Source organism: Streptomyces sp. NPDC044921, from assembly GCF_056432865.1.
Map to the genome: position 1 here is coordinate 1 of NZ_JBWKIF010000006.1, position 112,565 is coordinate 112,565.

Consider the following 112,565-nt stretch of genomic DNA (forward strand, 5'->3'; position numbering starts at 1 on the left):
CCTCCGGGCGCTTCCCTTCGGTCTTGCGTTTCCGACTCTATCAGATCTTTTCTCGACCCGATTTCCTCGGTGCTTTCCAGGTTTCCGCTCTCGCGTTTCCCTTTCCGGCGGTTCCGACTCTATCAGATCCTTTCGGGCCTGATTCCCAGTCAGCGGGATTCGTCTTCGCGGCTGTTGGGCCGTTCCGACGAGTGAGACTTTAGCGGATTCCCCGGCTCCCGAGCCAATCGGGGGCCGCGTCCTTTCGAACGGGGATTCCTCATTCCGCGAATACGCATGCCAATGAAACGACGACAGGGCTACTGCGTCGAGTAGTGGTGAGTACCTGCGGATTGGCTGCCCGGGGACCGACCGGAGTCGGCGCTCACGTCGGACAACTCGGAGAACACTACGGTTCGGGCCCGGACGTGTCAACCGACGGGTGGGAGGCACTCCCGGGGCGTACCGTGGGGTGCATGACGACGCGTACGTGCAACCAGTTCTGGTGGGCCGCCTGACGGCGGCCGTCCTCACGTATGCACTCGACGGCCGCCGCTTCGGCGGCCGTTCGCGTTTCTCCCTCCTGGATCACCGAGGGGCGGCCGCCCGGGGCGGCGGTCACGACCAGGAGGTGGAGAGGGAATGACACGGGTCTTCAGCGGGGTCAAGCCGACCGGGCATCTGACGCTGGGGAACTACCTGGGGGCCGTCCGGCGGTGGGCCGAGGTGGACCAGTACGCGGCCGACGCCCTGTTCTGCGTCGTGGATCTGCACGCCCTGACCGTGGAGCACGATCCCGCGCGGGTGCGGCGGCTCAGCAGGCAGGCGGCGACGCTGTTGCTGGCGGCCGGGCTCGATCCGGAGCGATGCACCGTGTTCGTGCAGAGTCATGTGGACGAGCACGCGCGGTTGTCGTACGTGCTGGAGTGCGTGGCCACCGACGGTGAGATGCGGCGGATGATCCAGTACAAGGAGAAGGCCGCGCGGGAGCGGCGGCGGGGCGGGAGTGTGCGGCTGTCGCTGCTGACGTATCCCGTGCTGATGGCCGCGGACATCCTGGCCTACGGAGCCGGCGAGGTCCCGGTGGGGGACGATCAGCGGCAGCACGTGGAGCTCGCGCGGGATCTGGCCGTGCGGTTCAACCAGCGCTACGGGCACACGTTCGTGGTGCCGCGGGCCACGAACCCGGGGGTGGCCGCGCGCGTGATGAACTTGCAGGATCCGGCGTCCAAGATGGGCAAGAGCGACGATGCCGGGCCGGGGATCGTCTATCTGCTGGACGAGCCCGACGTGGTGCGGAAGAAGGTCGCGCGAGCGGTGACCGACAGCGGGCGGGAGGTCGTCTACGACCGGGAGGCCCGGCCGGGGATCGCCAACCTGCTGGACATTCTCGCGGCGTGCACCGGTGGGGAGCCCGAGTCGCTGAGTGGTGCGTACTCGTCCTACGGGGAGCTGAAGAGGGACACCGCCGAGGCGGTGCTCGAGGTGCTCCGGCCCTTGCGGGAGCGGCACAGGGAGCTGTGTGCCGACCCGGCGTACGTGGAGGGGGTGCTGCGGGACGGGGCGGAGCGGGCCCGGGGGATGGCCCGGCCGACGGTGGACGCCGCGTACCGGGCGATCGGGCTGCTGCCGCCGGTGGCCGAGGTACCCGGGGTCCGGGCCGGGGCCGTGTGAGGTGACCGCGGGCGGGGGCGGCCGTGCGGGCCGCCCCCTGCCGGTGGTCAGCTGTTGTTGCCGGAGGCCAGGGCGCGGCTGCGGTCGCGGGCGGCTTCGAGGGCGGCGATGAGGGCGGCCCGTACGCCGTGGTTCTCCAGCTCGCGGATGGCGTTGATCGTCGTGCCGGCCGGGGACGTGACGTTCTCGCGGAGCTTGACCGGGTGTTCGCCGCTGTCGCGGAGCATCGTCGCGGCGCCGATGGCGGACTGGACGATGAGGTCGTGGGCCTTGTCGCGGGGCAGGCCGAGGAGGATGCCGGCGTCGGTCATGGCCTCGACCAGGTAGAAGAAGTAGGCCGGGCCGGAGCCGGACAGGGCGGTGCAGGCGTCCTGCTGGGACTCGGGGACGCGGAGCGTCTTGCCGACGGCGCCGAAGATCTCCTCGGTGTGGGCGAGGTGGTCGGCGGTGGCGTGGGTGCCGGCGGAGATGACGGACATGGCCTCGTCGACGAGGGCGGGGGTGTTCGTCATGACGCGGACGACCGGGGTGCCGGGGGCCAGGCGTTCCTCGAAGTAGGCCGTGGGGATGCCGGCGGCGCCGCTGATGACCAGGCGGTCGGCGGGGACGTGGGGGGCGAGCTCGTCGAGGAGGGTGCCCATGTCCTGCGGCTTGACCGTGAGGATCAGGGTGTCGGCGGTCTTGGCGGCCTCGGCGTTGGTGACGGGGGTGACGCCGTAGCGGGTGCGGAGTTCTTCCGCCCGTTCCTGGCGGCGGGCGGTGACCAGGAGGTCGGCCGGGGTCCAGCCGGCGCGGATCACTCCGCTGAGCAGGGCTTCGCCGATCTTGCCGGTGCCGAGGACTGCGACTTTCTGGGTCATGGCTTTCGGTGCCCTCCGGGGGTTGCGCGTCGTCCGGGTTCATCCTCGCACCCGGGGGTGGTGGGGCGGGGTCGTGTCCGGTGGGCGGGATGCCGGCGGGCGGCCGCGCCGCTAGGCGGTCCGGCGCCTGAGAGTCGCCGCGCCGAGGGCCAGGACCAGCAGGGCGCAGCCCGCGACGATCAGGACGTCCCGGACGAAGGCGGCCGTCATGTCGGTGTGGCGGAGGACCTCGTTCATGCCGTCGACGGCGTAGGACATGGGGAGCACGCCGGAGAGGGTCTCCAGGGCCGGGTGCATCTCGTCGCGCGGGGTGAACAGGCCGCACAGGAGGAGCTGGGGGAAGATCACCGCCGGCATGAACTGGACCGCCTGGAACTCCGAGGCCGCGAAGGCCGAGACGAACAGGCCGAGGGCCGTGCCGAGGAGGGCGTCGAGCAGGGCCACCAGGAGCAGGAGCCAGGGACTGCCGGTGACGTCGAGGCCGAGGAGCCACAGTGCGAGGCCGGTGGCGAGGGCGGACTGGATGATCGCGAGGGTGCCGAAGGCGAGGGCGTATCCGGCGATGAGGTCGCCCTTGCCGAGGGGCATGGCGAGGAGGCGTTCGAGGGTGCCCGAGGTGCGTTCGCGCAGGGTGGCTATGGACGTCACCAGGAACATCGTGATCAGCGGGAAGATCCCGAGGAGGGACGCGCCGATGCTGTCGAAGGTGCGGGGGCTGCCGTCGAAGACGTAGCGCAGCAGGAGCAGCATCACGCACGGGACGAGGACGAGCAGCGCGATGGTGCGGGGGTCGTGGGTGAGCTGGCGCAGGACCCGGGCTGCGGTGGCGGTGGTGCGGGAGGCGCTGAGGGCCCGGGGCCGGGGGGTGGTCCGGGTGGAGGCGGTCGTGGTGGTCATCGGGTGGTCTCCTTCGCGCCTGCTGCCGCCCTGGCCTCGTCGACCAGGTGCAGGAAGGCCTCTTCGACCGTTTCGGCGCCGGTGCGGGTGCGCAGCGCCTCCGGGGTGTCTCCGCCGGCCTCCGGCCGGGAGGTTCCGCCGGCCAGGAGCTCGCCCTCGCGCATGAGGAGGAGGCGGTCGCAGCGCTCGGCCTCGTCCATGACGTGGGAGGAGACCAGGAGGGTCGCGCCGCGGCCGGCCGCGATGTCGTGGAAGAGGGCCCACAGGTCACGGCGCAGGACCGGGTCGAGGCCGACGGTCGGTTCGTCGAGGACCAGGAGTTCGGGGGTGCCGAGGAGGGCGACGGCCAGGGAGACGCGGCTGCGCTGGCCGCCGGAGAGGTTGCCGGCCAGGGCGTCGGCGTGGGTGGTGAGGTCGACGTCGGCGATGGCCCGGGTGACGTGCTCGTGGCGGCGGTCCGCGGCGGGGCGGCCGGGGTCGAGTATCGCGGCGAAGTAGTCGAGGTTCTGCCGGACGGTCAGGTCGTCGTAGACGGACGGGGCCTGGGTGACGTAGCCGATGCGGGTGCGCAGGGCGGGGTGCCCGGCGGGGTGGCCGAGGACGTCGAGGGTGCCGCTGACCTTCGCCTGCGTGCCGACGATCGCGCGCATGAGCGTGGACTTGCCGCAGCCGGAGGGGCCGAGGAGGCCGGTGATCCGTCCCCGCGGGACGGTGAAGGCGAGGTCGCGCAGGACGGTGCGGGGGCCTCGGGTGACGGTGAGGTGCTGCGCGCGGATCGCCGCCGGCTCACTGCCGGTGGCGGGGCGTGGTGGACCGGGAGCGTTATTCATCATGTGATGAATAATGCTCCGGACGAGAGGGTGCGTCAAGCGGCCGGTGACAGGTGGACGGCGTCCTGGCGAGCGGGAGGATCACTTCGGGGATCTCTTCCAGCTGGCCGTCCGGGAAGGCACGGAGCAGGTGCTCGCGTTCGGCGGGGGCGGGGTGGGCGGCAGCGGGGCGGGAGACCGCGCCGGCGCAGGGCACGAGGTGGACGACTGCACAGCCGGAGGGGGAGAGGTGGGCGGCTGTGCGGGCGGATGGAAGGGTGGGGACGGTTCGGTGAGAGGGCGCCGGGGGCGCGCGGCCGCCGCCGTGTCGTGTCCTGGCCCGTCGCGCGGTACCCCGCGGACTCACGGCCGTCAGGGCCGGCGCTTCTTCGACGGGTTGCCCGAGCGGCGGGTCGCGCGATTCTCGTACTGCCTGCGGGCCGACTCGTACTCGGCGCGGTGGAGTTTCTCGCCCGGGGCCTCGGTGAGGGAGCGGAAGAAGTAGGCGAGGAGGGAACCGACGAAGCCGATGGACAGGAGGCCGCGCAGGGAGGCCTGGCGGTCGGGGTCGGGGCGGCGCGTGAAGCCGTCCCAGGTGTGGCGGAAGGCCATCGCGCTGCAGACCGCGAACATGACGACCATCAGGAGTGAGACGAAGCCGCCGATCGCGGCGATCTGCAGGCCCTGGTAGGCGAGGCGGAGGACGACGCAGGCGGCGACGGCGCCGGCCAGGGAGCCGACGGCCACGGCGACGCGGCGGACGGCGTAACCGCTGTCGTGGTTCAGCCAGGTCGTGCCGAAGAACCGCAGGGGCTCGGGGCGGGGTCCCATCGCTCCGGCCGGGGAGCCCGCGGGGGCGGCACGGGTGCTGTCGTCTGCACTCACGGGTCGATTATGACCCGTGCCGTCCCGCGGGCTCCGGGCGGCTCAGCCGCAGCGCGGGGCGACGTAGCCGTCGCTGCCGGTGTTCACGTAGGCGTCCGAGACGTACTGACCGCTGCCGATGTTGTCCCAGATGTTCGTCGTGCCGTAGGTGCCGGTGATCGTCTGCCCGGGCGTCTGGCAGTAGATCGTCACCTGGGAGCCGACGGGCAGGTGGCGGACGATGCTGTACGAGGTGCTGGGCCCGCTGCGGACGGCGAGGCTGACGCCGGGTGCGACCGGGTAGGAGGGTGCGGCCTGCGCGGTGGCCGCGCCCACCATGAGCAGGGCTCCGGTGAGCCCGGCGAGCATGGCCGATCTGCGTTTCAGGGATGTCACGAGTCGTCCCGGTGGTAGTGGCGGGTCGGGTCAGGAGCAGCGCGGGCGGATGTAGCCGTCGCTGCCGGTGTTCACGTAGGCGTCCGAGACGTACTGGCCGTTGTCGATGTTGTCCCAGATGTTCGTCGTGCCGTACGGGCCCGTGACCGTGGTGCCGGGCGACTGGCAGTGGATCGCGACCTTGGCACCCTCGGGCAGGACGCGGACGACGGCGTAGTTGGTGCCCGGTCCGCTGCGGACGTTGAGACGGACGCCCGGCGCGACCGAGTAGTAGCGCAGAGCCGTGGTGACGGCTTCGGCCGTGACGGCCGCGGTCGTGACCGCTTCCGCCGTCCCGCCGGTGACCGTCTCTTCGGCACGGTCGACAGACATAAGAACCCTCCCCCGTTCGACCCCATGACTGCCATGGGGTCGCGTTGATTCCCCCGGATCACGCTCTGAAACACACGTGCGTGACGCGCACGCGGAGACTAGCAAGCCGCCTCTGTCCCGTACGAGTCATCGACTAGGCTCCGTGCGTCGCGCGCGGGGATGAAGAGCACGGGGGTGGTTCCATGGCGCCGCAGGGCAACGCCGGGGCGGGCGCGGAAGCGGAACTTCCCGAGTACGCCGGGCACTACCGGCTGGAGTCGACTCTGGGCTCCGGCGGCATGGGCGTGGTGCACCTCGCGCGGAGCACCTCGGGGATGAAGCTCGCGGTGAAGGTCGTGCACGCCGAGTTCGCCAGGGACCCGGAGTTCAGGGGGCGGTTCAGGCAGGAGGTGGCGGCCGCGCGGCAGGTCAGCGGTGCCTTCACCGCGTCCGTCGTCGATGCCGACTCGGAGGCCGAACGGCCGTGGATGGCCACCCTGTTCATTCCCGGGCCGACCTTGTCCGACCACGTGAAGCGGAACGGGGCGATGAGCACTGCCGAGTTGCGCCGCCTGATGGCCGGACTGGCCGAGGCGCTGCGCGACATCCACCGGGTCGGCGTGGTGCACCGGGATCTCAAGCCGAGCAACGTGCTCCTCGCCGAGGACGGGCCCAAGGTCATCGACTTCGGGATCTCCCGGCCGAAGGACAGCGAACTGCGCACCGAGACCGGGAAGTTGATCGGGACGCCGCCGTTCATGGCGCCGGAGCAGTTCCGGCGCCCCCGTGAGGTGGGGCCGGCCGCCGACGTCTTCGCGCTCGGGTCGGTGATGGTGCACGCGGCCACCGGGCGCGGGCCGTTCGACTCGGACAGCCCGTACGTCGTCGCCTACCAGGTCGTGCATGACGAGCCGGACCTGACCGGAGTGCCGGAGAGCCTCGCGCCCCTCGTGGAGCGGTGTCTGGCCAAGGAGCCCGAGGACCGGCCGACTCCGGACGAGTTGATGCGGGAGCTGCGGTCGGTGGCGGCCTCGTACGACACCCAGGCGTTCATACCGGCGCAGCGGACGGGGGACACGCCCGCGCCGGAGCCCGTCCCGGCTCCCGCACCGGATCCGGGGCCCCGGGGCACGGATCCGGGGCGGCGGTCCCGCAGGCGCCCGGGCCGGTGGCCGCTCGTCGGGACCGCGTTCCTCTGCCTGGCCGCGGCCGTCGCGCTGAGTTCGTTCTACGCGCGGGGAGGTGACGACCCGTCACCGGCGGGCGGTGGTGCGCCCCGCACCGCGGCGGCCGGGTTCGGCCCGTGGGAGACGGGGGCGCCGGAGGGGCGGGGTACGCCGCGGTGCTCGTACGGGGCGGGGGCGCTGGTCTGCGCGCGGACCGGCGGCGTCTTCGCGCTCGACCCGTCCGACGGACGTCGGCTGTGGCGGCACACCGGCGCCGCGGTGCTGGGCGGACGGCCCGTCGTCTCCGGTGGACTCGTGCAGCCCGAGCTGGAGCGGAGCACGCGCCTGGAGGCGTACGACCCCGGCTCGGGCAGGACGCGCTGGCGGCGGACGGTGCCGTCGTACAGCGGGCTGGCGCACGCGGGCGGCATGATCGTGCTCACGGGCGTCGACGGCACGGTCACCGGCGTGGACGGCGCCTCGGGACGGACCAGGTGGAGCCATCCGGTCCCGGGCCACCGGGCCGCGTACTTCACGTCGTTCGCGGGGGATCCGCTGGCCTATGGGACGAGCACGTCGGACGACGGGTCGAGCACCCGCGTCACCGCCATCGCCCCGGAGACCGGTGAGGTGCGCTGGGACGTACGGCTGGAGGGGTCGCTGCGGCCCGTCGGCACGGCCGGCGGATCGGTCTTTCTCGTTGCCGTCGACGCGGTCTACGGATCGGCGGAGGCCGTGGTGCGCTACACGCCGGACAGCGGAGCCGTCCGGCGGGTGGCGCTGCCCGTTCCGCTCGGCCAGCCCCAGGCCACGGTGCGCGGCGACCTCGTGTACCTCATGGGGGAAGGGGGGTCGCTGGCGGCCGTCGACATGAGCGAGCGGAGGCAGAAGTGGCGCCTGGAGACCGCGGTGACCCGGGGCTCCGCGCCGGTGGCCGACGGCCGGTACGTCTACTTCTCCGCCCCGGACGGCAGGCTGCTCGGCGTGGACGCGCGCGCGGGCCGGCTCCTGGGGCAGACATCCCCGCGGCTGGGCGGCGAGGCGGACCGGGTCGCCGCCGCGGTGCCCGCCCCCGTGCTCGCCCACTCCCGCCTGTACGCCACCGCGCCCGACGGCACCGTCTTCTCCGTCCCGGCGGGCGATCCCGCCGCCTGGTGACACGGACGAAGGGCCGCCCCCCGCAGGGAACGGCCCCTCACCTGGACCTGCCCGCCCGGATCAGCCCAGCTTCGACACGTCGCGCACGGCGCCCTTGTCCGCGCTGGTCGCCATCGCCGCGTAGGCGCGCAGGGCGGCGGAGACCTTGCGGTCGCGGTTCTTCGGGGCGTACCGGCCGTTCAGGGCCTGCTCGCGGCGGGCCAGCTCGGCGTCGTCGACCAGCAGGTCGATCGAGCGGCCCGGGATGTCGATGCGGATGCGGTCGCCGTCCTCGACCAGGGCGATGGTGCCCCCCGCGGCCGCCTCGGGCGAGGCGTGACCGATGGACAGGCCCGAGGTGCCGCCGGAGAAGCGGCCGTCGGTGACCAGCGCGCAGGACTTGCCCAGGCCGCGGCCCTTCAGGTACGAGGTCGGGTAGAGCATCTCCTGCATGCCGGGGCCGCCCTTGGGGCCCTCGTAGCGGATGACGACGACGTCGCCGTCCTTGACCTGCTGGGTGAGGATCTTCTGCACGGCCTCCTCCTGCGACTCGCAGACGACCGCCGGCCCCTCGAAGGTCCAGATGGACTCGTCGACGCCGGCCGTCTTCACGACGCAGCCGTCCACGGCCAGGTTGCCCTTGAGGACCGCCAGGCCGCCGTCCTTGGAGTAGGCGTGCTCGGCGGAGCGGATGCAGCCGCCCTCGGCGTCCTCGTCCAGCGCCTCCCAGCGCTCGGACTGGGAGAAGGCCTCGGCGGAGCGGACGCAGCCGGGGGCCGCGTGCCACAGCTCGACCGCCTCCGGGGACGGGGAGCCACCGCGCACGTCCCAGGTCTTCAGCCAGTCGGACAGGGACGGGCTGTGCACGGCGTGCACGTCCTCGTTGAGCAGGCCCGCGCGGTGCAGCTCGCCCAGCAGGGCCGGGATACCGCCCGCGCGGTGCACGTCCTCCATGTAGTACGTGCGGTCCTTGGCCACGTTCGGGGCGACCTTGGCCAGGCACGGCACCCGGCGGGAGACCTCGTCGATCTCCTCCAGGCCGAAGGGGACGCCCGCCTCCTGGGCGGCGGCCAGCAGGTGCAGGATCGTGTTGGTGGAGCCGCCCATGGCGATGTCGAGGGCCATGGCGTTCTGGAAGGCGGCGAAGGACGCCACGCTGCGCGGCAGGACCGACTCGTCGTCCTGCTCGTAGTAGCGGCGGGTGATGTCCATGACCGTCTTGGCCGCGTTCACGTACAGCTGCTTGCGGGCGGTGTGCGTGGCGAGGACCGACCCGTTGCCCGGCAGGGACAGGCCGATGGCCTCGGTCAGGCAGTTCATCGAGTTGGCGGTGAACATGCCGGAACAGGAGCCGCAGGTCGGGCAGGCGTTCTCCTCGATGCGGAGGATGTCCTCGTCCGAGATCTTGTCGTTCACGGCGTCGGAGATCGCGTCGACCAGGTCGAGCGTGCGGACCGTGCCGTCGACGAGCGTGGCCCGGCCGGACTCCATGGGCCCGCCGGAGACGAACACCGTGGGGATGTTCAGCCGCAGGGCCGCGTTGAGCATGCCCGGGGTGATCTTGTCGCAGTTGGAGATGCAGATCAGGGCGTCGGCGCAGTGGGCCTCGACCATGTACTCCACGCTGTCCGCGATCAGGTCGCGCGAGGGCAGGGAGTAGAGCATGCCGCCGTGGCCCATGGCGATGCCGTCGTCCACGGCGATGGTGTTGAACTCGCGCGGGATGCCGCCGGCCTCCCGGACGGCCTCGCTGACGATCCGTCCCACCGGGGCCAGGTGCGTGTGGCCGGGGACGAACTCCGTGAAGCTGTTGGCGACCGCGATGATCGGCTTGCGGCCGATGTCCGCACCCGGTACACCGGAGGCGCGCATCAGGGCGCGGGCGCCCGCCATGTTGCGGCCGTGGGTGACTGTGCGGGACCTCAGCTCGGGCATCGTCGCTCGCTCCTTCAGAGACTGCGTCAGAGGATTCGGAGATTTCTGACTGCTACCGAGCGTACGCCGCTCATCCAGTGGGCGGGACGGAGTGTCCGGAATGCGGGACGACCGTCTCGGCCGCGGACCGCTCAGGGCCTACGGATCGGTCAGGTGTCCCTGTACGACCGGGGCCAGCCGCTGGATGACCTGCTCCGGGTCCGCCGAGGCCAGCGGCTCGACCTTGATGACGTAGCGCAGGACCGCCGTGCCCACGAGCTGGGCGGCGGCCAGCTCGGCCCGCAGCTCCGCGTCGGGCAGCTCCAGCCGTACGGCGATGCGGCGCAGCACCTGGGTGGCGATGATCCGGCGGAAGACGGCGGCCGCGGTGTCGTTGGTGACCGCCGAGCGGACGATGGCGAGCAGGGGCGCGCGGGTCGCCGGGTTCTCCCAGACGCCGAAGAAGAAGCGGGCCAGCCGCTCCCCCACGCCGTCGAGCGGGCCCTCCTCGATGGCCCTGGGGGCCTGCAGGGCGGGTCCGAAGGACTGGGTGATCGCCGCTTCGAAGACCTGCTCCTTGGTGCCGAAGTAGTGGTGCACCAGGGCCGAGTCGACGCCGGCGGTCTTGGCGATGCCGCGCACGGACGTCTTCTCGTAGCCGCGCTCGGAGAACTCGTCGCGGGCGGCGGTGAGGATGCGGTCGCGGGTGCCGGCCGACTCCGTGCGCGGGGGGCGGCCGCGGCGGCGGGCGGCGGGGCCGGCCGGGCCGGTCATCGGCGTGGCACCTTCGCGGCCGAGGCCAGGTGGAGGCGGGTGAAGGCCAGGGCCTCGGCCAGGTCGGCCTCGCGCTCGGCGCTCGACATGGCACGGCGGGTGTTGACCTCGATGACGACGTGGCCGTCGAAGCCGGTCAGGGCGAGGCGCTCCAGCACCTCGGCGCAGGGCTGGGTGCCGCGGCCGGGCACCAGGTGCTCGTCCTTGGCGGAGCCGCGGCCGTCGGCGAGGTGGACGTGGCCCAGGCGGTCGCCCATGCGGTCGACCATGGCCAGCGCGTCGGAGCGGGCCGTCGCCGTGTGGCTGAGGTCGATCGTGAAGTGGCGGTAGTCGTCCTTGGTGACGTCCCAGTCGGGGGCGTAGGCGAGCATCTCGCGGTCGCGGTAGCGCCAGGGGTACATGTTCTCGACGGCGAACCGTACGTCCGTCTCGTTCGCCATGCGCCAGATCCCGGTGACGAAGTCCCGCGCGTACTGGCGCTGCCAGCGGAACGGGGGGTGGACGACGACCGTGCTCGCGTCGAGCTTCTCGGCCGCGGCGCGGGCCCGCTGGAGCTTGGTCCACGGGTCGGTGGACCACACGCGCTGCGTGATGAGCAGGCAGGGGGCGTGCACGGCCAGGATCGGGATGCGGTGGTAGTCGCTGAGTCTGCGCAGCGCCTCGATGTCCTGGCTGACCGGGTCGGTCCAGACCATGACCTCGACCCCGTCGTAGCCGAGGCGCGCGGCGATCTCGAAGGCCGTGGCCGTCGACTCCGGGTAGACCGAGGCCGTCGAGAGGGCGACCTTCGCGTCCGGGATCTTCACGGCTGGCTCTGCCATGCAGGACAGGTTACGGGGTGGGACGGGCAGCTCGTGGGGTGCCTATTCGCCGTTGTGGTGTTTGCCACGTGCCGGGCCCGTGCGGCCTGCTCCCCTCACGCGGACTCCATGTGATCGAGCCGGCGCAGGATCACGCCCTCCCGCAGCGCCCACGGGCAGATCTCCACCCGCTCCACGCCGAACAGGTCCATCGCCGCCTCGGCTACCAGGGCACCGGCCAGCAGCTGGCCCGCCCGGCCCTCCGAGACGCCGGGCAGCTCGGCCCGTTCCCGCGTGGTCATGCCGGACAGCTTCGGCACCCAGCTCTCCACGGACTCCCGCTTGAGCTCGCGCTGCACGTAGGGGCCCTCGGCGGAGCGGGCCGCGCCGGCCATGCGGGCCAGCTGTTTGAAGGTCTTGGACGTGGCGACGACGTGGTCGGGGGCGCCGAGGCGGCTGAACTCGCCGACCGTGCGGGCGATCTCGGTGCGGACGTGGCGGCGCAGGGCGCGGACGTCGTCCGGGGCGGGCGGGTCGCCGGGCAGCCAGCCGGCGGTGAGGCGCCCGGCGCCCAGGGGCAGGGAGGCGGCCGCGTCGGGCTCCTCGTCCATGCCGTAGGCGACCTCCAGGGAGCCGCCGCCGATGTCCAGGACCAGCAGCTTCCCGGCCGACCAGCCGTACCAGCGGCGGGCCGCGAGGAAGGTCAGGCGCGCCTCCTCCTCACCGGTGAGGACCTGGAGCTCGACGCCGGTCTCGGCGCGCACGCGCGCGAGGACCTGGTCGGCGTTGCGGGCCTCCCGGACGGCGGAGGTCGCGAACGGCAGCAGGTCTTCGACGCCCTTGTCCTCGGCGGCCTGAAGCGCGTCGTGGACGACCGCCACGAGCCGGTCGACGCCGGCGGGACCGATGGCGCCGTCGTCGTCGAGGAGCTGGGCGAGGCGCAGTTCCGCCTTGTGCGAGTGCGCGGGCAGCGGGCACGCGCCGGGGTGCGCGTCCACCACGAGCAGATGCACCGTGTTCGAACCCACGTCGAGGACACCGAGTCTCATGTACGGAACGCTACTGCCAGCGGGGCCGTACGCCGTCCTCGGTGCGGGGATGCGGCCCGTACCCTGGAGGCGTGCCAAAGACGAAAAAGGCCAAGCGCGACAAATCACCGGGCGTCGCGGTGTCCGACGAGCAGGGGCTCGACTTCGCCCGCGCGTGGGTGGAGTTTCCCGATCCGGCGGACGACGAGCAGGTGTTCCGCTGCGATCTGACATGGCTGACCTCTCGCTGGAACTGCATCTTCGGCAGCGGCTGCCAGGGCATCCAGGCCGGCCGCGCGGACGACGGGTGCTGCACGCTGGGTGCCCATTTCTCGGACGAGGACGACGAGAAGCGCGTCGCCGAGCACGTGGCCAGGCTCACGCCGGACATCTGGCAGCACCACGCCGAGGGCACGGCCAACGGCTGGGTCTCCGAGGACGAGGACGGCGACCGGCAGACCCGGCCCTTCCAGGGCTCGTGCATCTTCCAGAACCGGCCGGGCTTCCCGGGCGGCATGGGTTGCTCGCTGCACATCCTCGCCCTCAAGGAGGGCCGCGAGCCGCTGGAGACCAAGCCGGACGTGTGCTGGCAGCTGCCGGTGCGCCGGACGTACGAGTGGATCGACCGGCCCGACGACACGCGCGTGCTGCAGGTGTCGATCGGTGAGTACGACCGCCGCGGCTGGGGTCCGGGCGGGCACGACCTGCACTGGTGGTGCACCTCGGCGACCTCGGCGCACGGCGCGGGCGAGCCGGTCTACGTCTCCTACCGGCCCGAGCTGATCGAGCTGATGGGCAAGGCCGGCTACGACCGGCTGGTCGAGCTGTGCGAGGAGCGCCTGGCCTCGCAGCTGCCGCTCCTCGCGCCGCACCCCGCCGACCCGGCGGTCTGAGCGGCCGGACCCCAGGGGGTGTCCGCGACGTCGCGTCGTCCTCCCGGAGGGCGTGCGGGACGTCGCGGACACCCCCTACGACGTGGCCGGGCTCGGGTCGCCGCTGCCGGAGGGCGGTGGTTCCGAGCCGGTCGGGTCGGTGGGCTCCGGGTCCGTCGGCGTGGGCGTGGGGTCCGGGTCGGGCGACGGGGGCGGGGTGGTCGGTGTCGGGTCCGGGGCGGACGTCGTGGGCGCCGGGTCGGGCCGGGTCGTGGGCGGCTGGGCCGGGCTGCTGGGGCGGGGTCCGGGGCGGGAGGGGCCGGGCGCGCTGCCGTAGCCCTCGATGTGGACGACGGCTCCGACGGGGGCGACGGCCACCTGCGCGTGCCAGGGGCCGGCGGGCTCCCGCAGGTGGTCGACGTACACCTTGATCGTCAACGACTCGCCGGGGCCGAGCGTTCCCGAGGACTGGCTGAGGTAGAGCCAGTGGGCGCCGGTGGACGCGGACCAGCGGACCGGGGCCTCACCCGTGGCGGTGAGGGTGATGAGCGTGGTGTCGCCGCGGTTGTCCGCGGTGACCTCCAGGGTGGTCGCGCGGCCGGCGCCCGCCACGCCGATCACCTCGACGGAGACGTCGGCCTTGCCGTCCTTGCCGAACCGGGGGCCGGGGCGGGTGCCGGCGTTGCCGGTGTTCTCGTAGCCGCCGCCCGCCATCTCGCCGTCCAGGCCGAACGGGTCGTCCGCCTCGCGCGCGGAGGCGCTGCGGCCGTCCTCGCCCTCGCCGACCGGGGTGCCCCGGTAGGCGGCCCACAGGGCGAGCACGGGGGCGGCGACGACGGTGGCGACGACGGTCGTGGTCACGGCACGGGCGCGCAGCCGGTCCCGGCGCGCGGCGTGGTCCTTGGGGTCGATCGGGAAGCCGCGCCGGTCGAAGCGGGGCGCGGCGCCCCGCGCGCGCGGGTGGTGGGCCATGGCGACGTGCAGGGCAGCGCGGGGTGCCGGCAGGACGGGCAGTTCGGCGGGGGTGACGCTGGTGCCGGGCCAGCGGCCGGGGGCGGCGCGCTCGGCGGCCCGGCGGCAGCGCGGGCAGTCGTCGACGTGCCGGACGAGCTCGCGGCGCAGGGCCGTGCCGAGCACCAGCCGGTCGTCGCCGACGAGGTGCGCGACGCTCGGACACGCCCCGGTCTCGACGACGGCGAGGGCGGCGCGCGTGCGTTCCACCTCGCAGGCGGCGGAGGCCAGCAGGTCGCGGGCGGCCGCCACGTCCATGCCGAGCACGGCGGCGACCTCGTGGGTGGAGAGGTGGTGGCGCACGGCCAGTTCGAGCGCCTCGCGCTGCTCCGGCGTGGTGCCGGCGGCCTCCGGCCAGGCCAGCAGGGCCAGTTCGCGGCGGCGCTGCTCCTGGACCTCCTCGGACGGGCCCGGGGCGTCCTGCCGGTCGGCGCGCTGCCGGCCGGCGCGGCCCGCCGCGTGGCTGCTCTGACGTTTCTGCTTGGCCTCGGCCAGCTTGCGCAGGCACGCCCAGCGGGCCAGCGCGTAGAGCCAGGCCCTGCGGTCCGCGGGCGTGTCGGGGAGGTGCCGGCCGCGGCGTTCGGCGAGGGCGAGGGCGTCGCCCAGGGCGGCGGTCGCCGCTTCGTGGTCGCACAGCACGGACAGGCAGTAGGTGAACAGGCCGTCCAGGTACGGCTCATAGCGCGCGGGCGGCCGCTGCGCCAGCGTGCGCGCCGCCCCGCGGTCACGCGCTTCCCGGTGCGCCCGATGCGCGCCGGCCGTGCGGGTCGAGCGGGTCGAGATCTCCGGAGAACTGCTCATCATTCGGCGACCGTAGGCGGCCGGAGAGGGCGCCTTCCGACGGCTTGAGCACATTTAATCCGTACGGGTGAAACGATCCCTCAAACGAGTACACGAACCACCGGTTCCGGTCCTGGCGGGGGGTGGCGGACCCCTGGCGCGCGGACGGCCGCCGCCGGCCGGGGCCCGCGTTGTCAGTGGCGGCGGCTACGGTTCGGTCCATGGCTGCCCGTACGAAATCCACCAAGGACCGTCCGTCCTACCGCTGCACGGAGTGCGGCTGGCAGACGGCGAAGTGGCTCGGCCGCTGCCCCGAGTGCCAGGCCTGGGGGACGATCGAGGAGTACGGCACGCCCGCGGTCCGTACGACGACGCCCGGGCGGGTCACCACCTCCGCCGTGCCCATCGGCCAGGTGGACGGCCGCCAGGCCGCAGCCCGCACCACCGGGGTGCCGGAGCTGGACCGCGTACTCGGCGGCGGACTGGTGCCCGGCGCGGTGGTGCTGGTCGCGGGCGAGCCCGGCGTCGGCAAGTCGACGCTGCTGCTGGACGTGGCGGCCAAGTCGGCGAGCGACGAGCACCGCACGCTGTACGTGACGGGCGAGGAGTCGGCGAGCCAGGTCCGGCTGCGCGCCGACCGCATCGGCGCCATCGACGACCACCTGTACCTGGCGGCGGAGACCGATCTCGCGGCCGTCCTGGGCCACTTGGACGCGGTGAAGCCGTCGTTGCTGATCCTGGACTCGGTGCAGACGGTGGCCTCACCGGAGATCGACGGCGCGCCCGGCGGCATGGCCCAGGTGCGCGAGGTCGCCGGTGCCCTGATCCGGGCCTCGAAGGAGCGCGGCATGTCCACGCTCCTGGTGGGCCACGTCACGAAGGACGGCGCGATCGCGGGCCCGCGCCTGCTGGAGCACCTGGTGGACGTCGTCCTGCACTTCGAGGGCGACCGGCACGCCCGCCTGCGGCTCGTCCGCGGCGTCAAGAACCGCTACGGCACCACGGACGAGGTCGGCTGCTTCGAACTGCACGACGAGGGCATCACGGGCCTCGCGGACCCGAGCGGACTTTTCCTGACACGTCGGGCCGAACCGGTCCCCGGCACCTGCCTGACCGTCACCCTGGAGGGCCGCCGCCCCCTGGTCGCCGAGGTGCAGGCGCTCACGGTCGACTCCCAGATCCCCTCCCCGCGCCGCACCACCTCGGGCCTGGAGACCTCCCGCGTCTCGATGATGCTGGCGGTGCTGGAACAGCGGGGCCGGATCAGCGCCTTGGGCAAAAGGGACATCTACTCCGCGACGGTCGGCGGCGTGAAGCTCTCGGAGCCCGCCGCGGACCTGGCGGTGGCCCTCGCCCTGGCCAGCGCGGCGAGTGACACACCTCTCCCCAAGAACCTGGTCGCGATCGGCGAGGTGGGCCTCGCGGGCGAGGTGAGACGCGTCACGGGCGTGCAGCGCCGCCTGGCCGAAGCCCACCGTCTGGGCTTCACGCACGCCCTGGTACCGGGCGATCCGGGGAAGGTCCCGGCGGGCATGAAGGTCCTGGAGGTCGCGGACATAGGGGACGCCCTGCGGGTCCTCCCGCGCTCCCGTCGCAGAGAGGCCCCACGGGACGAGGAGGGTCGCCGGTAGACTTTGCCCTGGTCTCGCCCGTCCGTGCGAACCGAGCGCGCGACACGGGGGCGCCCAGAACCTGCGACCGGAGGAGTGCAGTGGCAGCCAACGACCGGGCATCAGCTCCCGGAAAGTCCGGCGGGAGTGCCGGTACCGATGGCCTGATGCGCGCCTCCCTGAGCGCCGTGGCACCCGGCACCGCCCTCCGCGACGGCCTGGAGCGCGTGCTCCGCGGCAATACCGGCGGTCTCATCGTGCTCGGCTCCGACAAGACGGTCGAGGCGCTGTGCAGCGGCGGTTTCGTGCTGGACGTCGAGTTCACCGCGACCCGTCTGCGCGAGCTGTGCAAGCTGGACGGCGGCATCGTGCTGTCCTCGGACCTGTCGAAGATCCTGCGCGCGGGCGTGCAGCTGGTCCCGGACCCGACGATCCCCACGGAGGAGACGGGCACCCGGCACCGCACCGCGGACCGCGTCAGCAAGCAGGTCGGCTTCCCGGTCGTCTCGGTCTCCCAGTCGATGCGCCTGATCGCCCTGTACGTCGACGGCCAGCGCCGCGTCCTGGAGGACTCGGCGGCGATCCTGTCCCGCGCCAACCAGGCCCTGGCGACCCTGGAGCGCTACAAGCTCCGCCTCGACGAGGTCGCGGGCACGCTGTCCGCGCTGGAGATCGAGGACCTGGTGACCGTCCGGGACGTCTCGGCGGTCGCCCAGCGCCTGGAGATGGTCCGCCGCATCGCCACGGAGATCGCCGAGTACGTGGTGGAGCTCGGCACGGACGGCCGACTGCTCGCCCTCCAGCTGGACGAGCTGATCGCGGGGGTCGAGCCCGAGCGCGAGCTGGTCGTGCGGGACTACGTCCCCGAGCCCACGGCCAAGCGGTCCCGCACGGTCGACGAGGCCCTCGCCGAGCTCGACGCCCTCAGCCACGCCGAGCTCCTCGAACTGCCCACGGTGGCCCGGGCACTGGGCTACACGGGCTCCCCCGAGACGCTGGACTCGGCGGTGTCCCCGCGCGGCTTCCGGCTCCTGGCCAAGGTGCCGCGCCTGCCGGGCGCGATCATCGACCGCCTGGTGGAGCACTTCGGCGGCCTGCAGAAGCTGCTCGCCGCGAGCGTGGACGACCTGCAGACGGTGGACGGCGTGGGCGAGGCCCGGGCGCGCAGCGTGCGCGAAGGGCTGTCGCGGCTGGCGGAGTCGTCGATCCTGGAGCGGTACGTCTAGCGCGCGGGGCGCGGCGGAGCGCGAACGAACCGAGGGCGGCACCCGGCGCGGGTACCGCCCTCAGCCGTTCGGCCCGCGGCTTCAGCCGGCGAGCGGGTCCAGCCGGCGAGCGGGTTCAGTCGGCCGACAGCACGAACGACGTCTGCACCTTCGCGAAGCCCGGAGCCTTGGCTTCCACCAGGTAGGTGCCGGCCTTGGCCGAACCCGCCGGGGGCGTGGCGCACTTGGGGGCGCTGGGCTTGCGGTCCCACTTGACCATGTAGGTGATGTCGCTGCCCGCCGGCACCCGGAACAGCTGGTGCGCGGCCGCCTTGGGGCAGTCCTCGGAGGACCAGTAGTCGTCGTCACCGCTCGCCGGGGTGACCGTGAACACCGCGCTCTTCGGCCCGAGGTCGATCTTGCAGTCGCTGCCGGAGACGTTCCGCGCGGTCAGCAGGAACGTGGGCGTCTTCTCGGGGTCGTAGGTGTTGTGCCGGCTGCGCAAACTGAACTTGACCACGCTCGGGGTGCAGTTGGGCAGGCTGGAACCGGCCGGCAGCGTGTCGCCCGCGCCGACGCCGCCCACCGTGCCGCCGCCTCCGGCACCTCCGGCACCGCCCGACCCGGCGGAGCCGCCGGAGCCCTCGGAGCCGCCACCCGAGCCGCCGCCCGCGCCGTCACCGGAACCGTCGCCCGAGCCGTCACCGGACCCGGACGACGAGCCGCCCGAGCCCTCGTCGCCCGACTCGTCGCGCCCACCGGGCGCTTGGCTGATGGCCGGGCCCGAACTCGACGGGCCGGGCGTGATCGTCGTGAGCGAGGGCGCGGGATTCTTGCCGTTGGCGCCGTTGTCGCCGTCCTTGCCGCCCCCGCCGCTGGTCACGATCCAGGTGATCAGCAACGCCAACAGGGCGACCACAGACACGAGTACGACCCTCCGACGCCAGTAGATGGAGGAGGGAAGCGGCCCGACCGGATTGCGCAGAGATCCCACGGCGCAAACCTTACGAGAGAACGGCGCGTTCGCTTGTCCCACCCGCCGCTCGGGGCACAACTTTTCCGGATCATCATCCCGGAGAAGCGCCGCCCCACCCCTGCCTTTCGACGAGTTCGGCATCCATGATCGCGGAGCGTGACGGTTCCACTCCGCCACCTACCGTCCGTGACCACGCCCCGCGCCGGCATCGCGCTCCATCCGGCATCACCGACTTGGCCGCGGCACCCCGCCGCCATCGCGGCCCTTGCGCCTCCGGCGGTGCTCAAGTCCGTTGCTGCGGCGGAGCGTTCGCGCCGCGGCGGTCGAGGGTGCGTCCGCGTTCCCACACACGGCGACGACCCCGGGCGGGTCGACGTCCTGCTGGGCGCGTGCCCCCTGACGCGGCTCAGCGGCGCGCCGCGCGGCTCGTCGGCCCCCACCGTGCGCTGGGTGCCGGGGCCGGGCCGCCCGCCGGTCGTGCCGGTCCACTTCGGGGACGGAACGCGGCGCCCTCCGTCACCGCCCGGACGCCCTTGGACCCGTACGTCCGTACGCACGCGACGAGTTCACGGGAATCACCACCGCACTTCAGCGGGAAACGTCCGGGACGACGTCCTTGGCGGACAGCCGCCCGGCCTCGAAGCAGGGCCCGAAGTGGCGTACACAGACCGTCAGTTCGCCGCTCGCCCGGCAGGAGCGGCGGTCGGTTCCGGCGGGCGGCACGGGTTCGTCGTCCTCGCGCGGGACGCCGACGACGCGGTGCCGCCGGTCCGTGGCGTCGGCGGCGGCCGGGCACGGCCCAGCAGCAGCGTGCCCGTCATCACGAACCACCCGGGGGCCGGGTCGGCCCCCGACGAGCACGGTGCGCGCGGTGCCGAGGCAGGCGAGCGCGGTGAGGCACAGCGCGGCAGGACGCGTCCGGGCGGCTCGGAAGCGGCCGGGAACGCGAAGGCGATGGGAGGGACGCGGCCCGCCGGCCCGGCTGCGACGGCCGGCTCCGCCACGCCCGCGGCCCGATGCCACAGCGGGCCGCGGCCCGTTCAACCCGAGCCGGTCCGCGGTCAGGGCGCGCAGGGCGGTAAGGGCGGGCAGGGCGAGGGCCGCCCGGAGCGGGGCGATCCGGCGCCAGACGACCGGACGCGGGCGTTCCATGCGGCCCGACGCCACGGGCGCCGGGCCGGGCCGCACTGCCGACGATCGCCGGGCACCGGCCGGTACCGGCCCCCTCCGGCGGTGGCGGTGTGCCCGCGACGGCGCCTGTGCGTGGCACCATCGGAAGGCCATGACTGCTCCCACGAAACCCGCGCACCCCGCCCCCACCGAGACCCCCACCGAGACCCCCGCCGCCCCTCCCTCCGCATCCCCCGGCCCGGACCTGCACTCCCCCGTCATCGACTGGTTCGACGAGAACGCCCGCGACCTGCCCTGGCGGCGCCCCGAGGGTGGGCCGTGGGGCGTGATGGTCAGTGAGTTCATGCTCCAGCAGACGCCGGTGAGCCGCGTCCTGCCCGTCTACGAGCAGTGGCTGGCCCGCTGGCCGCGCCCCGCCGACCTGGCCCGGGAGGCGCCCGGCGAGGCCGTGCGCGCCTGGGGCCGGCTCGGCTACCCGCGCCGCGCCCTGCGGCTGCACGGCGCCGCCGTCGCGATAACGGAACGGCACGGCGGCGACGTCCCGGCCGACCACGCCCAGCTGCTGGCGCTGCCCGGCATCGGCGAGTACACGGCCGCCGCCGTCGCCTCCTTCGCCTACGGCCAGCGGCACCCCGTGCTGGACACGAACGTGCGCCGGGTCCTCGCCCGCGCGGTCACCGGCGTGCGGTACCCGCCCAACGCCACCACCGCCGCCGAACGCAAGCTCGCCCGCGCGCTGCTGCCCGACGACGAGGCGACCGCCGCGCGCTGGGCCGCCGCCTCCATGGAACTCGGCGCGCTGGTGTGCACGGCGAAGAGCGAGTCGTGCCACCGCTGCCCGATCGCCGCGCAGTGCGCGTGGCGGCTGGCGGGCAAGCCGGAGCACGACGGCCCGCCGCGCCGAGGCCAGACGTACGCGGGCACCGACCGGCAGGTGCGCGGGCGGCTGCTCGCCGTGCTGCGGGACGCGCCCGGACCGGTGCCGCAGGCGGCCCTCGACCGGGTGTGGCACGAACCCGTGCAGCGCGCCCGCGCCCTGGACGGGCTCGTCGCCGACGGTCTCGTGGAGCCGATGGCGGGCGGGCTGTACCGGCTGCCGCTGACCTGACGCACAGGAACGTCACAGGGGCCGCCCTGCCGTCACCGCCCTCCCGAGGGGTGCAAATCACCCCATACTCTCCCCAACGGGCCCTCGGTTTTACCCCGTTCCGACATCCGTTACACAACCGACGGACAGCCGAGCGCTGGCCGCAGGCTGCTTCGGACAGCGCCGTGACAACGCCTCCGTACCTTCAGATGCGTTCCGGCAGACACGGGACGACTGAGGACCACAGGCAGTGCACGGGCGGCGGGGAGCCGGCCCGGAACGGGGAAACGGGAGGCGGTTCACCATGGCGCAGGGCGAGGTGCTCGAGTTCGAGGAGTACGTCCGCACCCGGCAGGACGCGTTGCTGCGCAGCGCCCGCCGCCTGGTCCCGGACCCCACGGACGCCCAGGACCTGTTGCAGACGGCGCTGGTGCGGACGTACGGCCGGTGGGACACCATCGAGGACAAGCGCCTGGCCGACGCCTACCTGCGCCGGGTGATGATCAACACGCGGACGGAGTGGTGGCGGGCCCGCAAGCTGGAGGAGGTGCCGACCGAGCAGCTCCCGGACGCCTCGGTCGACGACTCCACCGAGCAGCACGCGGACCGCGCCCTGCTGATGGACATATTGAAGGTGCTCGCCCCGAAGCAGCGCAGTGTCGTGGTGCTGCGACACTGGGAGCAGATGTCCACGGAGGAGACGGCCGCCGCCCTCGGCATGTCGGCCGGAACGGTCAAGAGCACGCTGCACCGGGCGCTCGCCCGGCTCCGCGAGGAGCTGGAGTCCCGCGATCTGGACGCACGCGCGCTGGAGCGTGAGGAGCGGGAGCGGTGCGCGGCCTGACCGGCGAGGGTTCCGCGGGGAACCGGGGCGGCTTCCAGGCGGTGATCACGGCACTGGCCGTGTTCGCCGCCCTCGCCCTTTTCGCGTCCTCGTGTGCCGCGGGCGGCACCGGCGCCCGGGACGAGGGTCCGGCACACGCCGACTCGGTGTCGGGTGCCGCGGCCGCCACCCCGACCGCGGCGCCGTCGAAGACCCCCGACACCGTGAACGCGGTCAGGCTCGTCAAGGACGACCCGAAGGTCGCGCCGGAGGTCAAGCGGGAGCTGAAGCCGTGCGTGGCCGACGAGTACCCCGTGGACGTGTCCTACGGGAATCTGACCGGCGGCTCGGCCGACGACGTCGTCGTCAATGTGCTGACCTGCGGTGACGCGGTGGGTATGGGCAGTTACGTGTATCGCGAGCAGGACGGCTCGTACCAGAATGTGTTCAAGGCCGAGGAACCGCCGGTCTACGCGGAGATCGACCGCGGCGACCTGGTGGTGACCAAGCAGGTGTACGAGAAGGGCGACCCGGTGTCGAGCCCCTCCGGGGAGAACGTGATCACGTACCGGTGGTCGTCCGGCCGGTTCGACGAGGAGTACCGCACGCACAACGACTACGGGAAGGTCGTCGGCGACACGGCCTCGCCGGTACCCGCGAGCTGACGCCGCCGCGGGGTCGCGTGAACCGTTCGGGCGCGTCGGACCGATCACCCGGTGAACGCGGCGCCCGCCCCGCGCGTCCCAGCGAAGAGAACGCACCCCACGGACCACTAAGGACAGAGAGCACCGGGATGGCAGACCAGACCCACGTCCTGTTCGTCGAGGACGACGACGTCATCCGCGAGGCCACGCAGCTCGCCCTGGAACGGGACGGCTTCGCGGTCACCGCCAGGCCCGACGGGCTGTCGGGCCTGGAGGCGTTCCGCGCGGACCGCCCCGACATCGCGCTGCTGGACGTGATGGTCCCCGGCCTCGACGGGGTCAGCCTGTGCCGCCGCATCCGGGACGAGTCGACCGTGCCGGTGATCATGCTGTCGGCCCGGGCGGACTCCATCGACGTGGTGCTGGGCCTGGAGGCGGGCGCCGACGACTACGTGACCAAACCGTTCGACGGTGCCGTGCTGGTGGCCCGGATCCGCGCCGTGCTGCGGCGTTTCGGGCACGCGGGCGGAGGCCGCGCCGAGGAGCGGGCCGCCCCGGCCGACGGCGGGGTGCTCACCTTCGGGGACCTGGAGGTCGACACCGAGGGCATGGAGGTCCGCCGGGCCGGGCAGGCGGTGGCGCTGACGCCGACCGAGATGCGGCTGCTGCTGGAGTTCTCCTCGGCGCCGGGCACGGTGCTCTCCCGGGACAAGCTGCTGGAGCGGGTGTGGGACTACGGCTGGGGCGGGGACACCCGGGTCGTCGACGTGCACGTGCAGCGGCTGCGGCAGAAGATCGGCCAGGACCGGATCGAGACGGTCCGGGGTTTCGGCTACAAGTTGAAGGCCTGAGCGGGGTATGAGGGGGCACTTCCGGCGCCTGGTCGCCACGGGTCTGGAGCGCGCGGGCATCCGCACGGGCCTGAGATGGAAGCTGAGCGCGGCCATCGCGCTGGTCGGTGCGCTGGTGGCGATCGCACTGAGCCTGGTCGTGCACAACGCCGCGCGGGTGTCGATGCTGGACAACGCGCGCGACCTCGCCGACGAGCGGATCAGGATCGCCCAGCGCAACTTCGAGCTGTCCGGGCGGATCAACTTCCCCAACACCAAGATCGACGACCCGGACCTGCCGGAGGAGCTGCGGGACCGGGTCGAGGCGGGCCAGCGGGCCACCTACGTGGCGGACCGGCCCGGCGGCGCACCCGACATATGGGCCGCGGTGCCGCTGAAGAACGGGCACGTGATGTCCCTGCACTCGGGCTTCACGGACCGCAGCTCGGACATCCTGAAGGACCTCGACCAGGCCCTGGTGATCGGCTCCATCGCGGTCGTCCTCGGGGGCAGCGCGCTGGGCGTGCTCATCGGCGGGCACCTCTCGCGGCGGCTGCGCAAGGCGGCCGTCGCGGCCAACCAGCTCGCGGGCGGCGAAACGGACGTGCGCGTGCGGGACGCCATGGGCGGCGTCGTCCGGGACGAGACGGACGACCTGGCGAGCGCGGTGGACGCCATGGCGGACGCCCTGCGGCAGCGCATCGAGGCCGAGCGGCGGGTCACCGCCGACATCGCGCACGAGCTGCGCACCCCGGTGACCGGGCTGCTGACCGCCGCCGAGCTGCTGCCGCCCGGCCGTCCGACCGAGCTGGTGCTGGACCGGGCCAAGGCCATGCGCACGCTCGTGGAGGACGTGCTGGAGGTGGCCCGGCTGGACGGCGCCTCGGAACGGGCGGAGCTGCAGGACATCATGCTGGGCGAGTTCGTCGCCCGGCGGGTGGCGGTCAAGGACCCGGACACCGAGGTGCGGATCGTGCACGAGTCGGAGGTCACCACCGACCCGCGGCGCCTGGAGCGCGTGCTGTTCAACCTGCTGGCCAACGCGGCCCGGCACGGCAAGCCCCCGGTCGAGGTCACCGTCGAGGGCCGGGTCATCCGGGTCCGCGACCACGGCCCGGGCTTCCCGGAGGACCTGCTCGCCGACGGGCCGAGCCGCTTCCGCACCGGCAGCAGGGACCGGGCCGGGCACGGCCACGGCCTCGGTCTGACCATCGCGGCCGGGCAGGCCCGGGTGCTGGGCGCGCGGCTGACCTTCCGCAACGTCCGCACCCCGGGCGCGCCGGAGGGCGTACCGGCCGAGGGCGCGGTGGCGGTGCTGTGGCTGCCGGAACACGCGCCGACGAACACGGGGAGCTACCCGATGCTGCCGGCCTCGTAGACCGCCGTGGTCAGCACGACCAGTCCTGGTCCATGTCGAGGCCGCCCTCGCGGGGCTGGGTGAAGGAGAACCAGTTGCCGGAGTCGTCGCGGAACAGCGCCTCCGTGCCGTACGGGCGCTCCTGCGGCTCCTGGAGGAACTCCACGCCCCGGTCCTTGAGCTTCTTGTAGTCGCCGTGGATGTCGTCGGTGGTGAGCACGCCGACGCCGAGCGCGCCCTTGGTCACCAGCTTGCGGAGCATCTCGGCGGACTCCGGGTCCATCGCGGGCCCGCCGGGCACCATCAGGGTGAGCTCGACGTCGGGCTGGTTCGGGGAGCCGACCGTGAGCCAGCGCATGCCGCCCTCGCCCATGGTCAGGTCCGTACGGACCTCCAGGCCCAGCTTCTCCGTGTAGAACTCCTTGGCCCGGTCCTGGTCGAGGACCCAGACGGTCGAGATGGCGAGACCCTTGATCATGGCGTGCTCCTGCTGCTTCGCGGCCGGTCGGTGCTTGCCCTGCCACCGTAGGCAGCGGGGGTGTCAGCGCGCTTCTCCGGAATTGCGCTCCTCGGTGGCGGCCGGGGCGGAGCGGAAGCCGCCGGCCCAGAGCATGGCGTAGCAGCCCGGTATCAGGGCGGCGCCCCGGCCCACGTGCCGGGACCGGTACTCGCTGGGCGTCATCCCCGTCCACGCCTTGAAGCGGGTCGAGAACGTGCCGACGCTGCTGAAGCCGACCAGGTGGCAGATCTCCGTCACCGACAGGTTCGCCGTGCGCAGCAGGTCCTCGGCCCGCTCTATCCGGCGGTGGGTGAGGTACTGGCCGGGGGTCTCGCCGTAGACCTCCTTGAAGGCGCGGATGAAGTGGTACCGCGAGTACCCGGCGTGCGCGGCGACGGCGTCCAGGTCCAGCCCGGGGTCGGCCCAGTCCCGGTCCATGGCGTCCTTGGCGAGCCGGACCTGCCGCGTCTTGTCCATGCGACCGATGGTGGCACGCGGGTCTGACATCGGGCCGGGTCCGTGAGCGCGGGGCCCGGACGCGGGCGCCGGGCACGGCGAGGCCCTCGGGGCCGGAACTCCCCGAGGGCGTGCGGGCGCCGCCGCGCCGGTCGGCGTGCGGCCGTCGCCCCGCCAGGGGGTCCTCGCCCGAAGCGGGAGCGACGTGGGGGCGGCGCCGGTCAGACGGCCTCGGCCACGGGCGTCCGGGGTGCCGGACCGTCGGCGCTGCCGTCCCGCGGTGCCTTCGGGCCCGCGCCCTTCAGCGGCACCTCCTTCACGAACACCGCGGCCACCAGGGCGAGGACCGCCACCGCGGCTCCCAGCAGGAACGCCGAGTGCGTGCCGGCGGCGACCGCGTGCTGGTAGGCCTCGCGGGCCGCCTCCGGCAGCCTGGCCAGGCTCGCCTGGTCGAGCTGGGCGGACCGCTCGGTCACCTGGGAGCCCAGCGCCCCGGCCCGCTCGGCCATGACGTCCTGGACGCGGTGGTTGAACAGCGCACCCATGATCGCGACGCCGAAGGAGGAGCCGAGGGTGCGGAAGAGGGTGGCGGACGAGGAGGCCACGCCCATGTCCTTCATCTCCACGCTGTTCTGCGCGACCAGCATGGTGATCTGCATCAGGCAGCCCATGCCGAGGCCGACCACGGCCATGAAGACGCCGGAGGTGAACCGCGAGGTGCCCGTGTCCATCGTGGACAGCAGGTACAGGCCGACGATCATCAGCACGCCGCCGAGCACCGGGAAGACCTTGTACCGGCCGGTGTTCGTGGTCACGCGCCCGGCGACCATCGACGTGACGAGCATCGCGCCGAGCATCGGCAGGAGCAGCAGCCCGGAGTTGGTCGCGGAGGCGCCCTGCACGGCCTGCTGGTAGAAGGGCAGGAACAGCGTGGCGCCGAACATCACGAAGCCCGTGATGAAGCCGATGAGCGACATCAGCGTGAAGTTCCGGCTGCGGAAGATGTGCAGGGGCAGGACCGGCTCGGCGGCCCGCGTCTGCCAGAACACGAACCCGACGAGCGAGGCGACGCCGATGCCGATCAGCTCCATGATCCGCGTCGAGGTCCAGGCGTACTCGGTGCCGCCCCAGGTGGTGACCAGCACGATCGCGGTGATGCCGACGGTCAGCAGCGCGGCGCCCAGGTAGTCGATCCGCGCCTGTGCCCGCTTCTTCGGCAGGTGCAGCACGGCGCTGACGGCGACCAGCGCGACCACGCCGAGCGGCAGGTTGATGTAGAACGCCCAGCGCCAGCCCCAGTTGTCGGTGATCGTGCCGCCGACCAGCGGGCCGCCGATCATCGCCAGCGCCATGACGCCGGCCATCATGCCCTGGTACTTGCCGCGCTCCCGGGGCGGGATCAGGTCGCCGATGATCGCCATGACGCCGACCATCAGACCACCGGCGCCGAGGCCCTGGATGGCGCGGAAGCCGATGAGCTGGCCCATGTCCTGGGCCATGCCGCTGAGCGCCGAGCCGATCAGGAAGATCACGATCGACGACAGGAACGTGCCCTTGCGGCCGTACAGGTCGCCGAGCTTGCCCCACAGCGGGGTGGAGGCGGCGGTGGCGAGCGTGTACGAGGTGACCACCCACGAGAGGTGTTCGAGCCCGCCCAGCTCACCGACGATCGTCGGCATCGCCGTACCGATGATCATGTTGTCGAGCATCGCGAGCATCATCGCGATCATCAGCGCGAGGAGGACGACCCGCACGCTCCTGGGCTGTTTCCCCCCGGCGTCGGCCGCCACCGCTCCGTCCGTCGTCTCCGCCATCGCTTCCCACTCCCCCAGCTACCGCTACTTACTTGCCGACCGGCTAGTGACTACACTCGGGAAGCTAGCCGCGGAACTAGCCGGGCGTCAAGTAAGTTTTATGGAAAGCGAGCGGCGTAGGAGGATGGGCGGCACCATGGACGGCACCAGGCAGCGGCGCCGCGGGGACACCCGCCGGCGCATCCAGGACGTGGCCCTCGAACTCTTCGCGGAGCAGGGCTACGAGAAGACGTCCCTGCGCGAGATCGCCGAGCGCCTGGACGTCACCAAGGCGGCGCTCTACTACCACTTCAAGACGAAGGAAGAGATCCTCGTCAGCATCTTCGAGGACCTCACGCAGCCGATCGAGGACCTGATCGACTGGGGCCGGCGGCAGCCGCACACCCTGGAGACCAAGCAGGAGATCATCCGCCGCTACGCCGACACGCTCGCGCAGGCGGCACCGCTGTTCCGCTTCATGCACGACAACCAGGCGTCGGTGCGGGACCTGCGGATCGGCGAGTCCGTCAAGGCGCGCGTCCACAGCCTGCGCGACATCATCGTCGACCCGGACGCGGACCTGGTCGACCAGGTCCGCTGCGCCAGCGCGATCTTCACGCTGCACGCCGGGATGTTCCTGCTCCAGGACGTGGGAGACGACCCCGAGGAACGGCACAAGGCCGTCCTCGAGGTCGCCACGGACCTGGTGGCCCAGGCCCACCGGGGACCCAGGGGCTCCTAGCGGACGCGGGTACGGGGCCGGATCAGACCTTCACGCCCTTGGCGCGCAGGAACTTCACCGGGTCGACCGCCGAGCCGTAGTTCGGGGTCGTGCGGATCTCGAAGTGCAGATGGGGACCGCTGGAGTTGCCGGTGTTGCCGGACCGGGCGATCTCCTGGCCGGTCTTGACGACCTGGCCGATGCGCACCTTGACCTTCGACAGGTGGGCGTACTGCGAGTAGGTGCCGTTGCCGTGCTTGATCACGACGGCGTTGCCGTACGCGGGACCGTCGCCGGCGCCGTTGGGACCGGCCTTGACCACGGTGCCGCCGTGGGCGGCCACGACCTGGGTGCCGCTCGGGACGGCGTAGTCCTGGCCGCTGTGGGTGGACTGCCACATGCCGCCGTTCTGGGCGAAGCTCGCGGAGAGCTTGTACTTCTTCACCGGGTCGACCCAGGACGGCTTGGCCTTCTTCGCGGCCGCCTTCTTCGCGGCGGCCTTCTTCTCGGCCGCCTTCTTCGCGGCGGCGGCCTGCTCGGCCTTCTCGGCCTTCTCGGCCTTGGCGGCCTTGGCCTGGGCGGCGGCCTGCGCCTGGACGGCACTGGCGGCGCCGGACGCGGCCGTGGTGTCGGCGGCGGACGCGACCCCGGCCCCCAGTGCGACCGAGACACCGAGGCCGGCGGCCAGCACGGTCGCACGGGTGCGGAGCTGGGACGTACGGGAGGGACGGGACGTGACGCGCTGGGACATCGAAACCTCGTGGGGAAGGGGACGGGGAAAACCACCCGGCGGGCAGTCGCTCGCCGAATGGCCATCCCTTGGTAACCCGAGGCCCGACAAACTCCCAAAAGCGTGATCTACGACCTAAGTTAGTAATTTAGTTCAGTGTTCTACGTCTCTTGACACAGTCCCTATTCGGGACGAAACGGGGCATGAGCCCGCACTTCCGCCCGTTCCCCCGGACGGACGCCCCTTTCCTCTCCGCCCTTTATCCACTATTCCAGCTAGTAACGGACAAATCGCCTGTGCGGCATGTCACCGGAGGCGCTCTTCGGCCATTCCGGAAATGTGGCGCACGCCTCTAGGCACCTACCGTCCGGTAACCCTACGGTTCCCCTCGCGCCACCCTCGCCCACGAACATGCACACGACATGTTGGCAGCGTCATTGACGTGAGAGGACCCCCACGACATGCAGATCCGAGGCCCCTGGCTGCGCCGCGCATCCGTCACCGCCGTCTCGGCGGCCGCCCTCGTGGCGATGGCCGCACCGGCCGACGCCGCGACCCCGACCCGCGCCTCCACGGCCGCCTCCACCGCCGCCACGGCCACCGCGGCGGCCGTCGACTACGCCACCTGGCAGAAGGACTGCCAGGCGGTGATGGACCAGGCGCTGCCCTACCTGAAGCAGCGGATCGCCGCCCCGAAGCCGGGCGAGAAGCAGGCCATCGTCCTCGACATCGACAACACCGCGCTGGAGACGGACTTCGGCTTCAGCTACCCGCAGCCGGCCAACAAGCCGGTCCTGGAGGCCGCCAGATACGCCCAGGAACGCGGCGTCGCCGTGTTCTTCGTGACGGCCCGCCCCGGGATCATCTACTCGTTCACCGAGTACAACCTGAAGCAGACCGGCTACCGGGTCTCCGGGCTCTACGTCCGCAACTTCATCGACCTCTTCAAGAACGTCGCCGACTACAAGACGGCCCAGCGCGTCGACATCGAGAAGAAGGGCTACACGATCATCGCGAACATCGGCAACAGCCCGACCGACCTCTCGGGCGGCCACGCCGAGCGGACCTTCAAGCTGCCGGACTACGACGGGCAGCTCTCGTAGGGCTCCGGGCACGCGAGAGGGGCCGGTGCCTTTCGGCACCGGCCCCTCTCGGTCGGTCGTGACGCTTACGCGTCCTTGCTCAGGTTCGGACCCGTGCCGCCCGCCGCCTGCTCGATCGGCGGGACGTCCGGCAGCGCCGACTTCTCCTCGCCGCGGAAGGTGAAGGTCTTGGCCTCGCCCTCGCCCTCGGTGTCCACGACCACGATGTGACCGGGGCGCAGCTCGCCGAAGAGGATCTTCTCCGACAGCGAGTCCTCGATCTCGCGCTGGATGGTGCGGCGCAGCGGACGCGCACCCAGCACGGGGTCGTAGCCCTTCTTGGACAGCAGCTCCTTGGCGGACTGGGAGAGCTCGATGCCCATGTCCCGGTCCTTGAGGCGCTCGTCCACCTTGCCGATCATCAGGTCGACGATCTGGAGGATGTCGTCCTGGCTGAGCTGCGGGAAGACGACCACGTCGTCGACGCGGTTGAGGAACTCGGGCCGGAAGTGCTGCTTGAGCTCGTCCTGGACCTTGTTCTTCATGCGCTCGTAGTTGGTCTTCGTGTCACCCGAGGCCGCGAAGCCCAGGTTGAAGCCCTTGGAGATGTCCCGGGTGCCGAGGTTGGTCGTCATGATGATGACCGTGTTCTTGAAGTCCACGACCCGGCCCTGGGAGTCGGTCAGGCGACCGTCCTCCAGGATCTGCAGCAGCGAGTTGAAGATGTCCGGGTGGGCCTTCTCGACCTCGTCGAAGAGGACCACCGAGAACGGCTTGCGCCGCACCTTCTCGGTCAGCTGGCCGCCCTCTTCGTAGCCCACGTAGCCGGGGGGCGAACCGAAGAGACGCGAGACCGTGTGCTTCTCGCTGAACTCCGACATGTCGAGGGAGATCAGCGCGTCCTCGTCGCCGAAGAGGAACTCGGCGAGTGCCTTGGACAGCTCGGTCTTACCGACACCGGACGGGCCGGCGAAGATGAACGAGCCACCGGGACGCTTGGGGTCCTTCAGACCGGCACGCGTACGGCGGATCGCCTTCGACAGCGCCTTGACGGCGTCGTTCTGGCCGATGACCCGCTTGTGGAGCTCCTCCTCCATGCGCAGCAGGCGCGAGGACTCCTCCTCGGTCAGCTTGAAGACCGGGATGCCGGTGGCGGTCGCGAGGACCTCGGCGATCAGCTCGCCGTCGACCTCGGCGACGACGTCCATGTCGCCGGCCTTCCACTCCTTCTCCCGCTTGGCCTTGGCGGCGAGGAGCTGCTTCTCCTTGTCGCGCAGGGAGGCGGCCTTCTCGAAGTCCTGCGAGTCGATCGCGGACTCCTTGTCCCGGCGGACACCGGCGATCTTCTCGTCGAACTCGCGCAGGTCCGGCGGCGCGGTCATCCGGCGGATGCGCATCCGGGAACCGGCCTCGTCGATCAGGTCGATCGCCTTGTCCGGCAGGAAGCGGTCCGAGATGTACCGGTCGGCCAGCGTGGCGGCCTGGACCAGCGCCTCGTCGGTGATGGAGACGCGGTGGTGCGCCTCGTAGCGGTCGCGCAGGCCCTTGAGGATCTCGATCGTGTGCGGCAGGGACGGCTCCGCGACCTGGATGGGCTGGAAGCGGCGCTCCAGGGCCGCGTCCTTCTCCAGGTGCTTGCGGTACTCGTCCAGCGTGGTCGCACCGATGGTCTGCAGCTCACCGCGGGCCAGCATCGGCTTCAGGATGGAGGCCGCGTCGATGGCGCCCTCGGCGGCACCCGCACCGACCAGCGTGTGCAGCTCGTCGATGAACAGGATGATGTCGCCGCGGGTGCGGATCTCCTTGAGCACCTTCTTCAGGCGCTCCTCGAAGTCACCGCGGTAGCGGGAGCCGGCGACCAGGGCGCCGAGGTCCAGGGTGTAGAGGTGCTTGTCCTTGAGGGTCTCGGGCACCTCGCCCTTGACGATGGCCTGGGCGAGGCCCTCGACGACGGCGGTCTTGCCGACGCCGGGCTCACCGATCAGCACCGGGTTGTTCTTCGTACGGCGGGACAGCACCTGCATGACCCGCTCGATCTCCTTCTCGCGCCCGATGACCGGGTCGAGCTTGGACTCACGAGCGGCCTGGGTGAGGTTCCGGCCGAACTGGTCGAGGACCAGGGACGTGGAGGGCGTGCCCTCGGCAGGACCGCCGGCGGTGGCGGTCTCCTTGCCCTGGTAACCGGAGAGCAGCTGGATGACCTGCTGCCGCACGCGGTTCAGATCTGCGCCCAGCTTGACCAGGACCTGGGCGGCGACGCCCTCGCCCTCGCGGATCAGGCCGAGCAGGATGTGCTCCGTGCCGATGTAGTTGTGGCCCAGCTGAAGGGCCTCGCGGAGCGACAGCTCCAGGACCTTCTTGGCACGGGGGGTGAAGGGGATGTGGCCGGACGGGGCCTGCTGGCCCTGGCCGATGATCTCCTCCACCTGCTGGCGGACCGCCTCGAGCGAAATCCCGAGGCTCTCAAGGGCCTTGGCGGCGACACCTTCACCCTCGTGGATCAGGCCCAGGAGGATGTGCTCGGTGCCGATGTAGTTGTGGTTGAGCATCCGGGCTTCTTCCTGAGCCAGGACGACAACCCGCCGCGCGCGGTCGGTGAACCTCTCGAACATCGTTAATCGCTCCTCAGAGCGGTCAGGCAGTGGGGGGAACTTCCCCTCTCTGTCCTTCCGCAGCTTAGTCCCGCAAGCGGGGACCGCTCATTCCAACTGCCGACACCGGACCGAGAACCAACACTGCCTCCTGACCCCGAACGCCGACATCTGCTCCAACCCGATGGTGCGAGACGATGTTCCCGCAGGCCAGGCAGATACCCCACTCGCCAGTACGCCCATGGCGAACGTGAGACGTCCTTTCCTGCGTGTCGCCCCCTCCCACTAGGCATGTCTTACCCGCGGGGACCGACAGTCCATGCCGAGCGCCCCCCTTCCCTCCGCTACGGGCGAACAACCTTGCGCCTCCCCACGCCCCCCGCACGCCCCCGTTTCGCCACGCTGAGCGCTCACATCAGCACACAAAGTGAACACAGCGTAACCCGCGTGCCCTCCCGGCGGTTGCACTTGGCATGGTCGGCACCCTCCCCTCCGTGACCGTCCGCACACCGGCTGCGGTCCCGCCGCCCCGCCGCCGCGGGGTACGGCGGTGGTACGAGGAGGACCTGGGCTGGCCGACGGCGCCGGGGGACCCGGTGCGGCTGGTCCTGGGGGTGCGCTTCGACGTCCTGGACGTTCCGGCGGAGGCGGCACCGGCCGCGCTGCGGCGTCTGGGGCCGCGCTCCCCGGTGGCCGTCCGGGGCGGGCGGGCACAGCTGCTGGTGGCCGCGGGCTGCGCGGAGGAGCTGCCGGGACTGCTGGAGTGGCTGGAGTGGGGAGGACTGCCGCTCGGGCTGCGGGCGCTCGGCTCGGGCGCCTTCCTGGAGGCGCCGTCGCCTCCGGAGCGGGGCGGGCCGCAGGAGGAGGAGTGGCTGCAGACGCTCCAGTCGCGTCAGTCGCTCCAGTCGCGTCAGTCGCTTGAGTCGTCTCCGTCGCCCGAGTCGCTTGAGTCGCCCCTGCCGCCCCAGCCGTTGGGGTCGTCCTTACCACCGGAGTCGTCCCTGCCGCTCCGGTCGCGCGAGGGAGGGTCGTCGTGGCGCGGGCCGGATGCGCGGTCGGCCGCCGGCGCCGGTGGCCCGTCACCCGCCGGTGCGGCCGTGCCGTCGCCGCGTGCGCCCGGCCCGGGTGCCGGCCGGCCGCTTCCCCGGGGCCGACTCGGTTCCCAGGGGGCCGCCGTGTGGCTGCGGCCCCCCGAGCCGGGGTGCGAGGTCGAGGCCTCGCTGCCGACGCTGTCGGCCTTGGGGGGCGGTAAAGACGCCCCCGATCTCGTGCGGCTGGTGGACACGGTGGCCGCGCAGTGCCACCGGGCCCGGCTGCGGCGCGCGGGCGCCCAGCCGCCGGCCTCGCGTACGCAGGGTCGGTAGTGCCGCTGTTCAGCCGTTGGCCTTCTCGTAAGCCTCGCGGATGGTCGCGGGAACGCGGCCGCGGTCGTTGACCTCGTAGCCGTTCTCCTTCGCCCAGGCGCGGATCGCCGCGGTGTCCTGGCTGCCGCTCGAAGCCGCGCGCGTCTTTCCGCGCCCGCTCGAAGCACGGCCTCCGGTACGACGGCCGCCCTTCACGTAAGGCTCGAGAAGGCCACGGAGCTTGTCCGCATTGGCGGTGGTGAGATCGATCTCGTACGTCTTGCCGTCCAGCGCGAACGTCACGGTCTCGTCCGCCTCGCCGCCGTCGAGGTCGTCGACAAGAAGGACCTGAACCTTCTGTGCCACCGGATTTCCTTTCATCGATATCTTCAGGGCCCGGGGATGTGCGGCGTCCGCCGTATCGCCGTCCCCTGTTATATGCAGTACTGCAGTACCTCGGAAAGCAAACCGCTTTTGCCGGAAAAACACAAACCCTCGGCAGAGACCCGCTGCCCCGCCTCCGTCCGGAAACGTGCGCGTTTCGGACATAGGGCACCGGGGCAGGGGGCGCGGCGCGGAATAGGGTTGCCGAACCGGCCGGGGCCAGTTGTGGCCGGGCTGTTGTCCGCCTCGGCGATCACAGATGCAGAAGCATCCGGCTGTTGCCCAAGGTGTTCGGTTTCACTCGTTCGAGACCGAGGAACTCCGCGACGCCCTCGTCATAGGAACGCAGCAGCTCCGCGTAGACATCCGTGTCGACCGGGGTCTCGCCGATCTCCACGAAGCCGTGCTTGGCGAAGAAGTCGACTTCGAAGGTCAGGCAGAAAACGCGGCGAACCCCGAGCCAGCGGGCGGTCTGCAGCAACTTCTCCAGCACCCGGTGCCCGACGCCCGCGCCCTTCAGGCCGGGCTTCACCGCGAGAGTGCGCACTTCCGCGAGGTCTTCCCACATCACGTGCAGGGCACCGCAGCCGACGACCTCGGCGTTGTCGTCGCGTTCCGCGACCCAGAACTCCTGGATGTCCTCGTAAAGCGTCACGGTCGCTTTGTCGAGGAGGATGCCGTCGCGGACGTAGGCGTCGAGGAGGCGACGCACGGCCGGGACATCGCTGGTGCGGGCCCGCCGGACGGTGATGGCATTCGCGGGGGCATCGGGGCTCTTCGCGGACATGAACGGACGCTATCGCCCGCCGGGCTCCTGAGCGGAGGCGGGGTTCTCCGGGGCCCCTTCCGGGGGGCCGGCCCGTTCCGGCTGTTCCGCCTGTTCCGTCCCGGGCGGGCGTTCCGGGGCTTCCGCGGATTCCGACGCTTCGGTCGGTTCTCGGGTTTCCGGGCCCTGGACGATGCGTACGGCATCGGTGAGAGCCTGACGCTGTTCCTCGCTCATCATGCCGAAGAAGGCGACGAGAGCGGCGGCGGGGTTGTCGCTCTGCGACCAGGCGTCGTTCATCAGGGCGGCGGCGTAGGCGGCGCGGGTGGAGACCGCCTCATATCGATAGGCGCGGCCTTCCGCCTCGCGGCGCACCCAGCCCTTCTGGTGGAGATTGTCCAAAACGGTCATCACCGTGGTGTAGGCGATGGACCGCTCCTTCTGAAGATCTTCCAGGACTTCTCGAACGGTCACGGGGCGGTTCCACTTCCAGACCCGCGACATGACCGCGTCTTCGAGTTCTCCCAATGGGCGAGGCACAGCTCAGAACAATAGTGGGAGATCTCGGTAATGGCGTGGCGGACGTGCGCTTCACCGGCGAACAGGAACAAAAAGGGCGTACGACTCGAATGGCGGGCGCCGTGCGGCAGGCCTCGCGGAGTCGTACGCCCGGGGCGGGGTGGGGTCAGGCCTCGGCCTTCGGGCCGGGCGCGGAGGGCCCGCGGGCGCCCTCCGCACGGGAGAGGGCGGCGTCGACGGCCGCGTCCTCCTTGGCCTTGTTGGCGCCGCCCTGTGTCCTCACGATCACCCGGATCACGCCGATGAAGAAGACGGCCATGACGACCGGGGGCAGGAGCGCGGAGACGTAGTCCATGGCTCCAGGGTAGCCACGTCAGCCCGCGGCGAGCTGCTGGGGGCTCGCCGGGGGTGGCGGGGCGGGCTTGCGGCGCGGGAAGACCTCGCCCGGGGTGGGGATGGGGCGGGAGGGCTTCGAACCGCCGCCCGGGGCGGGGGCCGGGTGCGGAGCCGGGGAGGGCTTGGGGGCGGGCTTCGGGGGTGACGGCTTGCGCGCGGGCTTCTTCTCGGGCTGCTCGCCGGCCCCGCCGGGGAGGGCCAGGAGCCGGGTCCGGGCGGCCGGGACGGTGGAGGGGGCGCCGGACCGTGCGGGGGCGCTCGTGGTGACGAGGGTGACCGCGCAGCGGTCCAGGAGCGCCGCGGCGGCGGGGTTGCCGCGCAGGGCGCGCAGGGCGGTGAGGTCGTCGGGGCGGGGGCGGTAGCCGGCGGCCAGGGCCTCGTCCAGGAGCGTGAGGTAACCGGCGGCGGTGCCGGGCAGGGCGGCGCGGTACCGGCCCAGGTCGGCCACGAGGAAGGCACGCAGCCTGGCCCCTTCCCGCATCGCCTCGTCGAGCGACTCGGCGAGGCGGAGACAGTCCTGGACGTCGTCGGACGAGGCGGAGGTGGGGTGGAGGGCGAGGGCGAGAGCGCGGCGGAGCACACGCAGCTCCTCCACGCCGAACGCCATGCCGCCGCGGGATCCGTAGGGCGTGGGCATGCGGCGACGATACGCGCTAATCAGACAATTCCGACATAGGGGGCGGGTGTGGCGCGGGGGACCACTCGGCTGGGCGGGGGTCTCCCGCCGCCGGGCGGTGCGGGCCGGTGAGAGCGTGCCGGCGGGCTGGGGTGCGCGTCTTCGCCTGACGGTGGGGGGTGGGTCGGGGCCGCGCCGGGGGGGTGTCCGTCCTCGGAACGGCGCGATGGGGTTGCGTGCCGGCTGACTGTCCGTCGACGCGCCAACCGCTGCGGGCGGACACCCCCCGGCACGGCCCCTTCCGTGCGTCGGCGGGTGCGGGCGCGTCGCAGCGCCCGTACTCGGTCACATGCGCGACACGTTGCGTTCGTACACCAACCGCAGTCCGATCAGCGTCAGCCACGGCTCGTGCTCGTCGATGACCGAGGACTCGCCCAGGACCATCGGTGCCAGGCCGCCCGTCGCGATGACGGTGACGTCGTCGGGGTCCTCCGCCAGTTCGCGGGCGACCCGGTTGACGACGCCGTCGACCTGGCCGGCGAAGCCGTAGATGATGCCCGACTGCATCGCCTCCACCGTGTTCTTGCCGATGACGCTGCGCGGCCGGGCGACCTCGATCTTGCGGAGCTGGGCGCCGCGGACGCCGAGCGCCTCGACGGAGATCTCGATGCCGGGGGCGATGACACCGCCGACGTACTCGCCGCGCGCGCTGACCGCGTCGAACGTCGTCGCCGTGCCGAAGTCGACGACGATCGCGGGCCCGCCGTAGAGCTCGACGGCCGCGACCGCGTTGATGATGCGGTCCGCGCCGACCTCCTTGGGGTTGTCCATGAGGATCGGGACGCCGGTCTTGACGCCCGGTTCGACGAGGATGGCGGGGACGTCGCCGTAGTAGCGGCGGGTCACCTCGCGCAGCTCGTGCAGGACCGAGGGGACGGTGGCGCAGATGGCGATGCCGTCGATGCCGTCGCCCAGTTCGTCACCCAGCAGCGGGTGCATGCCCATCAGGCCCTGGAGCAGGACCGCCAGTTCGTCGGCGGTGCGGCGCGCGTCGGTGGAGATGCGCCAGTGCTCGACGATCTCCTCGCCGTCGAACAGGCCCAGGACCGTGTGGGTGTTTCCTACGTCGATCGTCAGCAGCATGACCCGACCCCGCTCCCCTACTCCGCCGGCCGCAGGTCCAGGCCGATGTCCAGGATCGGCGAGGAGTGGGTGAGTGCCCCGACGGCCAGGTAGTCGACGCCGGTGTCGGCGTAGGCCTTGGCGTTGTCGAGGGTGAGGCGGCCGGAGGCCTCCAGGGCGGCGCGGCCCTGGACGATCGCGACGGCCTCCGCGCACTCCGCGGGCGTGAAGTTGTCCAGGAGGATCAGGTCGGCGCCGGCGTCCAGGACCTCGCGGAGCTGGTGCAGGGTGTCGACCTCGACCTCGATGGGGACCTCGGGGAAGCGTGCGCGGACCGCCTCGAAGGCCTGGGCGACGCCGCCCGCGGCGACCACGTGGTTGTCCTTGACCAGGGCCGCGTCCGAGAGGGACATGCGGTGGTTGACGCCGCCGCCGCAGCGGACCGCGTACTTCTCCAGGCTGCGCAGGCCGGGGGTGGTCTTGCGGGTGTCGCGGACCCTGGCCTTGGTGCCCTCCAGGACGTCCGCCCACGCGCGCGTGGCCGTCGCGATGCCCGACAGGCGGCACAGGATGTTCAGCGCGCTGCGCTCGGCGGTCAGGAGGTCGCGGGTGCGGGTGGTGACCGAGAGCAGCTTCTGGCCCGCCTCGACGCGGTCGCCGTCCTCCGCGTGGCGCTCGATCTCCAGTTCCTCCTCGCAGACGACCGAGAGGACGGCCTCCGCGACGCGCAGGCCGGCCACGACACCCGCCTCGCGGGCGGTGAAGTCGGCCGTGGCCACCGCGTCCTCGGGGATCGTGGCGACCGTGGTCACGTCCACGCCGTGGGCCAGGTCCTCCTGGACGGCCACGTTGGCGATGTCCTCGACCTCGACGGGGTCGAGACCGGCGTCGGCGAGGAGCTGGGCGAGCGCGGGGTCGAGGCCGCACTCCAGATACGCCTCGTCGTCCGCGCCGCAGGCGCAGCCGTCGCCGCAGCCTCCGGAGGAGGCGAGGGGAAGGTCGGGGGTGCTCACGTCGGTCACTGCTCCTGGGGGGCGGGGGGCGGGAAGGTCGCGGGGAAGTGTGTCGTGTCCGTGGTGTGCACGGCCAGGCTCCGGTCGGGGTTCAGGCGTACGACGATGTGGCGGCGCCAGGCCGTGTCGTCGCGCTCGGGGTGGTCCTCGCGCCAGTGGCAGCCCCGGGTCTCCTCGCGCAGCCGGGCGGCGGCGACCAGGACCCGGGCCACGCACAGCAGGTTGGTGGCCTCCCAGGTGTCGACACCGGGCTCGGCCGTCTTGCCGTGCTCGGCGAGGGCCTCCCGGGCGTCGGTGTGCAGGCGCTGGAGCTGGTCGGCGGCCTTGGTGAGGGACTCCGCCGAGCGCAGGACGCCGGCCCCGCTCGTCATGATCCGCTGGATGGTGAAGCGGGCCTCGGCGGTCTGCAGCGGGTGCTCGGGGATCTCGGGGTGCGGCAGCGGCTGCGGCACGCGCGCGTGCAGGCCGGTCGCCGCGATGTCGGCCGCGATGCGCTCGGCGTAGACGAGCCCTTCGAGCAGGGAGTTGGAGGCCAGGCGGTTGGCGCCGTGCACGCCGGTGCAGGCGACCTCGCCGCACGCGTACAGGCCGGGGACCGTCGTACGGCCGTGGGAGTCGGTACGGACGCCGCCGGAGGCGTAGTGGGCGGCCGGGGCGACCGGGACGGGCTCGGTGACCGGGTCGATGCCGTGGGCGCGGCAGGCGGCCAGGATCGTCGGGAAGCGGTGCTCCCACATCTCGGCGCCGAAGTGCCGGGCGTCGAGGTACATGTGCTCGGCGTCCTGCTCCTGCATGCGGCGCATGATCCCCTTGGCGACGATGTCCCGGGGCGCCAGTTCGGCGAGTTCGTGCTGCCCGACCATGAAGCGCACACCGTCCGCGTCCACGAGGTGGGCGCCCTCGCCGCGCACCGCCTCGGAGACCAGGGGCTGCTGGCCCTCGGCGTCCGGGCCGAGGAACAGCACGGTCGGGTGGAACTGGACGAACTCCAGGTCGCTGACCTCGGCGCCCGCGCGCAGGGCCAGGGCGACGCCGTCACCCGTGGAGACCGCGGGGTTGGTCGTGGCGGAGAAGACCTGGCCCATGCCGCCGGTGGCGAGGACCACCGCGGGGGCGTGGACCGCCCCGACGCCGTCGTGCTGGCCCTCGCCCATGACGTGCAGGGTGACACCGGCCGTGCGGCCCCCGGCGTCCGTGAGGAGGTCCAGCACGAGGGCGTTCTCGACGGTGCGCATGCCGCGTGCGCGGACCGCCTCGACCAGGGCGCGGGAGATCTCGGCGCCGGTGGCGTCACCGCCCGCGTGGGCGATGCGGCGGCGGTGGTGGCCGCCCTCGCGGGTCAGTTCGAGGCCGCCCTCGGTGGACTCGTCGAACCGGGCGCCGGTCTCGATGAGGCGGCGCACGGCGCCGGGGCCCTCGGTGACCAGGAGGCGCACCGCCTCCTCGTCGCACAGGCCCGCCCCGGCGACCAGGGTGTCGTCCAGGTGCTGCTCGGGGGTGTCGCCCTCGCCGAGGGCCGCGGCGATGCCGCCCTGGGCCCAGCGGGTGGAACCGTCGTCGAGGCGGGCCTTGGTGACGACCACGGTGCTCAGGCCCGCCGCCTCGCAGCGCAGGGCGGCCGTCAGCCCCGCGACGCCGGAGCCGACGACGACCACGTCCGCGGCGATGGACCACCCGGGCGCGGGCGCGTGCAGTCGTATGCCTGTGGAGGTCACGAGGCGGCTCCGAGGGTTCCGAAGGTGAGCGGGACGTTGTCGATCAGCCGGGTCGTCCCGACCCGGGCGGCGACGGCGAGGACCGCCTCGCCGGTGAAGTCGTCGCCGATCTCGGTGAAGTCCGACGGGTCGACCAGGGCGAGGTAGTCCAGCCTGAGCGGCGGCTGGAGGCGGGCCGCCTCGTCGAGGACCTGGCGGGCGGCGGCCCGGACGGCGGCGGGGCCGCCCGGCACGGCCGTGGCCACGGCGTGCGCGTCGGCCGCCGCACGGGACTCGCCGAGGGCGCTGAGCGCCTCGGCACGCGCGCGCGTGGCGGGCACTTCGCGGGCCCGGGCGCGCAGCGCCTCCTGGGCGGCGTGCCGGTCCCGGCCCGCGAACAGCGCCCGGGACAGGGCGAGGGCGGTGCGCCGCTCGGCGGCCGAGAGGTAGCGGTTGCGGCTGGACAGGGCCAGGCCGTCCTCCTCGCGGACCGTGGGCACGCCGACGATCTCCACGCTGAAGTTCAGGTCCCGCACCATGCGGCGGATCAGCGCGAGCTGCTGGGCGTCCTTCTGGCCGTACAGGGCGACGTCGGGGCGGGTGAGGTGCAGCAGCTTGGCGACGACCGTGAGCATGCCGTCGAAGTGGCCGGGGCGGGAGGCGCCCTCCAGTCGCTCGCCCATGGGGCCCGCGGAGACGCGGACCTGGGGCTCGCCGCCCGGGTAGACCTCGTCCACGGACGGGGCGAAGACGACGTCGGCGCCCGACCGCCCGGCGAGCTCGACGTCGGCGTCCAGGGTGCGCGGATAGCGGTCGAGGTCCTCGCCCGCGCCGAACTGCAGCGGGTTGACGAAGACGGTGACGACGACCTCGCCCCCGGGGCCGGCGATGCCGCGGGCGGTGCGGATGAGCGTGGCGTGGCCCTCGTGCAGGGCGCCCATGGTCATCACCACGGCCCGGCGGCCCGTACGCGCGCGTGCGTGCAGGTCGGCGGCGGTACGCAGCAGGGTGGTGGTCATCGGGCGTCCCCCTCGGTGCCTCGGGTGCCGTCGCTCCCGTCGGCGAGTACCCCGAGGAGGTCCTCGGCGAGCTCCGGCTTCAGCAGGCCGGTCGCCAGCGCCCGGTCGGCGGTGGCGCGGGCCATGGCCAGGTAGCCGGCGACGGTCTGCGGGGCGTGCCGGCGCAGCTCGGTGACGTGCGCGGCGACCGTGCCCGCGTCCCCGCGCGCGACCGGGCCGGTCAGGGCCGCGTCGCCGGAGCGCAGGGCGTTGTCCAGGGCCGCGCCGAGCAGCGGGCCGAGCATCCGGTCCGGGGCGGCGACCCCGGCCGCGCGCAGCAGTTCCATCGACTGGGCGACCAGCGTGACCAGGTGGTTGGCGCCCAGGGCGAGCGCGGCGTGGTAGAGCGGCCGGTTCTCCTCGGCGATCCACTCCGGCTCGCCGCCCATCTCGATGACCAGGGCCTCGGCGGCCAGGCGCAGTTCCTCGGGCGCGGTGACGCCGAAGGAGCAGCCGGCCAGGCGCTGGACGTCCACGGGCGTGCCGGTGAAGGTCATCGCCGGGTGCAGGGCCAGCGGCAGCGCGCCGGCGCGCAGGGCGGGGTCGAGCACGCCCACGCCGTACCGGCCGGAGGTGTGCACCAGCAGCTGACCCGGCCGTACGGAACCGGTGTCGGCGAGGCCCGCGACCAGCTTCGGCAGGGCGTCGTCCGGGACGGTCAGCAGCACCAGGTCGGCCCGCTCCAGGACGTCCTCGGGCGGCACCACCGGCACGTCGGGCAGCAGCTGCGCGGCCCGGCGCCGGGAGGCGTCCGAGACCGCCGACACGGCGACCGGGCGGTGCCCGGCGAGCTGGAGGGACGCGGCCAGCGCGGGTCCCACGCGGCCGGCGCCGACGACGCCGACGGTGAGCCGCGCGGGGCGGTCCCTGGGGTCTGGCTGTGGGGTTGTGTTCACTCGACGGCGGCCTTCCCGTTCCAGTCCGCTCCGGGTACCGGACGATTTCTCGTCATGCTAACGCGATCGGTTCCGGAGGCGTCCCGTCGTCCACAGGCTGTGCGTGCCGGTGGACGGGGCGCCGACGCACGCGCCCACGGGCAGCCCGGCCGGGGCGCGCGGGGGAAATGCGGGTGCCGGGCCGCACGCGCGCGGGGGAGGATCCGGTGCATGACTGACACGGCGGAACAGGCGGAACAGGCAGAGCAGGACGAGCGGGTGCCGGACGAGGACGCAAGGGCACGGCTGCGGGCGCGCCGCCTGGCCGCCCACCGCGGCGCGCGCCGGGTGCTGGCGCGCTTCGGATTCCACCGGACGCTCCGCGAGCGCCTGGCCCTGCTGGAGGGGGCGGAGGACGCCTACGACCTGGACGAGCTGTCCGACGTGTACGGCGACGGCGTCGTCGAGGCCCTGGAGGCGAAGGTCGCCGCGCTGCTCGGCACCGAGGCCGCCGCGTTCTTCCCGACCGGCACGATGGCCCAGCAGGTGGCGCTGCGCTGCTGGGCGGGGCGCACCGGCGACCCGACCGTCGCCCTGCACGCCCTCGGCCACCCGGAGGTGCACGAGCGGAACGCGTTCCGCGAGGTCGGCGGCCTGCGCCCGGTGCGGGTGACGAGCGAGCCGCGGCTGCCGACCGCGGCGGAGGTCCGCGGCTTCGAGGAGCCGTTCGGCGCGCTGATGCTGGAACTTCCGCTGCGGGACGCCGGTTTCGTGCTGCCTTCCTGGGAGGAGCTCACCGAGGTCGTCGCGGCCGCGCGGGAGCGGGACGCGGTGGTGCACTTCGACGGGGCCCGGCTGTGGGAGTCCACCGTCCACCTCGGCCGGTCCCTGGAGGAGATCGCGGGCCTGGCCGACAGCGTCTACGTGTCGTTCTACAAGTCCCTGGAGGCGTTCGGCGGCGCGGCCCTCGCCGGTCCGCGCGAGTTCGTCGACCAGGCGAAGGCCTGGCGGCACCGGTACGGCGGCCTGGTGTTCCAGCAGTTCCCCACCGCCCTGTCGGCCCTGATCGGTCTGGAACGGGAGCTGCCCCGGCTGCCGGAGTACGTCGCCCACGCGCGCGTGGTGGCCGCCGCGCTGCGCGAGGGGTTCGCGGCGGCCGGGACGCCGTGGGCGCGGGTGCACCCACGGGTGCCGCACACCCACGACTTCCAGGTCTGGCTGCCGTACGACCCCCACGTCCTGGGCGAGGCGGCGGTCCGGGCGGCCGAGGAGACGGGCGTCGTGCTGTTCGGCAGCGCCTGGGAGCGGGGCGGGCCGGGCCTGGCGCTCACCGAGGTCCATGTGCGCTCGGCCGCGCTGGAGTGGACCGCCGAGGACGTGAAGGACGCGGTCGGGGAGTTCGTGGCCCGGCTGCCTGAGCGGGTCAGGTAGGGCTCCGCCGCCACCGGGCCAGGGCCTGCCGGAACCGGTGGCGGGGCGGGCGGCCGGCCAGGACGGCCCGGAACCGCCGTGCGTCGCGCCAGGCCCGCACGAGCCGCCACTCGTGGGTGCCCGGCGCGGGCGGGGCGGCCTGGCCCAGGGACCGGGCGCGATGGGCGTCGAGGAGGTACTGCTGCGTGATGCTCATGACGGATCACCTCTGCGGGACGGGAGTCGGGTCGGAGGTCCGAAGGCTCCGCGGAAGGCCCCGGTGGTTCCACCCTGCGCCCGTGTGGTGGTCGTCGTCGCGTCGTTTGACGGCCCCCGTCAATCGGCGGGGGCGTTGTCGGTGGCGGGGTGCACCATGAGGTCATGAGCGTGCGGATCGACATCACGGGGCTGCGGCAGGAGCGGGTGGCCGTCGTCCCCTCCCCGCTGGCCGAGCTGGGCATGGCGCTGCACGCGCTGTCCGAGCCGGCTCACCACCCCGGCCTGCAGGGCTGGGTGACGGGCGTGACGGCCCGGCTCGACCCGCATCTGGCCGACCGGATGTGCGAGGCGGACTTCCTGTGGCGGACGACGTTCTCCGACCTGTTCCTGCCGTCGGCCGGCCTGCCCGGCCGCACCGCGCTCCCGGCCGGCACGCTCGCCGAGGAGCTCGACCTGCTCGACAAGCTGTCCGACGAGCAGTTCGTGGACGCCGCGCTGGAGTTCACCTGCGCCACCGGCTACGGCGAGTGCTCGCCCACGGCGCTGGCCGACGCGGAGGTGCGCCGCCGCGCCCTGGACCTGGCCGCCGCGCGCGGGCCGCGGCAGCTGCGGTTCAGCGAGCGGCTGCTGGCCGACCCGCCCAGGATCCGGGGCTGGCTGCGGCAGTTCCTCCAGGACTGCGACGAGGCGTTCTTCGCGGAGGCCTGGTCCCGGCTGCGCCACCAGCTCGCGGCGGACACCCGGCACAAGACGGACCTGCTGCGCCGCAGGGGCCTGGCCGAGGCGCTGGCCGCGGTGTCCCCGGCGGTCACGCTCGACGAGCCGGCCGCCGTGATCTCCGTCGACAAGCTGGGCGACGGCCGGACGGCCACGGGTGACGGCGGTCTGCTGCTCGTCCCGACGAGCCTGGGCTGGCCGCACCTGATGGTCCTGCACCGCCACGGCTGGCAGCCCGTGCTGCACTACCCGGTCGGCTCCCCCGAGCTCGCCGCCCCGCCCACGCTGGAGCAGCTGGCCCTGCGCATGACCGCGCTGTCCCACCCGGTCCGCATGCGCCTGTGCCGGTATCTGGCCCGCAGCGCCTACAGCACCGGCGAGCTGGCGCAGGTGCACGGCATGACGGCCCCGGAGATCTCCCGGCATCTGGCCGTGCTGAAGAAGGCGGGCCTGGTCACCACCCGCCGCCGGGGGCGCTACGTCCTGCACCAGCTGGACGTGACGGTGGTGGCGCGGCTGGGCAGCGAGTTCCTGGAGGGGATCCTCCGCTAGCCGTCCCCGGCGGTCTCCGGCGGGACCCTCACGGACGGCTCAGCCGTGCCCGCCGGCCCGCACCAGCCCGGTCTCGTAGGCCAGCACCACCACCTGCACCCGGTCCCTGAGCCCCAGCTTGGTCAGGATGCGGCCCACGTGGGTCTTCACGGTGGCTTCCGACAGCACGAGCCGGGCCGCGATCTCGCCGTTGGACAGGCCCTGCGCGACCAGCACCATGACCTCGCGCTCGCGGTCGGTGAGCCGCTCCAGCTCCTTGTGCTGGGGCTGCTTGGTGCCGGGCAGCATCGGCGCGAAGCGGTCCAGCAGGCGCCGGGTGGTGGAGGGCGCGACGACCGCGTCCCCGCTGTGCACGGCCCGGATGGCGGCGAGCAGCTCACCGGGCGGCACGTCCTTGAGCATGAAGCCGGAGGCACCCGCCTTCAGCCCGGAGAAGGCGTACTCGTCGAGGTCGAAGGTGGTCAGGATGAGCACCTTCGGCGGGTCGGTGTCCGCGCAGATCCGGCGGGTCGCCTCCACGCCGTCCAGCTTCGGCATGCGGACGTCCATCAGCACGACGTCCACCTCGGTCGTCCGCAGCGCCTGCAGGGCCTCGACGCCGTCGCCCGCCTCCGCCACGACCTCCATGTCCGGCTGGGCGGCGAGCACCATCCGGAACCCGGTGCGCAGCAGCACCTGGTCGTCGACGAGCATCACGCGGATCGTCATCGGGGCCTCTTCCGTATCTGTGGAGTGGGGGAAACCGGGGCGTTGGGGGAACCGTGGCGGTGCAGGGGTGTGACAGGTGTCAGCAGGGCGCGTGCCGACGTCAGTGCGCGGGTTTGAGCGGCAGCAGGGCGCTGATGCGGAATCCTCCGCCCGGGCGCGGTCCGGCGTCCAGCGTGCCGCCGACCATACCGACCCGCTCGCGCATGCCGATCAGGCCGTGGCCCTGGCCGTCGAACCCGCCCTCCTCGTACAGCTCGTGCGGGGCGCCCTTGCCGTCGTCCTCGACGAGCAGGCCGAGGCCGTCGTCGAAGTAGACCAGGCGCACGCTGGCGCCCGCGTTGGGCCCGCCGTGCTTGCGGGTGTTCGTCAGCGCCTCCTGCACGATCCGGTAGGCGGTGAGCTCGACGCCGCTGGGCAGCGGGCGCGGCGTGCCCTCGACCTTGAAGTCGACGGGCAGCCCGGATCCGCGGCACTGCTCGACGAGGTCCTCGATCTGCCGCACGTCGGGCTGCGGCACGTACTCGCCGGCCTCCTGGTGCTCCCCGGTGCGCAGCACGCCGAGCAGGCGGCGCATCTCGGCGAGGGCCTGGCGGCCGGTGGAGGAGATGGTCTCCAGGGCCTTCTTCGCCTGGTCGGGCGCGGCGTCCAGGACGTAGGCGGCGCCGTCGGCCTGGACCACCATCACCGAGACGTTGTGGGCGACGACGTCGTGCAGCTCGCGCGCGATGCGGGCGCGTTCGGCGGCGACGGCGACCTTGGACTGCGCCTCCCGCTCCCGCTCCAGGCGGGCCGCCCGCTCCTCCAGCTGCGCGAAGTAGGCGCGGCGGGTGCGGATGGAGTCGCCCAGCACCCAGGCGAGGGCGAAGGGCACGGTCATGAAGACGGTCAGGGCGATGTTGCCCGCGAGGCCCGTCTGGTCGCTGGGCCAGCGCATGTGGGCCACGGGCGCGGCGCACAGACCGGCGCCCAGCGCGAAGCGCGAGGCCCAGCGGGCGCCCTCCGCCGCCACCGTGTAGACGATCACCAGCATGGCGAAGTCGGCCGGGCCGATCTCCACGTCGGTGATCAGCTGGGCCACGCCGGCCACCGCCGCGAGCAGCAGCATGTTCTCCGGCATCCGGCGGCGCAGCGCGACGACCAGGCACAGCATCAGCGTGATCGGCACGGCGGCGGCCGGGGAGCCGTAGCCGCCCGCCACTGAGCCCACCAGCGAGATCCCGAGGAGGACGACGGCCCAGGCTGCGTCGACCCACGTCGGGTGCCTGCGGAGGAAGTCATAGAGGCGCTGCACGTAACCCAGCGTAGGGAAGCGGATAGGTGCAGGGGTCAACCGGAGGGCCGATCCACGTCCGGCGCGCGTACTCCGCAAGGTGGAGTTGCGTGCCTTGTGTGCGCATAGCCTGGCCCGGTGACTGCGGGTGCGAGGGACGAGTGGCGAGGGTGGCGGGCCGCGGCGCGCGAGGCGCTGTACGGACCGCGCGGGTTCTACCGCCGGGACGCGGGGCCGGGCGCGCACTTCCGTACCTCGGTGCACGCGTCGGCGCAGTTCGCGGGGGCCGTGGCGCGGCTGCTGTGCCGGGTCGACGAGGCACTCGGCCGGCCCGCGGTGCTGGACTTCGTCGACATGGCCGCCGGGCGGGGCGAGCTGGCCGCGGGGGTGCTCGCCGCGCTGCCCGCCGAGGTGGCGGGCCGCACGCGCGTGTACGCCGTCGAGGTCGCCGCGCGGCCCTCGGGACTCGATCACCGGATCGAGTGGCGGTCCGCTCCGCCGCCGGGGACGACGGGGCTGCTGTTCGCCAACGAGTGGCTGGACAACGTGCCGGTGGAGGTCGCGGAGGTGGACTCCGCGGGCCTGGCCCGTCAGGTCCTGGTGCGCGCGGACGGGACCGAGCGGCTCGGGGAGCCGGTGGGCGGGGCGGATGCCCGGTGGCTGGAGCGGTGGTGGCCGCTGCCCGCCGAGGAGGGGCTGCGGGCCGAGATCGGGCTGCCCCGGGACGAGGCCTGGGCCGCGGCGGTCGCGGCCGTCGGCCGGGGGCTCGCCGTCGCCGTGGACTACGCGCACACGGCCCGGACGCGGCCGCCGTTCGGGACGCTCACCGGCTTCCGGGAGGGCCGCGAGACCACGCCCGTGCCGGACGGCTCCTGCGACATCACCGCCCATGTCGCCCTGGACGCCTGCGCGCTGCCCGGCGGGCGGGTGCTCCCGCAGCGCGAGGCGCTGCGCGCGCTCGGCGTGACCGGCGCACGCCCCGCGCTCACGCTGGCGTCCACCGACCCGGCCGCCTACGTGCGCGCCCTCGCGGGCGCCGGGGAGGCCGCCGAGCTGACCGCGGCCGGCGGTCTCGGCGACTTCGGCTGGCTGGTGCAGCCGGTGGGGATCGAGGACCCGTTCTAGGCGCCGGAGCCGCCTGTGCCGAGGCCGGCGGCTACTTGTCGATGTCGCCCACGACGAAGAACAACGACCCCAGGATCGCCACCATGTCCGCGACGAGCGTCCCCGGCAGCAGCTCCGTCAGCGCCTGGATGTTGTTGTACGACGCGGAGCGCAGCTTGAGCCGGTACGGGGTCTTCTCGCCCTTGCTGACCAGGTAGTAGCCGTTGATCCCGAGGGGGTTCTCGGTCCAGGCGTACGTGTGCCCCTCGGGTGCCTTGAGGACCTTGGGCAGGCGCTGGTTGACCGGCCCGGGCGGCAGGTCGGCGAGCCGGTCGAGGCAGGCGTCGGCCAGGTCGAGCGCGTTGTGCGTCTGCTCCAGGAGGCACTCGAAGCGGGCGAGGCAGTCGCCCTCCGAGCGCGTCACGACCTTCAGGGTGTCCTGGAGCTCGCCGTAGGCCAGGTACGGCTCGTCGCGGCGCAGGTCGAAGTCGACGCCCGAGGCGCGGCCGATCGGCCCGCTGACGCCGTAGGCGTGGACGGCCCGCGGGCTGAGGACTCCGACGCCCCGGGTGCGGCCGCGGAAGATCTCGTTGCCCAGCACCAGGTCGTCGAAGCGGTCCATGCGGGAGCGGACGTCGGCGACGGCGGTGCGCGCGCGCCCGGTCCAGCCGGCCGGCAGGTCCTCCTTGAGGCCGCCGACGCGGTTGAACATGTAGTGGATCCGCCCGCCGGAGACCTCCTCCATCACGTGCTGGAGCTCCTCGCGCTCCCGGAACGCGTAGAAGATCGGGGTGATCCCGCCGAGCTCCAGCGGGTACGAGCCGAGGAACATCAGGTGGTTGAGCACCCGGTTCAGCTCGGCGAGCAGCGTGCGCAGCCACACGGCCCGCTCGGGGACCTCCATGCCGAGCATCCGCTCCACGGCGAGGACGACGCCCAGTTCGTTGGAGAACGCCGACAGCCAGTCGTGGCGGTTGGCGAGCATGATGATCTGGCGGTAGTCGCGCGCCTCGAACAGCTTCTCGGCGCCGCGGTGCATGTAGCCGATCACCGGCTCCGCGTGCGTGATGCGCTCGCCGTCCAGGACGAGCTTCAGGCGCAGCACGCCGTGCGTGGAGGGGTGCTGGGGCCCGATGTTGAGCACCATGTCGGTGCTCTCCGCGGCACCGCCGATTCCGACCATGGTCTCCGTCGTAGGAGTCATGGACACAGTCTCCCCTACGTACCCTGACCTCATGGAGACGGGGAGCGCGCACGAGACGGGGACGACGGGGGCAGGCCACGGGACCGGGCCGGCGGGCCCTGTGGACCCGGAGGGCCCAGTCGGCCCAGCGGACCCGGTCGGCCCGGCAGGCCCGGTCGGCTCGGGTGACCCGTACACCCCCGCCGAGCCCGCCTGGATCGCCCTGCCCCCCGGCCTGCTGAAGATGCGGCGGCTGCTGCTGGTCGTCTGGCTCGGGCTGATCACCCTGGCCGCCGGGCTCCTGCCGGGACTGCTGGCCGGGCCCGTCTGGGCGCTGTTCGCGCTGCCGCCACTGGCGCTGGCCGTCTGGGGCTGGGTGATGATCGAGCGCAACTGGCGTTCCTGGCGGTACGCCGAGCGGGCCGACGACCTGCTGATCAGCCGGGGCGTGCTGTGGCGCGAGGAGACCGTGGTGCCGTACGGGCGGATGCAGCTCGTCGAGGTGACCTCCGGGCCCGTGGAGCGGCACTTCGGGCTGGCCAGCGTGCAGTTGCACACGGCCGCCGCGGCGACCGACGCGACCATTCCCGGCCTGGACCCGGCCGAGGCGGAACGCCTGCGCGACCGGCTCACCGAGCTGGGCGAGGCCCGATCGGCGGGGCTGTGACGACCCCGCAGGCCGCCGAGCCGACCGGGCCGACCGGGGCCGCGGGTGACGTGATCGAGCGGCGGCTGCACCCCGTCACCCCGCTCCGCCGGGCCTGGGCCCCGGTCGCCGTCCTCATCGGCTGGGCCGTGCACGACCCCGACGGGGCGCAGCGCCACCTCACCCGCCTGACCACCACGACCCTGCTGATCGGCCTCGCGGTGATCGTCCCGGCCGCCGCCCTCTACGGCTTCTGCTCCTGGTGGTTCACCCGCTTCGCGGTGACCGGCACCGAACTGCGCATCCGCACCGGCCTGGTCTTCCGCCGCACCGCCCACATCCGTCTGGAGCGGATCCAGGCCGTCGACGTCACCCAGCCGCTGCTCGCCCGGGTCGCGGGGGTCGCCAAGCTGCGGCTCGACGTCATAGGCACCGACAAGAAGGACGAACTGGCCTTCCTCGGCGCCGGCGAGGCGAGGGCCCTGCGGGCCGAACTGCTCGCCCGGGCCGCCGGTTTCGCCCCCGAGACCGCGCACCAGGTGGGCGAGGCCCCCTCCCGGCAGCTGCTGCGGGTGCCACCGGGCGTGCTCGCGATGTCGCTGGTGCTGACCGGCGCGACCTGGGGGTCGCTGGCCGCGGCGCTCGTCGTGCCGCCGGTGCTGTGGCTGGCCACCCACAGCCTGTGGACGGTCCTCGCGGTCGCCCTGCCGCTGCTGGGCGCGGCCGGCGCGAGCAGCGTGGGCCGGTTCGTCACCGAGTACGACTGGACCGTGGGCGAGTCGCCCGACGGGCTGCGCATCGACCACGGCCTGCTGGACCGGGCCCACGAGACGGTGCCGCCGGGACGCGTGCAGACCGTGCGGATCGTGGAGCCGCTGCTGTGGCGGCGGCGCGGCTGGGTGCGCGTGGAACTGGACGTCGCCGGCTCGTCCAACTCCGTGCTGGTGCCGGTCGCCCCGCGCGAGGTCGCCGAGGACGTCGTCGCGCGGGTGCTGCCCGGGGTGACCGTGCCGGAGCGCGCGGCCCTGGCACCCTCGCCGCGGCGCGCCCGCTGGTGCGTGCCGGTGTGGTGGCGGGGCTACGGACTCGCCGTCACGGACGCCGTGTTCGCGGCCCGTTCGGGGCTGCTGCGGCGGACTCTGGCGCTGGTGCCGCACGCCAAGGTGCAGAGCGTGCGGATGACGCAGGGGCCGTGGGAACGGGCCCGGGGCCTGGCCGACGTGGCGGTGGACACCGGTGCCGACAAGACGGTGACGGCACGGCTGCGCGACGCCGCCGAGGCGCGCGAACTGCTGGCGGCCCAGGCGGAACGGTCGCGCACCGGACGCCGGGACGCCCGCCCGGACCGCTGGATGGCGTGAGCCGCACCCGACGCGCGCAGACGGCGACGGCCCCCGGCCGTGGCCGGGGGCCGTCGCGCACGGGCGGTCCGAGCACGGTCAGGACACCGCGCTGCGCAGCCCCTTCAGGTCGATCTGCTCCGTCTCGTCGTGCGCCGTCAGGTCGATGACCTGGCCGATGCCGCGGGACTCCTCGTCCGCGGGCTTGTAGCGGGCCTCGGTCTCGGCCTTGTGCAGGGCGAGGGCCTCCTGGCCGACGACGTCGGCGAGGTCCTCGTTCTGCACGGCCTCCAGGGCGGCCCGTGAGGTGCCCTTCTTGGTGCCGAAGAAGTCGAAGCCGCCCTCGGTCGGCGGGCGCCGCACCGGCTGCTGCGGCGCGACGGCCACGGCGGTCGGCACGGCGTAGTGACCGGACACCGCCTGCCCGGCCCGGGCGGGCGCGGGCGGCTGCCCGGTCCCGCTCTTCGCGGCGGTCGCGTGCTCGGGCCCGCCGACCGCCCCGGACTGCCCCTGCGGCTCGTCCCCACGGGACGGCTCCCGCTGCTCAGCCTGCTCAGCCCGCTCCGCCTGGGACTTCTGCGCGGGCTCCGCGGCGTCCGCGCCCTCGGGTACGCCGTCGCCGTCACCGCCGCCGTCCGGGTCCGGGACCCGCTCGCCGTCGAACCGGGCCAGCGCGGCCGCGGCCCGCAGGAACAGCCGGGAACCCTCCGGCGAGAACACCGCGGGCACCGCGGGCACCGCCTCCGCGGCGAGACCGGCAGCCGCCCCGCCCGGCTCCGCCGGGCCGCCGTCCGCCGCCTCCGCGGCCCCGGCCGGCAGCGCCGCCCGCACGGGAGCGGTCGCCTCGATCTCCAGGACCCGGCGCTCCTCCAGGACGCTCGCGCGCTCGGTCTCCGACGTGGCGTACCGGCGCAGCAGCGCGGCGTGTTCGTTGCGCAGCCCGGCCAGTTCCGTGCGCTTGGCGCGCAGCCGCTGTTCCAGCTTGGCGCGCAGTTCGCGGGACTCCTCCAGGTCGGCCTCGAGTTCGGCGACGCGCTCCTCGAAGCGCCACTCGTCGCTCGCCCGCGCGCGCGTGAGGTCGGCGACGCGCTTGCCCGCCTGGATGTCCCAACGGCGCAGCACGACCGCGCCGGTGACCGCCGTCGCCGCGGCGGCCGCGGCCAGGCCACGGAGCACCGCCGGCTCCGTGAACACCCAGGGCCCCAGGGCGCAGACGAGGGAGACGCCTGCGATCGCCGACGGGGGCAGCAGCCTGTGCAGGGGCGGGGAATGGCGATGACGTCCACGTGGCATGGCCAGAAACTTACCGCGCGTAGGCGAATCGTGGTGAGCCACCCCGCAAAAACAAAGCCATACCGAGAGAGTCACGCCGCATCAGAACTCGAGAAGAACCGGAATGGTCCGTTCATTCAATTCCCAAGATCATTTCCACCGCCATGGACCGGTGTGTGCGACAACGCCTTCCGGCCCGTGCTCACCTTCGCGTCAGCCGTCCGCTCATCCACTCCAGCGTCGCCGGAATCTCACGCCGCCAGGTGTTGAAGTTGTGCCCACCGCTTTCCAGGACGATCGAGGAGATCCGCGTCCGCCCCGTGTCCTTCACGCGCGCTATGAACTCCAGCGTGTCCTTGTAGTTGCTCTCGCCCTTCCTGCTGCTGGTGACCAGCAGGGACGTGTCGGGAGCGGGCATGTGCGCGAGGTACCACCGCAGATCGGCGCGATTGCGCAGGTCCTTGTCGCCGTGGAAGAGATCGCCCGTCGTGGCGTCGATCGGCGCCTTGTAGTACGCGGACAGGCCCGCCCCGGCGGTGTACACACCGGGATGGTGCAGCGCGATCTTCAACGCGCAATAGCCGCCCGTGGAGTTGCCGACGATGCCGAGACCCCCCGGCTTTCCGGCCACCCGGTAGTGCGCGCGCAGCGCGTCGGGCAGATCCTTCGCGAAGAACGACTCCGTCCGCGGACCGCCGGGGATGTCGACGCACTCGGTGTCCCGGGGCGGGGCCACCGTCGGCCGCAGCATCACGAGGATCATCGGCCGCATCCGGCCGGCCCGGGCCAGTTCCAGCGCGGTCCGCGGATAGTGCAGCTTCTCCACCAGCGCCGACGCCGTTCCCGGATAGCCGGTCAGCACGACCGCCGCCGGGAACCGGTGGGTGCGGTACCGCGGCTGGAAGTACTCCGGCGGCAGATAGACGTACGCGGGCGTGGCGATGCGGGTCGTGCGGCCCACGAGCCGGACCTCCTGGATCCGGCCGCCGGAGGCCGGGCGCACCCCGCCCGCTCCCGGCACCCGCCGTGAGCCGACCACCTCCAGCGGACCCCGGCCCGGCGTGTGGTCGACGACCACCCCCTGCTCCTTCTCCTGCCCGAACAGGTCCGCCCAGCTCGCGTAGAAGCCGAAGGCCTGGTTGGCGGCCAGGCCCACCGCGGCGAACAGCGCCAGCTGCGTGCCGAGGAGCAGCCCGACACGGCCGCTCACCGCCCGCCAGCCCCGCCGGGCCAGCCGCGGCCACCACCGGACCGTGCCGGTGAACAGCAGCACGGCGGACAGCACCGCCAGTGCGAGCACCTTGTCACTCGTGAGACCCATGGATCGGTTACCTGTCCGCGCTCTCCGCCCGGCCCCGCCCCCGCGATCGGACCTTCGCGAGGGCTTGTCCCGGACTTTCCTCCGCCTTTGAAACGGCTTTGACGTGGGGAGTGAACCTCTCCCCCCGAGACACCGTCCTAGAGGGCGCAATGTCGCCGGATGCCCGAATCGGCACCGGATCCAAGGTCTCTCGCAGAACTACGGGATGCGATGTCTGTCAGGACAGATGAGGAAATGTCGGGCGGGGTTCCGAGCCGCCGCGGCACCACGGCGCGCACGGGCCGGGTGGGCCGGCTGCTGCGCGGGCCACGCCCCGAGGCCGTCCCCCTCCTCGTCGGCAGGGCGTGCGCCCTGGTGGGCGTGCTCGACATCGCCGCGGGCGTCTTCCCCCGCTTCCGGCACAGCCGGATGCACGCCATCGCCGAGGTGCTGCCCGGTGCCCTCGGCCCCTTCGCCGCCGCCCTGTCGCTGAGCACCGGCGTGCTGTTGCTGCTGCTCGCCCACGGCCTCAAGCGCGGCAAGCGCCGGGCCTGGCGGGCGGCCGTCGCCCTGCTCCCGGCCGGGGCCGTCGCGCAGTTCACCTACCGCCACTCGATCGTCGGCGTCCTCATCTCGCTGGCCCTGCTGGCGCCCCTGCTGCGCCACCGCGACCAGTTCGACGCCCTGCCCGACCCGCGCAGCCGCTGGCGGGCACTCGCCAACTTCGTGCTGATGAGCGCCGGTTCGCTGCTGCTGGGCCTGCTCATCGTCAGCGTCCACGGCGACCGCATGCTCGGCGACCCGAGCCTGGCCGACCGCATCACCCACGTCGTCTACGGCCTCTTCGGCTTCGAGGGCCCGGTCGACTACGAGGGCCCCACCTCCTGGACCGTCGCCTTCTCGCTCGGCGCCCTCGGCCTGCTCACCGCCGTCACCACCGTCTACCTGGCCTTCCGCCCCGAGCACCCGGCCGCCCAGCTCACCGAGGAGGACGAGGCGCGGCTGCGCGCCCTGCTGGCCAAGCACGGCGGCCGCGACTCCCTCGGCCACTTCGCCCTGCGCCGCGACAAGGCCGTCGTCTTCTCCCCCAGCGGCAAGGCGGCCGTCACCTACCGCGTGGTCTCCGGCGTGATGCTCGCCAGCGGCGACCCCATCGGCGACGTCGAGGCCTGGCCCGGCGCCATCGAACGGTTCATGGACGAGGCCCGGGCCCACTCCTGGACCCCTGCCGTCATGGGCTGCTCCGAGACCGGCGGCGAGGTGTGGACCCGCGAGACCGGGCTCGACGCCCTCGAACTGGGCGACGAGGCGGTGGTGGACGTCATGGATTTCTCGCTCGCCGGCCGCGCGATGCGCAACGTGCGCCAGATGGTCAAGCGCATCGAGCGCGCCGGTTACGAGACCCGGGTACGACGTGTCCGTGACCTCGGGGAGGCCGAGCTGGAGCGCGTCCGGCGCGCCGCCGACGACTGGCGCGGCACCGACACCGAGCGCGGCTTCTCCATGGCCCTCGGGCGGGTCGGCGACCCCGCCGACGGCGACTGCCTCATCGCCACCGCCCACAAGCAGGACGACCACCCCGGCCCGCACGGCGACCTCAAGGCCGTCCTGCACTTCGTGCCCTGGGGCACCGACGGCGCCTCGCTCGACCTCATGCGCCGCGACCGCTCCGCCGACCCCGGCATGAACGAACTGCTCATCGTGGCCGCCCTGCAGGCCGCCCCGAGGTTCGGCATCACGCGCGTGTCCCTCAACTTCGCGATGTTCCGCTCGGCCCTGGCACGGGGCGAGAAGATCGGCGCGGGCCCGGTGCTGCGCGCCTGGCGCGGCCTGCTGGTCTTCCTCTCCCGCTGGTTCCAGATCGAGTCCCTGTACAAGTTCAACGCCAAGTTCCAGCCGCGCTGGGAGCCCCGCTTCGTCGTCTACCGCGCCTCGGCCGACCTGCCCCGCATCGGCTTCGCCGCCATGCAGGCGGAAGGTTTCGTCAATCTCGCCCTGCCCCTGCCCCGCTTCCTGCGCCGCCGCCGCACGACGGGCCGCCGCCCCTGCGCCCACCACACGGCGGCCGAACGCAACGTCCGTGCGGCCTGACCCGGACCGTCCGCACGGGCCGCCGCCGGGCCGCGGCGCCTGACGGCCTCCCCCTGGGCCTACGCTGAACATATGAGCAACCAGAGCGGACGCGGGCGCGTGGCGGGCCTACCGGAATGGGACCGCTGCGCGGTCATGGGAGTCGTGAACGTCACGCCCGACTCCTTCTCCGACGGCGGCCGCTTCTTCGACACCACGGCCGCCGTCAAGCACGGCCTCGACCTCGTGGCCGAGGGCGCGGACCTGGTCGACGTCGGCGGCGAGTCGACCCGGCCCGGCGCCACCCGGGTGGACGAGGCCGAGGAACTGCGCCGCGTCATCCCCGTCGTCCGCGGTCTGGCCTCCGAGGGCGTCACCGTCTCCGTCGACACCATGCGCGCCTCCGTCGCCGAGCGGGCCCTCGCGGCCGGCGCCGTCCTCGTCAACGACGTCAGCGGCGGCCTGGCCGACCCCCGCATGATCCCCGCCGTCGCCGACGCCGGCGCGCCCTTCGTCGTCATGCACTGGCGCGGCTTCCTCCAGGGCGGCAACGTCAAGGGCGTCTACGCCGACGTCGTCACCGAGGTCGTCGACGAGCTGCACGCGCGCGTGGAGGCCGTCCTCGCCGGCGGCATCGCCCCCGACCGCGTCGTCGTCGACCCCGGCCTCGGCTTCTCCAAGGACGCCGAGCACGACCTCGCGCTCCTCGCGGGCCTGGACGGGGTGCTCCGCCTGGGCCGCCCCGTCCTCGTCGCCGCCTCCCGCAAGCGGTTCCTCGGCCGGGTGCTGGCCGGGCCCGACGCCCCGCCCCCGCCCGCCCGCGAACGCGACGCGGCGACCGCCGCCGTCTCCGCGCTCGCGGCGCACGCCGGCGCGTGGGCCGTCCGCGTGCACGAGGTGCGCGCCACCGCGGACGCCGTGCGCGTCGCCCGCGCCCTCGAAGGGGCACGCGCCGGCACGGAAGGAACCCGGTGAGCGCCCCGCACACCGACGTCGAGCAGGTCGAGGCCGCCAACACCGCCTTCTACGAGGCACTGGAACAGGGCGACTTCGAGGAACTCGCGTCGCTCTGGCTCACCCCCGCCGACCTGGGCGTCGACGAGACCTACCACGACCCGGCCGACACCGGCGTGGTCTCCTGCGTGCACCCCGGCTGGCCCGTGCTCACCGGCCGCGGCGAGGTCCTGCGCTCCTACGCCCTGATCATGGCCAACACCGACTACATCCAGTTCTTCCTCACCGACGTGCACGTCTCCGTCACCGGTGACACCGCCCTGGTGACCTGCACGGAGAACATCCTCAGCGGCGGTCCCGCCCCCGAGGGCGAGGGTGAGGAGCTCGGCCCGCTCGTCGGGCAGCTCGTGGTCGCCACCAATGTGTTCCGGCGCACGCCCCAGGGGTGGAAGATCTGGTCGCACCACGCTTCCCCCGTCCTGGCCGAAACCGACGAGGACGAACAGGACGACACCCCCGCCTGAGTGGGTAGTCGCCCGGTAGTGGTGGGAATCACCGGACCGTGGACTCGGGGCGGCCGCCAACCCGTGAGCCGCCGGGTTCCCCAGGGGAAACGCCGGGTGAATCCTGCCGGGCCCCGGCCGGCCCCGCGCCCCCGTGGCCCGGCCCCGCCCGCGCTCGCAGGTAGATTCGACCGAGGCCGGTGTGCCGCCCGCACACGGCACGGACCGGCCGTGACCGACGATTGCAGGAGTGATTCGCGTGGATCGTGTCGCGCTGCGCGGGCTGAAGGCCCGTGGGCACCACGGTGTGTTCCCGAGGGAACGCGAGGAGGGCCAGACCTTCATCGTGGACCTCGTCCTCGGCCTGGACACCCGACCGGCCGCGGCCGACGACGACCTGGCGAAGACCGTGCACTACGGCATCGTGGCGGAGGAGGTCGTGGCCGTCGTCCAGGGCGAGCCCGTCGACCTCGTCGAGACGCTCGCCGAGCGCATCGCCCAGGTATGCCTGAAGCACGAGGTGGTCCAGCAGGTGGAGGTCTGCGTCCACAAGCCGGACGCCCCGATCACGGTCCCCTTCGACGACGTGACCGTCACCATCACCCGGAGCCGAGTATGACCGCGCCCTTCCTGAAGGGTCCCAGCGACCCGACCGTACAGCCGGTGCCCGCCTCCGTCGTCGACAAGGTCGACGCCGCCGACACGACCCTGTCGAACCCGAAACGGGCCGTGGTCGCCCTCGGCTCCAACCTCGGCAACCGCCTGGAGACCCTCCAGGGAGCCGTCGACGCCCTGGAGGACACGCCCGGCGTCCGCGTCAAGGCCGTCTCCCCCGTCTACGAGACCGAGCCCTGGGGCGTGGACCCCGGCAGCCAGCCGTCCTACTTCAACGCGGTCGTGGTCCTCAAGACGACCCTCCCGCCCGCCTCGCTCCTGGAACGCGCCCACGCGGTCGAGGAGGCCTTCCACCGCGTGCGCGACGAGCGCTGGGGCCCGCGCACCCTCGACGTCGACATCGTGTCCTACGCCGACGTCGTCTCCGACGACCCGCGGCTCACCCTCCCCCACCCGCGCGCCCACGAGCGCGCCTTCGTCCTGGCCCCCTGGCACGACCTGGACCCGGAGGCGCAGCTGCCCGGCCGCGGCCCGGTCGCCGGCCTGCTGGACGCCGTCACCCGCGAAGGGGTCGCGCCCCGCGCCGACCTGGAACTCCGGCTGCCCGAGTAGCCGTTAAGGTCAAGACGGCCGCGAACGGGGCCGGACCCGGGGGAACCGAAGGGACACCGTGAAAGAGCTGCGCATCAGGTTGCTGGCCGGCGTCTTCGTCGTGGCCGGAGTCCTGTCCTGGGCGGGCGCCCGCCTGTGGAACTCGATCGGCACGCTCCCCAGCGTCCCCCTGGCCGCGCCCGTCGTCCTGGCCCTGATCGCCGTGGTCCTGCTGGCCACGGCGCTCTCGCTGCGCTCCCGCCTGAAGGCCCAGCGCGAGCGCCGGCCCGACGCCAAGGGCGTCGACCCCATGATGGCGGCCCGCGCGGTGGTCTTCGGCCACGCCAGCGCCCTGGTCGCCGCCCTGGTGTCCGGCATGTACGGCGGCACCGGCGTCTTCCTGCTGGAGTCCCTCGACATCCCCGCCCGCCGCGACCAGGCCATCTACGCCGGCTTCTCGGTCCTCGCCGGCATCGGCGTGATAGCGGCGGCGATCTTCCTGGAGCGCGTCTGCAAGCTCCCGGAGGACGACGAACACGACGGCACGGGGACGGCGCCCTCGGTGTGACGCGGGACGTCAGCGCGCCATGATGAGGCTCATCGCCTCATTGCGCGTCGCCGGGTCGCGCAGCTGCCCCCGGACCGCCGAGGTGATCGTCTTCGCGCCCACCTTCCGCACCCCGCGCATCGACATGCACATGTGCTCGCACTCGACCACGACGATCACGCCGCGCGGCTCCAGGATCTCCATCAGGGAGTCGGCGATCTGCGTGGTGAGTCGTTCCTGCACCTGCGGGCGCCGGGCATAGACGTCCACGAGCCGGGCGAGCTTCGACAGGCCCGTGATCTTGCCTTCGACGGACGGGATGTACCCGACGTGCGCCACACCGACGAACGGCACCAGGTGATGTTCGCAGGAGCTCAGCACCTCGATGTCCTTCACCAGGACCATCTCGTCGTGTCCGAGGTCGAACGTCGTGGTGAGCACGTCCTCGGGCCTCTGCCACAGCCCCGCGAATATCTCCCGGTACGCCCGCGCCACCCGCGCCGGCGTCTCCCTCAGACCCTCGCGGTCCGGGTCCTCGCCGACCGCGATCAGCAGTTCGCGCACGGCGTTCTCGGCGCGCTTCTCGTCGAACTCGCCGATCTGGCCCTCGCCGTCCAGCGTCACGGGGTCGGTCATCTGGTGCCTCGTTCCTGTGTCCATCAGGGGGCGGCCTGCGTAAATGGCGGAAAGCCGCGCCCCCCAGGCTAAAACCTGGGGGGCGCGGCATCCATTCCGGGCCCGGTGGCACCACCGGGAGAGCCGGGTCAGCTCTCGGGGCGGTCCTCCGGGGTCCGCTCGGGCGCCGGGGCGGGCTCCGCCGCGGTGCTCTTGGCGGTGCTGATGGCCGGCGTCGCGCCGTTCGCCCCGTTCGTCAGGGCCAGCTCCTTGGGGGAGAGGACCGGCGGGCGGGTGGACGGCGTGCGGCGGGAGGAGCCGGTCCAGGCGGGCCGGGGCGGGCGCTTGACGATGGGGGCGAAGATCTCGGCGATCTCCTCCTTGCCCAGGGTCTCCTTCTCCAGCAGCTGCAGAACGAGGTTGTCGAGGACGTCGCGGTTCTCGACCAGGATCTCCCAGGCCTCGTTGTGCGCGGTCTCGATGAGCTTCTTGACCTCTTCGTCGACCAGCGCGGCGACCTCTTCCGAGTAGTCCCGCTGGTGAGACATCTCACGTCCGAGGAACGGCTCGGTGTTGTCCCCGCCGAACTTGATCGCGCCCAGACGCTCGGTCATGCCGTACTGCGTGACCATCGCGCGGGCCAGACTGGTGGCCTTCTCGATGTCGTTCGCGGCACCGGTGGTCGGGTCGTGGAAGACGAGCTCCTCGGCCGCGCGGCCGCCCAGCATGTAGGCGAGCTGGTCGAGCATCTCGTTGCGCGTGGTCGAGTACTTGTCCTCGTCCGGCAGGACCATCGTGTAGCCGAGGGCACGGCCGCGCGAGAGGATCGTGATCTTGTGGACCGGGTCGGAGTTCGGCGAGGCCGCCGCGACCAGGGCGTGCCCGCCCTCGTGGTACGCGGTGATCTTCTTCTCCTTGTCCGACATGATCCGGGTCCGCTTCTGCGGGCCCGCGACCACACGGTCGATCGCCTCGTCCAGCATGTGGTTGTCGATCAGCTTCTGGTCGCTGCGGGCCGTCAGCAGGGCGGCCTCGTTCAGCACGTTGGCGAGATCGGCACCGGTCATGCCGGGCGTACGGCGGGCGACGGCCGACAGGTCGACGTCCGGGGCGACCGGCTTGCCCTTCTGGTGGACCTTGAGGATCTCCAGACGGCCCTGCATGTCCGGGCGGTCGACGGCGATCTGCCGGTCGAAACGGCCGGGGCGCAGGAGGGCCGGGTCGAGGATGTCGGGCCGGTTCGTCGCGGCGATGAGGATCACGCCGCCCTTGACGTCGAAGCCGTCCATCTCGACGAGCAGCTGGTTCAGGGTCTGCTCGCGCTCGTCGTGACCGCCGCCGAGGCCGGCGCCGCGGTGGCGGCCGACCGCGTCGATCTCGTCGACGAAGACGATCGCCGGGGCGTTCGCCTTGGCCTGCTCGAACAGGTCACGCACACGGGAGGCACCGACACCGACGAACATCTCGACGAAGTCGGAACCGGAGATCGAGTAGAACGGCACGCCCGCCTCGCCCGCGACGGCACGCGCGAGCAGGGTCTTGCCGGTGCCGGGCGGGCCGTAGAGCAGCACGCCCTTGGGGATCTTGGCCCCGACCGCCTGGAACTTGGCCGGCTCCTGGAGGAACTCCTTGATCTCGTGGAGTTCCTCGACGGCCTCGTCGGACCCGGCGACATCGGCGAACGTCGTCTTGGGGGTGTCCTTGGTGATGAGCTTGGCCTTGGACTTCCCGAAGTTCATGACCCGGGAGCCGCCGCCCTGCATCTGGTTCATCAGGAACAGGAAGACGACCACGATCAGGACGAACGGAAGCAGCGAGAGCAGGATCCCGACGAAGGGGTTCTGCTTGGACGGCGAGACCGTGTAGCCGTCCGGGATCTGCTTGTCCTGGTACTTGTTCTGCAGCGTGTTGGCGAGGGCGACGCCCTGGTCCCCGATGTAGCTCGCCTGGATCTTCGAGCTGCCCTCGATCTTTTCGTCGCCCTTGAGCGTGACCTTGATGGTCTGCTCGTCACCGGTGGTGAGCTTGGCCGACTCCACCTTGTTCTGGTTGATCGCCTGGACGACCTGGCCGGTGTCCACCGTCTTGTAGCCCCCGGACGAGCCGACGACCTGCATCAACACGACCACGGCAAGGACGGCCAGCACGATCCACATGACCGGCCCACGGAAGTATCGCTTCACGTCCATCCACACGGAGCGGTGCCGCCCCGTCCCTCCTGCCATAGTGAGTTTGATAAAAGGCTGTTCTTCGGACGGTACCCCAGCATTGTCACCTGAAGCTGCGCGGTGCGGCTGGCGATCCGTCCACGCATGCTCCAACGGCGGGAAGCCCGCCGGGGTTCCCGATCACGGCCACGGCTCCCGGGACGGGGGTTCAGCCGCCGTAGACGTGAGGCGCGAGCGTACCGACGAACGGGAGGTTGCGGTACTTCTCGGCGTAGTCGAGGCCGTAGCCCACGACGAACTCGTTCGGGATGTCGAAGCCGACCCATTCCACGTCGATGGCCACCTTCGCGGCCTCGGGCTTGCGCAGCAGCGTGCACACCTTCAGGGAGGCGGGCTCGCGCGAGCCGAGGTTGGAGAGCAGCCACGACAGGGTCAGGCCGGAGTCGATGATGTCCTCGACGATGAGGACGTGCTTGCCCTTGATGTCGGTGTCGAGGTCCTTGAGGATCCGCACCACACCGGAGGACTGGGTGCCCGCCCCGTACGAGGATACGGCCATCCAGTCCATGGTGACGGGGGTGGACAGCGCCCGCGCGAGGTCGGCCATGACCATCACCGCGCCCTTGAGGACACCGACGATCAGCAGGTCCTTGCCCGCGTACTCCGCGTCGATCTTCGCTGCCAGCTCGGCCAGCTTGGCGTCGATCTCTTCCTTGGTGATGAGTACCTGCTGGAGGTCGTCACCCATGTCTTTCGCGTCCACCCGCATCACTTTCGGTCGTCCCACCGGCCGGTCGGCCCTGCCCCGACTGCTCGGAGGGGGTCGGATTCAGCCTTGCCGAATCACCAGTCTGCCACCCTGCCGCCGTGCCACGACCTTGCCGGGGAGGTTGATGGCCCCCTGGCCGCGCCAGCCGGTGATCAGCCGGTCGACTTCCTCGATGTGGCGGGCGAACAGCGAGCCGGCCGGGGCACCGGCCGCGATGGCCGCGCGGCGCAGGACGCGGCGGCGCACGGCGGGCGGCAGGGCGTAGAGCTTGGCGCACTCCAGCAGTCCGGCGGCGTCGCGGACGGTGGCCTCGGCCTGGGCGGCCCAGGAGTCGAGGGCGTCGGCGTCGTCGCGGGAGAGCTGGGCCGTCCGGGCGAGGGCCTCGACGACGCCCTTGCCGAGGGCCTTCTCCAGGGCGGGCAGGCCCTCGTGGCGCAGGCGGGAGCGGGTGTAGGCCGGGTCGGCGTTGTGCGGGTCGTCCCAGACGGGCAGGGACTGGACCATGCAGGCCTTGCGGGCGGTCTGCCGGTCGAGCTCCAGGAAGGGGCGGCGGTAACGGCCGCCGGCCCCCGAGACCGCGGCCATTCCGGACAGGGAGCGGATGCCCGAGCCGCGGGCGAGGCCGAGCAGGACGGTCTCGGCCTGGTCGTCGCGGGTGTGGCCGAGCAGGACGGCCGCGGCACCGTGGCGTTCGGCCGCGGTGTCGAGCGCGGCGTAGCGGGCGTCGCGGGCGGCGGCTTCGGGTCCGCCGGCGCGGCCGACGGTGACGGCGACGGAGTCGACGGGGTCGAGGCCCAGTTCACGCAGGCGCTGGACGACTTCCGCGGCGCGCAGGTCGGAGCCGGCCTGGAGGCCGTGGTCGACGGTCACGCCACCGGCTCGGATGCCGAGCTTGGGGGCCTCGAAGGCGAGGGCGGAGGCCAGGGCCATGGAGTCGGCGCCGCCGGAGCACGCCACGAGCACGAGCGGCGGGGGCTCGTGCGAGGGGGCGTGCGGAACCGCGGCGGGGGCGCGGTGGTGTTCGGTGAGGAGGTCGTGGAGGACGCGGCGTACCGCCAGGCGTATCGCCGCGACCGCAGGATGGGGACCCATGTCCGGTTCCCTTCATGAAGTTTTCGGGGGGTGGGCCCGCGTGTCGGTCACGCAGAGTGTGTAGATGGTGACAGAACCGGGCCGTTCCCCGAGCATTGCACGCCTACCCCTGGCTCACGGTCCCTCGGACGGGTGATTGGAGGGGCGTTCGCCTGCCGTCGACCGCTTTCCTTTCACGACCTTCCCGCGATGTTCACTACTCGGCCCTGCGATGCACCCGCGTGACCCAGTCCGCCGGTTTGGCGATCTCCGACTTGGTGGGGAGGGTGTTGGGCGAGGTCCACACGCGGTTGAAGCCGTCCATGCCGACCTCGTCGACGACCGCCCGGACGAAGCGCTCCCCGTCGCGGTACTGGCGGAGCTTGGCGTCGAGTCCGAGCAGCTTGCGCAGGGCCAGGTCCAGGCGGGAGGCGCCCTTGGCGCGGCGCTGCTGGAACTTCTCGCGGATCTCGCCGACGGACGGCACGACGGCCGGGCCGACGCCGTCCATGACGAAGTCGGCGTGGCCCTCCAGCAGGGACATCACGGCCGTGAGGCGGCCGAGGATCTCGCGCTGGGCGGGGGTCTGGACGATCTCGACGAGGGAGCGGCCGCCGTCGTCCTCCTCGGCCTCGGGGCGGCCCCCGGCCAGGCTCTGGGCGGCCTCGCGGACGCGTTCCAGGACGGTCATGGGGTCGACGTCGGTCTCCCCCAGGAACGCCTGGATCTCGCCCTCCAGGTGGTCGCGCAGCCAGGGCACGGCGGTGAACTGCGTGCGGTGCGTCTCCTCGTGCAGGCACACCCAGAGGCGGAAGTCGTGCGGGTCGACGTCGAGTTCGCGCTCCACGTGGACGATGTTGGGGGCGACCAGGAGCAGCCGTCCGCCGCCGTTCTCCCCGGCGGGGAGCTCGCGGCTGGCGGGCGCGAAGGTCTCGTACTGGCCGAGGACACGGGAGGCCAGGAAGGACAGCAGCATCCCGAGCTCGACGCCGGTGACCTTGCCGCCGACGGCGCTCATGACCGCGCCGCCGGGGGTGCCGCCGCGCCGCTCCTGCATCTTGTCGAGCAGGGGCCGCAGTATCTCCCGGAAGCCGGCGACGTTCGCGCGGATCCAGCCCGGGCGGTCCACGACGAGGACGGGGGTGTCGTGGCCCTCCTCGGTGCCGAGCCGCGTGAAGCCGCGCACGTGTTCCTCCGAGGCCCTGGCGTGCCGGCGCAGTTCCGCGACGACGGCCCTCGCCTCGTCGCGGCTGACCTCTGGGCCCGGCCGTACGAGCCGGGTCGCGGTCGCCACCGCGAGATTCCAGTCGACCATGCCGGTTGAAGCACCACCGATGCTCGTCATGCGTCAACCGTACGTGAGCGCTCGCCGCTCGGGCAGGGCGGCGAGGGCCGGGGTGCGCGGGGGCGCGTGCTCAGGGCCCGGGCTCCGGCGGGGCGGGTGGGAGCCGGAGCGCCGTCGCCGGTGCTCGGCCTCGCGGGCCGTGCCCGCCGTCCCCCGGGCTCTCGGCTCCGCTCCGGCAGGGGGCCCGTCGGCCCGGCGGAGCGACCGCCCGCGGCGGGCGCTCACCTGCACCCGCACGCCGCCAGCGCCGTCGCCATCTTGTCCAGCGCCTGTTGCGTCGCCGCCGGGGCGAGGGGGTTCGTGTCCGTGGCCATGAAGGCGAACGCCAGCAGGCGGCCGTCGCGGTCGACCAGGGTGCCCGCGAGGGTGTGGACGCCGGTGAGGGTGCCGGTCTTGGCGCGGATCACGCCGGACGCCCCGTCCGTGTAACGGGAGCTCAGCGTGCCGGTGAAGCCGGCGACGGGGAGGCCGGTGAGGGCCGGGCGGAGCTCGGGGTGGGACGAGTCGGCCGCCTTGGCCAGCAGGGCGGTGAGGAGGCCGGGCGTCAGGCGGTCGGCGCGGTCGAGGCCGCTGCCGTCCTGGAAGGCGGCGCCCTTGAGCGGCAGGCCGAGGGAGCGCAGCCGGGCGGTGATGGCCCGGCCCGCGCCCGCGAAGTCGGCGCGTTCGCCGGTGGCGATCGCGGTGTGGCGGGCGAGGGCCTCGGCGATGTCGTTGTCGCTGTGGGTCAGCATGCGTTCGACGAGGGCCGACAGCGGGGGCGAGGAGACCGCCGCGAGGGTCTCGGCGCGGGTCGTGGCCTTGGACGGGCCGGGGGCCGTGCTCTTGATGCCGTGGGAGTCCAGGAAGTCCCGGAACTGGCGGGCCGCGTCCTCCGCGGGGTCCTTCACGCGGGTGACCGGCCCGCTCGTCGAGTCGTCCGTGCGGCCCTCGTCGGCCATCAGGGGGGTGACCAGGGCGAGGTTGGGGTTGTCGCCGATGGGGTGTTCCGGGGAGCCGGCGTAGCGGGTCGTGTCGTAGGAGAGGGTGACCTCGCGCACGCCCCGTTCGGCGAGGGCGGCGGCCGTCTCGGCGGCCAGGGTGCGCAGGCTGGCCGCGTCCCCGGGCTTCTTCCGGGCCGTGAGGGTGGGGTCGCCGCCGCCGACGAGGACTACTTCCTTCGTGTCGGGTTCCAGCGCGGCGCGCGTGGTGAGGCGGTGGTCGGCGCCCATGGCGGACAGCGCGGCGACGGCCGTGGCGATCTTCGTGGTCGAGGCGGGGGTGAACGCGCTGTCCGGGTGCGCGCCGTACAGGCGCCGGCCGGTGGTGACGTCGACGACGGACGCCGCGGGCCGGGGGCCCAGCACCGGGTCCTTGAGCAGGGGGTCGAAGGTCTTCGCGAGGGTCTTGCCGTCCGGGGCGGACTTCACGGTGCTGACCCCGCCGAGGCCGGTCAGGACGGGCCCGGCGCTGGGGGCGGGCCGGGGCCGGGCGGGCGTGCCGGGGGCGCCACCGTGATCTGCGCCACCCGTGCGGCCGAGGGCGGCGGCGCGGTCGCGCTCGGCCGTACGCTGACCCGAGGAGTCCCAGGGACCGGCGGCGGTCACCACCCCGGCGGCCAGTGCCAGACCGGCGGTGGCGGCGCCCGCGGTGTACTGCCAGGTCCTCGGCCGCGTGACCCGCGCGACCTGCGGTGTCCCGGCTCCCGCGAGCCGCGCGACCCGCGGTTTCGCGGCCTTCGCGGCCCGCGCCAGGCGCGGTCGTACGGCATCCGCGATCCGCACCACGTGCGGTCTCGCGGCCCGCCAAGGCCTCAGCTCTGGCACGACCACCAGCCCCTTTCGCGATCACACACCTGCATGAGGGACACTTAACCACCAGAACTGTGTGTTGATCATGGAGGAGCCACCGGTGGAGTTCGACGTCACGATCGAGATTCCGAAGGGTTCGCGCAACAAGTACGAGGTGGACCACGAGACCGGTCGGATCCGCCTGGACCGTCGCCTCTTCACCTCGACCAGCTACCCGGCCGACTACGGCTTCGTCGAGAACACGCTCGGCGAGGACGGCGACCCGCTGGACGCGCTGGTCATCCTGGACGAGCCGACCTTCCCGGGCTGCCTCATCCAGTGCCGGGCGATCGGCATGTTCCGGATGACGGACGAGGCCGGTGGCGACGACAAGCTGCTGTGCGTCCCCGCGCACGACCCGCGTGTGGAGCACCTGCGGGACATCCACCACGTGTCGGAGTTCGACCGTCTGGAGATCCAGCACTTCTTCGAGGTCTACAAGGACCTGGAGCCCGGCAAGTCCGTCGAGGGCGCCAACTGGGTGGGCCGTACGGACGCCGAGGCCGAGATCGAGCGTTCCTACAAGCGCTTCAAGGAGCAGGGCGGTCACTGACCACCCCCGCCCCGGCGCCCACGGGCCGCACGCCTGCGTCGCGTGCGGCCCGTTCGTCCGCCTGTGCGCATACTGAGGCTGTGAGGGGTACGAGGCTCACGTGTCGTACAGGGAGCGCCAGGCAGTGACGGAAGCGGAGGACCGCAAGCCCAGGTCGGACGAGGCGAGGAGCGCCTTCGCACCGCCGTCCGGGACCGCCGTCGACGGGGACATGTCGACCACGTCGGAGTTCGCGATCCCCGAGGGCCTGGCCGTCCCCAGAGCGGCCGGCCCGGAGTCCGAGACCACGTCCGAGTTCGCCCTGCCGCCGGGCCTGGACGTCCCGCACGCGCCCGGGATCGAGCCGGAGGGGTCGGCGTTCACGCCGCCGAGCACGTACAGCGCGCGGCAGGCCCCGACGGCCTTCACCCCGCCGAACGGCATCCCGAAGGTCAGTCTGACCAAGGACGTGCCCTGGCAGGACCGGATGCGCACGATGCTGCGCATGCCGGTGACCGAGCGGCCGGCGCCGGAGACCGTGCACCGCGGCGGCGACGAGAGCGGGCCGGCGGTGCCGCGCGTGCTCGACCTGACGCTGCGTATCGGCGAGCTGCTGCTGGCGGGCGGCGAGGGCGCCGAGGACGTGGAGGCGGCGATGTTCGCCGTCTGCCGGTCGTACGGTCTCGACCGCTGCGAGCCGAACGTCACCTTCACGCTGCTGGCGATCTCGTACCAGCCCTCCCTCGTCGACGACCCGGTCACGGCGTCGCGGACCGTGCGGCGGCGGGGCACCGACTACACGCGGCTGGCGGCCGTGTACCAGCTGGTGGACGACCTCAGCGACGAGGAGACGGCCGTCTCCCTGGAGGAGGCCTACCGGCGGCTGGCGGAGATCCGCCGCAACCGGCACCCGTACCCCGGCTGGGCGCTGACCGGCGCGAGCGGGCTGCTCGCGGGCGCGGCCTCGGTGCTGGTCGGCGGCGACCTGATCGTGTTCGTCGCGGCGGCGCTGGGCGCGATGCTCGGCGACCGGCTGGCGTGGCTGTGCGCGGGGCGCGGGCTGCCGGAGTTCTACCAGTTCACGGTCGCCGCGATGCCGCCCGCCGCGATCGGCGTCGCGCTGACCCTCGGCCACGTCGACGTGAAGGCCTCGGCGGTCATCACCGGTGGCCTGTTCGCGCTGCTGCCCGGACGGGCGCTGGTGGCGGGCGTGCAGGACGGCCTGACCGGCTTCTACATCACCGCCTCCGCGCGGCTGCTGGAGGTCCTGTACTTCTTCGTGGGCATCGTCGCGGGTGTGCTGACGGTGCTGTACTTCGGCGTGCAGCTGGGGGCGCGGCTGAACCCGGACGCGAAGCTCGGGGTGTCCGACCAGCCGGTGCTGCTGATCGGGGCGTCGATGCTGCTGTCGCTGGCGTTCGCGGTCCTGCTCCAGCAGGAACGTTCCACTGTGGTGTGGGTGACGCTCAACGGGGGTGTCGCCTGGGTCGTGTACGGCGCGATGCACTACGCGGGCGGCATCTCGCCGGTGGCGTCCACGGCGGCGGCCGCGGGGCTGGTGGGCCTGTTCGGGCAGTTGCTGTCCCGGTACCGGTTCGCGTCCGCGCTGCCCTACACGACCGCGGCGATCGGGCCCCTGCTGCCCGGTTCGGCGACGTACTTCGGGCTGCTGGCGATCGCGCAGAACGAGATCGACGAGGGGCTGGTGTCGCTGTCCAAGGCGGTGGCGCTCGCCATGGCCATCGCCATCGGGGTGAACCTGGGGTCGGAGATCTCCCGGCTGTTCCTGCGGATCGGGTCCGCGGAGAAGCGGCGGGCCGCGAAGCGCACGCGCGGGTTCTAGCGCGGTCTCCGCGGCCCGGACAGGGTCGGCCCGGCCGGTTCAGTACCCGCTGTTGTACGGGCCCTGCTGGGTGCCGTACGGCTGCTGGCCGTAGCCGGGGGCCTGGGGGTACTGGCCGTAGTACTGCTGGTCGCTGTACTGCCGGTCGTTGTGCTGCTGCCCGTGGTAGCCGTTGTCGTTGCCCTGCGGCTGCTGCTGGTACGGGGGCCGGTCGTCGGGGGTGATGCGGCGCAGCTGGGTCGTCGCGTCGTCCATGACCGGCGGGTGGGACCGCGCGGCGGCGGGGGCCTGCGCCGCCTCGCGCTTCTTCTTCGAGCGGTCCCGCAGGTACTCGACGATGATCGGGACGACGGAGAGCAGGACGATCAGGATGAGGATCGACTCGACGTTCTTCTTGATGAAGTCGATCTGGCCCAGCCAGTAGCCCGCGAGGGTGACGCCGGTGCCCCAGGCGATGCCGCCGACGATGTTGTACGTCAGGAACGTGCGGTACTTCATGCGGCCGGCGCCGGCCACGATGGGCGCGAAGGTGCGCACGATCGGGACGAAGCGGGCCAGGACGATCGCCTTGGGCCCGTACTTCTCCATGAACTCGTGGGCCTTGTCCAGGTTCTCCTGCTTGAACAGCTTGGAGTTGGGGCGGTTGAACAGCTTCGGGCCCAGGAACTTGCCGATCATGTAGCCCACTTGGTCACCGATGACGGCGGCGAGCACGATCAGCGTGCAGACCAGCCACAGCGGCTGGGTGATGTACGTGCCCTCGGCGACGAAGAGGCCCGCCGTGAACAGCAGGGAGTCGCCGGGCAGGAACGCGAAGAGTCCGGACTCGGCGAAGACGATGAGCAGGATGCCGGGCAGGCTGAACGTCGAGATCAGGTAGTCCGGGCTGAGCCACTCGGGGCCGAGCGCAAGCGTGGTCACGGGGATGTGGCTCCTGCTGCAGTGGGGTACGGGCTGGGGCTGACTGCCTCAAAGTATCAACGCAGCCGTCGCGGCCCAGGTTCCATGGGGTAATCAGGATGCACTGTGCTCCGCCCCGGGCAAAGCTGTGGACATGGGCATCGACGAATACGGCGGCGGACAGGGCCCTCAGCCCGACGTCCTCGTCGTCACCACGAACGACGTACCCGGCTACCGCGTGCAGGAGGTGCTCGGCGAGGTCTTCGGCCTGACCGTGCGCTCCCGGCACCTGGGGAGCCAGATCGGCGCCGGGCTGAAGTCGATGGTCGGCGGCGAGCTGCGCGGGCTCACCAAGACGCTCGTGCAGACCCGCAACCAGGCCATGGAACGCCTCGTCGAGCAGGCACGCGCGCGGGGTGCCAACGGCGTGCTCGCGTTCCGCTTCGACGTCACGGCGGCCGCGGACGTGGGCACCGAGGTGTGCGCGTACGGCACGGCGGTGGTCCTGGCCCGGGAGTAGCCCCGCCCCCCCCGGGCCGGGGATCAGGAGGTGTGGCGGGCCGCGTTCGCGGCGATCGCCTCCTTCAGGTGCTCGGCGAGACCCGGGCGCATCGCCTCGTAGAACGACTTGAAGCGCTCGTCGGCGACGTACATCTCGCCGAGGCTGCGGTGCAGCTCGTACGGGCACTCGTAGTACCAGGTGCAGATGTGCTGCCGGTGCTCCTCCGCCAGGGCCATGGCCGCCTCGCCGGTGGGCGGTTCGCCGGCGGACATCAGGGCGTCGTAGCGGCGCCCCCAGTCGGCCGTCCGGTCCTGGATCCGCTGCCAGTCCTCCTTGGTGTAGCGGGCGACGCGGCGCTGCGACTCGGCGTACTGCTCCGTGCCGCCCCAGCGCGCCTCCGCCTCGTCGGCGTACTGTTCCGGGTCCTCGTCCCCGAAGACCTCGAACCTCTCCTCGGGCGTGAGGTTGATGCCCATCTTCCGTGCCTCCATGGCGTGCTCCACGGCCGCCGCCATCTTCCGCAGCCTCTCGATCCGGGCGGTCAGCAGGTCGTGCTGGCGGCGCAGGTGCGCGCGCGGGTCCGCCTCGGGGTCGTCGAGCAGGACGGCGACCTCGTCGAGCGGGAAGCCGAGCTCCCGGTAGAACAGGATCTGCTGCAGCCGGTCGAGGTCGGCGTCGCTGTAGCGCCGGTGGCCCGCGTGGCTGCGCCCGCCGGGCACGAGCAGGCCGATCTCGTCGTAGTGGTGCAGCGTGCGCACGGTAACACCGGCGAAGCCCGCGACCTGTCCCACGGAGTAGCTCACTTCCGCTCCCTTCTTCTTCCGTGCCTCACGGTCGGGCCTCACGCCGCGTGAGGTGCAAGCGTGTTTCCTGTTTGTACCGTTTGATCCCTTTATCGTGTGCCCGTGGTCCAGGACACCGAGCAGCGGGCGCCCTCCGTCACCCCCGCGACCCCCGCCCGCCTGCTGTTGCCGTCGATCGTGCCCGCCGCGGCCGTCGGCGTGCTCTCCGCCCTGGTCCTGGTCGGCGTGAGCGCCGCCGCCGAGGAGCTCCAGGAGGTGCTGTGGGGCCCGCTGCCGGACGCGCTGGGGGTCGGCCGGTACTCCGCGCTGTGGATGGTCGTGATGCTCACCGCGACCGGGGTGGCGGTCGGCCTCGTGGTGTGGCGGATGCCGGGACACGCGGGGCCCGAACCGGCCACCGTCGGCCTGGACGCCCCCGTCCTGCCGCCGGTCGTGCTCCCGGGGCTGCTGCTGGCGACCGCGCTGATGCTGGCCGGCGGGCCCAGTCTCGGCCCGGAGAACCCGATCATCACGGTGAACGTCGCGCTGGCGGCCTGGCTCGGCGCCCGGGCCCTGCCCCGGGCGCCGGGCCGGATCTGGCCGGCGCTGGCGGAGGCGGCGACCATCGGCGCCCTGTTCGGCACGCCCGTCGCGGCCGCCCTGGTGATCTCCGAGGCGCTGGCCCGGCAGGAGACCCGCGGTCTGCTGTGGGACAACGTCTTCGCGCCCCTGACGGCGGGCGCGGCCGGTGCCCTGACCGCCTCCCTGATCGACCACCCGAGCTTCGACCTGGACCTGCCGTCCTTCGGCCGGCCGGGCTGGGGCGACCTGCTGGCGGCGGTCCTGATCGCCTCGGCGGGCGCCCTGCTCGGCATGGCCGCCGTACGGGCCTTCCCGTACGTCCACGGGGTCTTCCGCAGGCTGCGGCACCCGATGCTGACGCTTCCGGCGGGCGGGCTCGTGCTGGGCGGCCTCGCGGCCCTGGGCGGCCATCTGACCCTGTTCAAGGGGCTCGACGAGATCGCCGAGCTGGCGCACGACCCGGACGGCAGGCCGGCCGGGGAGTACGCCGTGCTGGCGGTGGTGAAGCTGGCCGCGCTGCTCGTGGCCGCGTCCTGCGGCTTCCGGGGCGGGCGCATCTTCCCGGCCGTGTTCGTCGGCACCGCCCTCGGTCTGTGCGCCCACGCCCTGGTGTCCGGGGTGCACCCGTCGGTCGGGGTGGCGGCGGCGGTGCTCGGGATCCTGCTGGCGATCACGCGGCAGGGCTGGGTCAGCCTCTTCGTCGCCGCGGTGCTGGTCGCCTCGCCGGGGATCCTCGCCCTGCTCTGCGTCGCCTCGCTGCCCGCCTGGCTGCTGGTGACGGGCCGTCCCCAGATGCAGCTGCGCGAGGACGGCACACCGGTCCGCTGACGCCCCTTCCCCCACCCACCCTGGAGGCTCCCATGCCGCTCGACGACGGCACCCGCCGCACCGGCGACCGCCGCCTGTCCGTCAACCCCTTCTACGGCCCCGCCAACCCGGTCGGCGACATGGCCGAGGCCCCGCCCACCCACCGCCTCCCGGACCAGCCCATGGCCCCGGCCACCGCCCACCAGCTGGTCCGGGACGAGCTGATGCTCGACGGCAACGCCCGGCTGAACCTCGCCACCTTCGTCACCACCTGGATGGAGCCGGAGGCCGGGGTGCTGATGGCGGAGTGCCGCGACAAGAACATGATCGACAAGGACGAGTACCCGCGCACGGCCGAGCTGGAGCGGCGCTGCGTGGCGATGCTCGCCGACCTGTGGCACGCGCCCGACCCGGCGGCCGCCGTGGGCTGTTCGACGACCGGGTCGAGCGAGGCGTGCATGCTCGCCGGGATGGCGCTGAAACGCCGCTGGGCGAAGCGCAACGCCGACCGCTACCCGGGCGCCCGGCCCAATCTGGTGATGGGCGTCAACGTGCAGGTCTGCTGGGAGAAGTTCTGCGCCTTCTGGGAGGTGGAGGCGCGGCTGGTCCCCATGGAGGGCGAGCGCTACCACCTGGACCCGCGGGCCGCCGCCGAGCTGTGCGACGAGAACACCATCGGGGTCGTCGGGATCCTGGGCTCCACGTTCGACGGCTCCTACGAACCGATCGCCGAGCTGTGCGCCGAGCTGGACGCGCTGCGGGAGCGCACCGGGCTCGACATCCCCGTGCACGTCGACGGCGCGTCCGGCGCGATGGTCGCCCCGTTCCTCGACGAGGACCTGGTGTGGGACTTCCGGCTGCCGAGGGTGGCGTCCATCAACACCTCGGGGCACAAGTACGGGCTGGTCTATCCCGGTGTCGGCTGGGCGCTGTGGCGGGACGCGGAGGCGCTGCCGGAGGAGCTGGTGTTCCGGGTGAACTACCTGGGCGGCGACATGCCGACGTTCGCGCTGAACTTCTCCCGGCCGGGCGCGCAGGTCGTGGCGCAGTACTACACGTTCCTGCGGCTGGGCCGGGAGGGGTTCCGGGCCGTGCAGCAGGCGGCGCGGGACGTGGCCACGGGGCTCGCCGGGCGGATCGGGGCGCTCGGCGACTTCCGGCTGCTGACCCGGGGCGACCAGTTGCCGGTGTTCGCCTTCACCACCGCGCCGGACGTCACGGCCTTCGACGTGTTCGACGTCTCGCGGCGGCTGCGGGAGCACGGCTGGCTGGTGCCCGCGTACACCTTCCCGGAGAACCGCCAGGACCTGTCCGTGCTGCGGGTGGTGTGCCGCAACGGCTTCTCCGCCGACCTCGCCGACCTGCTCGCGCAGGACCTGGAACGGCTGCTGCCCGAGCTGCGCCGGCAGCCGCGCCCGCTCACCCGGGACAAGGACGCGGCGACCGGCTTCCACCACTAGGGACGGCTCACGGCCCTACCGGCTGAGCCGCGCGAACCTCCTGACCGCCAGCGGGAAGAACACCGCGAGCAGGGCCAGGGGCCACAGAACCGCCCAGAGCACGTGTCCCGGCTCCGTGCCGGGCACGCCGAACAGGTCCCGTACGGCCGTGGCGGTGTGGGACATGGGGTTCCACTCCACGGCCGTGCCGAGCCAGCCGGGCATCGAGTCGGGGGTGGCGAAGGCGTTGGACAGGAAGCCGACCGGCCAGACCAGGATCTGCACCGCCTGGACCAGCTCCGGCTTCCCGGCCACCAGGGCCAGGTGGATGCCGATCCACAGCATCGCGAAGCGGAGCAGGAGCAGCAGTCCCAGGGCTCCCAGGAGGGCCGCCGGGCCGCCGCCGGGACGCCAGCCCAGTGCGGCGCCCACGGCGACGAGCACCAGCAGGGTCAGCGCCGACTGGAGCATGTCGGCGGCGGAACGGCCCACCAGCACCGCCCCGTTGGCCATGGGCATGGAGCGGAAACGGTCGATGACCCCCTTGTTGAGGTCCTGCGTGACGGCGATCATGGTGCCCTCCAGGCCGAAGGCCATGGTGAGGGCGAGCATGCCCGGGAGCAGGTAGTCGCGGTAGTCCCCGGTCACGCCCCGGCCGCCGCCGACCAGGTAGCCGAACATCAGCAGCAGCATCACCGGGAAGACCAGGTTGACGGCGAGCTGGACCGGCTGGCGCCCCCAGCGGGCGAGCTCGCGGCGGGTCATGGTCCAGGAGTCGGTCAGGGTGTGGGCGGTCACGCGGTCTCCTTCGCTCGGCGGTCGTCCCGGTCGTCCCCGGTGAGGTGCAGGAACACCTCGTCCAGCGTCGGGCGGCGCAGGGCCACGTCCTCCGCCTCGATCCCGGCCCCCTCCAGGGCCCGTACGACCCCGGACAGCGCCTCCATGCGGTCGGTCACCGGGGCGCTCAGCAGCCGCCGGTCCGGGTCGGCGGTGACGGCGGTGAGGGGCAGCAGAGCGGCGGCCTCCCCCAGGCGGCCGGCGTCCCGCAGGACCACGTCGATGCGGTCGCCACCGGTCGCGGCCTTCAGTTCGTCCGCCGTGCCGTCGGCGACGACCCGGCCGGAGTCGACGACCGAGATGCGGTCGGCGAGCTGGTCCGCCTCCTCCAGGTACTGGGTGGTGAGCAGCACGGTCGTACCGCCGCCGACCAGGGAGCGGACCGAGTTCCACACCTCGGCGCGGCCGCGCGGGTCGAGGCCGGTGGTCGGCTCGTCCAGGAAGAGCACCTCCGGTTCGGTGATCAGGGACGCCGCGAGGTCCAGGCGGCGCCGCATGCCGCCGCTGTACTGCCGGACCGCCTTGCGGCCGGTGCCGGCCAGGCCGAAGCGCTCCAGGAGTTCGCCGGCACGCGCCCGTGCCCGCCGCGCGCCCAGGTGGTGAAGCCGGCCGAACAGCTCCAGGTTCTGCCGGCCGCCGAGTTCCTCGTCGAGCGCGGCGTGCTGGCCGAGCAGGCCGATGCGCAGCCGTACGGCGTAGGCCTCGCGCACCACGTCGTGGCCGGCGACCTCGATGCGGCCCGCGTCGGGCCGCAGCAGCGTGGACAGGACCCTGACCAGGGTGGTCTTGCCCGCGCCGTTCGGGCCGAGCACCCCGTGCACCGTGCCGCGCGCGACCGTGAGGTCGAGCCCGTCCAGCGCCCTCTTGGCGCCGTACCTCTTCTCCGCGCCTTCGACGGTGATCGCCGCGTCGGCCACTGAGCCTCCTCCGCTAGTCAAACTTGACTACACGCTCGAAGGTAACCCGGGCGCCACCATTCGTCAAATTTGATTAGAGGGCGTCCCCGGGATGCCGCTCCCCCGTCGCGTACGGGTTCTCCTCATCCTCGGCCAGGACCCCCACGAACGGGTCGCCCTCGTCGGCGAAGGTGTACGCGCCGCCCTCGATGCGCTCGATCAGGCCGCGGGTCCACTCGGCCTCCGAGTCGGCCGTGTGGACCCACATGTTCATGATCTCCCCGATGTGGCCGAGCTGTCCGGGCCCCTCCTCGGGCACGTAGTGCTCCAGGACGGAGGCCCGCCACTGCTCGATCCGCAGGGTGCGCTCCTTGAGCAGCGCGACCGCCTCCGCCCGGGGCAGGTCGACGACGAAGCCGACCGCGGCCGTCTTCACGTCCCCGCGCTGGTCGTAGGTGACCAGCGCCTCCCGCAGCAGCCGGAAGTACTCCTCGGTGCCCGGCTCCGTGATCTCGTACTCCGTGCGCGGCGGGCCGCCGGCCGTGGACGGGGCGGTCTCGTGCGCGCGCAGCAGTCCCTGCTTCGCCATCTGCTTCAGGGCGTGGTAGATCGAGCCGGGCTTGGCGTTGGACCACTCGTGCGCGCCCCAGTACTCCAGGTCGTTGCGCACCTGGTAGCCGTGGGCGCGGCCGTGCATGCGGACCGCGCCGAGCACGAGAAGACGGATCGCTGACATGCGGTCCAGGTTAGGACCCGGCCGCCACCTGCTGTTCCTCGGCCACCAGCTCGAAGGCCGTCCGTCCGTCCAGCGACTCGCGGATGATGTCGGCGTGACCGGCGTGCCGGGCCGTCTCGCGGATCAGGTGCAGGCACAGCCAGCGCATCGACAGCTGCTCGTCCTTCGGGTTCCAGGAGGTCGCGGGCAGCTCGAAGGTGTCGTCCAGACTCGGCACCGCGCGGATGAAGGCCTCCGTCTCGGCGGCCACCTTCTCGTAGTACGCGAGCTGCGACTCCACGGTCTCGTCGCCGACCAGCACGAAGCACTCGTGCCAGTTCGACTCGTCCCGGTGGACGGCCGGCGGCTCGCCCTTGGCCCGGGCGATCCAGCCCTGCTCGACCTCCGCGACGTGCTTGAGCAGTCCGGCCAGGGACAGCTCGCTGGCACTCGGCCGGGACGACGCCTGCTTTGCCGTCAGGCCGAGCAGCGCCCTGCGGACGCCGCCGCGCTGCTCGGCGATGAAGGCCAGGAGCGCTCCGCGCTCGTCACCGGGTGCCTCGGGTCCCACGTGCGTCACCATGCCGGGCCGCCTTTCGTCGGGGGTGCTGTTGCCTGACGACGACGAAGCTACGGGCCCTTGCGGTCAGCTTCTGTCCGCAAGGGCCGGGGACGTCACGCGGGTTGCCGGGCGCGGCCTAGAACGGGAAACCGCTCCGGCCGTGCTGCACCGAGATCCACTTGGTCGTGGTGAAGGCGTCGAGCATCGTCTCGCCGTTGAGCCGGCCGAGGCCCGAGTGCTTCTCGCCGCCGAAGGGGACGATCGGCTCGTCGTGGACCGTGCCGTCGTTCACGTGGAACATGCCCGTGTCGATCCGCTTGGCGAAGTTCACGCCGCGCTCGACGTTCCCCGTGTGCACGGCGCCGCTCAGCCCGTAGGGGGTGTCGTTGACGATGCGTACGGCCTCCTCCTCGCCGTCGAACGGCACCAGGAAGGCGACCGGGCCGAAGACCTCCTGGCGCAGCAGCGCCGAGCCGGCGGGGACGCCGGTCAGCACGGACGGCTCGACGAGGTTGTCCGTGCGGCGGCCGCGCAGCAGGGCCGTGGCGCCCTCGGCGAGGGCCTGCTCGACCACGCCCGTGAGGGCCTCGGCCTGCTGGGAGTTGATCACCGGGCCGATGACGGTCTCCGGGTCGCGCGGGTCGCCCGCCTTGAGGCTCCTCACCTTGGCGACGAACTTCTCGGTGAACTCGTCGGCCACCGACCGGTCGACCAGGACGCGGTTGGCGGCCATGCAGACCTGGCCCTGGTGGACGTACCGGCTGAAGACGGCCGCGTCGACCGCGTAGTCGACGTCGGCGTCGTCGAGGACCACCAGCGCGCTGTTGCCGCCCAGTTCGAGGACGGTGCGCTTGAACTGCCGGGCGCAGACGGTGGCCACGTGCCGCCCGACCTGGTCGGAGCCGGTGAAGGAGATGACCTTGGGGACCGGGTGCTCGATGAACGCGTCGCCGATCTCGGCGATGTCGGTGATGACGACGTTGAGCAGACCGCCGGGCAGCCCCGCGTCCTCGAAGATCTTCGCCACCAGGGACCCGCCGACGATCGGGGTGTTCTGGTGCGGTTTGAGCACCACGGCGTTGCCGAGGGCGAGCGCCGGGGCGACCGACTTGATCGACAGCAGGAAGGGGAAGTTGAAGGGGCTGATCACGCCCACGACCCCGACCGGAACGCGGTAGACGCGGTTCTCCTTGCCGTCCACCGGGGAGGGGATGATGCGGCCCTCGGGGGCCAGCGCCAGGTGGACCGCCTCGCGCAGGAACTCCTTGGCGAGGTGCAGCTCGAAGGCGGCCTTCAGGCGCGTGCCGCCGAGCTCGGCGACGATGGCCTCGGAGATCTCCGCCTCGCGCTCCTCGACGAGGCTCAGGGCCTTCTCGAAGACGGCGCGGCGGGCGTAGGGGTTGGTCGCGGCCCACTGCTGCTGGGCGCGGGCCGCCGCCCGGTACGCCTGATCGACCTCGTCGGCCGTGGCTATGGTGATCGACGCCAGCTTCTCGTCGTCGTACGGGTTGAAGTCGATGATGTCCCAGGAACCGGTACCCGGGCGCCACTCACCGTCGATGTACTGCTGTGCGAGGTCGGTGAAGTAGGACGACGACATGTGTGATCCCTCGATCCCTGGCAGACCCTCGATCGCGCCTTCACGATCTGATCACACGTCATCGTACTGACGTTTCAGGAGAGTTGGAGGAGTCCCCGGAGAAGATCCCGGCTCTCCGAGGGGCCCGGGCTGTCGCTCTGCAGCTCCTTGAGGGCCTTCTCGTACTGGGCGACGTCCTCGGGCTTGTCCAGGTAGAGCGCGCTGGTGAGCTGCTCCAGGTAGACGACGTCCGACAGGTCGGACTCCGGGAAGCTGAGGATCGTGAACGCGCCACTTTCACCGGAGTGGCCGCCGAGGCTGAACGGCACCACCTGCAGGCGCACGTTGGGCCGCTCGGAGATGTCGATGAGGTGCTGGAGCTGGCCGCGCATGACCTCGCGGCCACCGTACGGGCGGCGCAGCGCGGCCTCGTCCAGGATGATGTGGAAGTCCGGCGCGCGCTCGTCGACCAGGTGTTTCTGCCGCTCCAGGCGCAGCGCCACCCGCCGTTCGACGTCGGCCTCGCTGGCGCCCTGCATGCCGCGGCGGACCACCGCGTGCGCGTACGCCTCGGTCTGCAGCAGCCCGTGCACGAACTGCACCTCGTAGGCCCGGATCAGCGAGGCGGCGCCCTCCAGCCCGACGTACGTCGGGAACCAGCTGGGCAGGACGTCCGAGTAACTGTGCCACCAGCCCGCGACGTTGGCCTCCTTGGCCAGCGAGAGCAGGGAGGCGCGCTCCTGCTCGTCCGTGATGCCGTACAGCGTCAGCAGGTCCTCGACGTCCCTCGTCTTGAAGCTCACCCGGCCCAGCTCCATCCGGCTGATCTTCGACTCGGAGGCGCGGATCGAGTAGCCCGCGGCCTCGCGCGTGATGCCCCGCGCCTCACGCAGACGCCTGAGTTGTGATCCGAGCAGCATGCGCCGCACCACCGATCCCGGCTCTCCCGCGCTCACGTTCGCCAGCCTCCCCAACGTCTTCAGGGGCCGAAGTCTGCCACTAAAACACTCCGAGCTGTACTCGTCCGGTTACGGAAACGGAATCGAGACAGTCGGCGCACGCGCACGTGCTCAAGAAGAGGGCAAGTGAACGGCCAGAAGGGGACGCGAAGATGACGGAAAAATTGACCAAGAAGCGGTACGGGACGGCGCATTCCGGTCACCTGCACGTGCATCTGCCCTTGCATCTGCTGTACGCATCCGAAACCATGGTCCCGCACCACCGCCGCATCGCACCGACCGCGAATTCCCGGGAGTGCCTCGCATGGGGACGAATGGATCGACCATGCTCGAGCCGTTACGGCAGGGCCTTCCGCCGCTCGACCCCGCGGCCGTGTCCGACGCCGCCTCCTGCGCCCTTCCCGCCCGCTACGAAGCGGTGCGCGAGGCACGGCGGTTCACCCGCAGAACCCTCGACCAGTGGGATCTGGGCGAGCGCTTCGACGACGTCTGCCTCGTCGTCTCCGAGCTCGTCACCAACGCCCTGCGGCACGGCCTGACGGCGCACGCCCCGTGCACCGGCGCCCACGAGCCGCCCGTGCGGCTGCATCTGATGCGGTGGACCGAGCGTCTGGTGTGCGCGGTGCGCGACCCCAGCCACGACAGCCCCGTCGCCCGGGAGACCGACGACTTCTCGGCCGAGTCGGGCCGCGGGCTGTTCCTGGTCGACTCCTTCAGCGACAGCTGGGGCTGGCACCCGATGGCCGGCGCCCTCAGCGGCAAGGTGGTGTGGGCGCTGTTCCGGTTGCCCCGGGCCGGATCGCGGCCGCACGCCGAATGAGGAGCCGCGGCGCGTCCTCGCGCCGCGGTTCTACGCGCGTCACGGCGCGCAGCACAACGGTTGCCCGGAGGTTCCGGGCCGGTCCGGCCGTCAGCCGCCCACCAGGTGGTCGAACTCGCCGTCCTTCACGCCCAGCAGCATGGCCTCGATCTCGGCACGGGTGTAGACCAGGGCCGGACCGTCGGGGAAGCGGGAGTTGCGCACGGCCACGTCCCCGCCCGGCAACCGGGCGAACTCCACGCACGAGCCCTGCGAGTTGCTGTGCCGGCTCTTCTGCCAGGCCACACCGCGCAGCCGGGCGGCCGCCATACCGTTGTACACGTCGTGGTCCACAGGTCGCTCCCCGGTGGTGCACTGGCTGGTGTGGCCATTGATGCATCGGTCAACTGACCCGGATCATAGCTCTGTTCAAGTGCAGATGCATGGGCAGATGCACGTGCACGGCGGGTGGTCCTCCGGTTACAGCTTTGACGACCGCTTGACCGAAGCCCTCGCCTGGTTGGACGGCCCGGCACCGTCACCCGTTCCCGGCGCACGGCGGCGAAGTCGGTGGATCCGGCGGAGGTCCCGTGGAGGCGGAGCATCCGCTCGGCGGCACGGGCGGGCCGCTGTGCGGCGGCGCAAGGGACCGGCCGCCCGTCATGCGGAAGCGGCGGGCACCGGCCGCCCACAGGGGAAAACGGGCCGTGCGCGGGAGCGGGAGGTCGTCCGGCGGGCCCGGGTCCGGCCCGGACCGACGCCGGACCCCCCTCGGGCGTACGGGACCGGGCCACTCGCACGAGGTGTCCCGTCGGCGGTCCGCCGGATGTCCGGCGCGTGGCGGCCGACCGGGCACGCGGCCGGTCCGCGGGCGCCCCGATGGTGGGCGCGGGAGACGGCGGTTCCACGGGAACGAGGTCCCCCTCGCGTCAAGCGTGGGGAACCTCACCCGCATCCGGTCCGCTCAGCGGCCGGCGTACGGCAGCAGCGCCATCTCGCGCGCGTTCTTGATCGCCCGGGCCAGCTGCCGCTGCTGCTGGGCCGACACCCGGGTGACGCGGCGGCTGCGGATCTTGCCGCGGTCGGAGATGAACTTCCGCAGCAGGTCGGTGTCCTTGTAGTCGATGTACGTGATCCCGGCCTGGTCCAGGGGGTTGGGCCGGTTCTTCGCGGGCTTGCGGTCGGGCTTGCGGGGCATGGCGGGGTCAGACCTCCAGGAGGGTGTCGAAGGCGTGCGGGAGCCGCTGCCAGGCGTCGCGCCCGGCGGCGTACTCGGCGTCGGTCAGCAGGCAGGACTCCAGCAGCCGCTCCAGGCCGTCCCGGTCGAGGCCGGGCGAGGTGAAGACCAGGTGCTGGCCGCGGTCGCCGTGCTCGGGGTGCCAGTCCAGCGCGGCGGCGGCCCGGCGCACCGGCGGGACCATCTCCCAGGCCGCGTCCGGCAGGGACGCCAGCCACGGCCCGGCGCTCTCCACGCACAGGGCGCCGCCGGCCGCGTCCCAGTGGAACAGCGTGTCGGGCTTGTCGGCGAGCCAGAAGCGGCCCCGGCTGCGGGCGGCCGCGCAGGTCAGGTCCTCCAGCGCGGCGTAGAGCCGCTCCGGGTGGAAGGGGCGGCGGCTGCTCCAGACCAGGGTGGAGACGCCGTGCGCGTCGGCCTCGGCGGGCAGCAGCGCGCAGGCCGGGTGCTGGGCGGCGGCGGCCGCCTCGGCGTCGAAGCCGGCGAACGCGGCCCGGGCCAGCGGGGTCAGCGGGCGCAGGCGCGGTTCCGGCACGGTCAGGCCGTCGCCGTCCGGGACCGCCGGCGCGTCCTGCCCGACGGGCACCCGCAGGGCCGTGGGGTGCAGCTGGGCGAGCAGCTCGCGGTCCTCGTCGTCGGCCTCCGGGGACTCGACGACCGCGAGGACGGGGGCGTACTCCAGCTGGCGCGCGAAGGTGTCGGCGACCGTGCGCTGGTCGGTCGCCGCCGCGGCGAGGCCGCCTTCGGCCAGGTCGTCGCCGTTGGCCAGGTACGGCAGGACCAGGGCCGGGTCGACGGCGGTGATCACGCCGGTGACGGTGAGGCCGCCGGCCGCGACGACCTCGGCCATGGCCTTGGGCTCGACGGAGTCCCACAGCTCGACGACGGCGAGCCGGGTGGCACCGGCGTCCCGGAGCCGCTCCAGCTCCGGGACCAGGTCCTCGCGCAGGGCGCAGCACGCGCAGTCGTTCACCAGCGGCGCCTCCCCCGCGTCGAGGAGGCCGCCGGCGTCCCGGACGGTCCGCACGACCGTGCCGGCGGCCGCCGTCGCCAGGTCGTGGTGGAGGACGACGCTGCCGGGCACCTCGGCGAGCAGCCGGGCCACGGCCGTCCTGCGCGCGTCGGCGTGCAGCCCGCCGACGATCACGACGGGGAGCCCAGGGGAGACAGCCACGGGGTCAGCCCTTCTTCCCGTACCGGCGCTCGAAGCGCTCGACGCGGCCGGCGGTGTCCAGCACGCGGGCGGTGCCGGTGTAGAAGGGGTGGCTGACGTCGGAGATCTCGACGTCGACGACCGGGTAGGTGTTGCCGTCCTCCCACTCGATCGTCTTCTCGCTCGTCATGGTCGAGCGGGTGAGGAAGGCGTAGTTCGCGGCACGGTCGCGGAAGACGACGGGCCCGTACTCCGGGTGGATTCCCTGGCGCATGGTCAGCGCTCCTCTCGGAAGTCGACGTGGCGGCCGACGACCGGATCGAACTTGCGCAGGGTCAGTCGGTCCGGGTCGTTGCGGCGGTTCTTGCGGGTCACGTAGGTGTAGCCGGTGCCGGCGGTGGACCGGAGCTTGATGACCGGACGGAGTTCGTTGCGAGCCATGCCGCTATAGTACTGAAAACGAATTCCATTTCCAGCAACGGAGACAGAGAGGTACGTCACCGCCCATGTCCGCGCACTGCATGCTGACCGGCGCCCAGCCGGGCTTCGGCAACCGCATCTCGCACTCCCACCGGCGCACGTCCCGCCGGTTCGACCCGAACATCCAGTCCAAGCGGTACTGGCTGCCGAGCGAGGGGCGGTACGTACGGCTCCGGCTGAGCGCCCGGGGGATCAAGACCGTCGACACGATCGGGATCGAGGCGGCCGTGGCCCGGATCCGCGCCCGGGGAGGGAAGGTCTGATGGCGAAGAAGAGCAAGATCGCGAAGAACGAACGGCGACAGGAGATCGTCGCCCGGTACGCCGCCCGGCGGGCCGAGCTGAAGGAGATCATCCGCAGGCCCTCCTCGACGGACGCCGAACGCCTGGCCGCGCAGGCGGAACTGCGCCGCCAGCCCCGGGACGCGAGCGCCACGCGGGTGCGCAACCGGGACCAGGTGGACGGGCGGCCGCGCGGCTACTTCCGGGCGTTCGGGCTGTCCCGGGTGAGTCTGCGGGAGCAGGCGCACGCGGGGTATCTGCCCGGAGTGCGGAAATCGTCCTGGTAGGAGGCCGTCCCGAGAGCCCTTGACGGGCCCTGGTAGCTTGCTGCGATCGTTCCGGCCACGGGACCGGCCGGTGCCGTTCGGGGCCCGTCGGTGCCGTTCGGGGCCGGCCGGCCGGTTACAGCTTGGGGGCTTGCAGTGACTTCGGTGACCTTCTGGCGCCGCTCCGGCGCGGTGCGCGCCGCGGCGGCGGCCGCGGGACTGGCGGGCGCGCTCGTGCTGACGGGGTGCAGCGGCGACGGTGACTCCGGGGACGACTCGGCGTCGAGCCCGTCCCCCTCGGCCACGGCGTCCTCCGGGACCGGCGGGCCGGACTCGGGCTCCGGCCCGGACTCCGGTTCCGGTTCCGGTTCCGGCGGGGCTGCCTCCGGCGCGCTGGCGGGAAGCTGGCTCGCGACGACCGACGGCAAGGCCGTGGCCCTGGTGATCAACGGCAAGCAGGCCGCGCTGTTCGCCACCGGCGGGAGCATCTGCAGCGGCAGCGCGGGCGAGGAGTCCGGGCTGCGCATGATCCGCCTCAAGTGCACGGACGGCAGCAGGAGCCGGGCCACGGGCATGGTCGACTCGGTGAACGGCAGCAGCATGAAGGTCACCTGGGAGGGCGGCCTCGGGCAGGAGACGTACACGAAGGCGGAGGGCGGCAAGCTGCCGACCGGCCTGCCCACGGCGAGCCTCGGAGCGCAGTAGCGGCGCCGGCACTCCGCGCGGTGGTCCGGCACGGTGTTCCCGGCCGTTCGGCACGGTGTTCCCGGCCGTTCGGCACGGTGTTCCCGGCCGTCCGGCGTTCGGGGGATTCGCGGGGGGTGCGTGCCCGCCGGTTCGTCGGGTGCGTGATGATCCTGGGGCCCGATGCCGCTCCCGATCACCACGCCCAGAGGACCTCATGCGCACCTTGCCCCTCACCCTGACCGCGGCCCTCGCCGCGACGCTCCTGCTGACCGGCTGCGGCGGTTCCGGCGACACCGGCAGCCGTGACGACGACGCGAAGAACGCGGACCCCGCGAACGGTTCCGCCTGCGCGCTCGCCGATTTGGGCGTGGAGGTCGGGGCCGGCGCCGCCCCGGCCGCCGGGGACACCGGCACCGTCACCGTCACGCTGACCAACCAGGGCGCGGAGTGCACCCTGAAGGGCTTCCCCACCGTGGACCTCCTGACCGACGACGGTAAGACGTCCGTGTCCCCGGAGCGGTCCGCGCAGGCCAGGCCGCTCACGCTGGGCAAGGGCGGTACGACGTCCTTCACCCTCACCTACGTCCGGGGCGAGGCGGGCTCCGCGCAGAGCCTGCCGGTGCGGAAGGCGTCCTTCACCCTGCCCGGGTCCACCGCGGACGCGCACGAACTGGCGTGGTCGTACGGCGAGGTCGCCCGGAAGGACGGGAGCGGCGCGGCGGAGGCCTCGGTGAGCGGCTTCGAGTCCGCCGGCGACTGACGGCGGGAACGAGACCGCCGCCGCGCGCCCGGCCACCGACGTCGGACTGCGGCACGCGCCCGTGCGCGGTGGCCGGCGGCGGACTCGGGAACCCCCGAGGACCGGCGGCGGACCCGAAGCGGCACTCGCCGCGTGCGCGGTGGCTCGGACCCGCCGCGGCCCTCGCGCTCCCGGCCACCGGCGGAGGACCCGAAGCAGCACTGGGCCGTCCGCGGTGGCTGGCGGCGGACCCGCCGCGGCCCACGCGCTCCCGGCCACCGGCGGAGGACCCGAAGCGGCACTCGCCCGTCCCCGGTGACTTGGCCCGTCCCCGGCGGCTTGGCCCGTCCCCGGTGACTTGCGAGGGCCCCGAACAGCGGCGCCGCGCTCCCGGCGCCGACGGCGGACACCGGGCAGGCGCGAGCCGGGCTTGTTCAGGCGGTCCTTGACCTCGTTCCAGAGGGGTCGCGCCTTGAGTCGCCGGCGGCGGACTGGGGAATTCCCGGGGGGGGACCGGCGGCCGGGGGCTCAGCGCAGGGGCGGACGGTGTTCCACCCGGGCCCGGTCCGCCGCCTGTGCGCCCTCCGTCCAGCCCGCCGCGTCGCTCACCCCGCGCAGCCGGGTGGTCGTCGTCTCCGGGAACAGGCGGTCCAGCCGACCGGTGACGGCGAGGTCCCGGGAGGCCAGGACCGGGAGCAGGTCGTCGGAGACCTGGGTCTCGGCGGCCGCCGCCAGGCGGGTGCCGATGCGGTGGGCGTAGGCCGCGAGGAAGGACTGCCGGAACGTCTTGGTGCGCTTGCGGCCGCCGGCCCGCTGCGCGGCCTCCGCCTTCGTCATGGCGGTCGTGGCCTGCACCAGGAGTGAGGCGTAGAGGAGTTCGACGGCCTCCAGGTCGGTTTCGAAGCCGACGACCGTCGAGAAGCCGAGCGGCTCGTTCCACACCGCCCGGCAGTGGTTGGCCGTGGCGACGGCGTCCAGCAGCACCGCCTTGGCCTGCTCGTAGGGCGGCTCGACCCCGATCCGGCAGGCCCCGGGCGTATCGGGCGAGGGTGCCCGGGCGGCGAGGAGCGCCTCGTCGACGCTGTGCCGGGCCATCAGCTCCTGGGCCTTGGCGCTGAGGGCCTCCGCCTCCTCCGGGAAGCCGGTCGCCTCCGCCTTGGCGAGCAGGGCACGGATGCGGGTGAGCATGCGGGACTCGGTCCTCGCCTCCCCCGGCGCCTCGTCGAGGGGCTCCAGGGCGGGCAGGCGCAGCAGCAGGCGGTACAGCTCCAGCACGGCCGTGGCGCGCGAGAAGCGGTCGGTGCGGGGCGGGGCGTCGGCGGGCAGGTCCGCGAGCTGTGCGTTCCAGCGGCGGCCGCGGGGGACGTCACCGGGGGCCTGGGCGCGGATCAGGGCGGAGACGAGCAGGACGTGCGTGTCGTCCAGTTCCCGCCGGACGGTCCGTACGACGTCGGCGGGCTGCCAGCCGCGCCGCCAGGCCGCCGCCACGAACTCCTGCCCGCGCCGGCCGAGTTCCGCGTCGGCGGCGGGGTCGGAGGCGAGCAGGGACGCGCCGGTGTCGAGGGCGGTCTCACCGGTCCCGTACAGGGCGGCCTCGAACGCGCGGTCGACGGTGCTGGACGTGCTCACGGGCCGATGGTGCCATGCGGCTCCGCCCGGCCGCGCTCCAGGCGGAGACAAGTGTCAACACGCAGTTGACACCCCGAGAGGCGCAACCTACGGTTGACAGCATGACGACGAACTCCAACATCACGTCATCCGTGCGCCTCGACGACCTGATCGCGGCGATCAAGAAGGTGCACCAGGAGCCGCTGGAACAGCTCCAGGACGCGGTGATCGCCGCCGATCACCTCGGTGAGGTGGCCGACCACCTCATCGGGCACTTCGTGGACCAGGCACGGCGGTCCGGCGCGTCCTGGACCGACATCGGCAAGAGCATGGGCGTCACGCGCCAGGCCGCGCAGAAGCGCTTCGTGCCGAAGGAGTCGGCCGACCTCGACCCCGCTCAGGGCTTCAGCCGCTACACGCCCCGCGCCCGCAGCACGGTGATGGCAGCGCACCACGCGGCCAAGGCCGCGCGCAACGCCGAGGGTGTGCCCGCGCACCTCGTCCTCGGCCTGCTGGCCGAACCCGAGGGCCTCGCCGCCCAGGCCGTCGTCGCGCAGGGCGTCTCCCTGGAGGCGGTCCGCGAGGCGGCGACGGCGGCCCTCCCGCCGGCCGTGGAGGAGGCCCCCGAGCTCGTGCCGTACGGGCAGGCCGCCAAGAAGGTCCTGGAACTCACCTTCCGCGAGGCCCTGCGCCTCGGCCACAACTACATCGGCACCGAGCACATCCTGCTCGCCCTGCTGGAGCACGAGAACGGCGAGGGCGTCCTCAGCGGCCTCGGCATCGGCAAGGAGCGGACCGAGCGGTACGTCGCCGACGCGCTGGAGAAGTTCGTGGGGGCGCGCGAGGACGCGCCGGACGAGTCCTGACCCCGCGCGGCGGCGCGGGGGCGTTGTCAGACCCCCCTGTCACACTCACGGCATGGCCGACCGGTGGGCGCTCGCCCCGGCCGAGGACGGTGGCGTGGACGTCGCCCCCCTCGGCCCGGACGGGCTGCCCGCCGGACCGGTGCGGCGGGAGGCGGACCCCGCCGAGGCCGTCCGGAGCCGTCCCGCGGTCACGCGGTGGGTGTGGCGTTCCACCGCCGAGGTCTACCCGCGTCTGCTCGCCACGGGGGTGCGAGTCGAGCGGTGCTACGACATCGAGGCCGCCGAGACGCTCCTCCTCGGCCACGAGGGGCGGTACGGGGAACCACGCTCGGCCGCGGCCGCCCTGGCCCGGCTGCGCGGCGGCCCCGTACCGCCCGATCCGCCGCTGCGCTCCGCGGAACCGGGCTCCCAGTCCTCCCTGTTCGAACCCCAGGGCGTCCGGCTGCCCCTGCCGGACCTCCTCGCCGTCTACGCCGAGCAGCAGCGCCGGCACGAGCGGGCCGAGCACCCCGACCGCATGCGGCTGCTGACCGCCGCCGAGTCGGCGGGCACGCTCGTGGCCGCGGAGATGAACCGGGCCGGGCTGCCCTGGAGCGCGGAGGTGCACCGCGCGGTGCTGCACGACCTGCTCGGCGAGCGGTACGCGGGCGGCGGCGAGCCCCGCCGCCTGGCCGAGCTGGCCGACGAGGTGTCCGCCGCGTTCGGCCGCCGGGTCCGCCCGGACCTGCCGGCCGACGTGATCAAGGCCTTCGCGCAGGCCGGCGTGAAGATCTCCTCGACCCGCCGCTGGGAGATCGAGTCCGTCGACCACCCGGCCGTGAAGCCACTGGTCGAGTACAAGAAGCTGTACCGCATCTGGGTCGCCCACGGCTGGTCCTGGCTCCAGGACTGGGTGCGCGACGGCCGGTTCAGACCCGAGTTCCTCGCGGGCGGCACGGTGACCGGCCGCTGGGTGACCAACGGCGGGGGCGGGCTGCAGATCCCCAAGGTGATCCGGCGGGCCGTGGTCGCCGACCCCGGCTGGCGGCTCGTCGTCGCCGACGCCGACCAGATGGAGCCGCGCGTCCTCGCCGCCATCTCCCGCGACCCCGGGCTGATGGAGGTGGCCGGCCGCGAGACCGACCTGTACCAGTCCGTCTCCGACCGCGCCTTCTCCGGCGACCGCGCCCAGGCCAAGCTCGCCGTGCTCGGCGCGGTCTACGGCCAGACCTCCGGCGACGGCCTGAAGAACCTCGCCGCGCTGCGCCGCCGCTTCCCCAGGGCGGTCGCTTACGTGGACGAGGCGGCCCGGGCCGGGGAGGAGGGCCGGCTGGTGCGGACCTGGCTGGGCCGCACCTGCCCCCCGGCGGCCCGGGCGGCCGACGAGGACGTGCAGGAGGCGGGCATCCCCCTCTCCGAGGACGACCCGCGGCAGTGGGTGCCCGGCTACGCCTCCACCAACGCCCGGGCCCGCGGCCGCTTCGCCCGCAACTTCGTCGTCCAGGGCAGCGCGGCCGACTGGGCCCTGCTGCTGCTCGCCGCGCTGCGCAGGACCTGCGCCGGCCTCGCGGCGGAACTGGTCTTCTTCCAGCACGACGAGGTGATCGTGCACTGCCCCGAGGAGGAGGCGGAGGCGGTCGTGACGGCGATCCGCGAGGCGGCGGACCTGGCCGGGCGGCTCACCTTCGGACCGACGCCCGTGCGGTTCCCGTTCACGACGGCGGTGGTGCGGTGCTACGCGGACGCCAAGTGACCCCCGGCGGCGCGAAGTTCGCACCAGCGGGTGCGGCGCCGGGTCGGGTGACGCGGCGCCGCATGGTTCAGCGTCCGGCGCGGCTCCCGGCCCGTTCGAGCAGTTCCGCCTCGGCGGTCCGCCCGCGGCTACGCGCGTAGGGGAGCAGCAGCCGGACGAGCGTGGAGACGAGGGCCGCGCGGTCGCCGCACGGGTCGCCCGCGTGCCGCCGCACCAGGACGACGATGTTCGCCAGCTCCAGGTCCGCCCAGGCGAGCGCCTCCTCGGGGGTGCCGAACGGGGCGCCGGTGCCCGGGTGTGCCGGGCGTCCGTCGGGCTGACGCGCGGCCGGGCGACAGCGGTGGGCCGGGCCGGGACCGGAGCCGGGGGCGGTGGCGGGAGCGGTGGCCGGGTGAGCGGCGGTGACAGCGCGCTCGGCCTCGGCGGCGTACCAGCGGAGGGCGAGGTCGGCGGGGTCGGGGGCCGTGGCCTGCCCGTCGGCCAGCTCCCGGGCGAAGTCGCGGACGAGCTCGTGCGGCGCGTACCGGCCGTACGCGGGCTCCTGCAGCAGGGCCACGTCGACGAGTCGGTCCAGCGCGGCCTCCGCCCGGGGCACGCCGGTGCCGGTGAGGCGGGCCAGCAGCGGGGCGCCGTACGCGGGGAGGTCGAGCGCGCCGATACGACGCAGCGCCAGGGCCGCGTCCCGGTCGTCCTCGCGCGGGGAGACGGCCAGGATGTCGTACGCGACGGCCAGGGAGCGGCGGACGCTCAGGTCGTCGTACTCGAGGTGGCGCAACCGCGTGTCCCGCGACGCCAGTCGGGCGGCGAGGACATCCGGGGTGAGGGCCTGCCGGGCGGCGAGCCGCGCGGCGACGACCCGCAGGGCCAGGGGCAGGCCGCCGGTGTGTTCGACCAGGAGGCGGACGGCCCGCGAACCGTCCAGGCCGTCGCGGCCCGAGGCGGCGCGCAGCAGGCCGGTGCTGTCCTCGTCGGGCAGCGGGGCGAGCGGGAACCGGGCCGCTCCGTCGAGGGCGGTGAGCGGGGATCGGCTGGTGACGATCACCGCGCAACCGGCGCCACCCGGCAGCAGCGGCCGCACCTGCGCGGCGCTCACGGCACCGTCCAGTACGAGCAGGGTGCGGGTGCGGGCGAGCAGGGAACGCAGCAACGCCGACGCCGCGTCGGGCTGTTCGGGAATCCGGCAGGGCTCGACACCGAGGTCACGCAGCAGGACGGTGAGCGCCTGGCCGGGCGTGAGGGGGCTCGCGTCCGGGGTGGAGCCGCGCAGGTCGAGGTGGAGCTGCCCGTTGGGGAAACGTTCCGCCAGGTCGTGCGCGACGCGCAGGGCGAGGGCGCTCTTGCCGATGCCGGGCATGCCGCTGATCACCGCGGTGGGGCGGGGGCCCGAGGAGGTGAGCACGCGGCGCAGGGCCGCACACTCGGTTGTGCGGCCGGTGAAGTGGGCCGGGGGTGGGGGCAGTTGGGCGGGCGGTGAGGTGAGGTCGGTCGGCGGGCCGGCGGTACGGCCGGACGGCTGAGCAGGGTCCCTCGTGGCAGGCCCGGCCCGATCGGGCGCGTGGTCGCTCGGGCCGTGGTCGTTCGGGCCGTGGTCGTTCGGGCCGCGGTCGTTCGGGCCGCGGTCGTTCGGGCCGCGGTCGTTCGGCCCGTCGTCGCCGGGCCCGTGGTCGCCCGGCCCATGGTCGCCCGGCCCATGGTCGCCCGGCCCGTGGTCGCCCGGCTCGGGCACCTCGAACCCGGGCGCGTCCGACGCGTACCCCTTCACCCTCGGCTCATCAGGGCCGTACTCCTGCGACCCGAGCACCTCGGCTCCGTACCGTCTCACCCCGGGCACATCAAGGCCGTATCCCTCCCGCTCCGGCGCACCGGGCCCGTACTGCCTCACCCCCGGCACAGCAGAACCGCGTTCCCCCAGCCCCTCCGCACCGGAGCCGTGCCGTTGCGCCCCCGGCCCGTCGGCGCCCCGCTCCCCCGGCCCCAACCCCGGCTCCGGCTCCGGCCCCGGCTCGGAACGCCCTGTGGTTCGTCTGCGGCCGGGCCCCCCGGCCTCCCGCAGCACCTCCACGTGCGCCGCCCGCACGCCCGGTCCCGGTTCGACGCCGAGTTGGTCGACGAGGCGGGTGCGCAGGTCGCGGTGGACGGCGAGGGCCTCGGCCCGGCGGCCGGTGCGGTGCAGCGCGAGCATCAGCTGGCGGTGGTACGCCTCACGCAGCGGATACTCCCCGGTCAGCGCCGCCAGCTCCGGCACCAGGCCCTGCAGCCGCGGTCCGCCCAGCGCCAGCTCGGCGTCGTAGCGCCACTCCAACAGCAGCAGCCGGGCCTCGCGCAGCCGCTGGGCGAAGCCGTAACCGCCCACCTCGGGCGGCAGCCCCGCGAGCGGCGCGCCCCGCCACAGCGCCAGCGCGGCGGCACCCGCGCGGAGCACGCCCGGCCAGTCCCGGGCGGCGTGCGCGGCACGGGCCGCGGCGACCTTGGACTCGAACACGTGGACGTCCAGCTCGCCCTCGTCCACGCGCAGCACATAACCGGACGGCGTGGTCCGCAACCGCCCGGGATCGTCGAGCAGCCGCCGTACCCGGGCCACGTGGTTGTGCAGCGAGGCCTGGGCGGAGACGGGCGGCGCCTCGCCCCACAGGGCGTCCTTGAGGGACTCGACGGTCACGATCCGCCCCGCGTCGAGCAGCAGCGCGGCCAGCAGCGCGCGGGACTTGGGGCTCCCGACGGTCCGGACCGCACCGGGCCCGACGCCGTTCCCGGCGCCGTCCGGGCCGTCGTAGTACAGCACCGGCGGCCCCAGCAGGCCGAACCTCAGCGCACGCCGTTCCCCGCCCGCGCAGGGGTCCTCACTGCCCGAGCAGGAAGATGCAGATGCCCCCATGTCCGCCCCCGTTTTCCCCGCACCGCCCCGGCGGGATGCACCCTTGACGAGTTCCCGCCCCCGGACGGTGGTTTTCCGCCACCTTGGCCCGTGCGCCTCCACCGGGATCAGCCGTCGCTGCGGGCGCCCTCGACCCTGGTTCGGCGACTTCTCGCCAATCGACGGACGACGCAACGGCGAACCGTTGGCCACATGTTAGCGATTCGTTGGCAAAGCCTGATGTGATCACAACATCGGATCTGGCCCGGCGGCGCGCGCGTATGGACGCGCAACTCGGGGGAGTGTCGCCGCCGCGGCCGGGTCCGGGTCCCGGTCGGCGGAGGTGAACGGCCGGGGCCCCCTCATCTTCCGCGGGGCCCCTCATCTTCCGCGGAGCCCTTCATCTTCCGCGGGGCCCGCCTCAGATGACGGGCGGCCGCCCGAGCCGCGTCAGCCGCCACACCGTGTGCCAGCGCATCGGCCGCCGCTCCCCCGCCGGTTCCCGCACGCCTTCCACGAATCCGCCCCACCACGCCCGCAGCCCCGCACGCGACCGGATCCGGGCGAGGGTGAGCAGCACCCAGACGCCCAGGTGCACCGGGACGAGCGCGAGCGGCAGCCGGCGGCGGACCAGCCAGACCCGGTTGCGGGCGTTGACCCGGTAGTAGATGGCGTGCCGGGCGGGCGAGGTCCGCGGGTGCCGCAGCACCAGTTCGGGCGCGTAGAGGATCCGCCAGCCCGCGTCGGCCGCGCGCCAGGCCAGGTCGGTCTCCTCGTGCGCGAAGAAGAACTCGGCGGGCCAGTCGCCGACCTCGTCGAGCATCGCCATCCGCAGCGCGTGCCCGCCGCCGAGGAACCCGGTGACGTAACCGCCCCGCAGCGGGTCCGCGTTGCCGATCCGGGGCACGTGCCGCTGCTGTGTCCCGCCCTGCTCGTCGGCGATGCGGAAGCCGACGATGCCGAGCCGGTCGTCGGCGGCGTACAGGTCCCGCACCCGGCGCAGCACATCGGCGTCGACGAGCAGGCCGTCGTCGTCCAGGTCGACCACGACGTCGATGTCGCCGAACTCCCGCAGCCGGGCGAGCGCGGCGTTGCGCCCGCCGGGGCAGCCCAGGTTCTCGTCGAGCTCGACCGCGGTGACCTCTCCGGGCAGCGACAGCCGCCGGGCGAACTCCGGCAGCGGGCAGCCGTTGCCCACGATGACGATCCGCTCGGGCGGCACGTCCTGCTTGGCCACGGACTCCAGCAGGGCGTCGACCTCCGCGGGCCGGTTGCCCATGGTCACCACGGCGACGGCGATCCTGGGTGCCCCCATGTCCACACCTCGTCCCGGACGGCAGCTGACGTCGACGGGCGATGCTAGCCGTTCACGGCGAGCACCCTCTCCGTACGCCTGCCGTACGGCGTTTCGCCCGTCCCGCTCGGTGCGGACCGCCGCGCCGCCGACCGCGGGGCGGTCAGGCCCGGCAGCGCAGCATCACCAGCGGCGGGTTGGCGTGGAAGTCGGCCCAGAAGTCCGCGCCGAACGCGCGCACGCCCGCCTCGGACACCGTCAGCGGGATCCACACCGGTTCCTCGAACCCGGCCGCCCGCAGGCAGTGTTCGTAGACCTCGCGGCGCGGGCAGGTGGTGACGAACTCGACGGGCGGGTCGAGCAGCGCCGTGACCCGGACGCGCGGGCCCGTCTCGGCCTGCTCACCGGTCGGCTCGCAACGGAAGCCGTACTTCTCCGGGGACGGCCCGTCGAAGCGGAACTCCGGCGTCTGCGCGAGCACGTGGAACGTGCCCCCGGGCTTCAGGTGCCGGTGCACGGCGCGGCACATCCGTTCCATGGCGGCGACGTCCTGCGCGTAGTTGAGCAGCTGGACCGCCGTGGCGACGTCGAAGCGCCGCCCGAGGGGGCGCAGGGCGGACACGTCCGCGACCTCGTAGCGCACGCCCAGCGGAACGCGCTCCTCCCTTTCCCGCGCCACGGCGACCATCTCGCCGGAGATGTCGACGCCGAGCACCTCCGCGGCCCCGCGCCGCCGGAACTCCCTGCTGTAGAAGCCGGTGCCGCAGGCCAGGTCGAGCACCGAGCGGCCGCGCACGTCCCCGACCATCGCCAGAAAGCCCGGCACCTCGGCGTAGTGCGCCAGCGGCAGGTCCTTCACGCCTTCGAACGCCTCACCGATCTCGTCGTACTGCTGCACGCTCATCGTGCCGCCTCCCCGGTACTCCGTCGCGTCGCGCCCCGGCGGCAGTCTCCCCGCGCCCCGGCGGCCGCGCGCACTGGCGGAAACCACAAAGATCCGGACGTCGCCCCGGACCGCCGCACAAGGGGACGCGAGGACTTGACCCTCACGTGGCGTGAGGCCGGACGGTGGGGTCCATGAGCGACCACTTCGACGCGTTCGAGATGAGCCCCGTTCCCCCGCCCGGCCCGGACGCGGTGCCACCGCCGCCGTTCCGCGGCATCTACGGCATGCCCGCCTTCGTGACGATCCCCACGGCCGACCTGGCGGCCTCGGTGGACTTCTGGACGCGCGGGCTCGGCTTCTTCGAGCTGTTCGGCATTCCCGGCAGGCTGGTGCACCTGCGCCGGTGGGCCTTCCAGGACGTGCTGCTCGTCCCGGCGGCGAGCGTCCCGGAGCAGCCGTCGGCCATGAGCTTCGGCTTCGCGTGCGTGCTCGGCGAGGTGGACTCCGTCGCCGAGGCCTGCCGCGCACTGCGCCCCGACTCGGTCGACGGCCCGCGGGACACGCCCTGGAACACCCGTGACGTGGAGGTGATCACCCCCGAGAACGCCCGGGTCGTGGTCACGGCGGCGAGGCCGTTCGACCCGGACAGCCAGGAGGCACGGGACCTCGCGGCCGTCGGCATCGCCCCACGGTCCCGCGAGCGCGGCGCCGAGGGCGGCGACAACGGAGCGCATGCCTGACGCCACGGACGCCGACGCCGATGCGGACGCCGATGCCGATGCCGACGTCGATGCCTTTGCCGATGCCGTTGCCGACGGCCTGATCGTCGGCCAGGTGGCGACACGGCTGGGCGTGACCGTCCGCGCGCTGCACCACTGGGACGACATCAGCCTGGCCCGACCGTCCCTGCGCACGGCCGCCGGCTACCGGCTCTACACCGCCGCCGACCTGGCCCGCCCGCACCGCGTCCTCGTCTACCGCGAGCTGGGCCCCGGCCTGGACCGGATGATCGACGCCCACGAGCGCGGCCTGCTGCTGACCGCCGACCAGCAGGCCGCGATCTTCGGTCCCGAGTGGAACCCGGACTGGCCCTCCGAGGCCCGCCGGCGCTACGGCGCCACGACGCAGTGGCTGCACTTTCCCCTCACCCGCCAGATGCAGATCTCCCTCGGCCGCACGTTCGCGTCGGACGCGGGCTCCGCCGCCCACTACGACGGCATCCGCGCCGGGCTCGCCACGTGGTTCCGCCGGATCATCGACGCGAACGCCCGCGCACACGGCATCGATCCCGACTCCGCGACCTGGCAGGATGACGCGCACCAGCACAGCGGGAAAACGGGGGATCGAGCATGCTCGTGCTCATACTGTCGGTCGTCGTCCTGCTCGTCCTGGGCGGCTGCGCCTGCGTCTTCTGGGCGGCCCGCGGCGGCGCCCCACGCTGGGCCCGCGGCGTGGCGATCGTGACGCTGCTCGGCAGCGAACTGGCCACCGCCGCGAGCCGCACCTCCGACTCACGCCGAACCGGCGGCGGCGACTAGCCGACACCCCGACCACCCACACCGAACGACAAAACCCCAGGCCGGAGTCCATCCGACCTGGGGTTCCAGGGGAGCCGCCTTCGGGATTCGAACCCGAGACCTACGCATTACGAGTGCGTTGCTCTGGCCATCTGAGCTAAGGCGGCGCGCTGTCCGCACTATGGTGCGATCAGCAACGACGGTAAGTCTACACAGTTTCCGGGGGTGCTCCGCACCAGCCCCGGAGGCGGGCCCTCCGGGGCCGGGCAGGCCCGCTACGAGCAGCGCTTTCCGTCCTTCGGCGGGGTGCCGCGGAGCAGGTAGGCGTTGATCGTGCGGTCGACGCACGCGCTGCCGCGGCCGTACGCCGTGTGGCCGTCGCCGTCGTAGGTGAGGAGGCGGGCCGAGGAGAGCTGGCCGGCCAGGGAACGGGCCCAGTGGTAGGGAGTGGCCGGGTCGCGGGTGGTGCCGACCACGACGATCGGCGCCGCGCCCTTCGCCTCGATGCGGCGCGGCTCGCCGGTGGCCGCCACGGGCCAGTACGCGCAGTTCAGCGCGGCCCACGCCAGACCCTCACCGAAGACCGGGGAGGCCTTCTCGAACTCGGGCAGGGCCCCGCGCACCTCCTCGGGGGTGTCGAAGGAGGGCGGCAGGTCCAGGCAGTTCACGGCCGCGTTGGCGAACATCAGGTTGCTGTACCGGCCGTCGGCGTCCCGCTCGTAGTAGCCGTCGGAGAGGACCAGGAGCCCGGAGCCGTCGTTCTCCTTCATCGCCGACGTCAGCGCCTCGCGCAGCTGCTCCCAGGCGCCCTCGTCGTACATGGCCGCGATCACCCCGGTCGTGGCCAGCGACTCGGTGAGCCTGCGGCCGTCGGCGTCGCCGGTGGGGACCGGCCGCGCGTCCAGCTTCTCGAAGAACGCCTTGAGGTTCTCGCCGACCTGCTCGGGCGAGGTGCCCTTGCGGCCCAGCGGACAGTCGGCCTGCCGTACGCAGTCCCGCGCGAACGAACGGAACGCCGTCTCGAAGCCCGCCGTCTGCTCGAGGTTCAGCCGCCGCGCGGGCAGCGAGGGGTCCATGGCGCCGTCCAGCACCAGCCGGCCCGTCCGGTCCGGGAACAGCCCGGCGTACGTCGCGCCGAGGAAGGTGCCGTAGGAGGCCCCGACGAAGTTCAGCTTCTCGTCGCCGAGCGCCGCCCGCACGATGTCCATGTCCCGGGCCGCCTCGGCCGTGGACACGTGCCGCAGCAGCCGGGGCGCGTCCGCGCCGCAGCCCTCGGCGAACGTCCGGTACGCCGTGACCAGCCCGTCCGTCTCCCGTGCGTCGTCGGGTGTGGTGTCCGTCCGTGTGTACGCGTCCATGGCGGGCCCGTCCAGGCATTCGACGGGCTCGCTGCGGGCCACGCCGCGCGGGTCGACGGCCACCATGTCGTAGCGGGCACGGACCTCGGCCGGGTAGCCGATGCCCGCGTACGCCTGCACGTAGCCGGTCGCCGAGCCGCCCGGCCCGCCCGGGTTCACCAGCAGCGAGCCCAGCCGCTCGCCCGGCCCCGTGGCCTTCTTGCGGGTGATGGCGAGCCGGACGTCACCGCCGGACGGCTTGGCGTAGTCGAGCGGCGCCTTGATCGTGGCGCACTCGAAGCCGGGCACGCCGCAGCCGCGCCAGGCCGGCTTCTGCGCGTAGTACGGCGAGAGCGCCGCGGGCGTGGACCGCGGCAGCGCGACCAGGGCCGCCTCCTGTGCGCCCGAGGCGGTGGACATCGTGGAGCTCCCGGAGGAGCAGGCGGAGACGAGCAACGCGGCCGCGGCGAGGAGGCCGGCCGCGGTCCTGGCCCCGTCGCGGCCCCTGCGGCGGGCGTGGGCGCCGCGGGAGCGGGACGCGGCGGAGCCTTCTTCAGTGACCGTGGCCGGAGCGGAGGCGGTGCGTGGGGTGCGCCTGGTGTCCATCCAGCGAGCGTAACTCTGCGCGACGGTATGAGTGCCGTGCGTGCGTGTCGTGCCCCGTACGAGTTACGCCGTCAATCGCACTCCCGCCCCGGGCGTCGGCGGGTGCCCGTCCGCCCTCTCAGCCCGCTCTGCCCTTCAGCCCGCTCTGAGCGCCATCGTCATCGCCTCCACGGCCAGCAGCGGCGTGACGTTGCGGTCGAGGGCGTCGCGGCAGGCGCCGATCGCCTCGATGCGGCGCAGCGTGGCCTCCGGGGAGCTGCTGCGGGCGAGGCGCTCCAAGGCCTCCTCCATGTCCGCGTTGGCGATGGCCACGCGCGAGCCGAGCTGGAGGGCGAGGACGTCCCGGTAGAACGCCGTCAGGTCGGTCAGGGCGAGATCGAGACTGTCGCGCTGCGTGCGCGTCCGGCGGCGCTTCTGCTTGTCCTCCAGGTCCTTCATCACACCGGCCGTGCCGCGTGGCATGCGGCCGCCCTGGGCCGCGCCGAGGGCGGTCTTCAGCTCCTCGGTCTCCTTGCCGTCGACCTCCTCGGCCAGTTGCTTGGCGTCCTCGGCGGCCGCGTCCACGAGCTCCTGGGCGGCCCGGAGCGCGCCACCGATCTCCTCGACGCGCAACGGCAGGCGCAGCACGGCGGCGCGGCGCTCCCGCGCGGCCGGGTCGGTGGCCAGCCGGCGCGCCCGGTCGACGTGGCCCTGCGTCGCCCGGGCCGCCGCGGCGGCGACGGCCGGCTCGATGCCCTCGCGGCGCACCAGCATGTCGGCGACGGCGTCGACCGACGGCGTGCTCAGGTTCAGGTGGCGGCAGCGGGAGCGGATCGTCGGCAGGACGTCCTCGATGGAGGGCGCGCACAGCAGCCAGACCGTGCGCGGGGCCGGCTCCTCGACGGCCTTGAGGACGGCGTTGGCCGACTTCTCGTTCAGCCGCTCGGCGTCCTCGACGAGGATGATCTGCCAACGGCCGTTCGCCGGGGAGGTGAAGGACTTGCGGACCGTGTCCCGCATGTCGTCGGCGAGGATCTGCGTGCCGACCGCGGCGACGGTGGTGACGTCGGCGTGCGTGCCCACCAGGGCCGTGTGGCAGCCGTCGCAGAAGCCGCAGCCCGGGGCGCCGCCGAGCGCGCGGTCGGGGCTGACGCACTGCAGGGCCGCCGCGAACGCCCGCGCGGCCTGGTTGCGCCCGGCTCCCGGCGGGCCCGTGAACAGCCAGGCGTGCGTCATCTTGGACGCCTCGGGCGGCGGCGCGTCGGCGGCGGCCGCGGTGACCAGGGCGTCGGCGTCCCGGGCGGCAGCGGCCAGCTGCTCGGTCACCCTCTCCTGCCCGACGAGGTCGTCCCACACGGTCATGGGTCACGCCGCCCTTCCGTCACGTCTGCGTTGCGGGATCCATTGTGCGGGCGACCACTGACAACGCCTGACGTCCGGTCCCGCGTGCCGGACGACGCCCCGGCGCGAGGGCGGAAAGGCACCTGCCCGGAACCGGCTGGTCGGCCGCCCGGAACCGGCTGGTCAGCCCCCCGGTAACGGCTGGTCACCGCACCGGAGGGGCGTGGCCGCAGGCCGGCCCGGGACGTCTCCCACGGGTCGGCCCCGGCTCCCCGCGCCGGCCGGACCGCCGGAGGCCTCAGCGGCCCCGGCCGCCCCCGCCCCGGCGTCCCCGGCCCTCACCGGGCTCGTCGTCGTGCGGCCCGAGCAGTTCGTCCGCCAGCGACGGCAGGTCGTCCAGCGGCGTCTCCTCGGCCCAGTCGGACCGGCGGCGCGGCGCCCCCTCGGCGTCGACCTGGGGCAGCTCCCGCGTACGGTCCTCCGTGCCGTCGGGCCGGGCGGCCGGGGCGTCGTCCCGGAAGTAGCCGGGCGGCACCCGGTCCGCCGGTCCGTCGCCGCGTACGGGGGGCAGCACCGCCGTCTCCTCGGCATCGCCGGGGCGGGCGGGCGGCAGCACCGCCGTCTCCTTGCCGTCACCGGAGCGGACAGGGGGAAGCACCGCCGTCTCCTCGGCGTCCTGTGGGCGGACGGGCGGCAGCACGGCCGTCTCGTCCGACGCACCCGAGGGTGCCCGGGTCTCCTGGGCCTCATCTGCCCCGCGGGCCACGTGAGGCTCCGCCCCGGACCCGGAGGGGACCGGCGGCAGCACCTCCGTCCGCTCCCCGGCGCCCGGCGGAACCGGCGGCTTCGGCAGCTCTGCCGTCACCTCGGCATCGGACTCGCCGGAGGTCCGTCCCCGGCCCCGCTCCTCGTCCCGCACGGGACGCAGCACGGTCGTGTCGTCGGCCGAACCGCCCGGTGTCACCACGGGCGTCGGCACGGTCGCCGCGTCCCGGCCCGCCGCCGGACCGGAAGGGCGCTCCGGCGCGGGACCCTTGGGCAGGGACATCTTCGGCCCGGCCTCGGCCGCGGCCGCCGCCGCCTCCGCGAGCCGGCGCGCCTCCTCGGCGCGCAGCAGGGCCTCCTCGGCCTTGCGCTGCTTCTCCAGGCGGAGCGCCTCCGCCTCGGCACGCAGCCGGGCCTCCTCCTCGGCCTGCCTGCGGCGCCGCTCCTCCTCGGCCTTGCGGCGGGCCTCCTCCTCGGCGCGGGCCTTCTCCTCCGCCAGGAGCCGCGCACGCTCCTCCTCGGCCTTCTTCCGCGCCTCCTCGGCGCGGCGCCGGGCCTCCTCCGCCTGCCGTTCGGCCTCGCGCCGCTGCGCCTCCTCCAGCTCGCGGCGCTTGCGCTCCTCCTCCTCGGCGCGCAGCTTGGCCAGCTGCTCCTGGCGCTCGCGCTCCAGGCGCTCCTCCTCGGCCTTGCGGGCGGCCTCCTCCTCGGCCTTGCGGCGGGCCTCCTCCTCGGCCTTCCTGCGGGCCTCCTCGCGGGCCTGGATCTCGGCCTCGGACAGCGGCAGCACCTGGTCGAGCCGGTGCCGGATGACGGTCGTGACGGCCTCGGGCTCCTGCCCGGCGTCCACCACCAGGTACCGCCCGGCGTCGGCCGCGGCCAGAGTGAGGAAACCGGCCCGCACGCGCGCGTGGAACTCGGCGGGCTCCGACTCCAGCCGGTCGGGCGCCTCGGTGAACCGCTCGCGCGCCGTCTCCGGCGCGACGTCCAGCAGCACGGTCAGATGCGGCACGAGTCCGTTCGTCGCCCAGCGGTTGATGCGGGCGATCTCGGTCGGCGACAGGTCGCGGCCCGCTCCCTGGTAGGCCACGGAGGAGTCGATGTACCGGTCGGAGATGACGACCGCGCCGCGCTCCAGGGCGGGCCGTACGACGGTGTCGATGTGCTCGGCCCGGTCGGCCGCGTACAGCAGGGCCTCCGCGCGGTGCGACAGACCCGCGCTGGACACGTCGAGCAGGATGGACCGCAGGCGCTTGCCCACCGGCGTCGCGCCCGGCTCGCGCGTCAGCACGACCTCGTGGCCCTTGGCGCGGATCCACTCGGCGAGCGCCTCGGCCTGCGTGGACTTGCCCGCGCCGTCGCCGCCCTCCAGGGCGATGAAGAAGCCGGTCGCGGCGGGCGCCTGATCCGGGTCGTCGCCGCCGAGCAGCGCGTCCTTGAGGTCCTGGCGCAGCGGCACACCGGAACGGTCGTCGACCTTGGCCAGCACCAGCACCGCGACCGGCAGCAGCAGCGCGCCGGCCAGCATCAGCGTGAAGGCGGCGCCGCCGTGCGCGAAGACGAACTTGCCGCTCTCCAGCCGGTGCGGTCCGATGCCCGCCGCCACCAGCGGGGCGGTCACCGCGGCGAGCGCCACGCACACGCGGACGACCGCGTGCAGGTGCTCCGTGGTTCGGGGCCGCCGGTACTCCTCGGTCTCCTGGTCGAGCAGGGTGTGCCCGATGTTGGCGGCCATGCCCGCGCCGACGCCGGACAGGGTGAGGATCAGCAGCACCGTGGTGACGTCCGGGACCAGCCCGGCGGCCAGCAGCGCGAGGCCGGTGAAGGCGATCGCCAGCGCGAGCATCCGGCGGCGCGACAGGGTGGGCAGCAGCGCGGGCGCCGTGCGGATGCCGATCACGACACCGCCGGTCAGCGCGCCCACGAACAGCCCGTAGAGCACCGGACCGCCGCCCAGGTCCTTGGCGTGCAGTACGGCCACGGCGACGGCGGCGGACACCGCGGCGGCGACGGCCGCGCAGGCCAGGACCAGCAGCGGCGTGGCGCCGGTGCGGCCCTTGTCGGTGCCGGTGCCGGTCTTCGGGCGGCGCAGGCCCTCGAGCGGGGACCGGGCGCGCGGGGTGCGCGTGGCGGGCAGCTCCAGGAACGTCAGCACGGACAGGGACGCGGCGAACAGGCCGGCCGCCACATAGGAGGCGAGGGCCGCCTGGTGCTGGGCGAACCAGTCGATGCCGGCGCCCAGCAGGTTGTTGAAGAGAGCCGCGGCAACGAGCACGACGGCCGCGAGCGGGATCGCCACGAAACCGGTGCGCAGCGAGAGCCGGCGCAGGGCGTCCATGTGGTCGGGCAGCGGCCGGACGGTCGCGCCCTCGGGGGGCGGGGCGGGCAGCAGCGCGGGGGCCGCGCTCTCCCGGCACACCGTCCAGAACCGCTCGGCGACCCCCGTCACGAAGGCCGTGACGAGGAGGACGGCCAGCGCGTCCTCGGGTGTCCAGTCGATCCACAGCGGCGCGACGATCAGCAGCGCGGCGCGCAGCCCGTCCGCGCCGACCATGGTCCAGCGGCGGTCGAGCGGGCCGCCCTGGGCGGTGAGCGCGGTGAGCGGACCGAGGAGCACGGCGCCGAACAGCAGTGTGGCGAGGACGCGCACCCCGAAAACGGTCGCCACTGCGAACGCCACGCCCCGGTAGCCGCCCCCGAAGGAGGCCTCGGCGACAGCCGCCTGGAGGACGAGCAGGACCAGGACGAGGAGGGCGAGGGTGTCCCCCACACCGCCCACGAGCTGCGCACTCCACAACCGCTTCAGCTGCGGGCGGCGCAGCAGGGCGCGGACGGCGCGCTCGCGGGAGTCCGCGACCAGGGCGTCGTCGGGGGCCGGCTGAGGGGCCGTTGGATGCTCGGCTCGCGTCATGCGTTCAGCCTATCGGCAGCCACCGGCACCCTGGCATGCCCGGTCTGGCATGCGCACGCCCCGACACCGAAGTGTTGCCGGGGCGTTCGCTTTCCGAACCCCGGGCGAAGATCCGGACCTCGGCCGCGAGGGCCGCCCGGGAGCCTGACGGCCTCAGTCCTCCGCCGACTTCGCGGCGGTCGCCGTCTTGGCGGCCGTCTTCTTCGCGGCGGTGGTCTTCTTCGCGGTCGTGGTCTTCTTCGCCGCGGTCTTCTTGGCCGTCGTCTTCTTCGCCGTCGTGGTCTTCTTGGCCGGCGCCTTCTTGGCCGCCTTCTTGGCGGTCTTCTTCGCCGGGCTCTTGGCACGCTTCTCGGCGAGCAGCTCGAAGCCGCGCTCCGGGGTGATCGTCTCGACGCTGTCGCCGGAGCGCAGGGTCGCGTTGGTCTCCCCGTCGGTGACGTACGGGCCGAAGCGGCCGTCCTTGACGACGACCGGCTTCTCGCTGACCGGGTCGGTGCCCAGCTCCTTCAGCGGGGGCTTGGCCGCCGCCCGGCCGCGCTGCTTGGGCTGGGCGTAGATCGCCAGCGCCTCCTCCAGCGTGATCGTGAAGAGCTGCTCCTCCGACTGGAGCGACCGCGAGTCCGTCCCCTTCTTCAGGTACGGGCCGTAGCGGCCGTTCTGCGCGGTGATCTCCTGGCCCTCGGCGTCCGTGCCGACCACGCGCGGCAGCGACATCAGCTTCAGGGCGTCGTCGAGGGTGACCGTGTCCAGGGACATCGACTTGAACAGCGACGCCGTGCGCGGCTTGACCGCGTTCTTGCCGGTCTTCGGGGTGCCCTCGGGCAGGATCTCCGTCACGTACGGGCCGTAGCGGCCGTCCTTGGCGACGATCGTGTGGCCCGTGGCCGGGTCGGTGCCCAGTTCGAAGTCGCCGCTGGGCTTGGCCAGCAGCTCCTCGGCCAGCTCCACGGTCAGCTCGTCCGGCGCGAGGTCGGCCGGGATGTCGGCGCGCTGGTGCTGCTCGGTGTCCTTCTCGCCGCGCTCGATGTACGGCCCGTAGCGCCCGACGCGCAGCACGATGTCGTTGCCCACGGGGAACGAGGAGACCTCACGCGCGTCGATCGCGCCCAGGTCGGTGACCAGTTCCTTCAGGCCGCCGAGGTGGTCCCCGTCGCCGTTGCCCGCGTCGGCGGCGGCGCCGCCGACGGTGCCCTCACCGAAGTAGAACCGCTTCAGCCACGGCACGGACTGGGCCTCGCCGCGGGCGATGCGGTCGAGGTCGTCCTCCATCTTGGCGGTGAAGTCGTAGTCGACGAGCCGCCCGAAGTGCTTCTCCAGGAGGTTGACGACGGCGAAGGACAGGAAGGACGGCACCAGGGCCGTGCCCTTCTTGAACACGTAGCCGCGGTCCAGGATCGTGCCGATGATCGACGCGTACGTCGAGGGGCGGCCGATCTCGCGCTCTTCCAGCTCCTTGACCAGGGAGGCCTCGGTGTAGCGGGCCGGGGGCTTGGTGGCGTGCCCGTCGACCGTGATCTCCTCGGCGCTGAGGGGGTCGCCCTCGGAGACCTGGGGCAGGCGGCGCTCGCGGTCGTCCAGCTCGGCGTTCGGGTCGTCGGCGCCCTCCACGTAGGCCTTCAGGAAGCCGTGGAAGGTGATCGTCTTGCCGGAGGCGCTGAACTCGACGTCCCGGCCGTCGGAGGCGGTGCCGCCGATCTTCACCGTGACGCTGTTGCCGGTCGCGTCCTTCATCTGGGAGGCGACGGTCCGCTTCCAGATCAGCTCGTAGAGCTTGAACTGGTCGCCGGTCAGTCCGGTCTCGGCAGGGGTGCGGAAGCGGTCGCCCGAGGGGCGGATCGCCTCGTGGGCCTCCTGCGCGTTCTTGACCTTCCCGGCGTACGTCCTCGGCTGCGGCGGCAGGTAGTCGGCGCCGTACAGCTGCGTGACCTGGGCGCGGGCGGCGGCGACCGCCGTGTCGCTCAGGGTCGTGGAGTCCGTACGCATGTACGTGATGTAGCCGTTCTCGTACAGCTTCTGCGCGACCTGCATGGTGGCCTTCGCGCCGAAGCCGAGCTTGCGGCTGGCCTCCTGCTGCAGCGTCGTCGTACGGAACGGGGCGTACGGCGAGCGGCGGTAGGGCTTGGACTCCACCGAGCGGACGGCGAACCGCGTCTGCTCCAGGGCGGCGGCGAGGGCGCGGGCGTTCGCCTCGTCGAGGTGGAGGGTGTTCGCGCTCTTCAGTTGTCCCAGGGAGTCGAAGTCGCGGCCCTGCGCGACCCGCCTGCCGTCGACGGTCTGCAGGCGCGCGACCAGCGACGACGGGTCCGACGGGTCTCCGGCGCGGCCGGTCGCGAAGGTGCCCGTCAGGTCCCAGTACTCAGCCGAACGAAAGGCGATGCGCTCGCGTTCCCGCTCGACGACGAGACGGGTGGCGACCGACTGGACACGGCCCGCGGACAGCCGCGGCATGACCTTCTTCCACAGGACCGGCGAGACCTCGTAGCCGTAGAGGCGGTCGAGGATGCGGCGGGTCTCCTGGGCGTCGACGAGCTTCTGGTTGAGCTGGCGCGGGTTGGCCACGGCGGCCTGGATCGCGGCCTTGGTGATCTCGTGGAAGACCATCCGCTTGACCGGGACCTTGGGCTTGAGCACCTCCTGGAGGTGCCAGGCGATGGCCTCGCCCTCGCGGTCCTCATCGGTGGCGAGGAAGAGCTCGTCCGATTCCTTCAGCAGGTCCTTGAGCTTCTTGACCTGTGCCTTCTTGTCGGCGTTGACCACATAGATCGGCTGGAAGTCATGTTCGACGTCCACACCGAGGCGGCGGACCTCGCCGGTGTACTTCTCGGGCACCTCGGCGGCGCCGTTGGGAAGGTCGCGGATGTGCCCGACGCTCGCCTCGACGGTGTATCCGGGCCCGAGATAGCCCTTGATCGTCTTCGCCTTGGCAGGCGACTCGACGATGACGAGTCGGCGGCCGCCCTTCGCGGTCTCGCTGGTCGGGGACAACTTCGCTCTTCTCTCCGGTCGACGCTGGGGCCTCCCCGGAGTCGCTCACCGGGGCTGGGTACGTGCTGACGCTGCGGAGTGTGACGGTACAGCCCGCCCCCGTGTCAAACGGGAAAAGCCCGCAACGGCCACTCGAACGGTAACCCGACTACCACCATTCCTGCCGCCCGGACTGCCCGGACCAGGACCGGCCCTGTGCGGAGCGCAACCTCCCGGTTACCCGCGGGCGGCCCCCCGGAGCGGGTCTCACAGGCGCGTGAAGCACCACGTTCCGACCGCCAGGGCGAGCACCGCGACGACGCCCGCGACGGTCGCCGACGCCACCGGCCGCACCCCGTCGGCGACGGGCAGGTGTTGGCGCACGCGCGTCACGGTCCACGCCAGCAGCCCCCCTCCGAACAGGGAGAACACCGTTCCCGTGAAGATCGCCGGTTCGCTCTCCATGGCTCGCCGCGCCCCTTTTCCCCTGTCCGAACGGTCCCAGCCACGGGAGGCTGACACGCGCGGGCTGCGGGGAGGCGAACCCGAGGTGAACGCCAGGACGACACGGCCGCGGATCGGGGGCGTCCGGCCCTTCAGGACCCGTTCCGGGCGAGGTGTCCAAATCGACTCGAATTTGTTGGCGGTCCTGTGCCGCGGGGCGGCGGAAAAGGGCGGGTGAACGGGGAAGGGCGGCGAGCGGGGAAGGGCGGCGAGCGGTCCTTCGGGCGGACGGCCGCACTGCGCACCCACCGCCCTCCCCGCCCCGCTCAGCGCACCGGCTCCAGGAACCCCTGCTCCACCAGCAGCCGGATCTGCGCCGGCGTGCGGTCGCGCAGCAGCACCGGGTCCTCGCCGATCAGCTGGGCGATGGCGTCGAGGATCCGGCCCGCGCTCATGGTGCCGTCGCACACGCCCGCGAAGCCCGCGCCGACCGTGTCGACCCGGGTGGCCCGGCGCATGCCGCGGTTCTGGCGCAGCACGAGGTGCTCGGGGTCCTCGGCGCCCGGCAGCCCGACCTGCTCCTGCACGACCTCGGCGGCCAGCCGGAAGCGCCCCTCCAGCAGGGCGGCGTCGTCGTGCGCGCGCAGGTGGTCGAGCCGGTCGAAGTGGTCACGGATGGTGTCTCCGAGGGGCTGCTCGACCGGGTGCGGCCACTCCTCCACCGTGATGGACGGCACGGCCGCGCCCGTCCTGCGCAGGGTGATCCAGCCGAAGCCGACGGCCCTCACCTTGCGCGCCTCGAACTCGTCGAGCCATGCGTCGTACCGCGCCTGGTACTCCGCCACGTCTCCGCGGTGGTCGCCCGCGTCCCGCAGCCACAGCTCGGCGTACTGATTGACGTCCTGCACCTCGCGCTGCACGATCCACGCGTCACAGCCGCGGGGCACCCATGACCTGAGCCTGTCCTGCCAGTCCTCCCCTTCCACGTGCTGCCAGTTGGCGAGGAACTGCGCGAACCCGCCCTCGTTCAGCCGCTCCCCTGCCTCCTGAACGAGCGTGCGGCACAGATCGTCCCCGCCCATGCCGCCGTCGCGGTAGGTGAGCCGGGCGCCGGGGGAGATCACGAACGGCGGGTTGGAGACGATCAGGTCGAAGGTCTCGTCGTCCCGCACCGGCTCGAAGAGGGAGCCCTCGCGCAGATCGGCGTCCGGGGCCCCGGACAGCGCCAGCGTCAGGGCGGTGATGTGCAGCGCGCGCGGGTTGAGGTCCGTCGCGGTCACCCGCGTGGCGTGCCGGGCGGCGTGCAGGGCCTGGATGCCCGAGCCGGTGCCGAGGTCGAGCGCGGAGGCGACGGGCGTACGGACGGTGATGCCGGCGAGGGTGGTGGAGGCGCCGCCGACTCCCAGGACGACGCCCTCGTCCCGGCGGCCGATCCCGCCGGCGCCCCCGACCGCGCAGCCCAGGTCCGAGACGATGAACCAGTCCTCGCCGTCGGGCCCGCCGTAGGGCCGGACGTCCACCGTGGCGGCGAGCCCGTCCCCGCCGGAGCGGGCGAGCCAGCCGCCCTCCAGGCACGCCTCGACGGGCAGCACGTCCGCCACGCGCGCGTGCGGCACGGGCTGCTGCAGCAGGAACAGCCGGACGAGCAGTTCCAGCGGCGTGTCCCCGCGGGTGGCCCGCAGCGCGGGCACGGTCTCGCTCCGGGCGAGCGCCGCGTACGCGGGGGCGCCGAGCAGTTCGAGCAGGCCGTCGGCGGTGAAGGAGGCCCCGAGCAGGGCGTCCCGGAGCCGCGCGGCGACATCGGGGCGGTCGGAGGCGGGCAGCGGGGGCAGGGGAGACTGGCTGGCGTTACTCACGTCCCCATTGTGGCGGCCGGGGACGGCATCGCACGCGCCCGTGCCGGAGCGGGACGCGGCCCGTCACCCCTGGTCCCGTCAGCGGGGCCCCGCCGGCCCGCTCGGTGGCTCAGCTCTGCGTCGCATCCGCCGACGCCGTGGCCGCCTTGCAGCTCGGCTGCCGGGCCATCGCCTGGCCGACCTCGCCCTCCTCCAGGTTCCGCAGGGCGTCGTTCCCGCTCTTGCTCAGCTTGTCGAGCTCGGTGGCGATGTCCTTGAGGCCGTCGGCGAACTTGCCCTGGTCCTTCGTGTCCAGACCGTCGACCTGCTTCTTCAGGGAGGCGTAGGACGCGGAGATCGAGTTGAGCTCCTTGACCGCGTCCTGCTGCTTCTTCTCACCGTTCTCGACGTCCGGCGCCCCGGCCTTGTCCACCGCGGCCCCGATCGCCTTGTAGGCGTCGGACATGTCCTGGAAGGCCTGCGCGTCGGTCTTCTGGACCTCCTCCGGCGTGCTGTTGTCGGAGGTCTCCTTCTGGATCGCGGCATTGGCCGACTCGATCTTCCTCGCCTGCGGCTGCACGGCGTCGCAGACCTGCTTGGCCCAGGAGTCCAGCTTGTCGTTGCCGTCGTCGCCTCCGCAGCCGGACAGCGCCAGTACCAGTACCGCACCGCCGGACAGTGCGGCCGCGAGCTTCTTGTTCACCGGTTTGGTCCCTTCCATGGCTCTCGGCCCCGGAACTTACACGCCAGATGCACGGCAGCCGCACGCCGAACGCTCATTAAGACCTTTTTGTAACCTTTTGCACCAAGAGAGAGAAGGCTCACGCGTGATCGTCCACCGCACAGAGCGGGCGGGCGACGCGCCAACGCGCACCGCCCGCCCGCACCTTGAGCTGGGGCTCCGCAACCCTCCCTACGAAACCACCGCCGGATCGGCCGACTTGGGCTTCGGTTCGGCGTTGCCTTCGTCACCCATGGCGATTCCGCGCCGCTTTGACACGTAGACCGCCCCGACGATCACCAGGAACGCGAGGACCGCGATCAGGATCCGCATGCCGACGCTCTTGTCCGGCCCGTAGGAGAACTTGATCACCGCGGGCGCGATGAGCAGCGAGACCAGGTTCATGACCTTCAGCAGCGGGTTGATCGCCGGACCGGCGGTGTCCTTGAAGGGGTCGCCGACGGTGTCGCCGATCACGGTCGCCGCGTGCGCCTCACTGCCCTTGCCGCCGTGGTGTCCGTCCTCGACGAGCTTCTTGGCGTTGTCCCAGGCACCGCCGGAGTTGGCGAGGAACACCGCCATCAGCGTGCCCGCGCCGATAGCGCCCGCCAGGAACGCGCCCAGCGGCCCTACACCGAGCGTGAACCCGATGAAGATGGGCGCCATCACGGCCAGCAGACCCGGGGTGGCGAGCTCCCGGAGCGCGTCCTTCGTGCAGATGTCGACGACCTTGCCGTACTCCGGTTTCTCGGTGTAGTCCATGATCCCGGGCTTCTCGCGGAACTGCCGCCGCACCTCGAAGACCACGGAACCCGCCGACCGCGACACGGCGTTGATCGCCAGCCCCGAGAAGAGGAAGACGACCGCCGCGCCCGCGATGAGGCCCACGAGGTTGTTGGGCTGCGAGATGTCCATCATTAGACTCATCGGCGCACCCTCGCCGCTGAGCTTCTCGCCCACGTCCCGCGCGCCGGTGATGATCGCGTCGCGGTACGACCCGAACAGTGCCGCCGCCGCGAGCACGGCCGTGGCGATCGCGATGCCCTTGGTGATCGCCTTGGTGGTGTTGCCGACCGCGTCCAGGTTGGTGAGCACCTGCGCGCCCGCGCCCTCGACGTCGCCGGACATCTCCGCGATGCCCTGCGCGTTGTCGGAGACCGGCCCGAAGGTGTCCATCGCGACGATCACACCGACCGTGGTGAGCAGGCCGGTGCCGGCCAGCGCCACCGCGAACAGCGCGAGCATGATCGACGTGCCGCCGAGCAGGAACGCCCCGTACACCCCGAGTCCGATCAGCAGGGCGGTGTAGACGGCCGATTCCAGACCGACGGAGATACCGGCGAGGACGACGGTGGCCGGGCCGGTGAGCGAGGTCTTGCCGATGTCGCGCACGGGGCGGCGGTTGGTCTCCGTGAAGTAGCCGGTCAACTGCTGGATCAGGGCGGCCAGCACGATGCCGATGGCCACGGCGACGAGCGCGAGGATCCGCGGGTCGCCGTCCTTGCCCTGGATCGCGGCGTCGGTGACGCCGTCCAGCTCCGAGTACCTGCCCGGCAGGTAGACGAAGACGGCCACGGCCACCAGCACGAGCGAGATCACCGCGGAGATGAAGAACCCTCGGTTGATGGCGCTCATCCCGCTGCGGTCGGACCGCCGGGGCGCCACCGCGAAGATGCCGATCATCGCCGTGAGCACACCGATGGCCGGCACCAGCAGCGGGAAGCCGAGCCCGGCATCGCCGAACGCCGCCGAGCCCAGGATCAGCGCGGCCACCAGCGTCACGGCGTACGACTCGAAGAGGTCGGCCGCCATGCCCGCGCAGTCGCCGACGTTGTCGCCCACGTTGTCGGCGATGGTCGCGGCATTGCGCGGGTCGTCCTCCGGAATGCCCTGCTCGACCTTGCCGACCAGGTCGGCGCCGACGTCGGCGGCCTTGGTGAAGATGCCGCCGCCGACCCTCATGAACATGGCGATCAGGGCGGCGCCGAGACCGAAGCCCTCCAGCACCTTCGGCGCGTCGGCCGCGTACACCAGCACCACGCAGGCCGCGCCCAGCAGGCCGAGGCCCACCGTGAACATGCCGACCACGCCGCCCGTGCGAAATGCGATCTTCATCGCTTTGTGCGAGACGGCGGTCAGATCCTTTTCCGGCTCGCCCGCCGCCGGAGTGGCCTCGCGCGCCGCCGCGGCGACCCGCACATTGCTGCGCACGGCGAGCCACATGCCGATATAGCCGGTGGCCGCCGAGAACGCCGCTCCGATCAGGAAGAACACCGACCGTCCGGCCCGCTGATTCCAGTCGTCCGCGGGCAGCAGCATGAGCAGGAAGAACACGACCACGGCGAATACGCCGAGCGTGCGCAGCTGGCGGGCCAGATAGGCGTTGGCGCCTTCCTGGACCGCGGCCGCGATCTTCTTCATGCTGTCGGTGCCCTCACCGGCCGCGAGTACCTGGCGCACCAGGACGCCCGCGACCGCTAGTGCCGCCAGTGCCACGACCGCGATGACCACGACGAGGACGCGGTTGCCATCGGTCAGTACGGCGGCTGCGAGATCTGTGGGATGGCCCGACTGTTGTGAGAGAGAAAGCCCCGCCATTCGTCCTCCTTGACGCTTGGGCTGAGCTCAAGATGTGGACGGGATTGTAGGTACCGGAACCTGATCAAAACAGAGCGCGATAAACGGAATTAGCCTGCTGAAGTAATGCCCTGAAAGCATTCTGACGCGACCGTGGAGCACGCGAATGATCGTGAACGAATTCACGCGATGAACGGCACAGGAACTACTGTAAAGGCGAGCACTGACACCCGCACATGACGAAGGGCCCCACGGGTGGGGCCCTTCGGGTGAGACCGGTGTGCGCGGTGGCCGGATCAGACCAGGATCGTCGGCGGAGGCGTGGTGGG

At 73.0% G+C, this 112,565-nt stretch carries 102 protein-coding genes, 1 tRNA gene and 2 pseudogenes (1 of these 105 running past the window's edge); 38 read left to right on the forward strand and 67 right to left on the reverse strand.

Going from position 1 to position 112,565, the window contains the following annotated elements:
* Positions 1–621: 621 nt before the first annotated feature.
* The gene (gene trpS / locus AC07DA_RS11100; RefSeq protein ID WP_479126743.1) at positions 622–1,653 is read left to right on the forward strand and encodes a tryptophan--tRNA ligase; all 1,032 of its coding nucleotides are present in this window, start codon (positions 622–624) and stop codon (positions 1,651–1,653) included.
* A 47-nt stretch (positions 1,654–1,700) separates the two neighbouring features.
* Here the strand turns inward: trpS and proC are convergent, their stop codons facing one another.
* The 6 genes from proC to AC07DA_RS11130 all read right to left on the reverse strand — a co-directional run bounded on the left by proC (position 1,701) and on the right by AC07DA_RS11130 (position 5,851).
* Entirely contained in the window at positions 1,701–2,513 is an 813-nt protein-coding gene (gene proC / locus AC07DA_RS11105; RefSeq protein ID WP_479126745.1) for a pyrroline-5-carboxylate reductase, read from the reverse strand.
* 111 nt (positions 2,514–2,624) lie between these two features.
* A complete protein-coding gene (locus AC07DA_RS11110) occupies positions 2,625–3,410 on the reverse strand; it encodes an ABC transporter permease (protein ID WP_479126747.1) in 786 nt (261 codons plus the stop codon).
* Positions 3,407–4,243: an ABC transporter ATP-binding protein gene (locus AC07DA_RS11115; protein WP_479126749.1), complete on the reverse strand. Its 837-nt coding sequence runs from the start codon at positions 4,241–4,243 to the stop codon at positions 3,407–3,409. Before AC07DA_RS11115 ends, AC07DA_RS11110 begins: the two co-directional genes overlap by 4 nt.
* 348 nt (positions 4,244–4,591) lie before the next feature.
* On the reverse strand, positions 4,592–5,050 hold the full coding sequence (locus AC07DA_RS11120) for an EamA/RhaT family transporter (protein ID WP_479127302.1): 459 nt from the start codon (positions 5,048–5,050) through the stop codon (positions 4,592–4,594).
* Between the two features lie 96 nt (positions 5,051–5,146).
* Positions 5,147–5,452: an SH3 domain-containing protein gene (locus tag AC07DA_RS11125; protein ID WP_479127304.1), complete on the reverse strand. Its 306-nt coding sequence runs from the start codon at positions 5,450–5,452 to the stop codon at positions 5,147–5,149.
* Positions 5,453–5,509: 57 nt separating this feature from the next.
* Positions 5,510–5,851 carry an SH3 domain-containing protein gene (locus tag AC07DA_RS11130; RefSeq protein ID WP_479126751.1) on the reverse strand — a complete coding sequence of 114 codons (342 nt, stop codon included), beginning with the start codon at positions 5,849–5,851 and terminating at the stop codon, positions 5,510–5,512.
* Positions 5,852–6,033: 182 nt separating this feature from the next.
* On the opposite strand from AC07DA_RS11130, the gene AC07DA_RS11135 reads away from it, so the two are divergent.
* Positions 6,034–8,154: a serine/threonine-protein kinase gene (locus AC07DA_RS11135; protein ID WP_479126753.1), complete on the forward strand. Its 2,121-nt coding sequence runs from the start codon at positions 6,034–6,036 to the stop codon at positions 8,152–8,154.
* A 60-nt stretch (positions 8,155–8,214) separates the two neighbouring features.
* Here AC07DA_RS11135 and ilvD read toward each other — a convergent pair whose 3' ends face one another.
* The 4 genes from ilvD to AC07DA_RS11155 all read right to left on the reverse strand — a co-directional run bounded on the left by ilvD (position 8,215) and on the right by AC07DA_RS11155 (position 12,670).
* Positions 8,215–10,068: a dihydroxy-acid dehydratase gene (gene ilvD / locus AC07DA_RS11140; RefSeq protein WP_479126755.1), complete on the reverse strand. Its 1,854-nt coding sequence runs from the start codon at positions 10,066–10,068 to the stop codon at positions 8,215–8,217.
* 138 nt (positions 10,069–10,206) lie between these two features.
* A complete protein-coding gene (locus AC07DA_RS11145) occupies positions 10,207–10,821 on the reverse strand; it encodes a TetR/AcrR family transcriptional regulator (protein ID WP_479126757.1) in 615 nt (204 codons plus the stop codon).
* Entirely contained in the window at positions 10,818–11,642 is an 825-nt protein-coding gene (locus AC07DA_RS11150; RefSeq protein WP_309096665.1) for a sugar phosphate isomerase/epimerase family protein, read from the reverse strand. The genes AC07DA_RS11145 and AC07DA_RS11150 overlap by 4 nt, the downstream gene beginning before the upstream one ends.
* Before the next feature lie 95 nt (positions 11,643–11,737).
* Positions 11,738–12,670, reverse strand: coding sequence for a Ppx/GppA family phosphatase (locus AC07DA_RS11155; protein WP_479126760.1), 933 nt, complete (start codon positions 12,668–12,670; stop codon positions 11,738–11,740).
* A 71-nt stretch (positions 12,671–12,741) separates the two neighbouring features.
* On the opposite strand from AC07DA_RS11155, the gene AC07DA_RS11160 reads away from it, so the two are divergent.
* Positions 12,742–13,542 carry a DUF3109 family protein gene (locus AC07DA_RS11160; protein ID WP_479126762.1) on the forward strand — a complete coding sequence of 267 codons (801 nt, stop codon included), beginning with the start codon at positions 12,742–12,744 and terminating at the stop codon, positions 13,540–13,542.
* Between the two features lie 75 nt (positions 13,543–13,617).
* Here AC07DA_RS11160 and AC07DA_RS11165 read toward each other — a convergent pair whose 3' ends face one another.
* Positions 13,618–15,336: a BACON domain-containing protein gene (locus AC07DA_RS11165; RefSeq protein ID WP_479126764.1), complete on the reverse strand. Its 1,719-nt coding sequence runs from the start codon at positions 15,334–15,336 to the stop codon at positions 13,618–13,620.
* Between the two features lie 197 nt (positions 15,337–15,533).
* On the opposite strand from AC07DA_RS11165, the gene radA reads away from it, so the two are divergent.
* Positions 15,534–16,943, forward strand: coding sequence for a DNA repair protein RadA (gene radA / locus AC07DA_RS11170; RefSeq protein WP_479126766.1), 1,410 nt, complete (start codon positions 15,534–15,536; stop codon positions 16,941–16,943).
* Positions 16,944–17,023: 80 nt separating this feature from the next.
* Positions 17,024–18,148: a DNA integrity scanning diadenylate cyclase DisA gene (gene disA / locus AC07DA_RS11175; RefSeq protein WP_311689073.1), complete on the forward strand. Its 1,125-nt coding sequence runs from the start codon at positions 17,024–17,026 to the stop codon at positions 18,146–18,148.
* A gap of 115 nt (positions 18,149–18,263) precedes the next feature.
* Here disA and AC07DA_RS11180 read toward each other — a convergent pair whose 3' ends face one another.
* Both AC07DA_RS11180 and AC07DA_RS11185 read right to left on the reverse strand, forming a co-directional pair.
* Positions 18,264–19,121: a hypothetical protein gene (locus tag AC07DA_RS11180; protein ID WP_479126769.1), complete on the reverse strand. Its 858-nt coding sequence runs from the start codon at positions 19,119–19,121 to the stop codon at positions 18,264–18,266.
* A 570-nt stretch (positions 19,122–19,691) separates the two neighbouring features.
* Positions 19,692–19,934, reverse strand: a complete 243-nt coding sequence (locus tag AC07DA_RS11185; RefSeq protein WP_479126771.1) for a hypothetical protein — start codon at positions 19,932–19,934, stop codon at positions 19,692–19,694.
* Between the two features lie 451 nt (positions 19,935–20,385).
* Between AC07DA_RS11185 and AC07DA_RS11190 the strand changes: the two genes are divergently transcribed.
* From AC07DA_RS11190 to cseC, 5 genes are all read left to right on the forward strand, one after another.
* Positions 20,386–21,342, forward strand: a complete 957-nt coding sequence (locus AC07DA_RS11190) for an HhH-GPD family protein (protein ID WP_479126773.1) — start codon at positions 20,386–20,388, stop codon at positions 21,340–21,342.
* 283 nt (positions 21,343–21,625) lie between these two features.
* Positions 21,626–22,165 (forward strand): SigE family RNA polymerase sigma factor, encoded by a 540-nt coding sequence (locus AC07DA_RS11195; protein ID WP_479126775.1) that lies wholly within the window; start codon positions 21,626–21,628, stop codon positions 22,163–22,165.
* The gene (locus AC07DA_RS11200; protein ID WP_479126777.1) at positions 22,153–22,809 is read left to right on the forward strand and encodes a hypothetical protein; all 657 of its coding nucleotides are present in this window, start codon (positions 22,153–22,155) and stop codon (positions 22,807–22,809) included. The genes AC07DA_RS11195 and AC07DA_RS11200 overlap by 13 nt, the downstream gene beginning before the upstream one ends.
* Before the next feature lie 128 nt (positions 22,810–22,937).
* Positions 22,938–23,639, forward strand: a complete 702-nt coding sequence (gene cseB / locus AC07DA_RS11205) for a two-component system response regulator CseB (protein WP_479126779.1) — start codon at positions 22,938–22,940, stop codon at positions 23,637–23,639.
* A 7-nt stretch (positions 23,640–23,646) separates the two neighbouring features.
* Positions 23,647–24,996: a two-component system sensor histidine kinase CseC gene (gene cseC, locus AC07DA_RS11210; RefSeq protein ID WP_479126781.1), complete on the forward strand. Its 1,350-nt coding sequence runs from the start codon at positions 23,647–23,649 to the stop codon at positions 24,994–24,996.
* Between the two features lie 10 nt (positions 24,997–25,006).
* Here cseC and AC07DA_RS11215 read toward each other — a convergent pair whose 3' ends face one another.
* The 3 genes from AC07DA_RS11215 to AC07DA_RS11225 form a co-directional block, all read right to left on the reverse strand.
* The gene (locus AC07DA_RS11215; protein ID WP_479126783.1) at positions 25,007–25,453 is read right to left on the reverse strand and encodes a VOC family protein; all 447 of its coding nucleotides are present in this window, start codon (positions 25,451–25,453) and stop codon (positions 25,007–25,009) included.
* Between the two features lie 63 nt (positions 25,454–25,516).
* Entirely contained in the window at positions 25,517–25,951 is a 435-nt protein-coding gene (locus AC07DA_RS11220) for a helix-turn-helix transcriptional regulator (RefSeq protein WP_479126785.1), read from the reverse strand.
* A gap of 200 nt (positions 25,952–26,151) precedes the next feature.
* Positions 26,152–27,744, reverse strand: coding sequence for an MDR family MFS transporter (locus AC07DA_RS11225; protein WP_479126787.1), 1,593 nt, complete (start codon positions 27,742–27,744; stop codon positions 26,152–26,154).
* 124 nt (positions 27,745–27,868) lie between these two features.
* On the opposite strand from AC07DA_RS11225, the gene AC07DA_RS11230 reads away from it, so the two are divergent.
* Positions 27,869–28,465: a TetR/AcrR family transcriptional regulator gene (locus tag AC07DA_RS11230; RefSeq protein WP_479126789.1), complete on the forward strand. Its 597-nt coding sequence runs from the start codon at positions 27,869–27,871 to the stop codon at positions 28,463–28,465.
* 22 nt (positions 28,466–28,487) lie between these two features.
* Here AC07DA_RS11230 and AC07DA_RS11235 read toward each other — a convergent pair whose 3' ends face one another.
* Positions 28,488–29,195, reverse strand: coding sequence for a M23 family metallopeptidase (locus tag AC07DA_RS11235; RefSeq protein WP_479126791.1), 708 nt, complete (start codon positions 29,193–29,195; stop codon positions 28,488–28,490).
* Positions 29,196–29,635: 440 nt separating this feature from the next.
* Here AC07DA_RS11235 and AC07DA_RS11240 point away from each other — a divergent pair, with 440 nt between their 5' ends.
* Entirely contained in the window at positions 29,636–30,277 is a 642-nt protein-coding gene (locus AC07DA_RS11240; RefSeq protein ID WP_479126793.1) for an HAD family acid phosphatase, read from the forward strand.
* A 65-nt stretch (positions 30,278–30,342) separates the two neighbouring features.
* Here the strand turns inward: AC07DA_RS11240 and AC07DA_RS11245 are convergent, their stop codons facing one another.
* Complete coding sequence (locus tag AC07DA_RS11245) at positions 30,343–32,868, reverse strand: ATP-dependent Clp protease ATP-binding subunit (protein ID WP_114254583.1); 2,526 nt, start codon at positions 32,866–32,868, stop codon at positions 30,343–30,345.
* 473 nt (positions 32,869–33,341) lie between these two features.
* Here AC07DA_RS11245 and AC07DA_RS11250 point away from each other — a divergent pair, with 473 nt between their 5' ends.
* Positions 33,342–34,211: an SCO3374 family protein gene (locus AC07DA_RS11250; RefSeq protein WP_479126796.1), complete on the forward strand. Its 870-nt coding sequence runs from the start codon at positions 33,342–33,344 to the stop codon at positions 34,209–34,211.
* A 9-nt stretch (positions 34,212–34,220) separates the two neighbouring features.
* Here AC07DA_RS11250 and AC07DA_RS11255 read toward each other — a convergent pair whose 3' ends face one another.
* The 10 genes from AC07DA_RS11255 to AC07DA_RS11300 form a co-directional block, all read right to left on the reverse strand.
* Positions 34,221–34,556 (reverse strand): histone-like nucleoid-structuring protein Lsr2, encoded by a 336-nt coding sequence (locus AC07DA_RS11255; RefSeq protein WP_479126798.1) that lies wholly within the window; start codon positions 34,554–34,556, stop codon positions 34,221–34,223.
* Between the two features lie 271 nt (positions 34,557–34,827).
* Positions 34,828–35,361, reverse strand: coding sequence for an amino-acid N-acetyltransferase (locus AC07DA_RS11260; protein WP_479126800.1), 534 nt, complete (start codon positions 35,359–35,361; stop codon positions 34,828–34,830).
* A 9-nt stretch (positions 35,362–35,370) separates the two neighbouring features.
* Positions 35,371–35,844 (reverse strand): BlaI/MecI/CopY family transcriptional regulator, encoded by a 474-nt coding sequence (locus AC07DA_RS11265; protein WP_479126802.1) that lies wholly within the window; start codon positions 35,842–35,844, stop codon positions 35,371–35,373.
* 181 nt (positions 35,845–36,025) lie between these two features.
* Complete coding sequence (locus AC07DA_RS11270; RefSeq protein WP_479126804.1) at positions 36,026–36,214, reverse strand: hypothetical protein; 189 nt, start codon at positions 36,212–36,214, stop codon at positions 36,026–36,028.
* A gap of 18 nt (positions 36,215–36,232) precedes the next feature.
* Positions 36,233–36,892, reverse strand: coding sequence for a hypothetical protein (locus AC07DA_RS11275; protein ID WP_479126806.1), 660 nt, complete (start codon positions 36,890–36,892; stop codon positions 36,233–36,235).
* A 324-nt stretch (positions 36,893–37,216) separates the two neighbouring features.
* Positions 37,217–38,014, reverse strand: coding sequence for a type III pantothenate kinase (locus AC07DA_RS11280; protein WP_094057038.1), 798 nt, complete (start codon positions 38,012–38,014; stop codon positions 37,217–37,219).
* 17 nt (positions 38,015–38,031) lie between these two features.
* On the reverse strand, positions 38,032–39,006 hold the full coding sequence (nadC, locus tag AC07DA_RS11285) for a carboxylating nicotinate-nucleotide diphosphorylase (RefSeq protein WP_479126809.1): 975 nt from the start codon (positions 39,004–39,006) through the stop codon (positions 38,032–38,034).
* A 5-nt stretch (positions 39,007–39,011) separates the two neighbouring features.
* Positions 39,012–40,721 carry an L-aspartate oxidase gene (locus AC07DA_RS11290; protein ID WP_479126811.1) on the reverse strand — a complete coding sequence of 570 codons (1,710 nt, stop codon included), beginning with the start codon at positions 40,719–40,721 and terminating at the stop codon, positions 39,012–39,014.
* The gene (gene panC, locus AC07DA_RS11295; protein ID WP_479126813.1) at positions 40,718–41,719 is read right to left on the reverse strand and encodes a pantoate--beta-alanine ligase; all 1,002 of its coding nucleotides are present in this window, start codon (positions 41,717–41,719) and stop codon (positions 40,718–40,720) included. The genes AC07DA_RS11290 and panC overlap by 4 nt, the downstream gene beginning before the upstream one ends.
* On the reverse strand, positions 41,716–42,654 hold the full coding sequence (locus AC07DA_RS11300; RefSeq protein ID WP_479126815.1) for a Rossmann-like and DUF2520 domain-containing protein: 939 nt from the start codon (positions 42,652–42,654) through the stop codon (positions 41,716–41,718). Before AC07DA_RS11300 ends, panC begins: the two co-directional genes overlap by 4 nt.
* 210 nt (positions 42,655–42,864) lie before the next feature.
* On the opposite strand from AC07DA_RS11300, the gene AC07DA_RS11305 reads away from it, so the two are divergent.
* Positions 42,865–44,064 carry a threonine aldolase family protein gene (locus tag AC07DA_RS11305; RefSeq protein WP_479126817.1) on the forward strand — a complete coding sequence of 400 codons (1,200 nt, stop codon included), beginning with the start codon at positions 42,865–42,867 and terminating at the stop codon, positions 44,062–44,064.
* Here the strand turns inward: AC07DA_RS11305 and AC07DA_RS11310 are convergent.
* A complete protein-coding gene (locus AC07DA_RS11310; protein ID WP_479126819.1) occupies positions 44,057–44,260 on the reverse strand; it encodes a hypothetical protein in 204 nt (67 codons plus the stop codon). The two genes, AC07DA_RS11305 and AC07DA_RS11310, sit on opposite strands and share 8 nt — an antisense overlap.
* Before the next feature lie 164 nt (positions 44,261–44,424).
* On the opposite strand from AC07DA_RS11310, the gene AC07DA_RS11315 reads away from it, so the two are divergent.
* Entirely contained in the window at positions 44,425–45,531 is a 1,107-nt protein-coding gene (locus AC07DA_RS11315; protein WP_479126821.1) for a DUF5937 family protein, read from the forward strand.
* A gap of 39 nt (positions 45,532–45,570) precedes the next feature.
* Here the strand turns inward: AC07DA_RS11315 and AC07DA_RS11320 are convergent, their stop codons facing one another.
* Entirely contained in the window at positions 45,571–46,239 is a 669-nt protein-coding gene (locus AC07DA_RS11320) for a response regulator transcription factor (protein ID WP_479126823.1), read from the reverse strand.
* Positions 46,240–46,339: 100 nt separating this feature from the next.
* Positions 46,340–47,530: a sensor histidine kinase gene (locus AC07DA_RS11325; protein WP_479126825.1), complete on the reverse strand. Its 1,191-nt coding sequence runs from the start codon at positions 47,528–47,530 to the stop codon at positions 46,340–46,342.
* A 117-nt stretch (positions 47,531–47,647) separates the two neighbouring features.
* Between AC07DA_RS11325 and AC07DA_RS11330 the strand changes: the two genes are divergently transcribed.
* Positions 47,648–48,634: an SAM-dependent methyltransferase gene (locus AC07DA_RS11330; RefSeq protein WP_479126827.1), complete on the forward strand. Its 987-nt coding sequence runs from the start codon at positions 47,648–47,650 to the stop codon at positions 48,632–48,634.
* 31 nt (positions 48,635–48,665) lie between these two features.
* Here the strand turns inward: AC07DA_RS11330 and AC07DA_RS11335 are convergent, their stop codons facing one another.
* Positions 48,666–49,817, reverse strand: a complete 1,152-nt coding sequence (locus AC07DA_RS11335; RefSeq protein WP_479126829.1) for an NADH-quinone oxidoreductase subunit D — start codon at positions 49,815–49,817, stop codon at positions 48,666–48,668.
* Between the two features lie 31 nt (positions 49,818–49,848).
* Between AC07DA_RS11335 and AC07DA_RS11340 the strand changes: the two genes are divergently transcribed.
* Positions 49,849–50,463 carry a PH domain-containing protein gene (locus tag AC07DA_RS11340; protein WP_479126831.1) on the forward strand — a complete coding sequence of 205 codons (615 nt, stop codon included), beginning with the start codon at positions 49,849–49,851 and terminating at the stop codon, positions 50,461–50,463.
* Complete coding sequence (locus AC07DA_RS11345; protein WP_479126834.1) at positions 50,460–51,803, forward strand: PH domain-containing protein; 1,344 nt, start codon at positions 50,460–50,462, stop codon at positions 51,801–51,803. The genes AC07DA_RS11340 and AC07DA_RS11345 overlap by 4 nt, the downstream gene beginning before the upstream one ends.
* Before the next feature lie 78 nt (positions 51,804–51,881).
* On the opposite strand, the gene AC07DA_RS11350 is transcribed toward AC07DA_RS11345, so the two are convergent.
* Positions 51,882–53,075 carry a hypothetical protein gene (locus AC07DA_RS11350; protein ID WP_479126836.1) on the reverse strand — a complete coding sequence of 398 codons (1,194 nt, stop codon included), beginning with the start codon at positions 53,073–53,075 and terminating at the stop codon, positions 51,882–51,884.
* Between the two features lie 181 nt (positions 53,076–53,256).
* Positions 53,257–54,375 (reverse strand): alpha/beta hydrolase, encoded by a 1,119-nt coding sequence (locus AC07DA_RS11355; RefSeq protein WP_479126838.1) that lies wholly within the window; start codon positions 54,373–54,375, stop codon positions 53,257–53,259.
* A 234-nt stretch (positions 54,376–54,609) separates the two neighbouring features.
* On the opposite strand from AC07DA_RS11355, the gene AC07DA_RS11360 reads away from it, so the two are divergent.
* From AC07DA_RS11360 to AC07DA_RS11385, 6 genes are all read left to right on the forward strand, one after another.
* Positions 54,610–56,445, forward strand: a complete 1,836-nt coding sequence (locus AC07DA_RS11360; RefSeq protein ID WP_479126840.1) for a phosphatidylglycerol lysyltransferase domain-containing protein — start codon at positions 54,610–54,612, stop codon at positions 56,443–56,445.
* Positions 56,446–56,517: 72 nt separating this feature from the next.
* On the forward strand, positions 56,518–57,399 hold the full coding sequence (folP, locus tag AC07DA_RS11365) for a dihydropteroate synthase (protein WP_479126842.1): 882 nt from the start codon (positions 56,518–56,520) through the stop codon (positions 57,397–57,399).
* Positions 57,396–57,902, forward strand: a complete 507-nt coding sequence (locus AC07DA_RS11370) for a nuclear transport factor 2 family protein (RefSeq protein ID WP_479126844.1) — start codon at positions 57,396–57,398, stop codon at positions 57,900–57,902. The genes folP and AC07DA_RS11370 overlap by 4 nt, the downstream gene beginning before the upstream one ends.
* Before the next feature lie 238 nt (positions 57,903–58,140).
* Positions 58,141–58,500 carry a dihydroneopterin aldolase gene (gene folB, locus AC07DA_RS11375; protein WP_094057055.1) on the forward strand — a complete coding sequence of 120 codons (360 nt, stop codon included), beginning with the start codon at positions 58,141–58,143 and terminating at the stop codon, positions 58,498–58,500.
* Positions 58,497–59,108 (forward strand): 2-amino-4-hydroxy-6-hydroxymethyldihydropteridine diphosphokinase, encoded by a 612-nt coding sequence (gene folK, locus AC07DA_RS11380; protein WP_479126847.1) that lies wholly within the window; start codon positions 58,497–58,499, stop codon positions 59,106–59,108. The genes folB and folK overlap by 4 nt, the downstream gene beginning before the upstream one ends.
* Positions 59,109–59,166: 58 nt before the next feature.
* On the forward strand, positions 59,167–59,655 hold the full coding sequence (locus tag AC07DA_RS11385; protein WP_479126849.1) for a DUF3180 domain-containing protein: 489 nt from the start codon (positions 59,167–59,169) through the stop codon (positions 59,653–59,655).
* 9 nt (positions 59,656–59,664) lie between these two features.
* On the opposite strand, the gene folE is transcribed toward AC07DA_RS11385, so the two are convergent.
* From folE to dacB, 6 genes are all read right to left on the reverse strand, one after another.
* Complete coding sequence (gene folE / locus AC07DA_RS11390) at positions 59,665–60,270, reverse strand: GTP cyclohydrolase I FolE (RefSeq protein WP_479126851.1); 606 nt, start codon at positions 60,268–60,270, stop codon at positions 59,665–59,667.
* 128 nt (positions 60,271–60,398) lie between these two features.
* The gene (gene ftsH / locus AC07DA_RS11395; protein ID WP_479127306.1) at positions 60,399–62,438 is read right to left on the reverse strand and encodes an ATP-dependent zinc metalloprotease FtsH; all 2,040 of its coding nucleotides are present in this window, start codon (positions 62,436–62,438) and stop codon (positions 60,399–60,401) included.
* A gap of 187 nt (positions 62,439–62,625) precedes the next feature.
* Positions 62,626–63,186 (reverse strand): hypoxanthine phosphoribosyltransferase, encoded by a 561-nt coding sequence (hpt, locus tag AC07DA_RS11400; RefSeq protein WP_479127308.1) that lies wholly within the window; start codon positions 63,184–63,186, stop codon positions 62,626–62,628.
* Between the two features lie 60 nt (positions 63,187–63,246).
* Positions 63,247–64,278 carry a tRNA lysidine(34) synthetase TilS gene (gene tilS, locus AC07DA_RS11405; protein ID WP_479126853.1) on the reverse strand — a complete coding sequence of 344 codons (1,032 nt, stop codon included), beginning with the start codon at positions 64,276–64,278 and terminating at the stop codon, positions 63,247–63,249.
* Between the two features lie 196 nt (positions 64,279–64,474).
* Entirely contained in the window at positions 64,475–65,602 is a 1,128-nt protein-coding gene (locus AC07DA_RS11410) for a zinc-dependent metalloprotease (protein ID WP_479126856.1), read from the reverse strand.
* A 221-nt stretch (positions 65,603–65,823) separates the two neighbouring features.
* Positions 65,824–67,365 carry a D-alanyl-D-alanine carboxypeptidase/D-alanyl-D-alanine endopeptidase gene (gene dacB, locus AC07DA_RS11415; RefSeq protein ID WP_479127311.1) on the reverse strand — a complete coding sequence of 514 codons (1,542 nt, stop codon included), beginning with the start codon at positions 67,363–67,365 and terminating at the stop codon, positions 65,824–65,826.
* A 124-nt stretch (positions 67,366–67,489) separates the two neighbouring features.
* Here dacB and AC07DA_RS11420 point away from each other — a divergent pair, with 124 nt between their 5' ends.
* Positions 67,490–67,981, forward strand: a complete 492-nt coding sequence (locus AC07DA_RS11420) for an inorganic diphosphatase (RefSeq protein ID WP_003991985.1) — start codon at positions 67,490–67,492, stop codon at positions 67,979–67,981.
* Positions 67,982–68,105: 124 nt separating this feature from the next.
* The gene (locus AC07DA_RS11425; RefSeq protein ID WP_479126859.1) at positions 68,106–69,803 is read left to right on the forward strand and encodes a threonine/serine exporter family protein; all 1,698 of its coding nucleotides are present in this window, start codon (positions 68,106–68,108) and stop codon (positions 69,801–69,803) included.
* 39 nt (positions 69,804–69,842) lie between these two features.
* On the opposite strand, the gene AC07DA_RS11430 is transcribed toward AC07DA_RS11425, so the two are convergent.
* A complete protein-coding gene (locus tag AC07DA_RS11430; RefSeq protein ID WP_479126861.1) occupies positions 69,843–70,724 on the reverse strand; it encodes a DedA family protein in 882 nt (293 codons plus the stop codon).
* A gap of 133 nt (positions 70,725–70,857) precedes the next feature.
* Here AC07DA_RS11430 and AC07DA_RS11435 point away from each other — a divergent pair, with 133 nt between their 5' ends.
* Entirely contained in the window at positions 70,858–71,223 is a 366-nt protein-coding gene (locus AC07DA_RS11435; protein ID WP_479126863.1) for a YbjQ family protein, read from the forward strand.
* A gap of 23 nt (positions 71,224–71,246) precedes the next feature.
* Here AC07DA_RS11435 and AC07DA_RS11440 read toward each other — a convergent pair whose 3' ends face one another.
* Positions 71,247–72,008 (reverse strand): MerR family transcriptional regulator, encoded by a 762-nt coding sequence (locus AC07DA_RS11440; protein WP_479126865.1) that lies wholly within the window; start codon positions 72,006–72,008, stop codon positions 71,247–71,249.
* Between the two features lie 102 nt (positions 72,009–72,110).
* Between AC07DA_RS11440 and AC07DA_RS11445 the strand changes: the two genes are divergently transcribed.
* Both AC07DA_RS11445 and gad read left to right on the forward strand, forming a co-directional pair.
* Entirely contained in the window at positions 72,111–73,397 is a 1,287-nt protein-coding gene (locus AC07DA_RS11445; RefSeq protein ID WP_479126867.1) for an ion channel protein, read from the forward strand.
* A gap of 32 nt (positions 73,398–73,429) precedes the next feature.
* Complete coding sequence (gene gad / locus AC07DA_RS11450; RefSeq protein ID WP_479126869.1) at positions 73,430–74,836, forward strand: glutamate decarboxylase; 1,407 nt, start codon at positions 73,430–73,432, stop codon at positions 74,834–74,836.
* A gap of 15 nt (positions 74,837–74,851) precedes the next feature.
* On the opposite strand, the gene AC07DA_RS11455 is transcribed toward gad, so the two are convergent.
* The 6 genes from AC07DA_RS11455 to AC07DA_RS11480 all read right to left on the reverse strand — a co-directional run bounded on the left by AC07DA_RS11455 (position 74,852) and on the right by AC07DA_RS11480 (position 80,324).
* Complete coding sequence (locus AC07DA_RS11455) at positions 74,852–75,613, reverse strand: ABC transporter permease (RefSeq protein ID WP_479126871.1); 762 nt, start codon at positions 75,611–75,613, stop codon at positions 74,852–74,854.
* Entirely contained in the window at positions 75,610–76,569 is a 960-nt protein-coding gene (locus AC07DA_RS11460; protein WP_479126873.1) for an ATP-binding cassette domain-containing protein, read from the reverse strand. Before AC07DA_RS11460 ends, AC07DA_RS11455 begins: the two co-directional genes overlap by 4 nt.
* A 73-nt stretch (positions 76,570–76,642) precedes the next feature.
* Positions 76,643–77,284 (reverse strand): PadR family transcriptional regulator, encoded by a 642-nt coding sequence (locus tag AC07DA_RS11465; protein WP_479126875.1) that lies wholly within the window; start codon positions 77,282–77,284, stop codon positions 76,643–76,645.
* A gap of 10 nt (positions 77,285–77,294) precedes the next feature.
* Positions 77,295–77,846: a DinB family protein gene (locus AC07DA_RS11470; RefSeq protein ID WP_479126877.1), complete on the reverse strand. Its 552-nt coding sequence runs from the start codon at positions 77,844–77,846 to the stop codon at positions 77,295–77,297.
* 115 nt (positions 77,847–77,961) lie between these two features.
* Positions 77,962–79,425 carry an aldehyde dehydrogenase family protein gene (locus AC07DA_RS11475; protein ID WP_479126879.1) on the reverse strand — a complete coding sequence of 488 codons (1,464 nt, stop codon included), beginning with the start codon at positions 79,423–79,425 and terminating at the stop codon, positions 77,962–77,964.
* A 74-nt stretch (positions 79,426–79,499) separates the two neighbouring features.
* Positions 79,500–80,324 carry a helix-turn-helix domain-containing protein gene (locus AC07DA_RS11480; protein WP_479127313.1) on the reverse strand — a complete coding sequence of 275 codons (825 nt, stop codon included), beginning with the start codon at positions 80,322–80,324 and terminating at the stop codon, positions 79,500–79,502.
* Between the two features lie 343 nt (positions 80,325–80,667).
* Between AC07DA_RS11480 and AC07DA_RS11485 the strand changes: the two genes are divergently transcribed.
* Complete coding sequence (locus AC07DA_RS11485; protein WP_479126881.1) at positions 80,668–81,183, forward strand: ATP-binding protein; 516 nt, start codon at positions 80,668–80,670, stop codon at positions 81,181–81,183.
* 90 nt (positions 81,184–81,273) lie between these two features.
* Here AC07DA_RS11485 and AC07DA_RS11490 read toward each other — a convergent pair whose 3' ends face one another.
* From AC07DA_RS11490 to rpmG, 5 genes are all read right to left on the reverse strand, one after another.
* The gene (locus tag AC07DA_RS11490; protein ID WP_051648637.1) at positions 81,274–81,492 is read right to left on the reverse strand and encodes a DUF397 domain-containing protein; all 219 of its coding nucleotides are present in this window, start codon (positions 81,490–81,492) and stop codon (positions 81,274–81,276) included.
* A 634-nt stretch (positions 81,493–82,126) separates the two neighbouring features.
* A complete protein-coding gene (rpsR, locus tag AC07DA_RS11495; RefSeq protein ID WP_479126883.1) occupies positions 82,127–82,360 on the reverse strand; it encodes a 30S ribosomal protein S18 in 234 nt (77 codons plus the stop codon).
* Between the two features lie 7 nt (positions 82,361–82,367).
* Positions 82,368–83,570 (reverse strand): CobW family GTP-binding protein, encoded by a 1,203-nt coding sequence (locus AC07DA_RS11500; RefSeq protein WP_479126885.1) that lies wholly within the window; start codon positions 83,568–83,570, stop codon positions 82,368–82,370.
* 4 nt (positions 83,571–83,574) lie between these two features.
* The gene (locus AC07DA_RS11505) at positions 83,575–83,823 is read right to left on the reverse strand and encodes a type B 50S ribosomal protein L31 (RefSeq protein WP_031115921.1); all 249 of its coding nucleotides are present in this window, start codon (positions 83,821–83,823) and stop codon (positions 83,575–83,577) included.
* Positions 83,824–83,825: 2 nt separating this feature from the next.
* Entirely contained in the window at positions 83,826–83,990 is a 165-nt protein-coding gene (gene rpmG, locus AC07DA_RS11510) for a 50S ribosomal protein L33 (protein ID WP_010044249.1), read from the reverse strand.
* 65 nt (positions 83,991–84,055) lie between these two features.
* Between rpmG and rpmB the strand changes: the two genes are divergently transcribed.
* From rpmB to AC07DA_RS11530, 4 genes are all read left to right on the forward strand, one after another.
* Positions 84,056–84,292: a 50S ribosomal protein L28 gene (rpmB, locus tag AC07DA_RS11515; RefSeq protein ID WP_094057078.1), complete on the forward strand. Its 237-nt coding sequence runs from the start codon at positions 84,056–84,058 to the stop codon at positions 84,290–84,292.
* Positions 84,292–84,597, forward strand: coding sequence for a 30S ribosomal protein S14 (gene rpsN, locus AC07DA_RS11520; RefSeq protein WP_479126889.1), 306 nt, complete (start codon positions 84,292–84,294; stop codon positions 84,595–84,597). Before rpmB ends, rpsN begins: the two co-directional genes overlap by 1 nt.
* A gap of 135 nt (positions 84,598–84,732) precedes the next feature.
* Positions 84,733–85,281: a hypothetical protein gene (locus AC07DA_RS11525; RefSeq protein ID WP_479126891.1), complete on the forward strand. Its 549-nt coding sequence runs from the start codon at positions 84,733–84,735 to the stop codon at positions 85,279–85,281.
* Positions 85,282–85,477: 196 nt separating this feature from the next.
* On the forward strand, positions 85,478–86,023 hold the full coding sequence (locus AC07DA_RS11530; protein WP_479126893.1) for a DUF4232 domain-containing protein: 546 nt from the start codon (positions 85,478–85,480) through the stop codon (positions 86,021–86,023).
* Between the two features lie 507 nt (positions 86,024–86,530).
* Here the strand turns inward: AC07DA_RS11530 and AC07DA_RS11535 are convergent.
* Positions 86,531–87,631, reverse strand: a complete 1,101-nt coding sequence (locus AC07DA_RS11535; protein WP_479126895.1) for a DUF2786 domain-containing protein — start codon at positions 87,629–87,631, stop codon at positions 86,531–86,533.
* 101 nt (positions 87,632–87,732) lie between these two features.
* Between AC07DA_RS11535 and AC07DA_RS11540 the strand changes: the two genes are divergently transcribed.
* Together AC07DA_RS11540 and AC07DA_RS11545 are read left to right on the forward strand one after the other, a co-directional pair.
* A complete protein-coding gene (locus AC07DA_RS11540; protein WP_479126897.1) occupies positions 87,733–88,476 on the forward strand; it encodes a Clp protease N-terminal domain-containing protein in 744 nt (247 codons plus the stop codon).
* Between the two features lie 52 nt (positions 88,477–88,528).
* Positions 88,529–90,208, forward strand: a complete 1,680-nt coding sequence (locus tag AC07DA_RS11545) for a bifunctional 3'-5' exonuclease/DNA polymerase (protein WP_479126899.1) — start codon at positions 88,529–88,531, stop codon at positions 90,206–90,208.
* A 70-nt stretch (positions 90,209–90,278) separates the two neighbouring features.
* Here AC07DA_RS11545 and AC07DA_RS11550 read toward each other — a convergent pair.
* The 3 genes and pseudogenes from AC07DA_RS11550 to AC07DA_RS11560 form a co-directional block, all read right to left on the reverse strand.
* Positions 90,279–93,083, reverse strand: a pseudogene (locus tag AC07DA_RS11550) (AfsR/SARP family transcriptional regulator); the annotation flags it as partial.
* Positions 93,084–93,483: 400 nt separating this feature from the next.
* Positions 93,484–94,377 carry a glycosyltransferase family 2 protein gene (locus tag AC07DA_RS11555; RefSeq protein WP_479126901.1) on the reverse strand — a complete coding sequence of 298 codons (894 nt, stop codon included), beginning with the start codon at positions 94,375–94,377 and terminating at the stop codon, positions 93,484–93,486.
* Positions 94,378–94,519: 142 nt separating this feature from the next.
* Positions 94,520–95,260, reverse strand: coding sequence for a class I SAM-dependent methyltransferase (locus AC07DA_RS11560; RefSeq protein ID WP_479126903.1), 741 nt, complete (start codon positions 95,258–95,260; stop codon positions 94,520–94,522).
* 173 nt (positions 95,261–95,433) lie between these two features.
* On the opposite strand from AC07DA_RS11560, the gene AC07DA_RS11565 reads away from it, so the two are divergent.
* Together AC07DA_RS11565 and AC07DA_RS11570 are read left to right on the forward strand one after the other, a co-directional pair.
* Positions 95,434–95,982, forward strand: coding sequence for a VOC family protein (locus AC07DA_RS11565; protein ID WP_479126905.1), 549 nt, complete (start codon positions 95,434–95,436; stop codon positions 95,980–95,982).
* A pseudogene (locus AC07DA_RS11570) lies at positions 95,975–96,550 on the forward strand (MerR family DNA-binding transcriptional regulator); the annotation flags it as partial. The gene AC07DA_RS11565 and the pseudogene AC07DA_RS11570, both read left to right, overlap by 8 nt.
* A 302-nt stretch (positions 96,551–96,852) precedes the next feature.
* On the opposite strand, the gene AC07DA_RS11575 reads toward AC07DA_RS11570, so the two are convergent.
* The 10 genes from AC07DA_RS11575 to AC07DA_RS11620 all read right to left on the reverse strand — a co-directional run.
* A tRNA-Thr gene (locus AC07DA_RS11575) sits at positions 96,853–96,926 on the reverse strand.
* Between the two features lie 108 nt (positions 96,927–97,034).
* A complete protein-coding gene (locus AC07DA_RS11580) occupies positions 97,035–98,702 on the reverse strand; it encodes an alpha/beta hydrolase (protein WP_479126907.1) in 1,668 nt (555 codons plus the stop codon).
* Between the two features lie 135 nt (positions 98,703–98,837).
* Positions 98,838–100,043 carry a DNA polymerase III subunit delta' gene (locus AC07DA_RS11585; RefSeq protein WP_479126909.1) on the reverse strand — a complete coding sequence of 402 codons (1,206 nt, stop codon included), beginning with the start codon at positions 100,041–100,043 and terminating at the stop codon, positions 98,838–98,840.
* A gap of 277 nt (positions 100,044–100,320) precedes the next feature.
* Positions 100,321–103,695, reverse strand: coding sequence for a dTMP kinase (gene tmk, locus AC07DA_RS11590; RefSeq protein WP_479126911.1), 3,375 nt, complete (start codon positions 103,693–103,695; stop codon positions 100,321–100,323).
* A 153-nt stretch (positions 103,696–103,848) separates the two neighbouring features.
* Entirely contained in the window at positions 103,849–106,680 is a 2,832-nt protein-coding gene (gene topA, locus AC07DA_RS11595; protein ID WP_479126913.1) for a type I DNA topoisomerase, read from the reverse strand.
* 246 nt (positions 106,681–106,926) lie between these two features.
* Complete coding sequence (locus tag AC07DA_RS11600) at positions 106,927–107,124, reverse strand: hypothetical protein (protein ID WP_479126914.1); 198 nt, start codon at positions 107,122–107,124, stop codon at positions 106,927–106,929.
* Positions 107,125–107,429: 305 nt separating this feature from the next.
* Positions 107,430–108,959 (reverse strand): DUF7059 domain-containing protein, encoded by a 1,530-nt coding sequence (locus tag AC07DA_RS11605; protein WP_479126916.1) that lies wholly within the window; start codon positions 108,957–108,959, stop codon positions 107,430–107,432.
* Positions 108,960–109,068: 109 nt separating this feature from the next.
* Positions 109,069–109,659: a small secreted protein gene (locus AC07DA_RS11610; RefSeq protein ID WP_479126918.1), complete on the reverse strand. Its 591-nt coding sequence runs from the start codon at positions 109,657–109,659 to the stop codon at positions 109,069–109,071.
* 192 nt (positions 109,660–109,851) lie between these two features.
* Positions 109,852–112,257, reverse strand: coding sequence for a sodium-translocating pyrophosphatase (locus AC07DA_RS11615; RefSeq protein ID WP_479126920.1), 2,406 nt, complete (start codon positions 112,255–112,257; stop codon positions 109,852–109,854).
* A 275-nt stretch (positions 112,258–112,532) separates the two neighbouring features.
* Positions 112,533–112,565, reverse strand: the 3' end of a protein-coding gene (locus AC07DA_RS11620) for an ATP-binding protein (protein WP_479126921.1). 396 nt of this gene lie beyond the right edge of the window; the window shows 33 of its 429 coding nt (coding positions 397–429); the start codon falls outside the window, past its right edge; its stop codon occupies positions 112,533–112,535.

Bases quoted from the DNA above. Each gene is read 5' to 3' on its own strand.
- AC07DA_RS11470 (WP_479126877.1), bottom strand. From the start codon at position 77,846: ATGGTGACGCACGTGGGACCCGAGGCACCCGGTGACGAGCGCGGAGCG.
- tmk (WP_479126911.1), bottom strand. From the start codon at position 103,695: ATGACGCGAGCCGAGCATCCAACGGCCCCTCAGCCGGCCCCCGACGAC.
- AC07DA_RS11350 (WP_479126836.1), bottom strand. From the start codon at position 53,075: ATGCCACGTGGACGTCATCGCCATTCCCCGCCCCTGCACAGGCTGCTG.
- AC07DA_RS11335 (WP_479126829.1), bottom strand. From the start codon at position 49,817: ATGACTCCTACGACGGAGACCATGGTCGGAATCGGCGGTGCCGCGGAG.
- cseC (WP_479126781.1), top strand. From the start codon at position 23,647: ATGAGGGGGCACTTCCGGCGCCTGGTCGCCACGGGTCTGGAGCGCGCG.
- rpmB (WP_094057078.1), top strand. From the start codon at position 84,056: ATGTCCGCGCACTGCATGCTGACCGGCGCCCAGCCGGGCTTCGGCAAC.
- AC07DA_RS11505 (WP_031115921.1), bottom strand. From the start codon at position 83,823: ATGCGCCAGGGAATCCACCCGGAGTACGGGCCCGTCGTCTTCCGCGAC.
- cseB (WP_479126779.1), top strand. From the start codon at position 22,938: ATGGCAGACCAGACCCACGTCCTGTTCGTCGAGGACGACGACGTCATC.
- AC07DA_RS11360 (WP_479126840.1), top strand. From the start codon at position 54,610: ATGTCGGGCGGGGTTCCGAGCCGCCGCGGCACCACGGCGCGCACGGGC.
- AC07DA_RS11340 (WP_479126831.1), top strand. From the start codon at position 49,849: ATGGAGACGGGGAGCGCGCACGAGACGGGGACGACGGGGGCAGGCCAC.
- AC07DA_RS11410 (WP_479126856.1), bottom strand. From the start codon at position 65,602: ATGACGAGCATCGGTGGTGCTTCAACCGGCATGGTCGACTGGAATCTC.
- trpS (WP_479126743.1), top strand. From the start codon at position 622: ATGACACGGGTCTTCAGCGGGGTCAAGCCGACCGGGCATCTGACGCTG.
- folP (WP_479126842.1), top strand. From the start codon at position 56,518: ATGAGCAACCAGAGCGGACGCGGGCGCGTGGCGGGCCTACCGGAATGG.
- AC07DA_RS11610 (WP_479126918.1), bottom strand. From the start codon at position 109,659: ATGGAAGGGACCAAACCGGTGAACAAGAAGCTCGCGGCCGCACTGTCC.
- AC07DA_RS11540 (WP_479126897.1), top strand. From the start codon at position 87,733: ATGACGACGAACTCCAACATCACGTCATCCGTGCGCCTCGACGACCTG.
- AC07DA_RS11265 (WP_479126802.1), bottom strand. From the start codon at position 35,844: ATGTCGCGGGTCTGGAAGTGGAACCGCCCCGTGACCGTTCGAGAAGTC.
- AC07DA_RS11545 (WP_479126899.1), top strand. From the start codon at position 88,529: ATGGCCGACCGGTGGGCGCTCGCCCCGGCCGAGGACGGTGGCGTGGAC.
- folE (WP_479126851.1), bottom strand. From the start codon at position 60,270: ATGACCGACCCCGTGACGCTGGACGGCGAGGGCCAGATCGGCGAGTTC.
- AC07DA_RS11220 (WP_479126785.1), bottom strand. From the start codon at position 25,951: ATGGACAAGACGCGGCAGGTCCGGCTCGCCAAGGACGCCATGGACCGG.
- AC07DA_RS11150 (WP_309096665.1), bottom strand. From the start codon at position 11,642: ATGGCAGAGCCAGCCGTGAAGATCCCGGACGCGAAGGTCGCCCTCTCG.
- AC07DA_RS11555 (WP_479126901.1), bottom strand. From the start codon at position 94,377: ATGGGGGCACCCAGGATCGCCGTCGCCGTGGTGACCATGGGCAACCGG.
- ilvD (WP_479126755.1), bottom strand. From the start codon at position 10,068: ATGCCCGAGCTGAGGTCCCGCACAGTCACCCACGGCCGCAACATGGCG.
- AC07DA_RS11260 (WP_479126800.1), bottom strand. From the start codon at position 35,361: ATGTCCGCGAAGAGCCCCGATGCCCCCGCGAATGCCATCACCGTCCGG.
- rpmG (WP_010044249.1), bottom strand. From the start codon at position 83,990: ATGGCTCGCAACGAACTCCGTCCGGTCATCAAGCTCCGGTCCACCGCC.
- AC07DA_RS11145 (WP_479126757.1), bottom strand. From the start codon at position 10,821: ATGACCGGCCCGGCCGGCCCCGCCGCCCGCCGCCGCGGCCGCCCCCCG.
- AC07DA_RS11125 (WP_479127304.1), bottom strand. From the start codon at position 5,452: ATGCTCGCCGGGCTCACCGGAGCCCTGCTCATGGTGGGCGCGGCCACC.
- AC07DA_RS11230 (WP_479126789.1), top strand. From the start codon at position 27,869: ATGGGCGGCACCATGGACGGCACCAGGCAGCGGCGCCGCGGGGACACC.
- AC07DA_RS11235 (WP_479126791.1), bottom strand. From the start codon at position 29,195: ATGTCCCAGCGCGTCACGTCCCGTCCCTCCCGTACGTCCCAGCTCCGC.
- hpt (WP_479127308.1), bottom strand. From the start codon at position 63,186: ATGCGGGTGGACGCGAAAGACATGGGTGACGACCTCCAGCAGGTACTC.
- rpsN (WP_479126889.1), top strand. From the start codon at position 84,292: ATGGCGAAGAAGAGCAAGATCGCGAAGAACGAACGGCGACAGGAGATC.
- rpsR (WP_479126883.1), bottom strand. From the start codon at position 82,360: ATGCCCCGCAAGCCCGACCGCAAGCCCGCGAAGAACCGGCCCAACCCC.
- tilS (WP_479126853.1), bottom strand. From the start codon at position 64,278: ATGGGTCCCCATCCTGCGGTCGCGGCGATACGCCTGGCGGTACGCCGC.
- AC07DA_RS11600 (WP_479126914.1), bottom strand. From the start codon at position 107,124: ATGGAGAGCGAACCGGCGATCTTCACGGGAACGGTGTTCTCCCTGTTC.
- AC07DA_RS11315 (WP_479126821.1), top strand. From the start codon at position 44,425: ATGAGCGTGCGGATCGACATCACGGGGCTGCGGCAGGAGCGGGTGGCC.
- AC07DA_RS11215 (WP_479126783.1), bottom strand. From the start codon at position 25,453: ATGATCAAGGGTCTCGCCATCTCGACCGTCTGGGTCCTCGACCAGGAC.
- AC07DA_RS11475 (WP_479126879.1), bottom strand. From the start codon at position 79,425: ATGTCGTCGTCCTACTTCACCGACCTCGCACAGCAGTACATCGACGGT.
- AC07DA_RS11585 (WP_479126909.1), bottom strand. From the start codon at position 100,043: ATGACCGTGTGGGACGACCTCGTCGGGCAGGAGAGGGTGACCGAGCAG.
- AC07DA_RS11270 (WP_479126804.1), bottom strand. From the start codon at position 36,214: ATGGACTACGTCTCCGCGCTCCTGCCCCCGGTCGTCATGGCCGTCTTC.
- AC07DA_RS11135 (WP_479126753.1), top strand. From the start codon at position 6,034: ATGGCGCCGCAGGGCAACGCCGGGGCGGGCGCGGAAGCGGAACTTCCC.
- AC07DA_RS11275 (WP_479126806.1), bottom strand. From the start codon at position 36,892: ATGCCCACGCCCTACGGATCCCGCGGCGGCATGGCGTTCGGCGTGGAG.
- gad (WP_479126869.1), top strand. From the start codon at position 73,430: ATGCCGCTCGACGACGGCACCCGCCGCACCGGCGACCGCCGCCTGTCC.
- AC07DA_RS11435 (WP_479126863.1), top strand. From the start codon at position 70,858: ATGGGCATCGACGAATACGGCGGCGGACAGGGCCCTCAGCCCGACGTC.
- AC07DA_RS11580 (WP_479126907.1), bottom strand. From the start codon at position 98,702: ATGGACACCAGGCGCACCCCACGCACCGCCTCCGCTCCGGCCACGGTC.
- AC07DA_RS11355 (WP_479126838.1), bottom strand. From the start codon at position 54,375: ATGGGTCTCACGAGTGACAAGGTGCTCGCACTGGCGGTGCTGTCCGCC.
- radA (WP_479126766.1), top strand. From the start codon at position 15,534: ATGGCTGCCCGTACGAAATCCACCAAGGACCGTCCGTCCTACCGCTGC.
- AC07DA_RS11110 (WP_479126747.1), bottom strand. From the start codon at position 3,410: ATGACCACCACGACCGCCTCCACCCGGACCACCCCCCGGCCCCGGGCC.
- AC07DA_RS11565 (WP_479126905.1), top strand. From the start codon at position 95,434: ATGAGCGACCACTTCGACGCGTTCGAGATGAGCCCCGTTCCCCCGCCC.
- AC07DA_RS11480 (WP_479127313.1), bottom strand. From the start codon at position 80,324: ATGCTGCTCGGATCACAACTCAGGCGTCTGCGTGAGGCGCGGGGCATC.
- AC07DA_RS11490 (WP_051648637.1), bottom strand. From the start codon at position 81,492: ATGGCGGCCGCCCGGCTGCGCGGTGTGGCCTGGCAGAAGAGCCGGCAC.
- AC07DA_RS11245 (WP_114254583.1), bottom strand. From the start codon at position 32,868: ATGTTCGAGAGGTTCACCGACCGCGCGCGGCGGGTTGTCGTCCTGGCT.
- AC07DA_RS11165 (WP_479126764.1), bottom strand. From the start codon at position 15,336: ATGATGAGCAGTTCTCCGGAGATCTCGACCCGCTCGACCCGCACGGCC.
- AC07DA_RS11190 (WP_479126773.1), top strand. From the start codon at position 20,386: ATGACTGCTCCCACGAAACCCGCGCACCCCGCCCCCACCGAGACCCCC.
- panC (WP_479126813.1), bottom strand. From the start codon at position 41,719: ATGACCACCACCCTGCTGCGTACCGCCGCCGACCTGCACGCACGCGCG.
- proC (WP_479126745.1), bottom strand. From the start codon at position 2,513: ATGACCCAGAAAGTCGCAGTCCTCGGCACCGGCAAGATCGGCGAAGCC.
- folK (WP_479126847.1), top strand. From the start codon at position 58,497: ATGACCGCGCCCTTCCTGAAGGGTCCCAGCGACCCGACCGTACAGCCG.
- AC07DA_RS11280 (WP_094057038.1), bottom strand. From the start codon at position 38,014: ATGCTGCTGACGATCGACGTAGGAAACACCCACACGGTCCTGGGCCTG.
- AC07DA_RS11115 (WP_479126749.1), bottom strand. From the start codon at position 4,243: ATGATGAATAACGCTCCCGGTCCACCACGCCCCGCCACCGGCAGTGAG.
- AC07DA_RS11120 (WP_479127302.1), bottom strand. From the start codon at position 5,050: ATGGGACCCCGCCCCGAGCCCCTGCGGTTCTTCGGCACGACCTGGCTG.
- AC07DA_RS11560 (WP_479126903.1), bottom strand. From the start codon at position 95,260: ATGAGCGTGCAGCAGTACGACGAGATCGGTGAGGCGTTCGAAGGCGTG.
- AC07DA_RS11130 (WP_479126751.1), bottom strand. From the start codon at position 5,851: ATGTCTGTCGACCGTGCCGAAGAGACGGTCACCGGCGGGACGGCGGAA.
- AC07DA_RS11485 (WP_479126881.1), top strand. From the start codon at position 80,668: ATGGGGACGAATGGATCGACCATGCTCGAGCCGTTACGGCAGGGCCTT.
- AC07DA_RS11615 (WP_479126920.1), bottom strand. From the start codon at position 112,257: ATGGCGGGGCTTTCTCTCTCACAACAGTCGGGCCATCCCACAGATCTC.
- AC07DA_RS11465 (WP_479126875.1), bottom strand. From the start codon at position 77,284: ATGTCAGCGATCCGTCTTCTCGTGCTCGGCGCGGTCCGCATGCACGGC.
- ftsH (WP_479127306.1), bottom strand. From the start codon at position 62,438: ATGGACGTGAAGCGATACTTCCGTGGGCCGGTCATGTGGATCGTGCTG.
- AC07DA_RS11305 (WP_479126817.1), top strand. From the start codon at position 42,865: ATGACTGACACGGCGGAACAGGCGGAACAGGCAGAGCAGGACGAGCGG.
- AC07DA_RS11225 (WP_479126787.1), bottom strand. From the start codon at position 27,744: ATGGCGGAGACGACGGACGGAGCGGTGGCGGCCGACGCCGGGGGGAAA.
- AC07DA_RS11320 (WP_479126823.1), bottom strand. From the start codon at position 46,239: ATGACGATCCGCGTGATGCTCGTCGACGACCAGGTGCTGCTGCGCACC.
- AC07DA_RS11195 (WP_479126775.1), top strand. From the start codon at position 21,626: ATGGCGCAGGGCGAGGTGCTCGAGTTCGAGGAGTACGTCCGCACCCGG.
- AC07DA_RS11155 (WP_479126760.1), bottom strand. From the start codon at position 12,670: ATGAGACTCGGTGTCCTCGACGTGGGTTCGAACACGGTGCATCTGCTC.
- AC07DA_RS11530 (WP_479126893.1), top strand. From the start codon at position 85,478: ATGCGCACCTTGCCCCTCACCCTGACCGCGGCCCTCGCCGCGACGCTC.
- AC07DA_RS11310 (WP_479126819.1), bottom strand. From the start codon at position 44,260: ATGAGCATCACGCAGCAGTACCTCCTCGACGCCCATCGCGCCCGGTCC.
- AC07DA_RS11240 (WP_479126793.1), top strand. From the start codon at position 29,636: ATGCAGATCCGAGGCCCCTGGCTGCGCCGCGCATCCGTCACCGCCGTC.